General features: G+C 64.7%; 90 protein-coding genes and 1 tRNA gene. 49 read left to right on the top strand and 42 right to left on the bottom strand.

The genetic code is table 11. From position 1 onward, the window contains the following. Positions 1-91 precede the first annotated feature (91 nt). Both A5766_RS06135 and A5766_RS06130 read right to left on the bottom strand, forming a co-directional pair. Positions 92-2,446, bottom strand: coding sequence for a glycoside hydrolase family 65 protein (locus A5766_RS06135; protein WP_064903848.1), 2,355 nt, complete (start codon positions 2,444-2,446; stop codon positions 92-94). Continuing rightward, on the bottom strand, positions 2,443-3,153 hold the full coding sequence (locus A5766_RS06130; protein WP_064903861.1) for an HAD family hydrolase: 711 nt from the start codon (positions 3,151-3,153) through the stop codon (positions 2,443-2,445). Before A5766_RS06130 ends, A5766_RS06135 begins: the two co-directional genes overlap by 4 nt. Positions 3,154-3,315: 162 nt before the next feature. On the opposite strand from A5766_RS06130, the gene A5766_RS06125 reads away from it, so the two are divergent. From A5766_RS06125 to rsmA, 4 genes are all read left to right on the top strand, one after another. Next, on the top strand, positions 3,316-4,173 hold the full coding sequence (locus A5766_RS06125) for a PhzF family phenazine biosynthesis protein (protein ID WP_005207170.1): 858 nt from the start codon (positions 3,316-3,318) through the stop codon (positions 4,171-4,173). Positions 4,174-4,238: 65 nt separating this feature from the next. Beyond that, positions 4,239-5,153, top strand: a complete 915-nt coding sequence (locus A5766_RS06120; protein ID WP_005207171.1) for a TatD family hydrolase — start codon at positions 4,239-4,241, stop codon at positions 5,151-5,153. Between the two features lie 203 nt (positions 5,154-5,356). Next, a complete protein-coding gene (locus A5766_RS06115; protein WP_005207172.1) occupies positions 5,357-6,442 on the top strand; it encodes a resuscitation-promoting factor in 1,086 nt (361 codons plus the stop codon). Then, entirely contained in the window at positions 6,406-7,314 is a 909-nt protein-coding gene (gene rsmA, locus A5766_RS06110) for a 16S rRNA (adenine(1518)-N(6)/adenine(1519)-N(6))-dimethyltransferase RsmA (RefSeq protein WP_064903846.1), read from the top strand. The genes A5766_RS06115 and rsmA overlap by 37 nt, the downstream gene beginning before the upstream one ends. A 121-nt stretch (positions 7,315-7,435) precedes the next feature. Here rsmA and A5766_RS06105 read toward each other — a convergent pair whose 3' ends face one another. Genes A5766_RS06105 through A5766_RS06095 form a run of 3 tightly spaced genes read right to left on the bottom strand, consistent with a single transcriptional unit; the run spans position 7,436 to position 10,447 of the window. Then, positions 7,436-8,755 carry an amidohydrolase family protein gene (locus A5766_RS06105; RefSeq protein WP_005207174.1) on the bottom strand — a complete coding sequence of 440 codons (1,320 nt, stop codon included), beginning with the start codon at positions 8,753-8,755 and terminating at the stop codon, positions 7,436-7,438. Continuing rightward, a complete protein-coding gene (locus A5766_RS25505; protein WP_005207175.1) occupies positions 8,752-9,786 on the bottom strand; it encodes a PDR/VanB family oxidoreductase in 1,035 nt (344 codons plus the stop codon). Before A5766_RS25505 ends, A5766_RS06105 begins: the two co-directional genes overlap by 4 nt. Before the next feature lie 55 nt (positions 9,787-9,841). Next, positions 9,842-10,447 carry a helix-turn-helix domain-containing protein gene (locus tag A5766_RS06095; protein ID WP_005207177.1) on the bottom strand — a complete coding sequence of 202 codons (606 nt, stop codon included), beginning with the start codon at positions 10,445-10,447 and terminating at the stop codon, positions 9,842-9,844. A gap of 369 nt (positions 10,448-10,816) precedes the next feature. Here A5766_RS06095 and A5766_RS06090 point away from each other — a divergent pair, with 369 nt between their 5' ends. The 12 genes from A5766_RS06090 (at position 10,817) to A5766_RS06035 (ending at position 23,886) form a co-directional block, all read left to right on the top strand. Continuing rightward, positions 10,817-12,055, top strand: a complete 1,239-nt coding sequence (locus A5766_RS06090; RefSeq protein WP_005207179.1) for an amidohydrolase family protein — start codon at positions 10,817-10,819, stop codon at positions 12,053-12,055. A gap of 63 nt (positions 12,056-12,118) precedes the next feature. Continuing rightward, entirely contained in the window at positions 12,119-12,892 is a 774-nt protein-coding gene (locus A5766_RS06085; protein WP_051993929.1) for an ABC transporter ATP-binding protein, read from the top strand. Continuing rightward, positions 12,889-13,770, top strand: a complete 882-nt coding sequence (locus tag A5766_RS06080) for an ABC transporter permease (RefSeq protein WP_064861672.1) — start codon at positions 12,889-12,891, stop codon at positions 13,768-13,770. The genes A5766_RS06085 and A5766_RS06080 overlap by 4 nt, the downstream gene beginning before the upstream one ends. 73 nt (positions 13,771-13,843) lie before the next feature. After that, the gene (locus A5766_RS06075) at positions 13,844-15,019 is read left to right on the top strand and encodes an ABC transporter substrate-binding protein (RefSeq protein WP_005207184.1); all 1,176 of its coding nucleotides are present in this window, start codon (positions 13,844-13,846) and stop codon (positions 15,017-15,019) included. Next, entirely contained in the window at positions 15,019-16,350 is a 1,332-nt protein-coding gene (locus A5766_RS06070) for an FAD-binding oxidoreductase (RefSeq protein ID WP_005207187.1), read from the top strand. Before A5766_RS06075 ends, A5766_RS06070 begins: the two co-directional genes overlap by 1 nt. After that, positions 16,347-17,120: a creatininase family protein gene (locus A5766_RS06065; RefSeq protein ID WP_005207188.1), complete on the top strand. Its 774-nt coding sequence runs from the start codon at positions 16,347-16,349 to the stop codon at positions 17,118-17,120. Before A5766_RS06070 ends, A5766_RS06065 begins: the two co-directional genes overlap by 4 nt. A gap of 116 nt (positions 17,121-17,236) precedes the next feature. After that, a complete protein-coding gene (locus A5766_RS06060; RefSeq protein ID WP_231894565.1) occupies positions 17,237-17,734 on the top strand; it encodes a pyridoxamine 5'-phosphate oxidase family protein in 498 nt (165 codons plus the stop codon). Beyond that, positions 17,731-19,113 (top strand): amidohydrolase family protein, encoded by a 1,383-nt coding sequence (locus A5766_RS06055; protein WP_005207190.1) that lies wholly within the window; start codon positions 17,731-17,733, stop codon positions 19,111-19,113. Before A5766_RS06060 ends, A5766_RS06055 begins: the two co-directional genes overlap by 4 nt. Then, positions 19,110-19,616 carry a cupin domain-containing protein gene (locus tag A5766_RS06050; RefSeq protein WP_005207191.1) on the top strand — a complete coding sequence of 169 codons (507 nt, stop codon included), beginning with the start codon at positions 19,110-19,112 and terminating at the stop codon, positions 19,614-19,616. Before A5766_RS06055 ends, A5766_RS06050 begins: the two co-directional genes overlap by 4 nt. A gap of 96 nt (positions 19,617-19,712) precedes the next feature. Beyond that, a complete protein-coding gene (locus A5766_RS06045) occupies positions 19,713-20,690 on the top strand; it encodes a 4-(cytidine 5'-diphospho)-2-C-methyl-D-erythritol kinase (protein WP_064903844.1) in 978 nt (325 codons plus the stop codon). A 76-nt stretch (positions 20,691-20,766) separates the two neighbouring features. Next, complete coding sequence (locus A5766_RS06040; protein ID WP_005207193.1) at positions 20,767-21,924, top strand: lipase family protein; 1,158 nt, start codon at positions 20,767-20,769, stop codon at positions 21,922-21,924. A gap of 72 nt (positions 21,925-21,996) precedes the next feature. Further along, positions 21,997-23,886 (top strand): ABC-F family ATP-binding cassette domain-containing protein, encoded by a 1,890-nt coding sequence (locus tag A5766_RS06035; RefSeq protein WP_064903842.1) that lies wholly within the window; start codon positions 21,997-21,999, stop codon positions 23,884-23,886. A 30-nt stretch (positions 23,887-23,916) separates the two neighbouring features. On the opposite strand, the gene A5766_RS06030 is transcribed toward A5766_RS06035, so the two are convergent. Further along, positions 23,917-24,768 carry an SGNH/GDSL hydrolase family protein gene (locus A5766_RS06030; RefSeq protein ID WP_005207195.1) on the bottom strand — a complete coding sequence of 284 codons (852 nt, stop codon included), beginning with the start codon at positions 24,766-24,768 and terminating at the stop codon, positions 23,917-23,919. A gap of 175 nt (positions 24,769-24,943) precedes the next feature. Here A5766_RS06030 and A5766_RS06025 point away from each other — a divergent pair, with 175 nt between their 5' ends. Together A5766_RS06025 and A5766_RS06020 are read left to right on the top strand one after the other, a co-directional pair. Continuing rightward, the gene (locus A5766_RS06025; protein WP_064903840.1) at positions 24,944-27,232 is read left to right on the top strand and encodes a carbon starvation CstA family protein; all 2,289 of its coding nucleotides are present in this window, start codon (positions 24,944-24,946) and stop codon (positions 27,230-27,232) included. Positions 27,233-27,243: 11 nt separating this feature from the next. After that, positions 27,244-27,438, top strand: coding sequence for a YbdD/YjiX family protein (locus A5766_RS06020; RefSeq protein WP_005207197.1), 195 nt, complete (start codon positions 27,244-27,246; stop codon positions 27,436-27,438). 398 nt (positions 27,439-27,836) lie between these two features. Here A5766_RS06020 and A5766_RS06015 read toward each other — a convergent pair whose 3' ends face one another. Further along, the gene (locus A5766_RS06015) at positions 27,837-28,601 is read right to left on the bottom strand and encodes an alpha/beta fold hydrolase (protein WP_064903838.1); all 765 of its coding nucleotides are present in this window, start codon (positions 28,599-28,601) and stop codon (positions 27,837-27,839) included. A 74-nt stretch (positions 28,602-28,675) separates the two neighbouring features. Further along, complete coding sequence (locus A5766_RS06010) at positions 28,676-30,217, bottom strand: ABC-F family ATP-binding cassette domain-containing protein (protein ID WP_064903859.1); 1,542 nt, start codon at positions 30,215-30,217, stop codon at positions 28,676-28,678. A 248-nt stretch (positions 30,218-30,465) separates the two neighbouring features. Here A5766_RS06010 and A5766_RS06005 point away from each other — a divergent pair, with 248 nt between their 5' ends. Continuing rightward, the gene (locus A5766_RS06005; protein WP_064903835.1) at positions 30,466-31,467 is read left to right on the top strand and encodes an enoyl-CoA hydratase/isomerase family protein; all 1,002 of its coding nucleotides are present in this window, start codon (positions 30,466-30,468) and stop codon (positions 31,465-31,467) included. 5 nt (positions 31,468-31,472) lie between these two features. On the opposite strand, the gene A5766_RS06000 is transcribed toward A5766_RS06005, so the two are convergent. The 4 genes from A5766_RS06000 to A5766_RS05985 form a co-directional block, all read right to left on the bottom strand. Then, on the bottom strand, positions 31,473-32,330 hold the full coding sequence (locus tag A5766_RS06000) for a hypothetical protein (protein ID WP_231894563.1): 858 nt from the start codon (positions 32,328-32,330) through the stop codon (positions 31,473-31,475). A gap of 20 nt (positions 32,331-32,350) precedes the next feature. After that, the gene (locus A5766_RS05995) at positions 32,351-33,961 is read right to left on the bottom strand and encodes a peptide chain release factor 3 (protein ID WP_064903833.1); all 1,611 of its coding nucleotides are present in this window, start codon (positions 33,959-33,961) and stop codon (positions 32,351-32,353) included. A gap of 70 nt (positions 33,962-34,031) precedes the next feature. Then, positions 34,032-35,048, bottom strand: coding sequence for a beta-ketoacyl-ACP synthase III (locus A5766_RS05990; protein WP_005207203.1), 1,017 nt, complete (start codon positions 35,046-35,048; stop codon positions 34,032-34,034). 50 nt (positions 35,049-35,098) lie between these two features. Then, positions 35,099-35,800, bottom strand: a complete 702-nt coding sequence (locus A5766_RS05985; RefSeq protein WP_064862493.1) for a PadR family transcriptional regulator — start codon at positions 35,798-35,800, stop codon at positions 35,099-35,101. A gap of 272 nt (positions 35,801-36,072) precedes the next feature. Between A5766_RS05985 and A5766_RS05980 the strand changes: the two genes are divergently transcribed. Both A5766_RS05980 and A5766_RS05975 read left to right on the top strand, forming a co-directional pair. Further along, complete coding sequence (locus A5766_RS05980; protein ID WP_005207205.1) at positions 36,073-37,086, top strand: daunorubicin resistance protein DrrA family ABC transporter ATP-binding protein; 1,014 nt, start codon at positions 36,073-36,075, stop codon at positions 37,084-37,086. Next, positions 37,083-37,844: an ABC transporter permease gene (locus A5766_RS05975; RefSeq protein ID WP_064862492.1), complete on the top strand. Its 762-nt coding sequence runs from the start codon at positions 37,083-37,085 to the stop codon at positions 37,842-37,844. The genes A5766_RS05980 and A5766_RS05975 overlap by 4 nt, the downstream gene beginning before the upstream one ends. A 116-nt stretch (positions 37,845-37,960) precedes the next feature. Here A5766_RS05975 and A5766_RS05970 read toward each other — a convergent pair whose 3' ends face one another. The 4 genes from A5766_RS05970 to A5766_RS05955 form a co-directional block, all read right to left on the bottom strand. Continuing rightward, positions 37,961-39,031, bottom strand: coding sequence for a beta-ketoacyl-ACP synthase 3 (locus tag A5766_RS05970; RefSeq protein ID WP_156527382.1), 1,071 nt, complete (start codon positions 39,029-39,031; stop codon positions 37,961-37,963). Between the two features lie 151 nt (positions 39,032-39,182). Next, on the bottom strand, positions 39,183-41,018 hold the full coding sequence (locus A5766_RS05965) for an SLC13 family permease (protein WP_005207208.1): 1,836 nt from the start codon (positions 41,016-41,018) through the stop codon (positions 39,183-39,185). A 93-nt stretch (positions 41,019-41,111) separates the two neighbouring features. Beyond that, positions 41,112-41,678, bottom strand: a complete 567-nt coding sequence (pth, locus tag A5766_RS05960; RefSeq protein WP_005207209.1) for an aminoacyl-tRNA hydrolase — start codon at positions 41,676-41,678, stop codon at positions 41,112-41,114. A gap of 50 nt (positions 41,679-41,728) precedes the next feature. Next, positions 41,729-42,355, bottom strand: a complete 627-nt coding sequence (locus A5766_RS05955) for a 50S ribosomal protein L25/general stress protein Ctc (RefSeq protein WP_005207210.1) — start codon at positions 42,353-42,355, stop codon at positions 41,729-41,731. A 236-nt stretch (positions 42,356-42,591) separates the two neighbouring features. Here A5766_RS05955 and A5766_RS05950 point away from each other — a divergent pair, with 236 nt between their 5' ends. Next, the gene (locus A5766_RS05950; RefSeq protein WP_005207211.1) at positions 42,592-43,047 is read left to right on the top strand and encodes a limonene-1,2-epoxide hydrolase family protein; all 456 of its coding nucleotides are present in this window, start codon (positions 42,592-42,594) and stop codon (positions 43,045-43,047) included. Between the two features lie 11 nt (positions 43,048-43,058). Here the strand turns inward: A5766_RS05950 and eutC are convergent, their stop codons facing one another. The 3 genes from eutC to eat are packed head-to-tail and all read right to left on the bottom strand — an operon-like array spanning position 43,059 to position 46,686. Beyond that, entirely contained in the window at positions 43,059-43,847 is a 789-nt protein-coding gene (eutC, locus tag A5766_RS05945; RefSeq protein ID WP_005207212.1) for an ethanolamine ammonia-lyase subunit EutC, read from the bottom strand. Next, a complete protein-coding gene (locus A5766_RS05940; RefSeq protein WP_005207213.1) occupies positions 43,844-45,250 on the bottom strand; it encodes an ethanolamine ammonia-lyase subunit EutB in 1,407 nt (468 codons plus the stop codon). The genes eutC and A5766_RS05940 overlap by 4 nt, the downstream gene beginning before the upstream one ends. Next, positions 45,247-46,686: an ethanolamine permease gene (gene eat / locus A5766_RS05935; protein ID WP_005207214.1), complete on the bottom strand. Its 1,440-nt coding sequence runs from the start codon at positions 46,684-46,686 to the stop codon at positions 45,247-45,249. The genes A5766_RS05940 and eat overlap by 4 nt, the downstream gene beginning before the upstream one ends. A gap of 210 nt (positions 46,687-46,896) precedes the next feature. On the opposite strand from eat, the gene A5766_RS05930 reads away from it, so the two are divergent. After that, a complete protein-coding gene (locus tag A5766_RS05930) occupies positions 46,897-48,393 on the top strand; it encodes an APC family permease (protein WP_039856157.1) in 1,497 nt (498 codons plus the stop codon). 43 nt (positions 48,394-48,436) lie between these two features. After that, entirely contained in the window at positions 48,437-49,174 is a 738-nt protein-coding gene (locus tag A5766_RS05925) for an IclR family transcriptional regulator (protein WP_005207216.1), read from the top strand. Between the two features lie 4 nt (positions 49,175-49,178). Here the strand turns inward: A5766_RS05925 and arsC are convergent, their stop codons facing one another. Genes arsC through glmU form a run of 4 tightly spaced genes read right to left on the bottom strand, consistent with a single transcriptional unit; the run spans position 49,179 to position 53,299 of the window. Then, complete coding sequence (arsC, locus tag A5766_RS05920; protein WP_005207217.1) at positions 49,179-49,553, bottom strand: arsenate reductase (glutaredoxin); 375 nt, start codon at positions 49,551-49,553, stop codon at positions 49,179-49,181. Positions 49,554-49,563: 10 nt separating this feature from the next. Then, complete coding sequence (locus A5766_RS05915; protein WP_005207218.1) at positions 49,564-50,763, bottom strand: MFS transporter; 1,200 nt, start codon at positions 50,761-50,763, stop codon at positions 49,564-49,566. Between the two features lie 25 nt (positions 50,764-50,788). Next, positions 50,789-51,766: a ribose-phosphate diphosphokinase gene (locus A5766_RS05910; RefSeq protein ID WP_005207219.1), complete on the bottom strand. Its 978-nt coding sequence runs from the start codon at positions 51,764-51,766 to the stop codon at positions 50,789-50,791. Positions 51,767-51,823: 57 nt separating this feature from the next. After that, positions 51,824-53,299 (bottom strand): bifunctional UDP-N-acetylglucosamine diphosphorylase/glucosamine-1-phosphate N-acetyltransferase GlmU, encoded by a 1,476-nt coding sequence (gene glmU / locus A5766_RS05905; protein WP_064903831.1) that lies wholly within the window; start codon positions 53,297-53,299, stop codon positions 51,824-51,826. 212 nt (positions 53,300-53,511) lie between these two features. Here glmU and A5766_RS05900 point away from each other — a divergent pair, with 212 nt between their 5' ends. The 4 genes from A5766_RS05900 to A5766_RS05885 all read left to right on the top strand — a co-directional run bounded on the left by A5766_RS05900 (position 53,512) and on the right by A5766_RS05885 (position 58,735). Next, the gene (locus tag A5766_RS05900) at positions 53,512-54,267 is read left to right on the top strand and encodes an SDR family oxidoreductase (RefSeq protein WP_064903828.1); all 756 of its coding nucleotides are present in this window, start codon (positions 53,512-53,514) and stop codon (positions 54,265-54,267) included. Positions 54,268-54,626: 359 nt separating this feature from the next. Beyond that, positions 54,627-54,698, top strand: a tRNA-Gln gene (locus A5766_RS05895). Positions 54,699-55,641: 943 nt separating this feature from the next. Next, a complete protein-coding gene (locus A5766_RS05890) occupies positions 55,642-57,144 on the top strand; it encodes a hypothetical protein (RefSeq protein ID WP_156527381.1) in 1,503 nt (500 codons plus the stop codon). A gap of 805 nt (positions 57,145-57,949) precedes the next feature. Beyond that, positions 57,950-58,735, top strand: a complete 786-nt coding sequence (locus tag A5766_RS05885) for a hypothetical protein (RefSeq protein WP_005207223.1) — start codon at positions 57,950-57,952, stop codon at positions 58,733-58,735. Here the strand turns inward: A5766_RS05885 and A5766_RS05880 are convergent. The 6 genes from A5766_RS05880 to A5766_RS05855 form a co-directional block, all read right to left on the bottom strand. Next, entirely contained in the window at positions 58,678-60,204 is a 1,527-nt protein-coding gene (locus tag A5766_RS05880) for an amidase (RefSeq protein WP_005207224.1), read from the bottom strand. The two genes, A5766_RS05885 and A5766_RS05880, sit on opposite strands and share 58 nt — an antisense overlap. Continuing rightward, positions 60,201-61,484, bottom strand: coding sequence for a M20 family metallo-hydrolase (locus A5766_RS05875; protein WP_005207225.1), 1,284 nt, complete (start codon positions 61,482-61,484; stop codon positions 60,201-60,203). The genes A5766_RS05880 and A5766_RS05875 overlap by 4 nt, the downstream gene beginning before the upstream one ends. A 49-nt stretch (positions 61,485-61,533) precedes the next feature. Continuing rightward, positions 61,534-62,901 carry an MFS transporter gene (locus A5766_RS05870; protein ID WP_082965461.1) on the bottom strand — a complete coding sequence of 456 codons (1,368 nt, stop codon included), beginning with the start codon at positions 62,899-62,901 and terminating at the stop codon, positions 61,534-61,536. A gap of 243 nt (positions 62,902-63,144) precedes the next feature. Further along, positions 63,145-64,086, bottom strand: a complete 942-nt coding sequence (locus tag A5766_RS05865; protein WP_082965460.1) for a LysR family transcriptional regulator — start codon at positions 64,084-64,086, stop codon at positions 63,145-63,147. Between the two features lie 116 nt (positions 64,087-64,202). Continuing rightward, positions 64,203-65,582 (bottom strand): aspartate aminotransferase family protein, encoded by a 1,380-nt coding sequence (locus A5766_RS05860; protein WP_064903824.1) that lies wholly within the window; start codon positions 65,580-65,582, stop codon positions 64,203-64,205. Positions 65,583-65,614: 32 nt separating this feature from the next. Then, positions 65,615-67,108: a CoA-acylating methylmalonate-semialdehyde dehydrogenase gene (locus A5766_RS05855; protein ID WP_064903822.1), complete on the bottom strand. Its 1,494-nt coding sequence runs from the start codon at positions 67,106-67,108 to the stop codon at positions 65,615-65,617. A gap of 167 nt (positions 67,109-67,275) precedes the next feature. Between A5766_RS05855 and A5766_RS05850 the strand changes: the two genes are divergently transcribed. From A5766_RS05850 to A5766_RS05825, 5 genes are all read left to right on the top strand, one after another. Continuing rightward, positions 67,276-68,898, top strand: a complete 1,623-nt coding sequence (locus tag A5766_RS05850; protein ID WP_064903820.1) for a PucR family transcriptional regulator — start codon at positions 67,276-67,278, stop codon at positions 68,896-68,898. A 156-nt stretch (positions 68,899-69,054) separates the two neighbouring features. Beyond that, positions 69,055-69,753: a YceI family protein gene (locus A5766_RS05845; protein ID WP_064903818.1), complete on the top strand. Its 699-nt coding sequence runs from the start codon at positions 69,055-69,057 to the stop codon at positions 69,751-69,753. 605 nt (positions 69,754-70,358) lie between these two features. Next, positions 70,359-71,972: an ABC transporter substrate-binding protein gene (locus A5766_RS05835; protein WP_064903814.1), complete on the top strand. Its 1,614-nt coding sequence runs from the start codon at positions 70,359-70,361 to the stop codon at positions 71,970-71,972. Continuing rightward, positions 71,969-72,934, top strand: coding sequence for an ABC transporter permease (locus A5766_RS05830; protein WP_005207233.1), 966 nt, complete (start codon positions 71,969-71,971; stop codon positions 72,932-72,934). Before A5766_RS05835 ends, A5766_RS05830 begins: the two co-directional genes overlap by 4 nt. Continuing rightward, positions 72,931-75,609 (top strand): ABC transporter ATP-binding protein/permease, encoded by a 2,679-nt coding sequence (locus tag A5766_RS05825; RefSeq protein WP_064903812.1) that lies wholly within the window; start codon positions 72,931-72,933, stop codon positions 75,607-75,609. The genes A5766_RS05830 and A5766_RS05825 overlap by 4 nt, the downstream gene beginning before the upstream one ends. Before the next feature lie 21 nt (positions 75,610-75,630). Here A5766_RS05825 and A5766_RS05820 read toward each other — a convergent pair whose 3' ends face one another. Continuing rightward, positions 75,631-75,981, bottom strand: a complete 351-nt coding sequence (locus A5766_RS05820; protein ID WP_005207235.1) for a UBP-type zinc finger domain-containing protein — start codon at positions 75,979-75,981, stop codon at positions 75,631-75,633. A gap of 147 nt (positions 75,982-76,128) precedes the next feature. On the opposite strand from A5766_RS05820, the gene msrB reads away from it, so the two are divergent. Further along, positions 76,129-76,611 carry a peptide-methionine (R)-S-oxide reductase MsrB gene (gene msrB / locus A5766_RS05815; RefSeq protein WP_005207236.1) on the top strand — a complete coding sequence of 161 codons (483 nt, stop codon included), beginning with the start codon at positions 76,129-76,131 and terminating at the stop codon, positions 76,609-76,611. Further along, positions 76,608-77,162, top strand: coding sequence for a peptide-methionine (S)-S-oxide reductase MsrA (msrA, locus tag A5766_RS05810; RefSeq protein ID WP_005207237.1), 555 nt, complete (start codon positions 76,608-76,610; stop codon positions 77,160-77,162). The genes msrB and msrA overlap by 4 nt, the downstream gene beginning before the upstream one ends. 994 nt (positions 77,163-78,156) lie before the next feature. Here msrA and A5766_RS05805 read toward each other — a convergent pair. After that, positions 78,157-79,674, bottom strand: a complete 1,518-nt coding sequence (locus tag A5766_RS05805) for a DHA2 family efflux MFS transporter permease subunit (protein WP_005207238.1) — start codon at positions 79,672-79,674, stop codon at positions 78,157-78,159. A gap of 101 nt (positions 79,675-79,775) precedes the next feature. Between A5766_RS05805 and A5766_RS05800 the strand changes: the two genes are divergently transcribed. Further along, positions 79,776-80,471 carry a TetR/AcrR family transcriptional regulator gene (locus tag A5766_RS05800; protein ID WP_005207239.1) on the top strand — a complete coding sequence of 232 codons (696 nt, stop codon included), beginning with the start codon at positions 79,776-79,778 and terminating at the stop codon, positions 80,469-80,471. A gap of 6 nt (positions 80,472-80,477) precedes the next feature. On the opposite strand, the gene A5766_RS05795 is transcribed toward A5766_RS05800, so the two are convergent. From A5766_RS05795 to A5766_RS23775, 7 genes are all read right to left on the bottom strand, one after another. After that, positions 80,478-81,362, bottom strand: coding sequence for an AurF N-oxygenase family protein (locus A5766_RS05795; RefSeq protein ID WP_051993936.1), 885 nt, complete (start codon positions 81,360-81,362; stop codon positions 80,478-80,480). A gap of 134 nt (positions 81,363-81,496) precedes the next feature. After that, entirely contained in the window at positions 81,497-82,492 is a 996-nt protein-coding gene (locus A5766_RS05790) for a glycine betaine ABC transporter substrate-binding protein (protein ID WP_005207241.1), read from the bottom strand. Then, positions 82,489-83,229, bottom strand: a complete 741-nt coding sequence (locus A5766_RS05785) for an ABC transporter permease (RefSeq protein ID WP_005207242.1) — start codon at positions 83,227-83,229, stop codon at positions 82,489-82,491. Before A5766_RS05785 ends, A5766_RS05790 begins: the two co-directional genes overlap by 4 nt. Next, complete coding sequence (locus A5766_RS05780; RefSeq protein ID WP_049699760.1) at positions 83,226-84,512, bottom strand: ABC transporter ATP-binding protein; 1,287 nt, start codon at positions 84,510-84,512, stop codon at positions 83,226-83,228. The genes A5766_RS05785 and A5766_RS05780 overlap by 4 nt, the downstream gene beginning before the upstream one ends. Then, positions 84,509-85,156 (bottom strand): ABC transporter permease, encoded by a 648-nt coding sequence (locus tag A5766_RS05775; protein ID WP_049699759.1) that lies wholly within the window; start codon positions 85,154-85,156, stop codon positions 84,509-84,511. The genes A5766_RS05780 and A5766_RS05775 overlap by 4 nt, the downstream gene beginning before the upstream one ends. A 236-nt stretch (positions 85,157-85,392) precedes the next feature. Beyond that, positions 85,393-86,646 (bottom strand): acyl-CoA thioester hydrolase/BAAT C-terminal domain-containing protein, encoded by a 1,254-nt coding sequence (locus A5766_RS05770; RefSeq protein ID WP_064903810.1) that lies wholly within the window; start codon positions 86,644-86,646, stop codon positions 85,393-85,395. Positions 86,647-86,668: 22 nt separating this feature from the next. Continuing rightward, complete coding sequence (locus A5766_RS23775; RefSeq protein ID WP_156527380.1) at positions 86,669-87,154, bottom strand: hypothetical protein; 486 nt, start codon at positions 87,152-87,154, stop codon at positions 86,669-86,671. A gap of 352 nt (positions 87,155-87,506) precedes the next feature. Here A5766_RS23775 and A5766_RS05760 point away from each other — a divergent pair, with 352 nt between their 5' ends. Continuing rightward, complete coding sequence (locus A5766_RS05760) at positions 87,507-88,262, top strand: TetR/AcrR family transcriptional regulator (RefSeq protein WP_064861883.1); 756 nt, start codon at positions 87,507-87,509, stop codon at positions 88,260-88,262. Here A5766_RS05760 and A5766_RS05755 read toward each other — a convergent pair. Beyond that, positions 88,221-88,943 carry a sulfite exporter TauE/SafE family protein gene (locus A5766_RS05755; protein ID WP_156527379.1) on the bottom strand — a complete coding sequence of 241 codons (723 nt, stop codon included), beginning with the start codon at positions 88,941-88,943 and terminating at the stop codon, positions 88,221-88,223. The genes A5766_RS05760 and A5766_RS05755 overlap by 42 nt on opposite strands. 49 nt (positions 88,944-88,992) lie before the next feature. On the opposite strand from A5766_RS05755, the gene A5766_RS05750 reads away from it, so the two are divergent. Then, complete coding sequence (locus A5766_RS05750; RefSeq protein WP_064861885.1) at positions 88,993-90,501, top strand: aminotransferase-like domain-containing protein; 1,509 nt, start codon at positions 88,993-88,995, stop codon at positions 90,499-90,501. A 16-nt stretch (positions 90,502-90,517) separates the two neighbouring features. Here A5766_RS05750 and A5766_RS05745 read toward each other — a convergent pair whose 3' ends face one another. Then, complete coding sequence (locus tag A5766_RS05745; protein WP_064861886.1) at positions 90,518-91,846, bottom strand: aspartate aminotransferase family protein; 1,329 nt, start codon at positions 91,844-91,846, stop codon at positions 90,518-90,520. A gap of 419 nt (positions 91,847-92,265) precedes the next feature. Between A5766_RS05745 and A5766_RS05740 the strand changes: the two genes are divergently transcribed. The 4 genes from A5766_RS05740 (at position 92,266) to A5766_RS05725 (ending at position 95,859) form a co-directional block, all read left to right on the top strand. Then, positions 92,266-93,042, top strand: coding sequence for an SDR family NAD(P)-dependent oxidoreductase (locus tag A5766_RS05740; RefSeq protein ID WP_064903808.1), 777 nt, complete (start codon positions 92,266-92,268; stop codon positions 93,040-93,042). 239 nt (positions 93,043-93,281) lie between these two features. Further along, entirely contained in the window at positions 93,282-93,905 is a 624-nt protein-coding gene (locus A5766_RS05735; RefSeq protein ID WP_231894562.1) for an ABC transporter permease, read from the top strand. Continuing rightward, complete coding sequence (locus A5766_RS05730; protein WP_064861496.1) at positions 93,905-95,002, top strand: taurine ABC transporter substrate-binding protein; 1,098 nt, start codon at positions 93,905-93,907, stop codon at positions 95,000-95,002. The genes A5766_RS05735 and A5766_RS05730 overlap by 1 nt, the downstream gene beginning before the upstream one ends. Next, the gene (locus tag A5766_RS05725; RefSeq protein WP_082933513.1) at positions 94,999-95,859 is read left to right on the top strand and encodes an ABC transporter ATP-binding protein; all 861 of its coding nucleotides are present in this window, start codon (positions 94,999-95,001) and stop codon (positions 95,857-95,859) included. Before A5766_RS05730 ends, A5766_RS05725 begins: the two co-directional genes overlap by 4 nt. Positions 95,860-95,895: 36 nt before the next feature. Here A5766_RS05725 and A5766_RS05720 read toward each other — a convergent pair whose 3' ends face one another. Then, on the bottom strand, positions 95,896-96,687 hold the full coding sequence (locus A5766_RS05720) for a dioxygenase family protein (protein ID WP_064903806.1): 792 nt from the start codon (positions 96,685-96,687) through the stop codon (positions 95,896-95,898). Positions 96,688-96,719: 32 nt separating this feature from the next. Then, on the bottom strand, positions 96,720-97,805 hold the full coding sequence (locus A5766_RS05715) for an EamA family transporter (RefSeq protein ID WP_231894561.1): 1,086 nt from the start codon (positions 97,803-97,805) through the stop codon (positions 96,720-96,722). 39 nt (positions 97,806-97,844) lie between these two features. Here A5766_RS05715 and A5766_RS05710 point away from each other — a divergent pair, with 39 nt between their 5' ends. The 7 genes from A5766_RS05710 to A5766_RS05680 all read left to right on the top strand — a co-directional run. Next, positions 97,845-98,387: a CGNR zinc finger domain-containing protein gene (locus A5766_RS05710; RefSeq protein ID WP_064861498.1), complete on the top strand. Its 543-nt coding sequence runs from the start codon at positions 97,845-97,847 to the stop codon at positions 98,385-98,387. A 43-nt stretch (positions 98,388-98,430) separates the two neighbouring features. Then, the gene (gene mfd, locus A5766_RS05705) at positions 98,431-102,021 is read left to right on the top strand and encodes a transcription-repair coupling factor (RefSeq protein ID WP_064903805.1); all 3,591 of its coding nucleotides are present in this window, start codon (positions 98,431-98,433) and stop codon (positions 102,019-102,021) included. Continuing rightward, positions 102,018-102,782: an amidohydrolase family protein gene (locus tag A5766_RS05700; RefSeq protein ID WP_064903803.1), complete on the top strand. Its 765-nt coding sequence runs from the start codon at positions 102,018-102,020 to the stop codon at positions 102,780-102,782. The genes mfd and A5766_RS05700 overlap by 4 nt, the downstream gene beginning before the upstream one ends. Next, on the top strand, positions 102,779-103,672 hold the full coding sequence (locus A5766_RS05695) for a MazG family protein (RefSeq protein ID WP_064903801.1): 894 nt from the start codon (positions 102,779-102,781) through the stop codon (positions 103,670-103,672). The genes A5766_RS05700 and A5766_RS05695 overlap by 4 nt, the downstream gene beginning before the upstream one ends. 343 nt (positions 103,673-104,015) lie before the next feature. Next, a complete protein-coding gene (locus A5766_RS05690; RefSeq protein ID WP_064903799.1) occupies positions 104,016-105,506 on the top strand; it encodes a sulfatase family protein in 1,491 nt (496 codons plus the stop codon). 91 nt (positions 105,507-105,597) lie between these two features. Next, positions 105,598-106,383 carry a trehalose 2-sulfotransferase gene (gene stf0, locus A5766_RS05685; protein WP_005204018.1) on the top strand — a complete coding sequence of 262 codons (786 nt, stop codon included), beginning with the start codon at positions 105,598-105,600 and terminating at the stop codon, positions 106,381-106,383. Then, the coding region (locus tag A5766_RS05680) for a phosphoadenosine phosphosulfate reductase domain-containing protein (RefSeq protein WP_156527378.1) at positions 106,380-106,812 on the top strand (433 nt) is incomplete at its 3' end. The genes stf0 and A5766_RS05680, both read left to right, overlap by 4 nt.

The following is a 106,812-nucleotide window of genomic DNA, read 5'->3' as shown; positions in this document are numbered from 1 at the left end:
TCTCCGTACGCGCATCGCGCGCAACAACAAGCCCGACCCGCAGGCCAAGCCGACGCACTGAGGCCTCGGCCGCCTTCGCGGCCGAGGCGCGTCAGTCGCGGTGATACGGCTCGCAGCCCACCGGTGCCTTCGGTGGTTCGCGGTGCTCGATCTCCGAGATGTCTCGTGTCACCGGGTGTTCCTCGGTCAACGTGAACTTCTCGCCGTGGTGCGCGAGGTCGATCTTCGGCCCCGAGATCAGACGGTACGTGGCCGTCTTCTTGTCGACGGCGACGACGATCTTCGAATCCCGCACCGTCATACGGAAAGACATGTACGTCAGCCGCGGTGGGAGCCTCGGCGCAAACGTGATGTGGCCGCCGAAGTCACGCATACCGCCGAACCCGGCCACGCAGTCCATCCACGCGCCCGCTAGCGCGGCGATGTGCAGACCACTGCTGACGTTGCTGTGCAGGTCGTGCAGGTCGGTGAACACGGATTCGGCGAGCAGGTCGTAGCTGAGATCCAGGTAGCCCACCTCGGCCGCCGTGACGGCCTCGCAGCACGCCGACAACGACGAGTCGCGAACGGTGAGCGGATAGTAGTAGTCGAAGTTGCGAAGCTTCTGTTCCTCGGTGAATGCGCGACCGAACATGTACATCGCGAACACGAGGTCGGCCTGCTTGACCACCTGTTTGCGGTACAGGTCGTAGTACGGGTAGTTCAGCAGCAGTGGGTACTTGCCGACCGACGCCGCGAAGTCCCATGCTCCGAGCAAGGTGAACGCCTCGCACTGCTGGTGCACGCCCAGTGCGTCGTCGAACGGGATGGTCATGTCATCGGCACACGATTCCCAGTGTGCCGCTTCGGCATTCGTCACACCGTACTTCTGTGCGAGGTCGGGTCGGCGATGCACCCAGGCGACGCCGTCGCGGAGTGCGAGTTGCGCAGCGAGGTTGGTGAACACGTTGTTGTTGACGACCGCGGTGTACTCGTCCGGGCCGGTGACGCCGTCGAGCCGGAATCGCCCGTTGACGTCGTGGTGTCCTAGCCCGGCGAACAGACGCGCGATCTCGACGAGAAGTTCGACGCCGCACTCGGTTTCGAACTGTTCGTCCTCGGTGGCGCGCATGTAGCGCGCGGTCGCGTTCGCGATGTCGGCGTTGACGTGCACGCCCGCGGTTCCCGCCGGCCAGTAGCCCGAACACTCTTCGCCGTTGATGGAGCGCCACGGGAACATGGCGCCGCGCTGGCCGAGCTCGGCGGCACGCGCCTTTGCCTTGTCCATCGTCGAATGGCGCCACCGCAACTCCTCACCGGCAGCAGCGGGGACGGTGTAGGTGAGCATGGGCAGGATGAAACTCTCGGTGTCCCAGAAGGTGTGACCGTCGTAACCGGGCCCGGTGAGTCCCTTGGCGGGGATGGCTCGGGACTGCCCGCGCGCACCCGCCTGAAGCACGTGGAAGAGCGCAAAGCGCACCGCCTGCTGCACCTCGGGATCGCCATCGAGCTCGATGTCGGCGTCGCGCCAGAAATCGTCCATGTAGGCGATCTGCATGGCTTTCAGCGATTCCCAGCCCGTTTCCATCGCCATGGCGAGCGCCGCGTCGACCTGCGCGCGTAGTGCGGGCACCGATCGTCGCGCCGACCAGCCGTATCCGATGTACTTGGTCATCTTCAGCGACGTGCCCTGCGGGACGTTCGCTGCGATGGTCAGTCGTGCGAGGTCTTCGTCGGCACGGATGAAACTGTCAGCGGCGCCGGGGAAGTCGATCTGGTGGTCCATACCGGCTGCCATGTGCAGCCCGGACTGTTTGGTGTGGTGCACCAGGATGCCCCAGTAATTGCGGCAGGTTGCGAGGTCGGAGACCAATGGTGACTCCAGCGCCGCCGCGAGTCGGGGATCGTTGCCGGGTACGGGGACGGGCTCGTTGGCGAGCAGGTCGGACTGCAGGACGATCTTCATGTCCTCGCCGACGGGCTCCACCTCGTAGTGGATCGCCGCGATGGTGCGTGTGGTGAACGAGACCAGTCGCTCGGACTTGATGCGTACGGTGCGGCCGGTGGGAGAGGTCCAGAGTGTGTTGCGGCGCAACGTGCCCGTGCGGAAGTCGAGTGTCTGCGAATGCTCTTCGGTGCGGCCGTATCGAAGGTCCATCGGCTCGTCCTCGACGAGGAGCCGGATGATCTTGCCGTCGGTCACATTCACCACGGTCTGGCCCGACTCCGGATAGCCGTAACCACTTTCGGCGTACGGCAGATCACGCAGCTCGTAGAAGCCGTTGAGGTAGGTGCCGGGATGATCGACCGGCTCGCCCTCCTCGAAGCTTCCGCGGAGGCCGATGTGACCATTCGAGAGTGCGAACAACGTTTCCTTTCGGCCCAGCATGTCGAGATCGACTCCGCGCCAGTGCAACTGCCACGGATCGATGTCGAAACCGGTGCTCTGCTCTACGGTGCGGCTCATGCGGGGATCAACTCGTCGAGATCGTTGACGACAACGTCGGCGCCCGCGGTACGCATGGCCTCCGCCTGACTACCGCCCACCCGATCGATGCCGACGACGTAGCCGAAATGGCCGGCCACACCTGCCTGCACACCGGAGATCGCGTCCTCGAAGACGGCTGCCGCCGTCGGTTCGACGCCCATCAATTCTGCCCCCAAGAGAAACGAGTCGGGCGCGGGTTTCCCGCGCAGTCCACGTGCGGCCGTTTCTTGTCCGTCCACCCGCACTTCCACGTACTTCGACAGCCCGGCAGCGTCGAGGACGGCTTCTCCGTTCTTCGACGATGTCACCACTGCTACGCGTAGTCCGGCATCCTGGGCAGCCTGCAGGTAACGCACCGACCCGGGATACGGATTCACGCCGTCGCTGGCGAGCTTGGCCAGGAACATCTCGTTCTTCTCCGACCCGATGCGCTCGGTCGTCGCGTCGTCGACATCGTCGATGCCACGCGACGACAAGAACGCGCGCACACCGTCTTCGCGTGGACGACCGTCGACGTAGTCGAGGTAGTCCTGTTCGGTGAACGGCACGAAGTCGTCGCCGTCGCGGTCACGCAGGAAGTCGTCGAAGGCGGCTTTCCACGCAACGCGATGTAGGACGGCGGTACTCGTGAGAACACCGTCGAGGTCGAATAGGGCGACCGAGATCTGTTCTGGCAAACCCAACACGTCCGACACGCTACCCGCCTGGGCAGTCCACGGCGCGGTATGCGAGCAGACCACACGTCGCGTCCAGGCGCTCGGCGGCGCGTCGGACCTGCGCTCGAAGGTCAGACGTCCGTCGTCGCAAATCGCTGGACAACCCTCGGTCGCGGCGGCAAGCATGGGGACATGTCATCAGCGCAGCAGTCCCGACGTTTTGCCCAGGTCGACGTATTCAGTTCAAAACCATTGCGCGGCAACCCCGTTGCTGTCGTGATCGACGGCGACGGGATCTCCGACGACGAGATGGCGGCGTTCGCTCGCTGGACTAACCTTTCCGAGACGACGTTCATCCAGTCCGCGACCGACCCCGGCGCCGACTACCGACTGCGCATCTTCACTCCCGGCGGCGAACTCCCCTTCGCGGGGCACCCGACGCTGGGTTCGGCGCACGCGTGGCTCGCCGCGGGCGGATCGCCGCGCGGGGCGAACGTCGTCCAGGAGTGCGGCGTCGGACTGGTGACGATCCGTCGTGACGGCGATCGACTCGCCTTCGCGGCGCCCCCGCTGCGCCGATCGGGTCCGGTCGACGACGCCCTCGTCGACGAGGTGCTGCCCGCGCTCGGGCTCTCACGTCAGCACGTCCGCGCCGCAGAATGGATCGACAACGGCCCGCCGTGGTTCGTGCTGGAACTCGACTCCGCGCAGCGGGTGCTCTCGGCGCGACCCGACCTCGCGGCGCTGGGCGCGTACGACGTCGGCCTCCTCGGCCGCTACGAGTCCGGACACCCCGACGACCCCGACGTCGAATTCGAGGTTCGCGGACTCGCGGGCGGCGAGGCCGTCGGAGAAGATCCCGTCACCGGCAGCCTCAATGCAGGCATCGCGGTGTGGCTTCGGTCGAACGGCCGCGTCGGAGCGAGCTACGTGGCCTCGCAGGGCACCGCCGTGCAGCGATCAGGACGAGTCCACATCGACGACGACGGCGAGCACATCTGGGTCGGCGGGCAGTCGACCACGGTCATCAGCGGGACCGTCGATCTCTGATCGCCTGATCTCCGATCTCTGATCTCTGATGGGGGGCGCCTGCGTCACCTTCTAGAGTCGAGTCCATGACGGAGGGTGCACAGAGCTCGGCCGGTTCGCAGTCGGCGGAACCATCGGCGACAGAGAGCGCCAAGGCCGCGAAGAAGCGTCGACGCCGCGAGCCGCCGCCGGACCCGACGCCGCTCTACGGGCTCATCGACGCGCACACGCATCTCGCCGCGTGCGGTGGTCGTTCGCCCGAGACCGTTCGGGCGATCGTCGACCATGCCGAGAGTGTCGGCGTTGAGATGGTTGTCACAGTTGCCGACGACATGGTCGACGCGCGGTGGGCGGTTTCGGCGGCGGACTGGGACGACCGGGTCTACGCGGCGGTCGCGCTGCACCCGATGAACGCGGGCGACCTCGACGACGCCACCTCGCGCGAGCTGGAGCAGATGGCGCAGCATCCGAGGGTGGTGGCCGTCGGCGAGACCGGTCTCGATTACTATTGGCCCGCCCGGTCCGACGACTGCGCGACGCCCGAGATTCAGCACGAAGCCTTCCGCTGGCACATCAGGCTCGCGAAGAGCATCGGCAAGCCGTTGATGATCCACAACCGCGAAGCCGACCGCGATGTGCTGGACATTCTGGCTGATGAGGGCGCTCCCGACACCGTGATCATGCATTGCTTCTCCGGTGACCAAAACGTTGCACGCGAATGCGTCGAACGCGGTTACTACCTCAGTTTCGCGGGCACAGTGAGCTTCGCCAACGCCGCGTCGCTGCGAGATGCCGCACGCGTCGTGCCGGATGAGTTGCTGCTCGTCGAAACCGACGCTCCGTTCCTGACGCCGGATCCCTATCGGGGACAACCTAATCAACCATACTGTCTGCCGTACACGGCCAGGTCGTTGGCATCGACGCGTGGAGTCGATGCCGAATCCTTGGCCAGGACGCTCGGCGACAACGCGCGACGCGCCTACCAGCTACCTTTGCGGTAATCGCCCCGTCTCGTTATCGTATTGTGATCCCGCGTGATGGTGGGCGTCGATTGAACGGATGATTCGGTCTCTGTTTGATAGTGACCTCGGGGCCGTAGGGCCTCGGTGACTTACTCCTGAGACGCCTGACGTGGGTTGACTCTGTCGCCGATCAGGATGCTTGGACCTTGTCTGTACTTGCGAGAATTCACAACTCAGAATCGATGCGCGCTCGCGTGGCCGTTGGTGCCGTGCTCGCCACCCTCGCCGCCGGTGGCGTCGCGGGTGTCGCGATGCACAAGAACGTCACGCTCGACGTCGACGGTCACACCATGAAGGTCTCGACCATGGCGATGTCAGTCGATTCGGTGCTGCGCTCGCAGGGGTACACCCCGGCCGACGGCGACCAGGTCAGCCCGGGACCCGACGCAGGCTTCGGCGACGGCTCGACCATCACCATGAAGCGCCTCAAGACCGTCGTCATCGACGTCGAGGGTCGCAAGGAGCAGGTCAAGACCACTGCGGTCAAGGTCGACGAACTTCTCGCAGAGAAGGGACTCGCGCACGGCGACGACGAGACCAACTTCTCGGCAGGCGGAGCGATCCCGGTCAGCGGTGCCGTCGTCGACGTCACCCTGCCCAAGCAGATCACGGTTGTCGACGGCGGTGTGCGGTTCAACACCACCGTGCCCGCGGCAACTGTCGCCGACGCGCTCACCGCGACCGGCAAGCCCCTGTCCGACGAGGACAAGGTCACGCCTGCCGCAGACACCAAGGTCACGCCGAACATGGTCATCGACGTCACCCGCATCCGGACCGAGCAGGACACCGTGCTCGAAGACGTCGCACCACCGGAGAACAAGCAGGACGATCCGACCCTCATCCGTAACAAGAAGGTCGTCGTGAACGCGGGTAAGCCGGGACGCGCAAACGTCACCTACAACGTCACGATCGTCAACGGCAAGGTCGTCAAGCGCGACAAGCTCTCCGCCAACCAGATCGCCGCCCCGGTTGCCGCCACCGTCAAGATCGGGACCAAGGAGGGCGCGCCCGACGTGCCGTCGGGTTCGGTCTGGGACCGCCTCGCGCAGTGCGAGTCCACCGGAAACTGGGCCATCAACAACGGCAACGGCTTCTACGGCGGCATCCAGTTCGACCAGAACACCTGGGACCGCTGGGGTGGCCAGGAGTATGCCGCGCGTCCCGACCTCGCCTCGCGCGAGGAGCAGATCGCGGTCGCGCAGAAGACCCTCGCAGCTCAGGGCTGGGGCGCGTGGCCTGCCTGCTCGTCGAGTCTGGGTCTGCGCTGACAGACGACGCGGATTCGACCGCTCCGCGGCTGCTGGGCCCGGCACAGATCCGACGCCTCGCCGCCGAGCTCGACGTTCGTCCGACCAAGACGCTCGGACAGAACTTCGTCCACGACGCCAACACCGTTCGACGCATCGTCGCGGCGTCCGGAGTCGGCCCTGACGACACCGTCCTCGAGGTCGGCCCCGGACTGGGTTCGCTGACGCTGGCACTGTTGGGCACGGCGGGCCGGGTCGTCGCGGTCGAGATCGACCCGAAGCTCGCTGCGCGGCTGCCGCACACCGTCGACGAGTTCGCGCCGCAACGGGCCGACGCACTCGATGTCGTCACCGCCGACGCACTGGCCGTGACCGCCGACGATCTGCCGGTGACCCCGACCGCGCTCGTCGCGAACCTGCCCTACAACGTGGCGGTGCCCGTCCTGCTGCACCTGATGACCCAATTCCCCACGATCGCAACGGCTCTCGTCATGGTGCAGGCCGAGGTGGCTGATCGACTCGCGGCAGGCCCCGGCTCCCGCGTCTACGGTGTGCCGAGCGTCAAAGCGCGGTACTTCGGCGACGTTGCCCGCGCAGGTGCCGTGGGGCGCAACGTCTTCTGGCCGGAACCCAAGGTCGAGTCGGGTCTCGTCCGCATCACCCGCACCGACCCATTCGTCGACGAATCAGTCACCCGCGCACAGGTTTTCGCTGTCATCGACGCCGCCTTCGCGCAGCGCCGCAAGACGATGCGCTCGGCGCTGACCACCTGGGCGGGCTCGCCCGTCGAGGCCGAACGCCGACTTCGGGCAGCGGGCATCGACCCCCAGATCCGCGGCGAGAGGCTCGACGTCGGCGACTTCGTGCGCCTCGCGGCCGTCGAACCCGCCTGAGCTACCGGCCGGGCGCTACACGCCGCCGACTGGGCGCTCGAGACTGCCGACTGGGCGCTCGAGACCGTCGACTGTACGCTCCACGCCGCCGATTGGGCGTCTCGTGCCGCGAACGGCGCGTCTATCCGGACGCCGCCGCGCGCTGCTCCACGAGTGTCCGTAGCCGCCAGGCGATTGCGCGCGAGTCCTGGGACACCAAGTGATAGTCGCGCACCACCCAGCGTCCCGCGATCATCACGTCCCGCGGCTTTCTGCCCGGCGACGCCCACAGCAGACCATCTATGGGGTCGCCGACACCGGCATCGGAAACGTCTCCGCAATCCCATACGCAGAGGTCGGCTGCCGCACCTACCTCCAATCGGCCGAGCTCGCTGCGACCCAGTCCCGCAGCGGATCCGCGCGTTGCCGCCTCGACGAGGGTGCGCGCGGAGAGAGGCCGACCCGTCAGTCCCGAAGCCTGCATCGCGAGCCGCGCGTCGGCCAGCAGATGTCCACCGTCGTTGCTGCCGCCTCCGCTTGTCCCGAGGCCGACGACGATCCCGGCCTCGAGTAGGTCCGCGACGGGCGCGATGCCCCAGCCCATGGGAATGTCGCACCCCGGTGCATGAGTCGCGTGTACTCCGGCCTCCGCGAGTCGAAGCACTTCGTCGTCAGTGACATCACAGAGGTGAGCGACCGTGACATCGGTATCGAGCCAGCCCCAATCCTCGAGAAGCCTCAGAGGGCGAGCGCCGTAGCGCTCGCACGCAATGGCGACGTCGATCTGCTCATTTGCCTGAGTGCGTCTCCGTAGCCCCAATTCCGTTGCCGCGCGGCCCAGTTCGTGAAAAGTCTCCTTCGAGTCGGCATGCACGCCCGACGGGCCGGTGGCCAGTTGAAGCATTCCGTCGTCGCTGATGCCACCCGACGTCGAACCCAGGTAAGCGGCGTGAATCGCTCGCACGGAATCGGCTGCGGCCCAGGGATCGTCGCGCGCGGTACCGCGGACAAAGACGAGTCGTGCACCGAGATCGTGGGCCGCCGCGATCGTCGCGCCTGCCAACTCGACCGAATCAATGTCCGCAGGCCAGGTCAGGTGATGGTCGGCGATGGTTGTGACGCCCGCCAACACCGACTCCGCGAGCCCGACCGCTGCTGCTGCACCGGCCAGGTCTGGATCGACTCGAAGCCCGCGGTACGCGGCGCCCATGATCCGCAACCATTCGTGCATCGGCTGGAATCTGCTGCCGGGCAATGTTCGAAAGGCACTTTGCAGTAGGTGATGGTGTGCATTGACCAGACCTGGAGTGACGACGCAGTCGGTGCAGTCGACGACTTCGGGCTCACCGGCGAGTGCCGTGTGGTTCTCGACGATGAGTCCATCGTCGACCACTACGGCATCGGCCGTTTCGGCGCACGCGCCGACGACAGCCAGGGCGTTCTGCAGTCGCGTGCTGCTCATAGATCAAGAACCAAACGTCCGCTGGTGCAACGGGATACACAAAGCATCATTGTTTCGTTCTCGGCGCGTTCCTCAGATGTCAGCACCGAATCGCGATGCTCGACCTCACCGCTGACGACCTCAGCCTCACAGGTTCCGCACACACCTTCGCGACACGACGACACCGTCACGATCCCCTCGTCGTCGAACACATCCAAAATGGACCGGCCAATCGGTACCTCGACCGTCCTGCCAGACAATGCCAGGGAGACCTCGAAGGGTGAGTCCTGTGCTGCCGCATTGTCGGTTGCGGCGAAACGCTCATAGAACACATCGACGGCGTGTTGGTCCGCGCAGGCAGCTGTGGCGTCGGCGATCAGCGACTCAGGTCCGCAGGTGTACACAGCGGTGCCGGGTGGGAGGCCCGCGAGCTGGTCGAACAGAGTCACACGTCCCTCGTTCGACGACGAGTGGATGACGACTCGGTCGCCGTATCGCTCGCAAAGCTCTGTTGCATATGCCATGTGAGCTTGGTCGGCACCTGTGTAAAGGAGACTCCATGGGCGACCTTTGCTTTCGGCTTCGGCCACCAGCGAGATCAGTGGAGTAATGCCTATTCCGCCGGCAACAAACACATACTTGAGCGCACGCGTAAGTGCAAAGTGGTTGCGTGGCGGACTGATTCGAAGTACAGAAGCTTCATGCGACCCGTGGTGGAGAGATAGCGAACCGCCGCGTCCGTCCTCGCACTTGGCGACCGCGATGCGATAGTGGCCGTGGTCATCGGGGTCAGAAGTGAGAGAGTACTGGCGGACTACGCCTGCGGGAGTGTGGACGTCGATGTGTGAACCGGGCGACCAGTGGGGGAGTGAATTCGACTGGATGGGGGCAAACGTGAACTCGTCGACGCGATCGGTCAGTTGACGACGTTCGATGATTCGCACATCGATGAGTCCGCCGGGGCCAGCGGACAAAACATCACTGCTCTCGCGGTGGTTGTCGTCGGAAGATGTTGCGCTACTGCCATTTTCAGGTTGTGAATCGGTTGACATGAGAACTCCTCAATGGAAGGTCTCCGTCGGGTTCCCAGCCAAGGAACCGCTATTCCTACCCCGAGGCCTGTACGACGATCAATCGAGCGATATGGCCGTGACTCAGTCGCCAGCGGTGAGGAATGTTGCCAGCATAGTAAAGGCTGTCACCCGCTCGCAATTCGATCGTTTCGCTCTCGCCGAGGTCGACCTCGATACTCCCTTCGATCACGTGCACCCACTCGTCCTGGTGATGTTGGTAGTACCGGTCGAACCCCGTGCTCCGGATGACGTTTTCCTGCGGATAGAAGGCGGCGTCCCCACGCACCAGCAGTCGGGTGTAACTCTCCTCGCCGTTCCCTCCGGTGCGTGGTAGCGCGGTGCCCTCCTCGTTGCGAACAAGTGCCGCGCCGGCAGGGAGTGTCACCTCCTGCGGTGCCGACGTTTGAGGGGGAGCGGCCGCGAGCATCAGGCTGACCTGGGTTGTTCCCAGCGCTGATGCGATGCGTTCGAGCGTGACCATCGATGGCCTGGCATAACCTCGCTCGAGCTGGGACAAGAATGGATGAGAGATGTCCGCCTCGGCGGCAAGCTGCGCGAGCGTGACACCCTTGTCCCTTCTCCTTCTACGGATCTCGGCACCCAGGGCCTCCTGTGCGGGATCGGGGTTGGCGAGAGCCACTGGACCACTCCTGTTGTCTCGGTCGTCTTGTCTCGGTCGTCACCGCCTGTCGCAATGGCACTGACCATGGTCAGTTGCGTACAACGCACGGAATTGACGTTGATGATCACGATAGCCGGGACACCAATTCCTCTGCGCCCCTTACGGAGAGGTGTGTCGACACCCTGGTCCTGCATTCGGTCGACCCGTAGCGTCTCACCTCCACACTTGTCACACATCCATCGCTTGGGCGTAACAAGTCGGCAATAGGACGACCGTAATTTGATCGATGTTGACCACATCAACAATCCCCGTCGCCCAGCCAGGCGGGACCGCTACAGCCTTGGTCTGCATTACTCGATATCGCAGCCGACACCTTCGGAGAACCACATGCCAGCTTCTGATTTGCCGACGCTTCGGCTGATCACCGCACGCTCGCGCACTGGCGAGATGATTGACGTGTTGTTGGATCGTGGCGTCGACGGCAGGGCGCGGGTCAAGAACATCGCGCCCGGAGGCTCGATCGGCGAAGTCGACGGTCACCTGGTTCTCGACGATCACGTGCTGCTGCCCCCGGCGGCCGACCCGCATGCTCACCTGGACAAGGCGTTGTCATGGAACGTACTGAATCCGCAGGTCGGAGACCTCGGCGCCGCCATCGACTGTTGGCGAGCGGGTGCCGAGAGGTTCGACGAGGAGTCGTTCTATCGGCGTGCCCATCGAGCCGCCACCACGATGCTGGAACGAGGAACCACAGCCGTCCGGACGCATGTCGACGTGCTTGCCGATGACGATCCCTATCGCGCCATCCGTGCGATAGATCGCGTTCGGCATGAACTCCGGCCCTTCATGACGATTCAGATCGCACTGCTTGCGCCGCCGGGAACGCCCGACGACGTGATCCACGGTGCACTTGACGTCGGCGCCGATCTAGTCGGAGGTGCGCCACACATCGCCGACGATCCAGTGGCAGAAGTCGCCCGCCTCATCCACATCGCCGAAACACGCTGTGTGGGCGTCGATCTGCACACCGACGAGTTTCTTGCGGGCGATCACACAACGATTGGCACGTATGCCGAACTCGTGGCGCACTGGCCGGCCGACGTTGTGCGTACCGCCGGACACTGTTGCCGACTCTCGACGATGGATCGGCAGGAGCTGTCGACATCGATTGACGCGCTGCGAAACTCCGGAATCTCGGTCGTCGCACTGCCGATCACCAACCTCTATCTTCAGGGCCGCGCAGACGACGGTCGCGGGGCGCCGCGTGGAATCGCGCCCCTCTCTGCGCTCGCGGATGGAGGTGTAAGGGTTGCCGCCGGCGCCGACAACATACGAGATCCGTTCAATCCGATGGGAAGTGGTGATGCGCTCGAGACAGCCTCACTGCTTGTCACTGCTGGCCATCAAATACCCGCAACAGCAATTGATCTCGTGACATCATCGGCGCGCTCGGTGTTGGGCTTGGCCGAGGCGGGCCCGGTCGTGGGAGCACTCGCAGACTTCATGGCGGTGCGGGGTGCCGACCAGATCGAGGCCATGGCCACAACACCCGATGCTCGTGTCGTCATTGTCGACGGCCGGATCATCTCCCGAACAAAGTCGAGCACCTGGTCGGTATTCGACTGACTACCAATCTATCTCGGCAGATCTGTTACAAGAATCGAACATCCGTTGATCGTGAAGGACACCATGACATCGACATCACCACCATCGGACTCAGTGACCACCGGGCATCCGGTGGTTGGCTTTGAGCACGTCGACCTCCGCTTCCCCGATGGGACCCACGCCCTCCACGATGTGAACCTCGAAGTGCGCGAGGGAGAGTTCGTCTCTGTCGTCGGACCCTCGGGTTGCGGGAAATCGACGCTTCTGCGGTTGTCCGCTGGACTGGAGACGATATCCGACGGTTACATGCAATGTGGTGCTGACCGCATCGGCTATGTCTTCCAGGACGCGACCCTGCTTCCGTGGCGTTCAGTCGCAGACAACGTTGCGCTCCTGGCGGAACTCGACGGTGTCGGAAAGCGGGAGCGACGTAGTCGCGCCTCGGCGGCTCTCGAACTAGTGGGGCTTGATGGATTCGGAGATCACCTGCCGCACATGCTCTCCGGAGGCATGCGGATGCGCGTCTCGCTTGCTCGGTCACTGACCGTCGATCCACAGCTGTTCCTTTTCGACGAGCCCTTCGCGGCGCTCGACGAGATCACCCGCCAGCGTCTTGGCCAGGAATTGACCGAGCTATTCGACCGCACGACATTCGCCGGTCTCTTCATCACGCACTCGGTGAGCGAGGCCGTCTATCTGTCCACGCGGGTGGTCGTGATGTCCGGACGGCCCGGGACCATTGTCGGAGAGTTCGACGTCCCGTTCGACTACCCGCGCTCGCCCGACCTCCGATTTGACCGCGAGTTCACTGACCTCACCGAACGAGTGTCGGTCGCACTACGAGAGGCGCACTCATGACCAACTCCACAGCCACCGGGCCCGGACCGGACGCAGCCGCCACCGCTGTCTCCGCCACCGCTGATCTAGCGCTGGCGACTCCGCCAATGCGCAATCGCGCTACGTGGGTACAAAAGGTGCGTCGCACGGTTGCGCCGCTGCTCGTGTTCGCGATCGTCATTGGGGCCTGGTATCTGGTCAGCTATGTGGTGCTCGACGCGTCCAGACGCTTCCTGATGCCACCGCCCCAGGAAGTGGTCCGCGACGGCCTGTTCGGTGACTCGGCCCCCGAGATGTGGCAAGCGCTCGGGCGCACTGCGGCGGTTGCTCTCACGGGACTGCTGATCGCGGCGGTCGTCGGCATCGCCTGGGCCATAGCGATGGCACATTCGAAGACGATGGAGAATGCGCTGTTCCCGTATGCTGTTGTATTGCAGTGCATTCCGATCCTTGCATTGGTTCCCCTCGTTGGATTCTGGTTCGGATTCGGTTTTGGTGCACGGGTATTCGTGTGCGTGTTGATCGCGTTGTTCCCCATCGTGTCGAACACGCTCTTCGGATTCCAGTCGGTTGACCCCAGGATGCGCGACCTGTTCGCGCTGCACCATCCGAGCCGGATGACGGTGCTCCGCAAACTCGAGTTCCCCGCGGCCATGCCGGCGATATTCGCGGGCCTTCGTATCTCGGCGGGTCTCGCAGTGGTCGGCGCCATCGTCGGTGATTTCTTCTTCAAGCAGGGCAACCCCGGTATCGGAATTCTGATCGACAATTATCGGTCCCGTCTTCAAGCCCCGGAACTTTTTGCGGCAATCCTGCTTGCATCGCTCCTTGGTGTCGCCGTGTTCTGGTTCTTCGGCTGGCTCGGAAACCGAATTGTCGGGCGCTGGTACCAGAAGTAGCTCACCCCCAACATATTTCGTCACTGAACACTCGATTCCATCGAGTGTCGCTCGTTCACACGATGAGGAAAACATGAAAATCAATTCTGCAGGCTTTCGTACCCTCTTCGCCGCCTCTGCGGCAGCGGCAGTCGTCGTGGCGGCTGCCGGATGTGGGGGATCGTCGAATACCGGAGGATCCGGTTACACCGGCTCGATCGGACCGGTCAATCTCAGTGTCGATTGTCCCAAGACCGTTGTGGTGCAGACCGATTGGTATCCGGAAGCCGAGCATGGCCACCTGTATCAATTGCTGGGGCCGAATCCGAAGATCGATGCATCGGCCAAGAAGGTCGTCGGTCCGCTGTTCGACCGCGGGCAGTACACCGGCGTCGACCTCGAGATCCGCGCGGGCGGACCTGCGATCGGCAATCAGTCGGTGACCGCACAGATGTACTCGGACGATTCGATCACGCTCGGGTACGTCGACACCGACCAGGCGGTTCAAATGTCCAAGAACAAGCCGATCACGGCCGTGATGGCACCGCTCGACGTCTCACCGCAGATGATCATGTGGGACCCGGCGACGTATCCACAGGTAAAAGGGATTGCTGACCTCAAGAATGTCGACGCGACCGTCTTGTACTTCGAGGGCACCACATGGATGAGCTATTTGACAGGCGCAGGCATCCTGAACACGCAGCAGGTTGACGCGAGTTACGACGGCACTCCTGCCAACTTCGTCGCAGCAGGCGGCAAGAAGGCGCAGCAGGGTTATGCGAGTGCCGAGCCCCAGATCTACGAGGAGGAAGTGGACGGCTGGAAGAAGCCGGTGAAGTACCAGCTGCTCAACGATGTCGGTTTCCCCACCTACAAGTCAGCTTTGTCGGTGCGTTCGGGTGACCTGGAGAAGCAGTCGGCGTGTCTCAAGAAGCTGGTGCCGGTGATGCAGCGTGGGGTCGCCGACTACGCGAAATCGCCCGAGACCGCGAACAAAGTCATCCTCGACGCGGTGAAGGAGTACAACACCGGCTGGACGTACTCAGAGCGCAACGCGGAGTACGCGGACCAGACGATGTCGCAACTCAAGCTGGTTGGGAACGGCACCAACAACGCGACCGTCGGTGACTTCGATGAAACCCGGGTCCAGCGCATCATCGACATCACCACGCCCATCTATGCCAAGCAGAAGACACCGGTAGCCGATGGTCTGACACCCGACAAGGTTGCGACCAACCAGTTCATCGATCCTTCGGTGGGGATGAACTGATGTCGGCACCGGTGTTCGGTTCCCATCGGCAGGACGGGAGGCCCGAATTCGGGCCGGATGACGTCGAAGCATTGGCCGACGACCTTCTCTCGATACTCGGCCCTCGCGGTGTCAGCTCGTTGCCGCGTGCAATCACACGCGCGTCCCGCGACGGATCCGGGATGAGTCCGATCCTGTCCGCGCAGGATCTCGGCCGGCCGGATCTCGTCTGCTTTCCACGAAATCCCGAGGTCGTCCCGCAGATCGTCAGTGCTGCTGTGCGTCGCGGTGTGCCGCTGACCACGAGGGGAAAGGGAACAGGTAATTACGGCCAGGTTGTCCCACGCTTCGGTGGGTTGGTCATGGACATGACATCGCTCACGGCCATCCACGACATCGACGAGCGGTGCATCACGGCCCAGGCTGGCTCACGCATGATTACCCTCGAGCAACACGCGTGGGACAACGGCTCACAGCTGTGGATGTACCCCTCGACGGTCCAGTCGACCCTCGGCGGGTTTCTTGCGGGCGGTTCGGCGGGTACCGGGACGATCGTGCACGGCCGTAATCACCAGGGATTCGTCGACGCCCTCGACGTCGTGTACGCCACCGAGGACGCAGAGTTGGTACACCTCGAAGGCGACGACGCGCAGCCATTGGTCCACACCTACGGTGTTGCCGGTGTGATCGTCGGGGCCCGAGTTCGCGTCGAGCCGCTCCAGCAGTGGCGCAGTGTGTACACGAGTTTCGCAGACCACCATGACGCGTTCGCAGTGGCGTTGGACGCCGCGTCGCTCGACCCCGCACCACGTCTACTCTCCGCCGATCGCGCTGAGGTTGTCGATTCGTTGCCGGCTGATCCTGCGCTCGTGCGAGGCCGCGCAAGCGTGAGGGGGATCGTCGATGTCGCGTGCGTAGACGATCTGTGTGACCGAGTCGTGTCCGCGGGAGGTCGCGTCGAGGCGGTGCGAGAGGGAATTGCGCAGACCGTGAAGCTCTCGACGCTCTCGTACAACCACCCGACCTGGTGGCTTCAGAAAGCGCAGCCGGACAAGTACTTTCACATGGAATGTCGCGGCGATGCACTGGTCGAGAGGCTCGACGAGGTAGAGGCCGTCTATGACGGCGGAATGGTCCACCTCGAAATGGGACACGAAATGATGTTCGGCATGCTCAACGGGATCTACCACAGCCCTGAACAGATCATGGAGGGTGTCGACAAATTGGAAGCACTGGGTGTCAACGTCCATTCGCCGCACCAATGGTACGTGGATCTCGATGCTGATCGGGTGAAAGCTGTTGCGGCGCGCACTGATCCGAAGGGGTTGCTGAATCCGGGGAGGTGGATGTGAGCACCGCAACGAGGCGATACGCGGACCTGACCACTGCGGAGGTAGCCGACGCACTCGGTCGTGACTCCGTCCTGGTGCTGCCGACAGGGGCTATCGAACCGCACGGCCCGCACCTGCCGTTGTCGACGGACCTGATCATGGCTGAGTCGATCGCCGCCGAGGTCGTCGACCGTGGCGCGGCCGCAGGGCATGACGTGTGGTTGCTGCCTGCGTTGGCGTACACAAAGTCCGATGAGCACGCGCGACTTCCCGGGACACTATGGCTGCGTGCGTCGACTCTTCTGGAAACTCTCATCGATCTGGGATCGGCCATGTCCTCGACACCGGCGAGACGTCTGCTGGTGATCAATGCCCACGGTGGTAACTCCGCACTGATCGAGGTGGCAGCACGCGAGTTACGTCGACGATTCGACTTGCAGACGTTCTTTTCATCTGGACCTGCGACGCCAGGCCCTACCGAACGCGGACTCGGTATTCACGCGGGATGGGCTGAGACCTCGATGATGCTGCATGTCCGACCTGATCTCGTACACATGGACCGTGCGGTGGCCGCAGTCGCGGACAAGGTTGCCGACTACGAGCACGTCGGTTTTACGAAGTCCATCAAATTCGGTTGGCTCTCAACCGATTTCGATGAGTCCGGAGTCGTCGGTGATCCCACCGGCGCTGACGCTCTGACGGGAGCCGACTTGTTCGAGCGACGCGTGAGTGACCTGGTGTCGGGGTTGGGTGACGTCGCGGTCTTCGATCCGGGACGGGTACGCGCATGATCACCAGCAGTGCGGATTTCGGCGTCGACTGTGAGCCCGATGAGGAACGCAGTGTCGACCCTCTCACTTTGCTCGGGAGATGGACGAGGTCAGGTGGAGAAGGCGCTCCGCCGCTGATGTCGCTGGCGACGAATGGTGTCGACGGTTATCCGCGTGTGCGTCACGTGTTGTTGTCCGAAAGTGACGACACCGCAGTGTATTTCCACACGGATTCTCGCTCAGACAAGGCCGAGCAGATCGCACGTTCGCCCCGAGCGGCGTGCGCGCTGGTGTGGCCGACCGAGGGGAAGCAGGTGGTGATGTATGGCGATGTGCGACCGGTCGATCCCACAGAGGCCGCCGACGCCTACGCCAGACGTACGCGCTACCTTCAAATCTTGGCATGGTGCAACGACGTCGAGATGGCGCATCGTCGGCAAGGAGATCGCCGCGATGCGTGGGCCCGTTTTGACACCCAACACGACCAGCTCGACCCTCCGCCGACGTGGGCCGGCTATATGTTGACGCCCTGCGAGATTACGTTCTGGCGTGGCGACCCTGTCGGCCCATCGCGACGAATTCGCTTCGTCCGCAAGACTGGCGATGAGTGGGAGACCGAGGTGTTACCGGGATGAGTTCGACTGTGTTCCACAATGCGACGGTTCTCCCCGTCGACGGCGAACGCGACTGGTTCCACGGTTGGATTTCGGTGTCCGATGGTCGAATCACGGCGCTCGGCGATGGGACGCCGCCAACCGGCGCTGACGCCTATCGCGACTTGCACAACTGTTTTCTCGCACCGGGTTTTGTCTCAGCGCACAGTCACATCTACACCGGAGCGATGCGCGGGGTCGCCGCGACAAGTCCGCTCTACGAGTGGGTCAGCACGAACAGTCTGATGCTTTCGCATGCGCAACCGGATGACATGTACTGGCTATCGCTCGCGGGTGCATCAGATCACCTGGCAGCGGGCATCACCTCGGTTTACAACTTCACGCAGTCGAGGGTCGTGTCGCTCTTCGACTACGGCTCTTCGACTCTGCGTGCAGAGCAGATCAACGAGCCGGAGTTCGTGACACGACAGGTCGACGGTGTGATGCACTCCGGAATCCGGTCGGTGACGAGCGTCCGTCTCGATGACGAACAATTGCCCCTCGGAGACGCGGTTGCCGGATTCGACGCAGTGATGGCCCACCTGTCGACGATCGACGCGTCGTCGAATCTCGGCGGCTCGGTCTATGGTTCCGTGCAGTGGTCGTCGTCGCCTGCCACAGCCGAACGCGAGCGCGAGTTGATGACACGGCACGAGATCACAAACCAGGCGCACTTCGTGGAAACCGCCGAGCAACTCGGGATTCAGCAGGCGAAGTTCGACTGGTACGACGCGGCGGGTTGTCTCGGTGAGGATTTCGCGTTCGGCCACTTTGTGCATCCGACGGAACAGATGGTGCAGCGGGTCTGTGAATCGGGGACAGCTGTTGTGTGGCAACCGATGTCGAACGGAAGACTGGGCTCGGGCATAGCCGACGTTCCGAGGCTGCTCGATCGTGGAGTGCGCGTGGGGATGGGTGTCGATGATCAGTCGTGCACCGACATCTCCGACCCCTTCGAGAACATGCGTACGGGACTCTACCTGCAGCGTGCCAAGCACTCCGATCCTCAGATCCTCTCGCCCGCAACCGTTCTGTGGGCGCACACACGAGGAGCTGCCGACGCTGTGGGCATTGCCGACAAGGTGGGTTCGCTCCAAGTGGGAAAGTATGCCGATTTCGTCGTCGTCGACCCGCTGACGCCTCACCTGGGCCCGATCTGGGACCCGATCGCGACGTATGTCTTGGCGTGCGGACAGAGAAACATTGCGTCAGTCCACGTCGGCGGCGACGCCGTCTGGGAGCGCGGCCGCCGGGATGCGCTGCGTGAGGAAGCCGACGCCGAAGCGACTCGACGCATGATCCGATGCGCCGCCGCGGTCGGCATACATCCCGCACTGGCATACCCGGAAGTCGTCCGATGACCAAGGACATACCGCCACCGGTGTCTGCGCACGTCGACGACGTAGTCGGGTACCGCATCAGTCCAGACGACACCGTGGTGCTCGTCGTATTGTCAGGTCCGCGGACGTCCGGCTCGCAGACAACGGTGTGTTTCGAGGTGTGGGAGCCCGGCGGCTCACAGCCGGACAACTCTCACCCGTCGTCAACAGAGACCTTCGTGGTGTTGCAGGGTGAAGGGCTGGCGCACAGCGATTCTCATGACGTTGCACTACGAGCCGGCTCGGTCATCGTGCTGCCGCCGGGTTCGGTGCATCGGATCGAGAACACGTCGGCGACCGAGCGTCTCTACACGCTGACAGTGATGGAGAACGACGACGGCTTCGAAAATCTGATTCTCTCGGGGACACCCACGGGGCTGAGCGCAGAAGATCGAGGCGTCCTCGCGAGACGCACCTCACCCGCTGCTGACTGCAGCTTTGCACGCAGTGGCTCGGCGGCCTCGTCGAGAGAATGCCTGCTGTGAGCCTGCTCCGATCTGGATGAGCGCGACGTTGGTGAAGCCAGCTCCCCACCTCACCCGGACCCTCACCCGGACCACAGTCCATTACGCTGGAACATTGTGTCTCCTACGTCGCTGTCGGTCGTGTCCGACGCCGTGCGTGTCCGGGTGCCTGCAAAGGTCAACCTGCACCTCGGCGTCGGTCCGTTGCGTGCCGACGACTACCACGATCTCGTGACAGTATTTCAGGCGCTCTCGATCTACGACGACGTCGCCGTCGCCCCCGCCACAACGCTGAGCGTGTCAGTGACCAGGGACAACGGCAGGGGGTCCGGCTCGCGCGACGTCTCCGACATCCCGGTCGACAACACCAACCTGGCTGCACGGGCGGCCATCGCTCTCGGTGAGTACGTCGGCAGGGAGCCTGCGGTCTCGATCGACATCGTCAAGCGCATTCCGGTCGCGGGCGGCATGGCGGGTGGCAGCGCCGACGCCGCGGCGACGCTCGTCGCATTGGCGGCTCTCTGGAAGCTCGACATCGACCGCTCCGAACTCGCCGAGATCGCCGCGGGCCTCGGCAGCGACGTCCCGTTCTCGTTGCGCGGCGGCACGGCACTCGGCACCGGTCGCGGCGAGCAACTCGTGCCCGTCCTCGCGCGCGGGGAACTGCACTGGGTGTTGGCCCTCGCACGCGACGGACTGTCTACGCCGGCGGTCTACCGCGAGCTGGACCGGTTGCGGGACAACGGTTCTCACGAGGTCCCAGAAGGCGACGTCGACCCGGAGACCGCGCACCCCGATGCTCTGATCTCTGCGCTGGCCTCCGGCGACGCCCACGCCGTCGCATCACACCTGCACAACGACCTACAGCGTGCCGCACTGAGCTTGCAGCCGACGCTGCGTCGAACTCTGCGTGCGGGTGTCGACGCCGGGGCGCTCGCCGGAATCGTCTCCGGTTCCGGACCCACGTGCGCGTTCCTGTGCGCCGACGAGGTGTCGGCGGTCAACGTCGCAGCAGAACTGTCGGGAGCGGGCGTCGCCCGCGCGGTTCGCACGGCGAGCGGCCCCGTCCCCGGCGCACGCGTGACCGATGAGTGACGGCGTGCCGATAAGCGATGGCGTGCCGATGAGTAACGCCCAACCAGCCGATCGTCGACGCCGCTACCCTGTGCGAATGCAACAGGGGAGACGTGGTCTGGCGCGGGGCGTCTGCGCTGCTCTCTCCGTGGTCGTTTCGGCTTCGCTGAGCGTCGCGCTGGCGCCGGCGGCCAGCGCCGACGACCGCGTGCCCGGTGGGACGATCATCAGCCGCGAGCGTGTGCCTGCAGCGCAACTCCCGCCTGGAGCCGCCGCGGCTGAACGCGTCGAATACGTCACCCGCGACCAGTCCGGACACAGTGCGCCATCGTCGGGGATCTACTGGATTCCGCAGGGCACACCGCCGCCCGGCGGGTGGAAGATCGTCTCCTGGGCTCACGGCACCACTGGAATCGGCGACGCCTGCGCGCCGTCGAAGACCAAGACGGGGTCGGGAGTCGACGCCGCTGTCATCGCCGCGCTGAAGGCGGGATATGCGGTCACGGCAACCGACTACGCGGGACTCGGCACGGCCGAGCAGACGGAGTACCTCGGTGGTCGGGCCGCCGCGCACTCCGTGCTCGACATGCTGCGTGCGGCACGTTGGGAAGAGTCTCGGCTGAGCAACGACTGGGTGTCGATGGGCCATTCTCAGGGCGGACACGCCGCGCTCTGGGCCGGGCACATGGCCGCCAGCTATGCCCCTGAGCTGCGGCTACACGAGGTTGTCGCAGCCGCGCCCGCGTCGGGTATCGAGTCGGTGTTCAGTGCGTTCACACCCAACGTGCCGAGTCTTGGCAAGGGAAACATCGTCGGCGGGCTGTTGCTCTTCATCCTCGCGGGCCTCGACCACGCGCGCCCCGAACTCAACGTGCGCGATCACCTGACCGTCACGGGTGAGAAGTATCTCGAACTCGCGCACGAGAAATGCTCCGGCGACTTCTCCGACGCGATGCGCACGGTGTCGCCGGGATCGCTCGTTGCGCGCGCCTTCACCGACAAGGCATTCACCGACGCCCTCGCGGACTACACGTCGGTGCCGTCGAACGACTGGCATGTGCCGATCCGGATCGATCACGGCCTGTTCGATCCTGTTGTGCCCTACGTACTCTCGGCCTCACTGGTGCGTCGGCTGCGCTCAGCGGGCGCCGACGTCTCGTTCGTCACCCACCCGCGCGCCGATCACACGAGCGTCGTCGACCAGTCCCTCGACGACGAAATGCGCACAATCGGGCAGGCGTTCAGCAACGATTAGCCCGCGTGGCCTGCCACGTGACCAGACACGGCCACGACCACCGCTCACCGGGCGCATTGGTAGCCTCGACCGGTGTCACCTGCCAACCCAACCGCGCTGATCAACGCCGACCGCATCAGTAAGAGCTATGGGATCAAACCGCTGCTCGACGAGGTGAGCCTCGGCGTGCACGAGGGTCAGCGCATCGGCGTCGTCGGGCTCAATGGCGGCGGCAAGACCACGCTCCTCGAGATCCTCGGCGGCGTCACCGAACCCGACGCCGGGCGCATCTCGCAGACCGGTGGCATCCACGTCGCAGTCGTCACGCAGCGAGGTGAACTACCCGTAGGTGCAACAGTTTCCGACGTCGTCGTCGGCGACGACACAGAAGTCCACGAGTGGGCAGGCGACGCACGAGTGCGCGGCATCCTCGCGGGCATCGGTATCGACGGTCTTCTCGATCGACGCGTCGATGAACTCTCCGGCGGGCAGCGACGTCGGGTCGCACTGGCGGCCGCGCTGGTCACAGACTCCGACGTCCTGATCCTCGACGAGCCGACCAACCACCTCGACGTCGAAGGCGTGCAGTGGCTTGCCGAGCATCTCGTTTCTCGACGCGGCGCGCTTGTCGTCGTCACCCACGACCGTTGGTTCCTCGACACCGTCGCCACCCGCACCTGGGAGGTGCACGACGGTCAGGTCGACGAGTACGAGGGCGGCTACAACGACTGGATTTTCGCGCGCGCCGAGCGGGCCCGACAGGCCGACGCCGCGGAGGAACGTCGACAGAATCTCGCGCGCAAAGAGCTGGCGTGGCTGCGGCGCGGACCGCAGGCCCGGACCTCCAAACCCCGCTATCGGGTCGAGGCTGCCGAAAAGCTGATCGCCGACGTACCGCCGCCGCGAGATTCGGTGGCGCTCTCGGCATTTGCGCGACGCAGACTGGGCCGCGTCGTGATCGAACTCGAAGACGCGCACATCAACACACCGCCGAGCGACGACGGCACTCCCGGGCGGGTCCTGCTCGACGATTTCACGTGGCGCCTCGCGCCGGGCGAACGCGTCGGTCTCGTCGGCGTCAACGGTTCGGGCAAGACCACGTTGCTTCGCGCGTTGGCCGGTGAGGTCGACGTCGAGCCCGGGCGTCGGGTCGAAGGCCTGACCGTCAGTATCGGTTGGCTCAAACAGGAACTCGACGACCTCGACCCCGACCAGCGGGTGCTCGACGCGGTGGAGTCGGTGGCAACGCGAATCACGCTGGGCGACAAAGAGATCTCGGCCAGCCAACTCGCCGAACGACTCGGCTTCTCGCCAGCACGCCAGCGCACGCCGGTCGGTGATCTCTCCGGCGGTGAGCGGCGTCGACTGCAGTTGACCCGCATCCTGATGGGCGAACCCAATGTGCTGCTGCTCGACGAGCCGACCAACGATCTCGACATCGACACCCTGCAGCAACTCGAGGACCTCCTCGACAACTGGGCCGGAACCATGGTCGTGATCAGTCACGACCGCTACCTCATCGAGCGTATCGCCGACACCACCTGGGCTCTGTTCGGCGACGGCAAGCTCACCAATCTTCCCGGCGGCATCGAACAATATCTCCAGCGGCGCAAGGAGATTGCGGCCAGCAGCACCGGCGACAATCGTTCTGCTGTGCTGTCCGGCGTGGCGGACAAGACGACAGGGGACAAGTCGGCAGGGGGCAAGTCAGAAGGGGAGACACCGGCAGGCGAGAAGTCGTCGGCGCCGGTTGCGCCCGCCCTGAGCGCGTCGCAGCACCGCGAGGCACGCAAGGCGATGAATCGACTCGAGCGTCGGATCGCGCAGTTGGACGAGCGAGAATCCAAGCTGCACGTCGAATTGGCCGATGCGGCAAGCGATCCCGAGCGTCTCGTGACGCTCGGCGCGGAGCTGCGCGGCGTCGTCGACGAGAAGGAGACAGCCGAGATGGAGTGGCTCGAAGTCGCCGAGCAGCTCGAATAGGGTTGTGAGAGTGGGTTTTTGCCGGAGTGATCAGCGTCGGATCGCGCCGTTGACAAGCGCCGCGACACCGATCGATCCCGACTTGTTCAGGTGATAGGGATACGCGATGCGATTACTCAGACTCGACTCGTACCACGACGTGAGGCCGCACGGATCATGGCCTGCCGACGCACGATTGACGTCGACGAACTGTCCGTCGACCTTTGCGGTGGCACGTGCGAGAGCACGGTTGGCCCGGTCGAAGACCCCATGAAGCCACCGCACGTCTGGGTCGCTGATCGGTACGAGCGGCCAGCATCCGTGGGAACCCATGAAACCGCCGATACCCACGACGATGATCTGCGCGTGCGGGGCCTTTCTGCGGATGGCTGCGAGCGCCGGAGTGACCGCGTTCTCCATGACAGCGATGCGGTTGACGGCGAGCTGCGCCAGGCCGCGGTTCGAGCGGCAGTGCCTGTCGCCGAACGGCGAAGTGCCGCAGGGTCCGACGATGCGTCCCCACGCCATGTCGTTTCCGCCGATGCTCACGGTGACGACCTGCGCGTCCGACGGAACCGACCACACCTGGGGCGGCTTGTACCCGCCGCTGGTTTGCTGGCCGACCCGATAGAGATGCTCGGCGAGTGCGCCCGAGCACGAAACGTCGATGAAGCGTCGCGGCAGAGTCAGCGCCGCAACGACTGTCGGATAGTTCAGCGCCGACCGTTTGCACCCCTCGAAGTAGCCGGGCGTCGGAGTGAAGAAGCTGCCCGAGGCGCGTGAATCGCCCAGCGCCACGTACGGCCCGCCCGAGTAGCGCACCGGTGTGCTGCCGGGATCCGCGCCGGCCCGCGAGGACGTGAATCCGCCGCTGGCCAGCAGGGTCGCAGTGCACAGCACCACGAGCGCGATCGTGACGATCGGTCGTCGTAGAAACCGCCTCAGATCAAGTTCACTCTGTTGCACAGAATGAACTTTAGGTTGTCTTGCGCACATTTTGCGTACGCGATGTGAATCACATAACCGTGAGTAGAGTGAGCCGCGGCATGTGCGAGCTTCCGAGGAAGGGCAGTGAGCGATGACAACCGTGTCAGAATCGTCGACGTCGACGCGTGACGAGTTTCCCGACGTCGAGTTTGTGACCACAGATCCCGACCGCCCGCCGGTGGCCGTGATCGACCGGAGTCCGATGACGCCGGGGAAGAAGGCGATTTTCGCAGTCATCGGCCTGCTCGGCGCCGTTGCCTGGGTGATCATTGCCTTCGTCCGAGGCGAATCGGTGAACGCGGTGTGGTTCGTCATCGCGGCGCTGTGCACCTACGTCGTCGCGTATCGCTTCTACGCTCGGCTCATCGAGATGAAGGTCGTGAAGCCACGCGACGACATCGCGACTCCTGCCGAGGAGTACGACAACGCTCGCGACTACATGCCGACCGACCGTCGGGTGTTGTTCGGTCACCACTTCGCGGCGATCGCCGGTGCGGGACCACTCGTCGGGCCGGTGTTGGCCGCGCAGATGGGCTACCTGCCGGGCACGATCTGGATCATCATCGGCGCGGTGGTCGCCGGATGTGTGCAGGACTACCTCGTCCTCGCGATCTCGACTCGACGTCGAGGACGCAGCCTCGGCCAGATGGCCCGCGACGAGCTCGGGTCCGTCGGCGGCACGGCCGCGATCGTGGCCGTGCTCGTCATCATGGTCATTCTGATCGCGGTGCTCGCGCTCGTGGTCGTCAACGCACTGGCCGAGAGTCCGTGGGGTGTCTTCTCGATCGCGATGACCATCCCGATCGCGCTCTTCATGGGTGTCTACCTGCGATATCTGCGGCCGGTCCGGATCAGCGAGGTGTCGGTGATCGGCGTCGTGCTGCTGCTGTTGGCCATCGTCGCCGGCGGGTACGTCGCCGAGACGTCGTGGGGGCAGGACTGGTTCAGCCTCTCGCCGGTGGTGCTCAGCTGGGCGATCATCATCTACGGCATCGCAGCGGCCGTCCTGCCGGTCTGGTTGTTGCTCGCTCCGCGCGACTACCTGTCGACGTTCATGAAGGTCGGCACCATCGCGCTGCTGGCCATCGGAATCCTGGTGGTACAGCCGGTTATGAAAGCCCCCGCGGTCAGTGAGTTCGCGTGGAACGGAAACGGCCCGGCATTCGCCGGTGCCCTGTTCCCGTTCCTGTTCATCACGATCGCCTGCGGCGCGCTGTCGGGCTTCCACTCGCTGATCGCGTCGGGCACCACTCCCAAGTTGCTGGCCAAGGAGGGACAGGCCCGGATCATCGGCTACGGCGGCATGCTCACCGAGTCCTTCGTCGCGATCATGGCGCTGATCACTGCATGCATCCTCGATCAGCACCTCTACTTCGGCATGAACGCACCGAAGGCGCTGACTCAGGGTACCAATCAGGGGGCCGCCGACTACGTCAACAGCCTCGGTCTCAGCGGAAAGCCGGTCGACGCACAGTATTTCGCCGACGCCGCGCAGAGTGTCGAGGAGAAGTCGATCGTCTCCAAGACAGGCGGTGCACCGACCCTCGCGATGGGAATGTCGGAGACGCTGCAGCGTGGGTTCGGCGGAGAATCATTGCGCGCCTTCTGGTATCACTTCGCGATCATGTTCGAGGCCCTGTTCATCCTCACCACGGTCGACGCCGGTACCCGCGTGGCGCGCTTCATGCTGTCCGACGGTATCGGCAACCTGCCGGGCGCTCGTCGTTTCAAAGATCCGTCGTGGCGCCCGGGAGCGTGGGCGTGCACCCTGATCGTCTGTGCCGCATGGGGTTCCATCCTGCTGATGGGTGTCACCGATCCACTCGGCGGTATCAACACGTTGTTCCCGCTGTTCGGCATCGCCAACCAGCTGCTCGCCGCGATCGCGCTGACTGTCGTCACGGTGGTCTTGATCAAGCGGCGGCAGTGGAAGTGGGCGTGGATACCCGGTGTGCCGTTGGCATGGGACCTCATCGTCACCATGTCGGCGTCGTGGCAGAAGATCTTCTCGTCGAATCCGGCCATCGGCTACTGGGCGCAGCACCGCGCATTCGTGAACGCCAAGGACGACGGTCTGACCACCTTCAAGACAGCCAAGAGCATCTCGGAGATCGATGCGGTCATCCGCAACACGTTCATCCAGGGAACCCTGTCGATCATCTTCGCCGTGCTCGTGTTGATCGTCGTCGCGGCGGGTCTCTGGGTCGCCATCAAGGCTGTGCGCGCGGGCGGACTGCCCACCACCGAGGAGAAACCCGTTCCGTCGAAGATCTTTGGACCGCGCGGACTGTTCCCAACACGCGCCGAGAAGGCGGTGCAGCGCGAATGGGATGAATACAATGCCGCGCACGGGATTTCAGCTCGGAGTAGCGGACACTAGAAGGCGATGACATGAAGACCGGCCTCACCCACGCCCTGACCTCGGTGCGCTGGTACGTGCAGAGCGTCATGGGTGATCGAGACTACGACCGCTACCTCGCACACCACGCATCGGAACACGGCGCGTCGGCCCCACTGTCCGAGCGCGAGTACTGGCGCCAACGCTTCGCCGACCAGGACCGCAACCCGCAGGGCCGCTGCTGCTAGGGCGGGTGGTGCGCCGATTGAGCCAACCTCCGCTGATCGAGCGCTCCTACCGCTGATCGAGCCAACCTCTGCTGATCGAGCCTGTCGAGATCACCCCGCCGCTGATCGAGCCGAGCCCGCCGCTGATCGAGCGCCCCCACCGCTGATCGAGCCTGTCGAGATCACCTCGATCAGCGACCGCGGCCGAGATGGGGAGCCGCGCCTCGCAAATGTGTGTCTAATCGAAGGATGTGGGTGCTGCAGCACCCACATCCTTCGATACGACACATATCTAGGCCCGGGCGACGTCGGTTGGTGGGTGATCTCGACAAGCTCGATCAGCGGCGGGGGCTCGATCAGCGGTGCGGGCTTGGTCGGTGGGTGATCTCGACAGGCTCGATCAGCGAGTGTGGGCTCGATCAGCGAGTCGACGCCCGATCCGCGGAGTCGACCGTGTCCGCGAAGTCGTCGATGAGAGCGGCGGTGTAGTCCGGCTGGATCAGCGGGAACAGGTGCATGGCCCGCGGGACGACGACGAGCCGTCCGTCGGCCGCGGTCTCGACGAACCTCTTCTCGTGCATCCGGAACTGGTCCCACGCGCCGTTCGCGAACAGCGTCGGTCCCGGGTAAGCGGCGACGGCGGCGAGCGCGTCGAAGTGGAGCACCGCGTCGACGACGTCGCGGATCGAATGGAGCGCGAGGCCGCCGGCCTCCATGTCGTCGGACACCTCGCGGCCGACGGCGATGCGCGTCAGAACCCTGCTGATCTGGGCAGCCTCGGACGGAAGGACGCTGGTCGCCGCGCCGAAGAGGCGAAACGGTGTGGCGAGCAGTCCACTTGGCTGCGCGGTCGCGCACAGCACGCCGAGTCCCGCGACGCGATCGGGGTGTGCCGCGGCCGTCGCCATCGCGACGTAGCCGCCCATCGACATACCGACGACCACCGCAGAGCCGCCGACCGAGTCGATCGCGTCGACCACCGCGGCGACGGCGCCGTCCAATGTGAACGTCTCGTCGGCGCGTGAGCCGTGGCCCGGCATATCGGGGCAGACCACGTCACGGTCGGCGAGCGAGCCGGCCACGCGTCGAAAGGTCTGTCCGCTCACGCGCAATCCGTGCACCAGGACTATCGGTGTGCGCGACGTGGTGTGGGGAGAATCGGTGGCAACGCTGTGGGTGCTCATCGAAAGTCAGTATCCACGGAGAGTTGCGTGGGATCCACAGGTACAAAAATGCCCCCGTGGATCCCACGCAACTTTCACCCGGGCGTGACCTCGCGGTCGATTCCCACCTCTTCGCGGAAACCCGCGTCGTGCGAGACGAGCAGCAGCGCGCCCGACCAGTCGCGCAGCGCCGTGGCCAACTCCTCGACGGTGTCGATGTCGAGGTTGTTGGTCGGCTCGTCCATGATGAGGAGCTTGGGCTCGGGGTCGACGAGTAGCGCATCCGCCAGTGCGACGCGAAGTCGTTCGCCGCCAGAAAGCTCGCCGAGACGTCGATCGGCTCGTGAGCCGCGGAACAGGAATCGTGCGAGATGCGCTCGCACATCCTGACCGTCGACCTCCGGGTGCCGCTTACCGACGAATTCGACGACGGTCTGCGACGGACCGTCGAACGTGATCTGTTGCGGCACATACGCATAAGGGACGACGATGCGACCATCGTCGATGAGGTCGGCGATCAGGCTGGTCTTGCCGGAACCGTTGCGTCCGGTGAGTGCCACGCGTTCGGGGCCGTCCATCCGTAGCCGTTCGTCGACGATCACCTGAGCCGAACTGCCCAGTGCCACATCCGGCATGGTGATCCGTGCGCCGCGGTCGGAGCGTACGTCGTCGCGGACCGACTCGAGCCGTCCGGCGGCGGCGGTCACGTCGTCGCGGTGCTCGTTGCGGAAGCGTCCGGCAGACTTCTCGGCGGCGTCACGCCGGAGATGCGCGATGATCTTGGGGACACGCTTCTCCCGTTCGGCCTTGGCCGCGGTCCGCGCACGTCGGTCGAGGGTGATCTGCGCGTTCACCATCTCCCGACGCTGCTTGCGAAGATCGTTGGCGGCGTTGGCAACTGCGGCCTGCGCTGTGGTCTGTTCCGCATCGACCACCTCGCGATGGAACGAGTACGGGCCACCGAACACCCGCACGTCGCCGTGATACAGCTCGAGCGTGGTATCGACGCGTTCGAGGAGCTCGAGATCGTGGGAAACGACGAGGACGGTGCCCGCGAATCTGTCGATCAGCTCGAAAACCCTGTCGCGAGAATCGGTGTCGAGATTGTTGGTGGGCTCGTCGAGCAGCAGTACCGCCGGTCGGTGCACGATCCGCGAGACGATCGCGAGCAGCGTCGCCTCGCCACCGGACAGTGTTCCGACCGATCTGTCGAGGTCGGTGGGCAGCCCCAGCGTCGCCAGCTCGGAGGCCGCACGCGCTTCGATATCCCAGTCGTCACCCACGACATCGAAGTGCGTTGCGTCGACCGAGCCGGCCTCGATGGCGCTGATCGCGGCCCTGATCGGCTCGATCCCCAACGCCGACGCGATGGTCAGCGACGTATCGGAGAAGGCGTGCTGGGGAACGAGCGCGACGTCGCCGATGGTGGTGATGCTTCCCGATGCCGGTACGAGATGGCCCGCGATCAGGCGTAGCAGCGTCGTCTTGCCTGCGCCGTTGGCGCCGATCAGCGAATACACGGCGCGGGGAACGGAGAACGAGAGTTCGTCGAATACCGATGTCCCGTCGGGCCACCTGTACGAAACGTCAGACAGTGTGATGGACGGTGCGAGATCGACGGACGACGGTGTGGACATGAACAACTCCGAGAGATTGGTGGGTGCGTACGGCGTCGGATCGACGCGGTCGCGCTGAATGCCAATCTCAGATGTTCATGTCTGTCAGATCACCCCTGTGCTCTTCGAAGAATGGTGCCGCACGTCGTGCGAACCCCATCCACCATAACTCTGCCGACGGACCTCGTGTCAACCGTGTTTGTGGAGTCGGCACAGGTGCGCTCGCCCGCCGATGAGTCCGTGTTCGACGACGCGCTACCGTGAAACCCATGTCCTTCATCCGAACTCAGGTCGCGGGCGGTGTCGGTGAGATCATTCTCGACCGCCCCAAGGCACTCAATGCGCTCGATCAGACGATGATCGACGACATGCACGACGTCCTCGGGCGTTGGGGCGACGACGATTCGATCGAGACGGTGCTGGTGACCTCCGCGAGCGATCGCGCCTTCTGCGCAGGCGGCGACATCCGGGCGATCCGCGAGCACGCCGTCGCGGGTGAGTACGACGAGATCCGAAACTACTTCGCCGCGGAGTATCGACTCGATCAGATGATCGCGCACTATCCCAAGGCGTATGTCGCGCTGATCGACGGAGTCGCGATGGGTGGCGGACTCGGAATCAGCGTGCACGGCGAGGTCCGTGTCGTCACCGAGAACTCGTTGATGGCCATGCCCGAGACCGCAATCGGATTCTTCCCCGACGTCGGCGCAACCTACTTTCTTCCGCGCCTGCAGCGTGGTGTGGGAATGTGGTTGGGGCTCACCGGTTCACGCGTGCGCGGTGCCGACGCCGTCCACCTCGGGCTCGCCACGCACTTCGTGCCCGCGGCCGAGCTGGACTCCGTCGCCGACGCGCTGCGCGCCGGGGAGTCGCTCGTCGACATCCTCGGTGGCAGAAGCGAATTGCCCGCCTCCGACATTCCGATCGCCACGATTGGCGAGTACTTCGGCGACGACAACGTCGCCGCGATCCTCGGTGGGTTACGCGGCGCAGCAGGCGATGACTGGGCCGCGGAGATGGTCGAACTCCTCGAAGGTGCGTCGCCGACGAGCCTGTGGGTGACCGCAGCGCTTCTCGACGTGGGCCGCGATTCGACGCTCGACGAGTGCTTCGACCGCGAATTGCACGCGGCGACAACGATCACGAAGACCAACGACTTCTCCGAGGGCGTGCGAGCAATGCTCGTCGACAAGGATCGCAGCCCGTCCTTCGAGCCGTCGACCGTCGACGCTGTCGATCATTCTGTGGTCGCCTCGATTGTCGAGGACTGAGCCGGTCACGGCTGCAGGTCGAACCATCCGGTGAGACTTGTCGGGCGCTCGGGCTGCGCACCTGGCGTCGGTGCACCCGGCGCCGGTGCGGCGGCGGGCGCCGCGCTGTCGTCGTCGACCGGCACGTCGTCATTCGGGTCGAGCGGATTCTGTTCGGCGACAATCGTTTCGGGGCAGTCGAACGACCCGGCTGCCCGCTTCGACGACATCGCGGTCAGCGTCAGTTTGCACGTCGTCGACGACCTGTACGTGCCCTTCTCCGACAGTCCGACGGTGGCGGTGATCGGCGTGTTCAGCGGGCCAACGGGCGGACGCGGACCATCGGTCGGCGGTAGGTGTTCGCCGGTCAGTGCGCCGACGGGGAATTCGATCTGCGCGCCGTCGGTGCCGTCGCCCTTGAACACGAACAGCAGGGAATCGGGTGGGACGTCGGGTGTCGGTTCGCCCCAACGGGCGAACTCGTAACATGCTGGGGCAGAGGACATCTGCTGCGCAGTCGGACTGGCCGGCGCAACCACCTGCCCGTCCGCCCCCACCTGTCCAGCCGCGCCTACCTGCCCGCCGACGCCGACCTGGGCTGGCGATGCCGTCAACGGTCGCGGCGAGATCAGAATGTGTCCGCGCGTGAATCTCAGGTCATAACCCTGTCGGTCGATCGATCCCGAGGGGGCCTTCTCCGCGCAGCGCGCCGGGTCCTGCTGAGCCGAGGTGGTCGGTGTTGCCGACGACGACTGCGCCGCGCGCGTCACCGACGTCGAGTCGGCGCATGCCGCCATGGTCGATGTGCCTGCCGCCGCAATCGCCAGCAGTGCCGTGAGGCGCACGGTTCGGCCGGACAGCCCAGTGGTCGTTCGTCCGATCACGTCTTGTCAGCCCGCCCTGGTCAATCAGCCGTTGCGACAAGCGGTTCGAGCGTCAGGTCGCCGTGTTCCTTCTCGATGTACTGCAGTCGCCACTTGTCGCTGAAGAGTGCGAGTATCGCGCCGTCGGTCCGTGTGAACACCTCGACGCCGCGCTGGCGGTTGAGCTCCGACGCGCTGTCGGCGTCGGTACGACGGGCGAGGCTGTACCCGAGCGGCTCGATCACGGTGTCGACGTTGAACTCCGTCTTCATCCGTGCGGTGACCACCTCGAACTGCATCGGTCCGACAGCGGCCAGTACGGGCGACGCGTCGCCGCGGGTCTCGTTGCGCAACACCTGCACGACGCCCTCGCTGTCGAGCTGATCCATGGCCTTGCGAAACTGCTTGTACTTGTCCGCGGTGGTGACACGCAGCGTCGAAAAGTGTTCTGGCGCAAAGGAAGGGATGGGCGGGTACTGGATGCGCGGGCCGTCGTAGAGTGTGTCGCCCGGCGCGAGCGCCGTCGCGTTGACGAGGCCGACGACGTCGCCGGGGTAGGCGGTGTCGACCGTCGAGCGGTCGCGGCCGACGACGGTGTGAGCGTACTTGGTGGCGAAGGGTTTTCCGGTCTGCGCGTGGGTCACGACCATGCCGCGTTCGAACTCGCCGCTCACGATGCGCATGAAGGCCAACCGGTCACGGTGGCTGGAGTCCATGCCTGCCTGGACCTTGAACACGACGGCGCTGAACGGATCGGTGACCTCGCGTTCGGTGCCGTCGATTCCGGTGCGACCCGACGGTGCCGGCGCGAGCTCGACGAGCGCGTCGAGCAGTTGGCGGACACCGAAGTTCAGCATCGCCGAGACGAAGATCATCGGCGACGTCTGGCCTGCGAGGAAGAGTTCCTCGTCGTGATCCTGGCCCATCTCGGAGAGGAGTTCACTCTCTTCGACGGCCGCGATCCAGGCGTCGCCCTCGCGCTCGAGAGCGGCGTCGGGGTCGAGCAGTTCCTCCGGTGCGATCTTGGCCCCACCGGCGGTGCGGGTGAAGTGGATGTACTCGCCGGTGCGGCGGTCGAGGAGTCCGCGGAAATCGCCTGCGATGCCGACGGGCAGGAACAGCGGGGTGGGGATCAAGCCGATGCGTTCGCTGATCTCGTCGATGAGCTCCAACGGGGTGCGACCGGGGCGGTCCCACTTGTTGATGACGGTGATGACCGGGATGCCGCGGTGGCGACACACCTGGAACAGTTTGAGCGTCTGCGGCTCGAGGCCCTTGGCGGCGTCGATGAGCATGACCGCGGCGTCGACCGCGGTGAGCACTCGGTAGGTGTCCTCGGAGAAGTCGGCGTGGCCGGGGGTGTCGACGAGGTTGATGACCGCGCCGGGGCCGTCGGTGCCTTCGAGGGCGTAATTGAACTGCAGGGCGGTCGAGCTGACGGAGATTCCGCGAGCCTTCTCCATCTCCATCCAGTCCGACACCGTCGACTTACGGCCGGCCTTGCCGTGGATGGCGCCCGCCTCGCTGATCACGTGCGCGTGCAACGCCAGGGCCTCGGTCATCGTCGACTTACCCGCGTCGGGATGGGAGATGATGGCGAAGGTACGTCGACGCTGGGCTTCGAGCCGCAGCTCACGCGCGTCAGAACTCACCAGACGAGGCTACTAGCCGGGCGAGCGTCGGAGCAAAACGCTCGACGCCGCCCGACGGTCGGGCCAGACGCTACTCGAACGGGACCGGCGGCATCTTGACCACCTGCGCCGCGTAGCTGAGTCCCGCGCCGTAGCCGAGCAGCAGTGCGGTGTCGCCCGGCTTGGCCTTGCCGGTTGAGAGCAGATCCTCCATGGCCAGCGGGATCGACGCCGCCGACGTGTTGCCGGTGTATTCGATGTCGTTGGCCACCGGGGTGCCCTCGGGCAGATGCAGCGTCTTCGCGAGCAGATCGTTGATGCGGGTGTTGGCCTGATGGGGGACGAAGACGTCGAGGTCTTCGGCGCCGATCTTGGCGGCGTCGAGCGCGCGCTGTGCCACCTTGCCCATTTCGAAAGCGGCCCAACGGAATACCGCGGTGCCCTGCAGTCGCACGTAGGGCCGCTGCACCCGGTCGCCGTCGAGGAAGGTCACCCAGTCGATGTCCTGGCGGATCGCGTCGTATTGACTGCCGTCGCTACCCCAGATGACTGGTCCGAGCTGCTGGTCCTCGGTGGGTCCGACGACGACGGCGCCGGCGCCGTCGCCGAAGATGAAGCAGTTGGTGCGGTCGGTCATGTCGAGGGTCACCGACAACTGCTCGGCGCCGATGACGAGGACATGCGTTGCGCTTCCGCCGCGCACCATGTCGGCGGCGAGCGCCATGCCGTAACCGAATCCGGCGCAGCCGACGGTGACGTCGAACGCGGGAACACCGTTCGCGCCGAGTTCGGTGGCGACCTTCGTCGCGCCCGCCGGGGTCATGAGCAGATGGGTGTTGGTCGCGAGGATGACGGCGTCGATGTCGGAGCCGGAGAGCAGGGCATTGGCGATCGCCGTGCGCCCGGCCTTCACGCCCATCTCCACGACGTCCTCGTCGCGACGCGCGAAGCGTCGGGTCTTGATGCCGGTCCGCGTGTAGATCCACTCGTCGGAGGAATCGATGTGCTCGCAGATCTCGTCGTTGGTGACGACGCGCTCGGGACGGTACGCACCGATGCCGAGCATGCCGATGTTGTTGACGCCCGCTGTATCCGCGATCTCTGCCATGAGGTTCCTTCCGTTATGCGACCCGACATAGACCGTCTCACATCGCGGCGCTACTCGGAAGTACTGATGCGCGGCGACGAGGCATCTTGGCCGGGCTCACCCTGCAGAATGCGCCTGTAATCGGTGCGGTCGACGGTCATCTGGTGGCCCGGGTCGTCGGGTGGTGGCGTCCAGTCGGCGTTCTCCAGAAACGACAGCGTCCCGTTCTGGACGTCGGCGATGACGTCGGTGAGCCAATCCGCCTCGGCCTGCGCGAGGCGCAACCACAGGCGAGCACCTTCCATGGCATGCGGTGGAGCGTAGGGGTTGGCATCGGGTTCGGTGGCTGCGGTGTATTCGCGCATCACCTCCTGCAGCGTCACCAAACGCTGTTTGAGCAGCGTCGTCGCGTGGTCGTCGCCCAGGAGTGGCAGGAGATTGAACGCCGCCTGGAACGCGCTGCGGTCGAAGACGTCGACGCCGATCATCGCGTGCTCGAGCATGCTGTGCAGCCTGACCCGACCCGACTCGGTGATCTCGTAGACGCTGACCTCGCGTGAGCCGTCGGAGACTTCGCGTCGCGTGAGATCGCCTGAGTCGCTGAGCTTTCCGAGGGCGTGGTAGATCGAGCCCGGATTGACGTTGGCCCATTTGTCGACCTGCCACGACAACAGTTCGCGTCGGATCTGATAGCCGTTGACCGGCCCGAAGATCCCGACGACGCCGAGCAGGAGTAGCGGCGTCGTCGGTGGGATCGGTGGCGTGGAAGCCATGACCTGACAGTAATGCGTCGACGCGGATTCCGAATCGAGGGCAGGGGTTGTCCGCATTTCGATGAATCATCGACGAGCAGGTGGTCAGTACAAGCAGAGAGAGCCACGAGGTGGGCGCCGTCGGGTTTCCGACGCCGCCGACGACTACCTCTGCGACGAAGCCGGCATCTAGTCAACTTTGACTAAATGGCCTATATTCAAGTTTGAACACTATGCGTGAGCGGCTCATTCGACGTTCACACGCAGAGAGGGGACGAGCTGTGACACCGACGATGATCCAAGCGCGAGGTCTGGTGCAGACATTCACGACGGGGCGAGGCAAGAACAAACGCGAGGTGCGAGCCGTCGACGGCGTCGACCTCGATATTCACGAGGGCGAGGTGGTCGGATTTCTCGGCCCCAACGGCGCGGGGAAGACGACCACGCTGCGCATGTTGACGACGTTGCTGCGGCCAACCGCCGGAACCGCGACCGTCAACGGATACGACGTCGTGCGCGAGTCGGTGATGGTCCGTCGCAGTATCGGATACGTGTCGCAGGCGGGTGGAACGTTCAGCCAGGCCAGGGCGGGCGACGAGGTGGTCGACCACGGGATGCTCTACGGACTCTCACACGCCGACGCCACTCGACGCGGGCACGAACTGTTCTCCCGACTCCAACTCGACGGACTGTGGGAACGGCAGCCCAAGAACATGTCGGGTGGTCAGAAGCGTCGCCTCGACATCGCAATGGGATTGATCCACGATCCCTCGCTGGTCTTCCTCGACGAACCGACCACCGGCCTCGACCCGCAGGCGAGAGCGAACCTCTGGGACCACATCAGCAGGCTGCGCACCGAGCGTGGCGCCACGGTCTTCCTCACCACGCACTACCTCGACGAGGCCGACGAACTGTCGGACCGCATCCTCATCATCGACAACGGCAAGATCGTCGCGGCCGACACCGCTCAGAACCTCAAAGACCAGGTGTCGGGCGACCTCGTCGACCTCGAGATCCAGCTGGCAGCCGAGGTCGACATAGCCGCGGATCGTCTACGACGCATCGCCAACTCCGTCGAGACCGACGGCCGCCACGTGCGCGGCCGTGTGCGGCACGCGGGACGCGAGATACCGGGACTGCTCCGCGAACTCGACGCCTCGGGCATCGCGCTCGACAGCATCGAGGTGCTGCGACCGACCCTCGACGACGTCTTCCTCACGATGACCGGGCGTTCACTGCGCGACGCTCAAGCCACGAGCGAAGACGCCGCACTCGAAGAACTCGACAACGAAGGAGCCATCCGATGAACTTCCTCCGCGATTCCACCATCGTGTTCCGTAGACAGATCCGGATGAATCTGCGTAACCCGGCATGGGTACTGATCGGGGTGCTGCAACCCGTGCTCTACCTGCTGCTGTTCGGCCCGCTGCTCAAACCCATCGTCGACCAGTTCCCCGGCGGCGCCGACAATGCCTACACGTTCCTGGTGCCAGGACTCCTCGTGCAGCTCGGATTCTTCGGCGCGATGTTTGCCGGGTTCAGTCTGATCGGGGAGTGGCGCGAAGGCGTCGTCGAAGCCGAACGCGTGACGCCCGCGAGCCGCACCGCACTGCTGGCCGGTCGGCTGATGCGCGACGTGCTGCAGTTGTTCGTCCAGGCGCTGATCCTGGTGTTCCTCGGCTACGCCATGGGTATGCGCGGATCCGTCAGCGGCGCGATCGTCGGCATCGCAATCACGCTGCTGATCGGCGCAGCGTGCGCCGCGGCGTCGAACGCGCTTGCCCTGACCGCCAAGAGCGAAGACGTCATGGCGCCGGTCATCAACATGGTGATGATGCCGGTGCTGTTGCTGTCGGGAATCCTGCTGCCGATGACGCTCGGACCGATGTGGCTGCAACGGGCCAGCGATTTCATGCCGTTCCGCTGGATCGTCGACGCCGTCCGCAGCAGCTTCGTCGGAGGCGTCGCGACGTCGACGGTCGCGTGGGGTCTGCTCACCGCCATCGCGCTGGCGATTCTCGGAACATGGTGGGGCACAGCGGTATTCCGCAAGGAGAACGCGTAGCGGGTGCTACCCCAGGTCGTCGAAGCTGCTCACCTTCGGCGCCGGGGGCAGAGTTACGGTGTCACCCGAGGTCGTCGAAGCTGCTCACCTTCGGCGCCGGGGGCAGAGTCACGGTGTCACCCGAGGTCGTCGAAGCTGCTTACCTTCGGCGCCGGGGGCAGAGTTACGACGGCCCCGGCGTAGGAGAGGCCCGCGCCGAACCCGAGCAGCAGCGCGGTCTGGCCGCCCTTGGCCTTGCCGGTGGCCAGCATCTCTTCCATCGCGAGCGGGATCGACGCCGCCGACGTGTTGCCGGTGTTCTCGATGTCGTTGGCCATCGGCAGGCCGTCGGGGAAGCCCAGGTTCTTCTTCATCAAGTCGTTGATCCGAGCGTTCGCCTGGTGGGGTACGAACACCTCGATGTCGTCGATACCGATGCCGGACTGCTCGATGACCGACGACAGCGCCTTGGGCAGTGTGATTGCCGCCCAGCGGAAGACGCGTGAACCCTCCATCGTGACCACCATGCGGCCGACGGGCTCGGTCTCCGGATCCTTGTGCTGGTACTCCTGAGCGCGATCCATGTACTCGGGAATGTCGTAGTTCTGGCCGATCGCCTCGGCGTTCTCGCCGTCGGAACCCCAGACGGTAGGGGAGATCCCGTTGTCGTCACTCGGTCCGACGACGACCGCGCCGGCGCCGTCGCCGAAGATGAATGCGGTGTTGCGGTCGGTGGGCTCCATGACGACCGACATCGTCTCGACGCCGACGACAAGCACGTACTCGGCTGAGCCCGCGCGCACGGTGTCGGCCGCGACGCCCAGGGCGTAGCCGAAGCCGCCGCATCCCGCGGCGATGTCGTAGGCGGGAATTCCGTTGAGGCCGATGTCGTAGGCCACGATCGGGCCGCCGTGCGGGATCTTGGTCTTCCAGCTGTTGGTGGCCAGAATCAGCGCACCGATCTTGTCCTTGTCGATCCCGGAGTTCTCGATGGCCCGCTCGGCTGCGGCTGCGGCCATCGACCGCGCGGTCTCGTCGCCGCTGATCCACCGGCGATTCCGGATGCCGCTGCGCTCGAAGATCCACTGATCCGAACTGTCGAGAACCTCGCACACCTCATCGTTGCTGACCAGGCGCTTCGGTCGGTACGCGCCGATGCCCAACATCGCTACGTTCTGATGGCCTGTGTTGGCGGCGATGACGGTCACGCGTACTTCCCTTCGACAAACGGATCACGCAGCGGATAGCCCTGCGTCCGAAAAGAGTGTAGGCCCCGCCACATCCGGTGACGAACAAGGCCGCTTCTCACGGCTCCTGCTCGCCCCGGCCGTCGAGTGCGTCTCAGCGGTTGAGGGGGTATCAGCCGTTGATCGGCCAGAACACCGGGACCAGGGTCACGGTGACGATCAGCCAGCAGATCATCAGCACGATCCCCAGTCGCCAATAGTCGCCGAAGCGGTATCCGCCCGGATTCATCACGATCATGTTGGCGGGAGTGGCGATCGGTGTCAGCAGGGAAGCGGCGGCTGCGACGCAGACCACCATGAGCACAGTTCGAGCGTCGACACCGACGTCGGCCGCGGCGACGAGCGCGATCGGAATGACGATCAGCGCGGTGGCGACGTTGGAGATGAACTGTCCGAGTGAGGCCGTCAGCACGAACAGCATCGCGAGCAGAAGATACGCACTGTGCCCGGACACGAGGTCGACGATGGGTCGTGCGATCAACTCGGCACCGCCACTGCTCGTGATCGCCGCCGACATCGGGATCAGCGCGGCGATCAGAACCAGCGTCGCCCAGGGAACGGCACGATATGCCTGCTCGCTCGACAGCACGCGGAACAGCACCATCGCACCCGCGCCGAGTAGGCCGGCGACCACCGGGGGCACGACCCCGCTCGCCAGCAGCGCGATCGTGGCCACCAGGATGACGGCCGCGCGCGGAGCACTCCGTCCGAGTGGAACCGTCTGCCGCCGAACGGTTTCCGACGACGCGACCACCAGAACGTCCTTGTCGTCGGCCAGTGCGTCGAGCGCGCCCCACGGTCCGTACACCAGTAGGGCGTCGCCTTCCTGCAGCGTCGACGCGCGGGACGAGACGTCGTCGTTCTGCCTGCGCACCGACAACACGAGCAGTCCGTCTTCTGCGCGCACCATCCCGCCGAACGCCGGTCGTCCGATCCACGACGAGCGCGGCGGGATCACCAACTCACAGACTCCGTTGTCGCGGTTGATGAGACTGTCGTGGCGACGACTCATGCGCCTGCCGATGGTGTCCTCGACGGTGAGGTCGGTGTCCCGCGCGAGCGTCTCGACGGCGGTGCCCACGCCGGAGACGACGAGTACGTCCGACGGTTCGAGCTTATGCGTCGAACTCAGTACGCGGCCACGTTCGGACTGTGCGGCGACCGTGTCGATCGCGTCGTCGGTGATGGCGGCGCGGACAGTCTTCCCGACAAGCGTCGACGCCGCTTCGACGTGCAGGCGAAAGGTACGCACGCCGGTCGTCGCCAATCCCGACAATTCATAATGCTCAACGACGTCGCGCTGGTATCTGCTGAAATCCTCTGGCAGTGACTGTGATTCGCGACGCGGGATCAGCCGGTCGCCGACAAGCGCGATGACAACCAGCGTCCCCACGACCAGGGGGACGCCGATGAGGGAGAAGCCGAAGTAGCCGATCGAGGAACCGGTTTGCTCGGTGGCGGCTTCATCGATGATGACGTTGACCGGGCTGCCGCTCAGCGTGAGCAGTGAACCGGCGCTCGCGGCGAACGCGAGAGGGAGCAGTACGCGCGACGGTGACAGATGCGCCCGCCGCGCGACGGCGACGCTGACCGGGACCAACGCTGCCGCTGCGCCGTTAATCGTGATGAGTGGACTCAATGCCGCGGCGAGAACCATGATGGCGGCAACCACCCTGGTGCGTGTGCGACCTGCGACGCGCGCCAGCACGCTGCCCAGCCATGCGGTGATTCCCGACGCCTCGAGTCCCTCGCTGATCACGAACAGGGCCGCGATGAAGGCGATGACGCTCTGACCGAGACCCGAGGTCAGTTCGTCGAACTGCACGAGTCCGAGGAAGTAGAGCGCCAGCGCCGACCCGATGGCGACGAGGCCGACCGGCAGCTTGTTGATGATGAACAACACGACCGTGACGCCGAGGACGATGAGGCTCAGGGTGGCGTCCGACATTGGACCATCGTTGCACCGAGAGTGCACTCATGCTGCGGTGTCGGGCAGTGCGTGCCGCTTTTCAGTCAGCGGCGGCGTCGCCGAATCGCGGTATCACCAGGTGTGGACGACGTTCTGCGCTGCCTCGAGACCCGAGGCGATCAGCGCCTCGGTGGCGTCGGCGCCGTGCTGGATGAGTAGTTCGACGTCGGCGCGTGCCGACGACGGAAAGGGTTTGAGCACGAAGTCGGCGGGATCCTGGCGGCCGGGCGGGCGACCAATGCCCAAGCGGACGCGGTAGTAGTCACGCGATCCGAGTGCCTGGCTGATCGAGCGCAGGCCGTTGTGGCCGCCTTCGCCGCCACCGAGTTTGAGGCGGACGGCACCGAAGTCGATGTCGAGTTCGTCGTGCAGCGCGATCAGATCCGACGGGTTGATCGAGTAGAACTTCGCGAGTGGGCCGATCTCGCGGCCGGTGGTGTTCATGTACGTGCGTGCACGTGCCACCAACACCGACTGGCCGGCGAGCGTGATGGGTGCCACCATCGCGCCGGAGCGCTTGTGCACCTTCCATCGCTCGCCGGCCGTCGTGACGAGATGGTCTGCGACCATCGCGCCGATGTTGTGACGCGTCCGCTCATACTTGGAACCGGGATTACCGAGTCCGACAACAAGTTTCATGATTCCTGTGTCATCAGTAGTGGCGGAGCGTCGGAAGAGGTGACGCCGAATTACTCGGCCTCGGCCTCAGCGGCGGCGGCGTCGGCGTCAGCCTGCTCCGCGTCGGTCTCTTCCTCGAGCTCTGCGGCGGTGGTCGCCTCGTTGACTGCGACGATGAGGGTCTCCGGGTCGGTGATGAGCTCGACGCCCTGGGGGAGGACCAGGTCCGACGCGTGGACCGACGTGCCGACTTCCTTGCCCTCGACGTCGACGACGATCTGCTCGGGAATCGACAGTGCGTCGGCCTCGATCTCGACGGTGTTGGCGTCCTGGGTGACCAGGGTGCCGGGAGCGGCGTCGCCCTCGACGACGATGGTGACCTCGACGGTGACCTTCTCGCCGCGCTTGATGACGAGCAGGTCGACGTGCTCGATGTAGTTGCGGATCGGGTGGATGTCGATCTGCTTGGTCAGCGCGAGCTGGCTGGTGCCCTCGATGTCGAGGTCGAGGACCGCGTTGGTGCCGTTGTTACGCAGGATGGCGGCGAAATCGCGAGCCGGGAGGTTGAGGTGCTGCGGGTCGGTGCCGTGGCCGTACAGCACGGCGGGCACGTTGCCTGCGCGACGAGCGCGTCGAGCGGCGCCCTTGCCCTTTTCGGTGCGGGTGGTGACTGCCAGTGCGTTTGCCTGGGTTGCCATGTGACTCTCCTTGGTGGTTCGGCCGCGTCTGTGCGTGCAGCCGGGTGGTCGGTGCTCGGCGCTCTGTGGCAGTTCCGCAGGCCGACAATCCACGACCACCTGCGGAAACTCGAGTCCGCAAGGAGATGTGCGATGGTCGCGCCGATTACGGTGACTGCTCACCCTCGCCGAGACAACCCGTCAAGAATAGACGACGACCTGCGGTGAAGTCACATCGCGCACCGTACGGTGACACCATGACCTCTCGTACCCCTGATCGCGTCGTCACCGACTTCCTCGACGCGCTCGCCCGCGACGACAGTTCCGCAGCCATGGCCGACCTCGACGACAACATCGTCTACACCAATGTCGGACTGCCGACGATCCGTGGCAAACGCAACGTCGCCAAGGTCTTCGGCGCCATGGACGCGTCGTCATTCGCCGGATTCGACTACGGGATCATCAACATCGCCACCGACGACACGGTGGTGCTCACCGAGCGGATCGACGAGATCCGGCTCGGTCCCGTGCGAATCCGGTTCTGGGTGTGCGGGCGCTTCGAGGTTCTTGACGGTGCGATCGCCGTGTGGCGCGACTACTTCGACTTCTGGGACATCACCAAGGGCTTCGTGCGTGGACTGGTGGGTGTCGTCGTTCCGTCGGCGGTGCAGTCGCTACCCGCGCGCACGGTCGACGCCCCCGGGATCATCTAAAGCCCCGCGACCTAGCCGAGTTCGCCCTGCGCAGCGGCAGCGGCGACGGCGGGGTCGGCAGACGAGGTGTCTTTGAGTGCGACGCCCGACGCGCCGAGTTGCCGTGCCCCGGACACCAGTGCTTCGACGATCCGGGCGGCGTCGCGGTATCCGAGCCCGTCCGGCGGATGGATGTTGGAGATGCAATTGCGTTCGGAGTCACGACGTCCCGGCTCCGGACGATAGGTCAGGTAGATGCCGAGGCTGTCGGCGACGGACAGTCCCGGGCGTTCCCCGATGATCACGAGAAGGATCTCGACGCCGAGCGCCTCCCCGATGTGATCGCCGAGCGCGACGCGTGCCTGGGTGGCAACGACCGGCGGAGCGATCGAGAATTGCGGCGAGAGTCCGGCAGCGATCGTATCGACGAGCGTGACCGCGTGCGTGTCCACCGCCGTCGCCGACAAGCCGTCGGCGATCACGAAACCGATTTCGGCACCTGAATGTTGCACTGCGGAAAGGTCATTCGGGATTCGGCCGAGGTCGGGTCGGCGCAGATACTCCGCCCGCGACGACGCCTGACTCGTGACGACCGCCGGCTCGCCCAACCCCAGCCCCTTCAGACCGTCGACGACGCCGTCGGAGTCCATCGGGGTGTGCACGGCGTCGCGTGCTGCCGCGTGATCGGCCTGGAACTGCAGCACATCAGCACTCGACAGCGCATTTCCGCTGCGCTGCAAGCCGATTCGGGCCTGGGTGAGTCCGCGCATCGATTTCCACGGATCGACCGACGGGATTGATTGCGTCTCGGGCGTGTTCACGACGCCGCCAGTCCGCGCAGCGCCGACGTCTGCGGGTCGAGTGGCACGACGTGGCCGCCGTCGTCGGCCATGCCGATCGTCTGCATCCACTCCTCGAATTCCGGTGCGGCGCGCAGGCCCAGGACGTCGCGCAGGTAGAGCACGTCGTGAAAAGACAGGCTCTGGTAGCCGAGCATGATGTCGTCGGCGCCCGGCACGGTGATGACGAATCCGACTCCGGCCATCCCGAGCAGGCTCAGCAGCGTGTCCATGTCGTTCTGGTCGGCCTCGGCGTGGTTGGTGTAGCAGACGTCGACGCCCATCGGCAGCCCGAGAAGCTTGCCGCAGAAGTGATCTTCGAGTCCCGCGCGGATGATCTGCTTGCCGTCGAAGAGATACTCGGGGCCGATGAATCCGACGACGGTGTTGACCAGCAGGGGTTCCAGCGACCGGGCGACCGCGTAGGCGCGCGCCTCGAGGGTTTGCTGGTCGACGGGCCGGCCACCGGTCCCGAGGTGAGCGCCTGCCGACAGTGCCGAGCCCTGCCCGGTTTCGAGATACATCACGTTGTCGCCGACGGTCCCGCGGTGCAACGACCGCCCGGCCTCATTGCCTTCGTTGAGAACTGCCAGGTCGACGCCGAATCCGCGGTTGGCGCCCTCGGTGCCCGCGATCGACTGGAAGACCAGGTCGACCGGCGCGCCCGCCTCGACCAAGCCGATCGTCGTGGTGACGTGCGAGAGCACGCACGACTGCATCGGAATGTCGAAACGCTGCCGCACGTCGTCGAGGAGTTCGAGCAGCGTCGACGTCGCCTGTGGTGAGTCGGTTGCCGGGTTGATTCCGACGACGGCGTCGCCGCAACCGAGTAGTAGCCCATCGAGCAGACCGGCGGCGATACCCCTCGGATCGTCGGTCGGGTGGTTGGGCTGCAGTCGGGTGGCCAGTCGTCCCGGCAGCCCGATGGTGGTGCGGAATCCGGCGGTGACCTCCATCCGCCGCGCGACCGCGATCAGATCCTGATTGCGCATCAGCTTGCTGACAGCGGCAACCATCTCCGGGGTCAACCCGGGCGACACCGCCTGCAGCCGCTGCGTCCCCCCGGGCGCAACGACCTGTTCGAGCAGCCAGTCACGCAGGCCGCCGACCGTCAGGTGCGAGATGGGTGCGAATGCCTCGCGGTCGTGGGTGTCGATGATCAGGCGCGTCACCTCGTCGGACTCGTACGGGACGAGCATTTCCTCGAGGAACACGGTGAGTGGGAGGTCGGCGAGCACCCATGCCGCCGCCGCGCGCTCGGCGTCGGATTGTGCTGCGCACCCGGCCAATTCGTCGCCAGAACGTGCCGGCGTGGCTTTGGCCATCACGTCGATGAGATCGGCGAACTGATAGGTGTGTCCGCGAAGTGAATGGCTGTAGGTCACGAGAGTCCCTCTTCGGCGTCGGCAATGGCCTCGAACTCTTCGTCGGCACTGGCGAAGACCAGCCGCTTGCGGCTGTAGAGGCCAAAATACGCCATGAAGAGGGCGAACACGATGAGACAGCCGGTTGCCGCCTTGATGTCGACGAGGAAGGTGGCCACGAGCGCGAGCACTGCGATGACGAGCGCGAACGCCGTCGTCACGATGCCGCCCGGCGTCCGGTACGGGCGTGCCAGTTCTGGCTCCCGGATGCGCAGCACGATGTGGCTGATCATCATCAGCACATAGCTCAGCGCCGCACCGAAGACGGCCATGTTGAGCAGCATGGCGCCCTGCCCGGTCAGCGACAGGATGAAGCCGACGATGCCGGGCACGATGAGGGCCAACGTCGGGGACTTGCGGGAGTTGGTCACCGACAACGACTTCGGCAGGTAGCCCGCGCGCGAGAGTGCAAAGAGCTGTCGCGAGTAGGCGTAGATGATCGAGAAGAAGCTCGCCACCAGGCCTGCGAGACCGATGTAGTTGACGACGGTGTGCGCGGTACCGCTGCCCAACGCCTCGACCAACGGGTTGCCCGAAGTCTGCATGGCCGACGCCCCGCCCGCGCCGGGCACCATAAACAGCACCAGCGCGCACGTGCAGATCAGCGCACACATGGCAGCGATGATCCCGCGCGGCACATTGCGAGCGGGGTTCTTGGCCTCCTCTGCGGCGAGGGGCACACCTTCGACGGCGAGGAAGAACCAGATCGCGAACGGGATGGCTGCCCAGATGCCGAGGTATCCGTGGGGGAGGAAGGAGTTCGCGCCCGCCGCGTCCGTCGGAGCGATATCGGTGAGGTTCGACCACGAGAAGTCGCCGATCGCCGCAATAGCGAACACGATCAGCCCGGCGAGTGCGATGGCGGTGATCACGAACATCACCTTCAATGCTTCGCCGACACCTGCGAGGTGCACGCCGATGAAGATGGCGTAGACCACGAGGTACACCCACCAGCCGTCGGTGATCCCGAACAGGTGCAGTGATTCGACGTATGCGCCGATGAAGGTGGCGATCGCCGCGGGCGCGATTGCGTACTCGATCAGGACCGCGGTGCCGGTCGCCATTCCGCCCCACGTGCCGAGAGCCCGGCGGGCGAAGGTGTATCCGCCTCCTGCCGCGGGTAGGGCCGAGCTCATCTCGGCCATGCCGAGCACCATCGCGAAATACATCGCGGCGATGATGACGGCCGCGATCGCCAGGCCGCCGAAGCCGCCCTGCTCGAGCCCGAAGTTCCACCCGGAGTAGTCGCCGCTGATGACGTAGCTGACTCCGAGGCCCGCGAGCAGCACCCACCCGGCCGTGCCGGTCTTGAGTCGACGTTTGTCGAGGTAGTCGGTCGAACTCGCGGTCGACGACGTGGCAGCCGTGGTGCCGCCTCCGGACTCGATTGTGCTCATGAACGCGCCTTTCGTGCGGAGGCGAGATCACCGTCGGTCTCGCTGCTTAATCGATTCCGGCAGAACGGTACGGGGTGTGTGTCACGTCACAATGGCACCAAGGTAAGGGCGGCTGAGAAATGGGAGAGCTGGATTTCTCACGCGGGTTAACACGCTGGAAACACGAAAACGATGCGTCGCAACGAGCGCTCCGTCACGGTAGAGGGCGCTATGCCGACATCCTCCACTGCTGAATCAACGGGCGAATCGCTGACGTCGACGTACCCGCTGGTCGCCGACGAGTCGCCGGTGCGCGGCCTGACTCGTCGTCAGCTTCCCTTCATACCCGTTTTCGCTCAGTCGGTCGCGGCCATCGCGCCCGCCGGGACATCGGCGGTGACGCCGTTGTTCGTGATCGCCGCGATGAGCGGTGCAGGCGGTGTCATCTCGTTCGCCGTCGCGATGGTCGTCGTCATGATGATCTCGGCGTGCGTGCGGCCGATGGCGCAACGACTCGCCGTCGTCGGCGGCCTCTACTCCTACGTGGCGCAGGGATTCGGTCCGCGTGTGGCGCTGCCAACGGCGTGGTCGGCGGTCGTCGGTTACGGCTCGGTGAGCATGGCGGGACTCCTCGCAGTTGGCTTGTACCTCAACCACATTGCCGTCAGCATCGGGGTGTCGACGTCGGTGTGGCTGCCGATTGTCTGTGTGATCATCGTCGTGGCCGCCCTCGTCATGACCGTGCTGATGGTTCGCGGGATCAAGGTCTCTGCGACCGCCACACTCGCGATCGAGGTCGTCGCCGTTGTCATCCTGGTCGGCCTCATGGTGTGGCTCGGGATCACGCATCATTCGGCGGACTGGTCGAAGGTGTTCGCACCGCAGGTCGACGTCGGGTCGATGGGTCTGATGATCGTGGTCGCGGTCAGCGCGTTCGTCGGATTCGAGAGTGCGACGACGCTGTCGGCCGAGGCGCGTCGACCCTTCCGCAGCGTTCCGCGCACCCTGCGCTGGACACCGATCGCCGCGGGTGTCATCTATCTGCTCGCGGTGACCACGCAGTCGCTCGCGATGTTCGACGCCCCGGCGGGTGTACGGGAGAGTTCCACACCCCTGGCCGCCCTGTTCCTCTCCGACGGCACCCGCGTTACAGCGGTCATCCTCGACATCGGGATCGCGACGTCGTTCTTCGCATGCGCTCTGGCCTCGGTCAACGCCCTCGTGCGCGTGCTGTTCACGCTGGGGCGCGAGCGTGTGGTTCCCGAGGCGTTCGGCCGCACTCATCGTCGCTTTCACACGCCTGCCCTCGCGACGGTCTGGGCGATGGCGATCGTGACGCTCGGACCGCTCGTGTTCCTCTGGTGCGGCGGCAATCCGCAGGACGGCATCCGCGACTTTTTGACGCTCAGCGCGCTGGGCTACATGGGCAGTTACCTGACCGCGTGTCTCGCCTCTCCTGTGCTGCTCGGCCGAATCGGGGAACCCAGCAGGCGCATCATGATGCTCGGTGTGATCACGGCGGTCATCCTCGGCGTGTTGTTGGTGACTGCCTTCGGCACCGGCATCGGACACGGTCGGGTTCTCGGCGTCGTCTACGTCGCGTCGATGGTCGTGGTGACGGCGCTCGTGCTGTTCGTCGCACGGCGCAGTCCTCGACTGCTCGCCGGTGTCGGTGTCTTCGATGCGACCACGAGCGCCGACATTCTCACCACGGCGACGCTGCGGTGAGCAGGGGAGGGAGTCGGTCGTCGAACCGGGGTGAGGGGGCGAGATGGCGATAGGTCGTGCGCCGAAATCGGATTCGGTGGTGCGCGCGCTGCAGATCATCGAGACTGTCGCAGACCTCGGCATAGGTACAACGGCCCGCGACATCGCAGAGCGCCTCGACCTCCCGTCCGCGAGCACCTACCGCCTGCTCAACAGTCTCGTCGCCGACGAGTTCCTGGTGCGGACAGCCGATTTGCGTGGTTTCGCGATCGGCACCCGTCTCGCCTCCTTCGTCGACGGGGTCGCCACGCCTCCGGTCCCGGCGCGCGCGGCCGAGCGCCTCGACGACTTCCGGGGCTCGGTACGCTTCGCCGTCCATCTGCTCTACTTCAGGCCCGCCTCGGTGCGCGTCCTCGACGCCGACCCCGACCATCCGCTCGACGGCGTCGGCGAGCTCATGCGGTATCTCCACGCGTCGGCCGCGGGCAAGCTCCTGCTGGCCTCGCTGTCGCAGTGGCGTGACGTGCTGGAGCTGCCGCTCGTCCCCGTCACACCTGCAACGATCATCGATCCTGCCCGACTCGAAGAGCAGATCGTCGAGATACGACGCACCGACGTCGCGGTCGACGACGGTGAACTGGTGGTGCACCACGCCCATCTCGCCGTGCCGATCTACGACGTCGACGGTGCGGTCCGCGGTGCGGTGATGATCGGCGGGGTGTCGAGCAGACTCGAGGCGATCTGCTCACTCACCGACGCCGCGCGCGGGCTGGCGAACGCAGTTGGGCCGCTGCTGTTCTGAGCGGTCAGAGGATCTCGTCGAGCTTGTCGAGTGGGCGAGCGAGGCGAGTTCCCTTGTCGGTCACCACAAACGGACGTTCGACGAGTATCGGATGCGCCACCATCTCGTCGAGCAGTTTCTCGTCCGACGCGGCGTCGAGGTCGAGTTCCTTGTAGAGCGCCTCGCGCTTACGTGCGGCCTGGCGAACCGTGACGCCGGCATCGGCGAAGAGCTTCTCGAGTTGCTCGCGGGTGTACGGCTCGTCGACGTACTTCACGATCGTCGGCTCGACACCCTCGTCGCGGAGGCGCTGTAGGGCTTTGCGGGAGGTCGAGCACTTCGGGTTGTGGTAGATCGTCGCGGTCTCGGTGTTGCCAGTCGCCTCGCGCCCAGTGTTCATGGCGGCAACCTTACCCAGGCACTGCGGCCGGATCGTCGGGGCTCACGCGCGTGGGGAGGGTGAGTGCGACGGCAAGCGCGACCGTCGCGCACACGGCTCCCACGATGACGGGTGCGAGCGCGCCGCCGCGCTCGATCGCGAGGGCACCGAGCAGAGCTCCGACACCGATCGAGAAATTGAACGTCGTGGAGTACAGCGTCGTCGCCGATTCCCGGTAGGCGGGCGCGACGCGGAACACCGTCGTCTGCAGGCCGATCGGGGCGGCGGCGTATCCGGCGGCCCAGACGAGGAGTCCGACGAGAGCCGCGGGAAGCCACAGACTCGCGACGGGCGTGAGTATCAGTGCACCCGCGAGGACTGCGATGATCGCCGCCAGCGACCACCGCACCGACTGCGTCCGGGTCAGGAACGCCCCGGCCGTGAAGTTGCCCGCGACCCCTGCCACGCCCATCACCAGCAGGACGACGCCGACCAGGTCGGCGTCGATTCCAATGATCTCCACGATGAACGGTGTGACGTAGGTGTAGGCGGCGTAGGCGCCGGTGATCAGCAGCGCGGTCACGATGAGGGTCGTTCGGAGATTGCGCATCCGCAGCAAGCGGGGGAGTCCGCGAAGCCCGATCGTCTCGCTGTCGCCGGGCACCGATCTCAGCAGTACGGCCAGGGCGGTCAGGGTCACCGCGCTCAATCCGGCGAGTGTCCAGTACGCGGCCCGCCAGCCGAACGCCTGCCCGATCACAGTGCCGACGGGCATGCCGAGCACCGACGCCAGCGACACCCCTGAGAACGCGATCGTGGTTGCGCGGACGGCAGCGTTCGGCGGCACCAGACGCACCGCGGTTGCGGCGACGATCGCCCACATCAACCCGAGGGCGACGCCGATCGCCATGCGGACCGCCACCAGCATCGTGTAATTCACGGCGAGTGCGGTGAGCGTGTTCCCGACGACGAAGGCGGCCATCACCGCGAGCAGGATCGGGCGACGGTCGAGGCGTCGTGTCGCCGTGGAGAGGGTGGGTGCACTGATCGCGGCCACGAACGCGAAGAACGTGACCGTGAGGCCGATGGTGCCCTCGGAGACGTCGAGGTCGGTGGCCATCGGACGGAGTAATCCAATGGGCATGATCTCGGTGGTGGTGATGGTGAACACACCGAGCCCAAGCGACACCACCGCCGCCCAATCGCGTCGGGCGGCGGTGGTCGTCAACATGGTTCGTTGATCGAGCTGGTCGAGATCAGGCGTTGCCGTCGAAAAGGCTTGTCACCGAACCGTGTTCGAACACCTCGCGGATGGTCTGTGCCAGCAGCGGGGCGATCGAGATCACGGTCAGCTTGTCGAAGCGCTTCTCCTGCGGGATCGGGAGCGTGTCGGTCACGATGACCTCGTCGGCCTCGGAGTTGGCGAGGCGCTCGGCGGCCGGATCGGAGAAGACCGCGTGCGTCGTGGCGATGATGACGTCGCCCGCGCCCGCTTCCTTCAGCTTCGAGACCGCGCCGACGATGGTGCCGCCGGTGTCGATCATGTCGTCGATGACCACGCAGGTGCGGCCTTCGACCTCACCGACGACGCGGTGCGCGACGATCTGGTTGGCGACCATCGGGTCACGGGTCTTGTGGATGAACGCGACCGGCGCGCCGCCGAGTGCGTCCGACCACTTCTCGGCCACGCGCACACGACCCGAATCCGGCGAGACGACGACGAGGTTCTCGATGCCGTACTTGCCGCGGACGTAGTCGGAAAGCTGTCCCTGAGCGTGCATGTGGTCGACGGGGCCGTCGAAGAAGCCCTGGATCTGATCGGTGTGCAGGTCGACCGAGATGATGCGGTCGGCGCCTGCGGTCTTCATCAGGTCGGCGATGAGGCGGGCCGAGATCGGTTCACGGCCGCGGGCCTTCTTGTCCTGACGTGCGTACGGGTAGAAAGGCAGGATCACGCTGATGCGCTTGGCCGAGCCACGCTTGAGCGCGTCGATCATGATCAGCGCCTCCATCACCCACTCGTTGAGCGGGGCGGGGCAGCTCTGGATCACGAACGCATCCGAACCGCGCACCGACTCCTCGTAGCGAACGAAGATCTCGCCGTTGGCGAAGTTCCGCGCGGTCTGCGGTGTCAGCTTGATGCCGAGTTCGTCGGCGACAGCCTGCGCGAGGTCGGGGTGTGCACGCCCCGAGAACAGCATCAGGTTCTTCTGGTTGTCGGTGGTCCAGGTCATGGAAACTCTTCTACTCGATCGTCGGCCGGTGGGTGGCTCTGCCAGCGGGTCACGTGGCTAGGAGCCGGGCTGTTCGGGCTGAGTATCGGCCGCGCCTGCCTCGATCGCTGCGCGTGCGGCAGCCGTATCGGGGCGTTTGCGGGGTACCCAACCGTCGATGTTGCGTTGTGGACCCGACGAGACCGCGAGGGCGCCGGGCGGGACATCGTCCCGAATGACCGTACCTGCCCCGGTATACGCGCCGTCACCGACCTGCACCGGAGCGACGAACATGTTGTCCGATCCGGTCCGGCAATGCGACCCGATCACCGTTTGATGCTTGTTCACCCCGTCGTAGTTGACAAAGACGCTCGACGCCCCGATGTTCGACTCCTCGCCGATCGTCGCGTCGCCGACGTAGGTGAGGTGCGGAACCTTGCTACCTGCGCCGATGGTGGCTTTCTTGGTCTCGACGAAGGTGCCGATCTTGCCGCGCTCACCCAACTCGGTACCCGGCCGCAGGAAGGCGAACGGGCCGACGGATGCGTCGTCGGAGATCACCGAGTCGGAGCCGTGCGTGCGGATCACCGACGCCCCCCGGCCGATCGTCACGTCGGTGAGCGTGGTGTCGGGGCCGACGACGGCATCTTCGGCGATACGGGTGGCACCGTGCAGTTGGGTGCCCGGCTCGATGCGTACGTCGCGCTCGATGTGTACGTCGACGTCGATCCACGTCGAGCCCGGATCGACGACGGTGACGCCCGCGAGCTGGTGGCGACGGATGGTCGAGGCATTGAGCGCGGCGCCGAGCGCGGACAGTTGCGCGCGGTCGTTGCAGCCCGCGACCACCAGCGGATCGTCGACGACATGCGCCCGGACGGTCTTGCCCGCGGACCGTGCGATCTCGATGACGTCCGTCAGATAGAACTCGCCCTGCGCGTTGTCGGTGGAGAGTTGTTGCAGCGCTGAGCGCAGTGCCTGCGCGTCGAAGGCGTAGATGCCCGCGTTGACCTCGGTGATCGCGCGCTGAGCGTCGCTTGCGTCCTTTTCTTCGACAATGGCCTGCACCGAGCCGTCGTTGGTCCGGATGATCCGGCCGTATCCGGTCGGCTCGTCGGCGATGAAGCCGGTGAGCGTGACGGCGGCGCCGTCTCCCGCGGTATGTGTGGCGACGAGGGCCTCGATCGTCTGGCCGTCGAGGAGTGGGATGTCGGCGGCGGTGACGATCACCGTTCCGGTGAAGTCGTCGGGGAGTGCGGTGAGACCGGCGCGCGCGGCGTCGCCGGTGCCGGCGGGCGAATCCTGAACGGCCACAACAATGTTGGTGCCCAGCTCAGCTGCGATCTCGTTGACGGCCGCCGTGACGCGTTCGCGTTCGTGGCCCACGACGGCCACGAGTTGATCTGGGGTTGCCGCTGCTGCGCCATGCAGCACATGGCCGACGAGCGAACGTCCACCGATGGTGTGCAAGATCTTGGGAGTCTTGGATTTCATCCGAGTGCCCGCGCCCGCGGCGAGGACGATCACGGCTGTCGCGGCTGACTTCTCTGTCATGTCCACCTCCGGGATTCGACGACTGCGCGCCGCGCGCACCGACTGACCGCGTCCGGCGTGGCGACGGACCGATACTACTGACTCGTTGACGACGCAGAAGCGTCAGTGCAGGTAGTGGCCGGGGTGCAGGTGGTGACGGCCACCCGAACGGCGACTGATAGAACCGAGGGGACGCACGTCACAGGAGACGTACACGCAATGGAGGAGTTCGCATGAGCACTCAGAAGACAGCAATCGTGACCGGATCGGGTCGGGGCATCGGCGCGGCGGTGGCCAAGCGCCTCGCCGACGACGGTCTGGCCGTCGCCGTTCTCGACATCACCGAGGAGGCCGCAGCCGACACCGCGAAGGCCATCAACGACGCGGGCGGCAAGGCGATCGCCGTCGGCGCAGACGTCTCCGACGAGGCGTCGGTCAACGCGGCCGTCGAGAAGGTCGCCGCCGAGCTCGGCGCACCGACGGTGCTGGTGAACAACGCGGGCATCCTGCGCGACAACCTGCTGTTCAAGATGAGCGTCGACGACTGGGACGCCATCATGGGCGTGCACCTGCGCGGCGCCTTCCTGATGAGCCGCGCATGCCAGAAGTACATGGTCGACGCCGGTTGGGGCCGCATCGTGAACCTGTCGTCGACCTCCGCTCTGGGCAACCGCGGCCAGGCCAACTACTCCGCAGCCAAGGCGGGTATGCAGGGCTTCACCAAGACGCTGGCGATCGAGCTGGGCAAGTTCGGCGTGACCGCCAACGCGATCGCCCCCGGCTTCATCGAGACCGACATGACAGCGGCGACCGCTGCCCGCGTCGGCATGGACTTCGAGGAGTTCAAGAAGCTGAACGCCTCCGCCATCCCCGTCGCCCGCACCGGCAAGCCCGAGGACATCGCCCACACCGCCTCGTTCTTCGCCTCCGAGGGCGCAGGCTTCGTCTCCGGCCAGGTCATCTACGTCGCCGGCGGCCCGAAGGACTGATCCCCGCCGCCCGCCGCCGCTCGAGCTGACCACCGCTGGTCGAGCTTGTCGAGACCACCCCGCCGGTCGAGCGCACGTTCCGCTGGTCGAGCTGACCGCTGCTGGTCGAGCTGATCACCGCTGGTCGAGCTTGTCGAGACCACCCCGCTCGGCAGATGTGTGTCGTTTGTGAGGATGTGGGTGCTGCAGCACCCACATCTTTACGTTCGACACACATTTAGGCCGGCCGGCTCCGCTGGCCGAGAGCCCCGCGGTCGCGTGCACTCCGCTGGTCGAGCTTGTCGAGACCACCCCGCCCAGCTCGACGCCCCTGTGGCACAATCGTCTGCCGTGCCTGTGGCACACTTCTAGGCGAGTAATCCCCCATGGTGTAATCGGCAACACTTCTGATTTTGGTTCAGGCATTCCAGGTTCGAGTCCTGGTGGGGGAGCAATGAGAAGACGAGCTCAGGGCTGGTTTCGCTACATCTCCGTGAGCCACGTGTCGACACCATGTCGACACGGCACGCGAGGAACCTCGAAATGAACGACCCCGCGACTAGGTTTTCGAGCACCTGAGAGCGGCGGCTTCCAGGTGTTGACCGTTCGCGCCTGACAGCGGTCGCCGATCCCCTATCGCGACACTGCACCAGACATCCCGACGGAACCAACATGCTAGGTGCCGCTTGCGCAGAGGCGCATCTTCCACGCCTAAAGTGCGAGCAACGGCCACGACTGTCGGAACTCGAAACTCGGCTTGAAGAACGTAATCTGGCGGCAAAGCAGGGCGGGCGCGATTCGCGCATGCGACAACCGTGGGTGCCGCGGAAGCAGGCCGTGCGAGCACGATCCCGATGTCGACGCGCGGCACCCACGAGAGATAGCTCAGGTTGTGGCCGTTCTCACGAGGGGGAGTGCAGTCTGGTGAATTCCTCAGCGGCGTTGAAGATACAAATCCGCTTCTGCGCCCTGTGTGGTTCGCGCGGACCTGTCAACTATCGCGCGGGCGCTGATGGACAGCATCTGTTTGTCCGGTACCTGCCGGGTACTTGGGTGCTCGGTCGTTCTGAATGGTTCCGTGCGCGGTGCCTTCTCAAACCTACTTTGTTAGTAAAATAACGCGAACTGCAAAGTATTTGGTTCTCCCGATGTATTCTCTATTTATCTGTGCACTCCGTGACAGGCCAGATTGTACGTCTAAGCCAAGGAGGAAACTTGCATCCGATCGCGTACTTTTTGCCACAGCCCCTTGAAGAAGTGTTCTTATCCGAGATTCGCGAAGTCTCGAAGACGATCAATACGCCGCGGCCAAGGCCGCCGCGGCGTCGGCCCGACATAGATCCCTTTGTTCGGTGCGCAGACAGTGCCGAGAAAGGCTGTATAAGGATTCTAAGGATGCTGGACCCTGCAAATGCAGTCGCACTCTGGTTTGAGATTAGAGAAAGCGTTCCAGAGATCGATACTCTATCAAATGTCGGAATACTTGAGAGCGCGTTGTGGGCGCTGGGTGCGGCTGGCGGTGGGGCCAGTACTGATACGCTGGTGATGCAGAGATACTTTCGACTATTTGGCCGATGGTGGGCAGCCAAAAGCGCCATAGTGATGTTTGAAGCGATGTCTTTGGAAGATTTTGACGAAGCTTTGCCGGCCACGACCGCAATGGCGTTTGCCTCCGCTGATGGTCGGGAGTTCCAGTCACGGATTGCGTCTGGGTTTATTCGATTCCGATGGATCGCGCGCGAAGTTTCGGCAGCGCTGGTAAAAGAAATAGAGGAGGCCCCGGAGTTTGCAGCACTACTTCCGGACTTCACCGATCGCAACCTCAAGCAACTCGAATTAGGTATTGATATGTACGGGTCGCGCTTGCTTCCCTTAAGTATCGATGATGGCGGGGCTCGTATCGCACAGCACCTTTCAGTTGCCGCGGGAAGCTTGGCCGGCACGGAGCTAATCGACCTCGCTACGTCGAACATCCGTTCCGAGCGTCCTTGGATCAGATTCCAAGACGCTCTTGTGCCAGTCGCACTCCGGACTGCCAACCTGGAGATCGAATCGGGGCTACTTGCGGCCGTGGACCGCATTTTGCTGAGCAGTAAACTGCCAGCCGCCACTAAGGGTGAACTCTTCGAAAGAACTGCACAACAGCTCATACTCGAAGCCCTGGGCCATGGATATCGCGGACCTCAGCGTCCAGCCACGCTTGCTTGCGGTGTTGCATACGAGAGGGCGGATGACCGAGATGTCGACTTTGCTGCAATCGCCCCCAATTCGGGCAGTGTTATAGCGATAGGAGAGGTTAAGGCGAAGTCGCGCAGCAAAAAGACAAGAAGTGCTCTCGAAGCGTTCATGGCGCAGATTGATGAAGTGTCAGAGCAGATTTCTTTAAGGCTCGATGCGCTTGAGAAAGGTTCGTCCTTGAAGGATGGCCATGGTAGAGAGTATACTTCCATGAATCCGGTTCTTGGCCTTGGGATTTTGCTCCATGGCTATGGTGGAAACTTGACCGATTCCAGAACAATGTCGGCGTTGCCGAACGCTGCGACTAGAGAATTGGTCGCGATCCTTGACATCCACTCCTGGATAATTGTTCTGAATATGTTCGACTCCCCGATGGAACTCCAAGAATACCTGCGGTTCCGTTTCCAGCTGCGCGAGCTTTCGGTGATAGCCATGGACGAAGCAGACTTGGCCATCGCATACCTCAGCGGTCCGGAGCGGACCTTGAGCTTCTTTCGATCGACCTTGCCTAAAAGTAAAGGGCAGGAGTCGGTACGCACGTTGAACGGGTGCTTCGTGTCGGCGAAGGATTCGATCGAAACTTTGAAACCGTCATCGAGTGAAGGATGGCGAGCAACGCTTTATAGTGTCGCTGAGAACAATACGATCTTCGAAAACTAAGTAAGATCGCCCGGTTCGGCTCCGAAGCAATGACGGTCGCGGCCGATGCTTCCAACGCTGGAGAGACATCGCGAGGATTGCTGCGAATCGTGTCTACGCTATGCGCTGATCTTTCCGGCCACCTCGAGGGGGAGGACACAGCGCGCCGCGTATGATGCCGCGAACCCGGACGTCGCACGGCGAGAGGGACGAGTCCGACTGCTCGCCAGCAAGGGGGGCGACGAACCATGTGTTAGTGAGTATCCGGCGTAGGACTGCTGCCCGATCGTCTGGCCATCTCGGAAAGTGTCTCGTCCATCCGACTGAAGGCTGACGCGAACTTCCATGAAACCAGTGACCGGCGTCGTTGCCATCACTCGCAGCAACATCCCAGGGCATACACGCTCGCAAATCCTTCGTCGTAGCCGAACTTGCGGCGGGTCATCTTGTCGGACGCGTCGTCCGACAGTCACAGCGCATCGGCTAATTCTTCTAGCTGAGAAACGTGACGGTTCGCCAACGCCAGCGTTTGGGCAAATGCTTCGCTGATGTCGCTCCCCGCGCGCTCTATGAGGCCAGGTATGTTTGACGCGAAACGCATGCCAGAAGGACGGCGGGAACCATGACGTCGTCCGGGCAGAAAATCGAGTTCGCTCGACTGATGTCAGCGCCGCGTGAACAAGTTGTTGCCGACCAGTCGTGCGACACCGTCGCGGTGAGATCGCCCACGGAGTTCTGATGGAATCCCTCGAGCGGCTCAGAACGCGCCAAGACAGCCTCGATCGGCGGCGCCGTCGCGCGCCATCTTGTCCGTAGAGTCGGACATATGCCCCGCAAAGACGCTTCGTCCCAGTTGACCGCGCCGCTGGCGTGGACCGTGCTCATTCTGTCGGTCGCGCAGGCCGTGGCCGTGATCATCCCGCTCGCGCTGTTCGGTGGAGAACCCAACGACGACGGCGTCGACCTGCTGATCAGTCCCGCCGGGTATGCCTTTGCGATCTGGGCCGTCATCTACGTGTTGTCGGCTGTGACCGGCTACATGTTCGTCCGAGGGCTCGACTCGGGCACGCAATTCGGCAAACGCCTCGCCGTCGATCTCGCCGTCGCCTGTGGTGCGGCGGCGCTGTGGCTGATCGTGTCGGCAGCCTCGATCGACTGGCTGCCCTCGATCCTGCTCACCGTCATGGCGCTTGCATTGCTCGACGCCGCGCGCATCGCGGCCCATCCAGTCGAAAATCCTTCGTCGACAACCACTCTCGTCCGCATCACGATCGGCATCTACGCGGGGTGGGCAACCGCCGCGGTGTTCGTCAACTGGGCATCAGACATCGCACGTAGCGGTGCGGCCGACGAGTCGTCGGTCGGTTGGCAACTCGTCGTCCTGATCATCGCTGCACTCGTCGGGGTCACCGTCACCTACCTTTACGGCAGCGCGCTCCCAGCGCTGCCCATCACCCTCGCGTGGGCGTTGCTGGCGATCGCTGTGAACGCGTGGTCGGATTCGACGCCGATCGCGGTTACCGCCGTCGTGGGCATTATCGCTGTGGCACTGGCCTATTGGGCGTCGACGCGGCGGGGTGCAGTCTCAGAGGGCGCGCTGTCGCGGGCGTGAGCCTCCCGCCACGACGGAACTCCCAGGGCATCTTCGACGGCTCTGCCCAACCGAAACGGCGTGACCTCGTCGAGTGGCTTGCCTACCAACTGAACCCCGATCGGCACGCCGTCGCGTGCGATACCTGCGGGGACGGCAAGCACCGGGCAGCGGTTCGCGACGTTGAACGGACTTGTCAGATGTGCCTGCCAATAGTGTTGCAGGTGAACGGGAGCCGCGTCCGGTCCGACGACGTCGATGCCGTCGAGATAGTTGCCATCCGCGGCAAGGGACGTCACCGCAGAGACCGGGCACAACAGCGCGTCGACATCGGCCATCGCTGAGGCGAGTTGCGCCTGCAGCCGTGCGTCGGCGGCTACCGAGTCGAGGTGTGAGAGTCGTTGCGCAGCAGCCTCGGCGTCGCGCATGAACTGCTCGGTGTAGGCGGCGACGGTCGGTCCGCCCGCCGTTTCGGCGCGCATCGCGGGAGCGAGTAGGTGGCCGAAGTGGGCGAAGATGGTCTCCCGAATCTCGTCGCTACGCCACGGGAGCGTCACGTCAACGACCTCTGCGCCTCGTTGCCGCAGCGCTTCTGCCGCGCGGAGGGTCGCGGAAGCGACGTCGGGGTGAACATCGAAGTCGCCCAACGTGATGCTGATGCCGACACGTACCCCATCAAGAGAGGTATGCCCATCCAGTGTGTCGGCAAGCTGCCCGCTGCTGCCCCAACTGAAGTGATCGCTGTGATGGTGGCCGGACATGACATCGGCCAGCAGGGCGGTGTCGTCGACGGTGCGCGCCATCGGCCCGTCGCCACGATAGGTGTCGGCGCTCAGGGGCGGTGCCCCAGGGATGCGCCCGTACGGCGCCTTGTAGCCGACGGTTCCGGTGAAACCTGCTGGGATGCGGGTTGATCCGGCGATATCGCTTGCTGTCGCAAGAGTTGCCATGCCTGCCGCAAGTGCTGCGCCTGCGCCACCCGACGAACCGCCCGGTGAAGCCGCTAGGTTGTAGGGGTTACGAGTGATGCCCCACATCGGAGAATGTGTGACGGTCGCGCAACTGAACTCGGGAGATGTGGTGCGCGCGTGAATGATTCCACCCGCTGCACGAATACGCTCAACGATCGGGTGATCGGCGTCGGCGATACGACCGCGGTGAGCCGCAAGACCTTGCTCTAGAGTGCGACCGGCCAGCGCGTGCTTCTCCTTGGTGGCGACAGGAATCCCGAACAGCGGTGGCAGCCGATCGCCACGACGACGCGCTGTATTGAGCCGCTCGGTCGCAGACGCCGCTTGACTGGTTGCCTCGTCGTCGAGAACCTCGGTGAAGGCGTTGATACCAGTTGCGCGGCCCCCGTTGACTTCACGAATGCGCGCCAGCATCGACCCCATCACCTCGCTCGGTGTGAAGTCGCCGCTGAGATAGCCGGCCCGGATCTGTGCTGCCGAGAGATCGCAGAGACTCGTCGTCGACACCGCTGTGCTCATGCGTGCGCTCCAGGCATTCCTGCTGCAACGCCGTCGAGTGCGCCTTCGGCGAGCTGGCGGACGACGCCCGTAAGTGCCTCGACACCCGCCAACATGTCTGCGTCAGTGGTGAATTCGCGCTCGCAGTGGGAGACGCCGTCGACCGACGGGACAAACATCATGACCGTGGGAACGATGCGGTTAATGGCCACCGAATCATGTCCCGCCATGGTCCGGAGGCGTCGAATGCTCAGTCCGGCGTCGGCAGCGACCTTTTCGGCGAGTTCGAGGCCAGCCTCGGGGTAGTACTGGATCTCGCGGATATCGACGTCGTTGACCTCGATGCGAACGTCGTATCGCTCTGCCACCGTGGCGATGTCACGAAGCAGACTGTCGCGCGCTGCGAGTACGTCGGCTTTGCGTTCCGCACGGAGATCGGCGACCAACGTCACGAGTCGTGGCACGACGATAGGCGAGTTGGGCTCAAGGGTGAGTTGACCGACGGACGAGACGAGCGACTCAGGCTCGGCCACACTCGTCACCTTGTGGACGAGCAGAACCACCTCACTTGCGGCAACCAGTGCATCCCTGCGATCAGCCATCGCGGTGGCGCCGGTATGCGACTGTTCTCCGACGACACGAATGTCGAGTTTCTGCGTGTGCCAACTGAAGTCGACGGCGCCGAGGCTGATCTGCTCACGTTCGAGAATGCGGCCCTGCTCGATGTGGATCTCGGCATAGGCGACGACCTCCGGACGGGGATCGTCGCCTAGCGCCCCGATACTTCCCATCGCCTCGCGGACAGTGGTTCCGGCGAGGTCGGTGACCGCCAGCATCTCCTCCTGGTCCATCAGTCCGGCGAAGACCGAACTACCCATGATCGATGGGGCAAACCGGCCGCCCTCCTCGTTGAACCAGTCGACCACGGCGACGTTGTATCGGGGCTGTGCGCCGCCCGCCGTCACCTCCCGCTGGAAACGCTCGGCGGCATGCAGCGCAGCGATGACACCGTAGGCACCGTCGAAGCGCCCACCGAGTGGTTGAGAATCGAGGTGCGATCCGACGAGCACATACGGAGCACCGGGCACAAACTCGATGAGAGCGAAGAGATTTCCGATACCGTCGCGACGCACGTCCCAGCCGCGCTGCTCGGCGAAGTCGGTGAACCAAGCGCGAACGTGCTTGTCCTCCAGAGTTCCGGCTTGCCGTTCGACGCCGCCGCCGTCAGTGGCCCCGATGGTCGCGACGTGATGAAAGTCGACGAGGAAGGACTCGTTGGTACTCGAATCAGTGGTACTCATCCGTGAAAACTCCTGTAACTGCGTGGAAAGTGTTGCTGGCGCGGCGGTTCTACAGTGCCGCGTGCCGGGTCTCCGGGACGCGCGTTGCGATGATCACTGTCAGGACGACGACGGCCGCGATGGCCATGTACACGCCTGGCGCGGCGTCGAATCCGGTCGACCCCACGAGCCATGTACCGACGAACGGCGCGGTCCCACCGAAGAGGGCATAGCCGGTGTTGTAACTGATTGCGGCGCTGGTGAACCGGGTCCGGGTGGTGAATGCCTCGACGAAGAAGGTGTAGCAGCCTCCGCCGTAGATCGTGAGCGGGATGACGAACAGCATCTGTCCAGCGATCGCCATCGCCAGGGAGCCGCTGGTGACCATGGCGAAACATGGCACCGCCAGGATGGCGATCGAGATGGTGCCCGCGATGAGCATTGGCCGACGACCGAACCTATCGCCGAGCATGCCGGTGAGCGGGAGCATAAGCGTGTAGAGCGACATCGCGGCGGCGTTGGCGATCAACGATTGCTGCTGGGAGAGTCCTCCGGTCGTCTTCACGTAGGTGACGAAGTAGCCGGACAGGAAGTAGAAGCCCATCGCCGTCAGACCCATGACGAACACAACCTGAACCATCCGAAGTCCGTTCTCGCGGAATGCTTCACGGATCGGCGACGACTCGCGGTGCTCGACGTTCGACAGTGTCTCCTTGAACGCATCGGACTCTTCGGTGCGAAGACGAATCCACAACCCGAAGACTGCCAGCGGCGCGGCCAGCAGGAACGGGATACGCCATCCCCAGGATTCGAATGCGCCCGAACCCATGGCTGCGGTGAGTCCGAGGATCAACGCACCACCGAAGACGGACGGCAGTGCTGTCGCAGCGATCGTCGTATTCAGCCACTTTCCGCGATGCGCAGTCGGGGCGTGCTCGTAGGTGAACGTCGGTGCGCCGACCGACTCACCACCTGCCGAGAAGCCCTGGAGCAGTCGACACAGCACGAGCAGAATCGGCGCGGCGACACCGATCTGTTGGTAGGTGGGCAGCAACCCGATGAGCGCCGTCGCGCCGCCGATGGTGAGCAACGTGACGAACAGGACGTTCTTGCGCCCCACGCGATCGCCGAGCGCGCCGAAGAAGAGGCCGCCGAGCGGCCGGATCACAAACGCCGCCGCGAACGTGGCAAACGTCGCCAGTAGCCCGGTGAGATCGTTCGACGACGGGAAGAAGTGGTGGGCGAGAACAACTGCCGACAATCCGTACAGGGTGAAGTCGTAGAATTCGATGAACTGACCGATCGCACCACCCGCAAGAACGCGTCGCTGCAGTGGGGTTGCGGGTCGAGACTTGCCGTTGATGTCCATCTCCGCTGTCGCGGCTGATGACTGTGCCGGAGCCTCGGTGTTCGTCGAGGGCGTCTGGGTGGAATTCATATCGGTCACGCTAGGGACGCACCATTGCCGAACGTTGGCACTCGTGTTGCAAGACGAGCACGTGATGTGTTTCTGATGTGCGACGGACCTCGCGCACAGGTCCGAGCAGGTAACACGGTGGTCATCGGTATTGCCTTCCTCTGCGCCTCGATCGGCGATCTGCCAAGCGAATCGGGTTCGCTCGAGGGTGCTGCACGCATAGACTGCGTGACCCGGATCACGTAACTCAAGCGAATCTTTTCGCTAGCTGTCATCGACAGAATCGATGTCAACGGCGGTCGACGCCATAGAGCTGCCGGCATACAGCGGCGAACGCCTGAGCACGCCGTGTCGGAGTGCCGAGAGATGGGAACAGCAGAACGACCTTGATCGGCGGCAGGTCTTCAACGATCCGCAGCGGAACCACCGAACCACCGGAGATGTGAGGTCGTGGTGCAGGCGCTGGTTCAGAATCGAATAGCCGTGTCCCCGTGACACAAACGACCGCACGGTCTCGTAACCGCTGGCCCGGTGCCGCACACGCGGGGTGAGCCCGAGCTGACGGAAGAGCGCGAGGAAGTAGTCGCGCGAATGGGGAACGTCGTAGAGCACAAACGGATCGGCTTCGAGGTCACGCAGTGACACCTCGCCGAACGGGTTGGCTGCTGCTGGATGGTCGGCAGCGACAATGACATGCGGGGCAACGGTTTCCACCACCTGCGACTCGGCATCGACTGCCACACCCAGGTCGTACATGAGTGCCACCTCGCAGCGTCCCTGCGCCAGTGCGAGCCTCAGGCCCTCCTGGTCGGCCTCGAAGAACCGCACGTGGACTTTGGGGTAGGCGCGCTCGAACGCTTGCAGAATGACCGGTGCCCGAAAGGGTGCAAGGGGTGCGAATATCCCGACCGTCATCTCACCCTCGAGTTCGGCGTCTTCATCCCGAACGGCAGCGAGGAGCGTGCCTGCGTCTTCGAGGAATCCGAGCGCACGAGACCTGAGCCGACGCCCCGCAGGTGTCAACTCCAAGCCGCGACGAGCGAGCCGGAGGAAAAGGGGTTGCCCCACTTCGTGTTCGAGTTGTGCGATCGCCGCGGACACCGTCGATTGCGTGACGGACAGCAACTGCGCGGCCGCCGTCATGCTGCCGGCCTCGGCGACAGCCATGAAGTACCGCAATTGCGTCAGGGTGAAGTCATTCGACACCGCTGGCTCCTAATGTTGTGGCCCGCACCGGCTCGATAACGCGACACAACCCGGTGCCGACGCGGGGGCGCCGGAACCGGGTGGTGTCACGCTCGTGCGAGCGCAGGGGGAGCCTGTTACAACGCAGCGTCGGCGACCTCCAGCGCGGCGTCGAGGATGGCAAGTCCTTCGCGGGCCTCGTCGTCGGAGATGGTGCACGGAGGGCAGACGTGGATGCGGTTGAAGTTCGCGAACGGCAGCATTCCGCGCGATTTACATTCCGCGATCACCTTGTTCATCGCATCGCTGCTCGCGCCGTAGGGGGCGAGTGGCTCGCGAGTTTCTGAGTCCTTGACCAATTCGACGGCCCAGAAGACACCCGCGCCACGTACCTCGCCGACGCTGGGATGCCGCTGTGCGATCCGCTCGAGTTCGGGACCGATCACCTCGGCGCCTATTCGTGCGGCATTCTCGACCATTCCCTCGTCGGCCATCGCGTTGATCGTCGCGACGGCAGCCGCGGTGGCGAGCGGGTGACCCGAGTAGGTCAGGCCGCCGGGGTACGGAGTCTCGGCGAAAGTTGCTGCGATGTGCGGACTTATCGCGACGCCACCGAGCGGGACGTAGCCCGAGTTGACGCCCTTGGCGAAGGTCAGCAGGTCGGGGACGATGGGACCCTGCTCGTCGTCGCCGTGCTCGATCGAGAACCACTTGCCGGAGCGTCCGAAACCGGCCATCACCTCGTCGGCGATGAAGACGATGCCGTACCGGTCGCAGATCTCCCGCACCCCGCGCAGGTAGCCGGGCGGCGGAATCATGATGCCTGCGGTGCCGGGAATGGTCTCCAGGATGATCGCCGCGATCTGCGATGGACCTTCCATGCGGATGGTCTCTTCCAGGTGGTCGAGAGCGCGTTCACACTCCTGCTCCTGCGTGGTCGCATGAAACCGCGACCGGTAGAGGAACGGCCCGAAGAAGTGCACGACGCCAGCGTCGCCGTAGTCGTTCGGCCAGCGTCGAGGATCGCCCGTCAGATTCACCGCGGTGTCGGTGCCTCCGTGATAAGAGCGGTAGCGCGACAACACTTTTCGACGACCCGTGTGCAAGCGGGCCATGCGAACCGCGTGCTCGTTGGCGTCGGCGCCGCCGTTGGTGAAGAAGACCTGATTCAACTCACCGGGAGTGCGTTCGGCGATGAGTCGTGCGGCCTCCGAGCGCGCATCGTTGACATGTGCCGGCGCGACGGTACACAACTTGGCGGCCTGCTCCGCGATTGCGGCGACGACCTTGGGGTGCTGATGGCCGATGTTGGTGTTGACCATCTGCGACGAGAAGTCGAGAAGGCGATTGCCCTCGCCGTCCCACACGTAGCACCCGTCGGTGGCGGTGATCGTCATCGGCTTGAGCTTCGCCTGCGCCGACCACGAGTGGAAGACGTGCTTGCGATCGAGCTCATAGGCACGCTTCGCTGCGTCGAGATCGATGGCGGGCGTCGTGCGTTCAGATTGAATGGTCATATGCGGCAATCCGTTTCGGTACTCGGTGAAGCTCAGGCGTTCTGGGGGAATCCGAGGTTGATTCCGCCGTGGCTGGGGTCGAGCCAGCGGGTGGTGATGGCTTTGGTGCGTGTGAAGAAGTGTATTCCCTCGGTGCCGTGGGCGTGGCTGTCGCCGAAGAGGGAGGCCTTCCAGCCGCCGAAGCTGTAGTAGGCCATGGGCACGGGGATGGGGACGTTGATGCCGACCATGCCGACCTCGACTTCGTTGCCGAAGCGTCGGGCTGCGCCGCCGTCGTTGGTGAAGATGGCGGTGCCGTTGCCGTATGGGTTGTTGTTGATCAGGTCGAGCGCTTCGTCGTAGGTGTCGACGCGGACGACAGACAGGACGGGTCCGAAGATTTCGTCGGTGTAGATGCTCATGTCGGGGGTGACGTTGTCGAAAAGCGTTGGGCCGAGCCAGAAGCCGTCCGCTCCGCCGTCGGCCTCGACCGTGCGGCCGTCGAGAACGACGGTGGCTCCGGCCTTTTCGCCTGCGTCGACGTAGCCGGCGACCTTGTCGCGGTGGGCTTTGGTGACCAGGGGGCCCATATCGGCGTTGGTGGTGCCGTCGCCGGTGACGATGCTGGTGGCGCGTTCGGTGATCTTGGCGACGAGGTCGTCGGCGATGTCGCCGACGGCGACGGCGACGCTGATGGCCATGCAGCGTTCGCCTGCGGAACCGAAGCCTGCGTTGACCATGGCGTCTGCGGCGAGGTCGAGATCGGCGTCGGGCAGGATGATGGCGTGGTTCTTCGCGCCGCCGAGAGCCTGGACGCGCTTACCGTTGGCGGTTCCGGTGGCGTACACGTACTGGGCGATGGGGGTGGAGCCGACGAAGCTGACTGCCTTGATGCTCTTGTTGGTCAGCAGTTCGTCGACGGCGGTCTTGTCGCCCTGCAGGACGTTGAATACGCCGTCGGGCAGGCCTGCTTCTTTCCAGAGTTCGGCCAGCCAGATCGATGCGCTTGGGTCTTTTTCCGACGGCTTGACGACGACGGTGTTGCCTGCGGCGATGGCGATGGGAAAGAACCACATGGGGACCATGGCGGGGAAGTTGAACGGGCTGATGATGGCGACGGGTCCGAGTGGCTGGTGTACGGAGTGGATGTCGACGTTGGTCGAGGCGTTCTCGGTGTAGCCGCCCTTGAGGAGATGCGGGATGCCGCAGGCGAATTCGACGACCTCCTGGCCGCGGCTGATTTCGCCGAGTGCGTCGGAGAGCACCTTGCCGTGTTCGGCGGTGATGATCGCTGCCAGCTCTTCTTTGCGGTCGTTGAGTAGTTCGCGGAAGCGGAACAGGACCGCGGTGCGCTTGGCCAGCGACGTGTCGCGCCATTCGGGGAACGCGTCGGCCGCGGCGGCGATGACCGTGCGCGCATCCTCGACCGACGCCAGGGCGACATTCGCGGTCACGACGCCGGTTGCCGGGTTGGTCACGGGCGCCGTCGCCGACGAATCCCCGGCGAACGCCTTGCCGTCACACCAGTGCTGCACGATCGCTGTCATCAGAACTCCTCCACAAGAACGGAATTTGGCACGCGACCCACGGTGGGCAGAGTCGTCGTACGAGTACATTCCATTCTGGGTCAGAACAGGCGGTTTGGCGCGCTACACTCTGTCAGTGAAATTCGAAGACCTCTTACACCTCGTAAAGTCCCCTTCGTGAGATTCCGATGACTCTCACTGTCGGCGACGTCATCGATCTGCCGGTGATCCGTGCCGGGCTCCCCGACGTGTTGAGCACAGCCGGCGCGGAGCGCACGGTGAGATGGGTGCACGTCAGCGACCTCGGCGATCTCGGGCACCTGCTCGAGGGCGGAGAACTCGTCCTGACCACGGGCGAAGCCCTACGGCGTGATCCGCGACGGTACCTCGAGAACCTTGCTCGTGCGGGCGCGCTCGGGGTGATCGCCGAGTTCGACGATTCGTTTGCGATACCGCCGGAGATCGGGCCGGTGGCCGTCGAGTTGGGCTTGACCGCCGTAGTGTTGCGCCGGGAGATCAAGTTCGTGGAGGTGACCGAACAGGTCCACCGCAGCCTGGTTGCCGAACAGTACGCCGCCGTCGAGTTCGCGCACCGCACTCACGAGACGTTCACGCAACTCACCATGCGTCGTGCGTCGCCGGCGGAGATCACGAACAGTGTTGCAGCGCTGCTTGATTCACCCGTCGTGTTGGAGAACCTGCAACATCACGCGGTGGCGTCGGCCGGAGCATCGGCGGCATCGCTACTTCATGACTGGGAACGCCGTTCGCGGCTGCATGCATCTGACACAGCGTCGAATGATGTTCCGGGGCAGGCGCTGTGGACGATCGTCGACGTCGGTCGCGGCGACGACCACTGGGCCAGGCTGATCGTTCCCGAATCGCACGCCGACCAGCAGCGAACGGCGATGGTGCTCGAGCGCGCCGCGCAGGCGCTCGTGATGCATCGGATGGCCGAGCGTGGCCGCCTCGACATCGAGCGGCAGGCACAGGCAGGACTCGTCGACGACGTTCTGCAAGAACGCATTCGAGACGAGGGTGAGGTTGCGGCACGGGCATTCGCCCTCGGCCTGCGCGAAGCCAACGAGTACGTGCCGATCTCGGTGCGAGTGCCCGGCTGGCCGGCCAGTGACGATCCGATCGCCACACGACGTCGCACCGCGCAGTTGCTCGACGTCGTGGTGCGGGTTGTCGGGGCTCAGGGACACAGTGCACTCTTCTCCGCGCGCGACGCCGGAGAGGTCCTGGTGGTGCTCGCGTTGACGACGCCACGTGGCAGGTCGCGCCAACACTCACTCGACGCTCTCGCGGCTGCCACTCGTCGCGACGTCGAGCGAACGGTTGGCCACGCAGGTGCGGTTTATGGCCTGGGCGCGCCCGGACGGCAGGTGATGTCGACGATCCACACGCTGCTTCAGGCGTCCCAGGTGGCCGAGGTCGCGGCCGGGATGCCGACGTCGGAACGTGTCGTCTTCGGTGTGCAGGACATCGGAATTCGCGGATTGATCTCGCTCCTGCGCGACGATCCTCGGTTGCAGCGGTTCGCCGAATCGGAACTGCGCGACCTGGTGCTCGACGACATCAACACCGGGGGAGATCTGCTCGACGTGCTGCGCGGCTACGTGCAGCATGTCGGCAACAAGTCGGCGCTCGCGTCTCATCTACACATGAGCCGGCCGTCGTTGTACGCCAAGCTCTCTCGCATCGAACAGATACTCGGCGTAGACCTTGCTGACGGTGAGTCGGTCACCTCGCTGCACGTCGCTCTGCTCATTCTCGACGGGCGATCACAGGGTGCGGCAACTATTTAGCCGCAAGAAACGTTCCGGACTGCGGTCCGTTTTGCAATGCAACTATGTCCGAATTTTCAGGTGATCGTAAGAAAACGGTGGTGAGGTAAGCCTTATGACACCTCCAGAGACAATCACCGCCCCGGACTACGCCTCCACGATCGAGGAGGTTGCGCGATGAAGCGACGCTACCTGTGGTGGGGACTCGGAACGCTGGTCGCGCTCATAATCGTCGTCGTCGCGGCAGGTCCGTGGGCGTACTCCAAGTGGATTGCGGGCGACGCGGACGAGGAACTCAAGCTCCCGACGTCGACGCAGGCGGCGTCGGAGAGCGTCGACGGCGCATGGACGATCGTGCCGGGACCCTCCGCCGACGCGACCCGAACGCAGGCCGGATATCGAGTCGACGAGACGCTACGTGGGCAACCCGTCACGGTGAACGGCCGCACGACATCTGTGACCGGCACGGCGACGGTGGCGTCGTCGAAGTTGGAGAACGCCGACATCACGGTCGACGTCGCGTCCATCACCAGTCCGGAATCGATGCGCGACAACCGGTTCCGCGGTGAGTCGATCATGGACACCGAGAAGTATCCGACCGCGACGTGGAAATTGACTCAGCCGGTGGATATTTCGTCTGTCCCCGAATCTGGCCAGCCGCAGGCCGTCCAGGCAACCGGCGATATCACCATCAAGGGTGTGACCAAGTCAGTAACCACGACCCTGAATATCCAGCGATCCGGGGCATCTGTGATCGTGCAGGGATCGATACCCGTCACGTGGACCGACTTCGGCGTCACCCCACCGTCACTGGGCTTCGTCGAGGTGGAGAAGACCGGCAGCATCGAGTTCCTGGTGAACCTCGAGAAGAAGTGAGCGGTGGTCTCGACAGGCTCGACCAGCGGGAAGCCATATTCCGCTGGTTGAGCTGGCCGCGAGCGTAGCGAGCTGCCCCATTTCGCTGGTTGAGCTGGCCGCGAGCGCAGCGAGCTGCCGAGTCGAAACCACACGCCCGCGCGGGGGTGGTCTCGACAGGCTCGGCCAGCGTGGGGGCGCTCGACCTTTCCGCGGGTTGAGCTGGCCGCGAGCGTAGCGAGCTGCCGAGTCGAAACCACTTGTCGGCGGGGAGTGGTCTCGACAAGCTCGACCAGCGTTGGGGGCGGCTCGGCTAGCGGTGGTCTCGACAAGCTCGACCAGCGGTGTGGCTCGACGAACGTGGGGACGGCTCGACCTTTCCGCTGGTTGAGCTGGCCGCGAGCGTAGCGAGCTGCCGAGTCGAAACCACTTGTCGGCGGGGAGTGGTCTCGACAAGCTCGACCAGCGTTGTGGCGCTCGACCAGCGTATGGGGACGCTCGACCAGCGGCGGCGGCGGGGCGTCGGACACGCGGGGGCGCCCCTTACGCTTGCGAACATTCGGTAAGCGCGGCAGACTCCAACACGGACCACAGCGTCGCCGCGGCGCGGGAGGGATCGCGATCGGATGACCGACGAGCGCCAGCAGTGCAGGTCATCTCCGTCGGTCTCATCTACCCCGCTGAACCGTCGTCGATTCTTCACTCTGAGCGCCGCAGCGGGCGTGGGTGTGTTCGGAGCGTCTGCGCTGAGCGCGTGCTCGCCCGGCTCTGGTTCGGGATTGGCTGGTTCTGCCAACACGATTCGGGCCGCGATCGCAGGTGAACCAGATCAACTCGATCCACACAAAACCTCCGCGTACTTCTCCTTCGAGGTACTCGAGAACGTCTTCGACACTCTCGTCGAACCCAACGAAAAGCTCGAGATGGTCCCTGCGCTCGCGCAGAGCTGGCAGGTCAATCCCGAAGAGACGCAATACACTTTCACGCTGCGCCCGAACGTTCGGTGGCACAACGGTGAGCCGCTGACCGCATCCGACGTCGTCTACTCCTATCGGCGGATCATCGACGGTGAGCTCTCGGCGTCGTGGCGATTCGACAACGTTGCCACCATCACGGCACCCGACGATTCGCACGTCGTGATCACCACGCGCACGCCGAGTCCTAACCTGCTCAGCAGTATCGGTGGTTTCAAGGGTCTCGCGATCGTCAACAAGCGCAACGTCGAGTCGGGGCAGATCCTCACCCGTCCCATCGGCACCGGGCCGTTCTCGTTCGAATCACGTTCGCCGGCAACATCGATCGTGCTCAAGGCCAACCCGGGCCACTGGTCGGGGGGACCGCATGTCGACGGCGTGGCCTTCAGTTTCATCTCCCAGGGGACAACGGCCGTCTCGTCGCTGCGTTCTGGCGAGGTCGACTGGACCGACGCCATCCCCGCGCAGCAACTGCGCATCCTCAACAGTGACGACGAGATCAACGTCGGAACCGTGACCGCCAACGACTACTGGTACGTCGCAATGAACTTCGCGCGTAAGCCGTTCGACGACCGACGCGTCCGGCAGGCGGTGGCCTACGCGATCGACCGCAAATCCATCGCGCAGGTGGTCGGCTACGGGACGGCGACACCGAATCAACTGGCGATTCCCAAGACCAGCCCGTGGTTCACACCCTACGACCGATTCACCCCCGGTCTGGATAGGGCAGCCGCGGTGGACAAGTCGCGGTCGCTGCTCCGTGACGCCGGGCATTCGTCGTTGTCGATGGGTCTGATGGTCTCCACTGAGTACCCCGAAACCGTCACGGCCGCACAGGTCATCGCGTCGAATCTCGCCGACGCCGGGATCAAGGTCACCATCGAGCAACTCGACTTCGGTGTCTGGCTCGACCGCCAATCCGCCGGGCAATTCGACTCGTTGCTGATGGGCTGGCTCGGCAACATCGACCCCGACGACTTCTACTACGCGCAGCATCATTCGGGCGGGACGTCGAACTCGCAGAAGTACTCCAATCCGGAGGTCGATCGGCTCCTCGACGCCGGACGTACCGAAGTCGACGTGGGCCGTCGTAAACAGATCTACGCCGACGTCTCGTCGCGGATCGCCGACGACGTCAGCTACCTCTATCTCTACAATCCGTCTGCCACGCAAGCGTTCTCGAAGTCGGTGCGCGACTACACCGTACGAGCCGACAAAGCCGTCCGATTCCGCGACGCCCGACTCGAGAGGGGAGGTGCGTCATGAGCGACTTCGGTTGGCCGCTCATCAGGTTCATTCTGATCCGACTGCTCTATACCGTCCTCGTGCTGATCGGCGTGACGATCGCGGTGTTCTTCCTGATGCAGATCGTGCCCGGTGATCCGGTCAAGATCGCGTTGGGCACCCGCTACACGCCCGAATCCTATGCGGCATTGCGCAGTGCCTCGGGGCTCGATCAGCCGTTGTTCACCCAACTCATCCACTACATCGGCAATGCCGCGACCGGCGACCTCGGGGTCAGCTTTCGCAACAACGAACCGGTCACGCACATGCTGATGGACCGGTTACCCGCGACGATCGCCCTCGCAGTGGCGGCCATCCTCGTCGCGCTGGTGATCGCGATCCCGTTCGGTACGTGGGCGGCGCTGCGGGAGGGACGCGCTGCGGACAACACGATTCGGGTCGTGTCGCAGTTCGGTATCTCGGTGCCCGACTTCTGGATGGGCATTCTGCTCATCGCACTGTTCTCGACGTACCTCGGCTGGCTGCCGTCATCGGGATATCGTTCGCTCGCAGACGGATTCGTGCCGTGGATATCTCACCTGGTGTTGCCCGCGATCACCGTCGGCGTCGTCACCGGCGCCATCATGACCCGATACGTACGTGCGGCCGTACTCGAGGTGGCCAACGCTCCGTACGTCACCACCGCCGAGTCCAAGGGGCTCAGCCGCAGACGAATCATGGTGTCGCACATCGGCCGCAACGCGTTGGTCCCGGTGCTCACCATCTCGGGTATCCAGCTCGCGGGCCTGCTCGGCGGTGTGATCGTCGTCGAAGTGGTCTTCGCCTGGCCTGGATTGGGCCGGCTCGTCTACGACTCGGTTGCCGCACGCGACTATCCGATGCTGCAGGGAGCGATTCTGCTCATCGCAGCGATCTTCCTCATCATCAATCTGATCGTGGACATCCTTTACGCCGTCATCGATCCGAGGATTCGGTTGTCATGAGCGAGCTACCCGAGCCAGAACGCACCGCACAGACCGCGCTCGACGACGCAGGCGAACCCACCTCCGCAGGTTCCGGCAGCACGGACTCGGCGTGGCGACTGCTGCTGCGCAACAAGGCGTCGGTGATCGGCATCGTCGTCATCCTGGTGATGGTCATCCTGGCGATCTTCGGTTCGTTCATCGCCCCCTACGGCGCCAACGACATCGACGTGCCGAATGCGCTGCAGGCACCAGACTTCTCGCATCTGTTCGGCACCGACGACCTCGGCCGTGACGTGTTCTCACGGGTGGTCCTCGCGGCGGCGGTGAGTATGCGTGTCGCCGTGATCGCCGTGGCGATCTCGTTGGTCGCGGGCGTGATCATCGGCATGGTGTCGGGTTTCGCGGGCGGAATCACCGACACCGTGCTGATGCGGGTGATCGACGTCGTCTTCTCGTTCCCGGTGATGTTGCTGGCCTTGGCGATCGTCGCGATCCTCGGCCCGGGCGTCACGTCGGCGACCATCGCCATCGGCATCGTCTACATCCCGATCTTCGCCCGCGTCGCGCGAGCCGACACCCTGCGCGTCCGCGAAACACAGTTCGTGCAGGCCGCCCGCACGATGGGGGTGTCGACGCCCCGCATCCTGTTCGGCCATGTGCTGCCGAACATCTCGGGTCCCGTCGTGGTGCAGACATCGATTTCGCTGGCCTTCGCGATCCTGTCGGAGGCGGCCCTGTCGTTCCTCGGGCTCGGAGTTCAACCACCCGAACCGTCCTGGGGTCGCATGCTTTACGACGCCCAGGGCTTCCTCACCACCGCATGGTGGATGGGCGTGTTCCCGGGCCTGGCGATCCTCGTGACCGTCTTCGCCTTCAACTTGCTCGGCGACGGCGTGCGCGACGTCCTCGACCCCCGGCAACGAACGCTGTTGCGAAACCGAGGGAAAGCGGGTCGACGCCCCACCTCCCGCACTCCGAAGACAGCGACTCCCGAAGCGGCACAGACAACGTCGGACACCGCCGCACACGATGACGACCAGGGGCGAACCGACCCGGTGTTCTCCGTCTCGCAGCTCGTCGTCGGAGTCGGTCCACGGGAGATCGTGCACGGCATCGACTTTGCCGTGGCCAAGGGCGAAACGCTCGGTATCGTCGGCGAGAGCGGTTCGGGTAAATCGCTGTCGGTGCTGTCGGCGACGGGGTTGTTCCACGCGCCGAGCTCGTACGTCGACGGATCGTCGACTCTCGCCGGCACGCAGGTCATCGGCGCCTCCCGTGCGGTTCTGCAGTCCCTGCACGGAGCGCGCGTGGGATTCGTGTTCCAGGACCCGTCGTCGAGCCTGAATCCGTTGCTCACCATCGAACAACAACTCACCGAGGGTACGCGTCGGCATCTCGGATTGAGCCACGCACAAGCGCGCGAGCGCGCGGTGCAGTTGCTGACCGACGTCAACCTCCCCGACCCCGAGAGTCGTCTGCGTGCCTACCTGCACCAACTGTCCGGCGGTCAACGACAACGCGTGATGATCGCGATCGCGCTCTCCTGTGATCCCGACGTCCTCGTCGCCGACGAGGCGACCACCGCGCTCGACGTCACGACGCAGGCCCAGATCATCGACCTCGTCGCGCGGCTCCAACGCGAGCGTGGCATGGCGGTGGTGTGGATCAGCCACGATCTCGGAGTGATCGGACGGATCGCCGACCGCGTCGTCGTCCTTCGACAGGGTGAGGTCGTCGAAACCGGCGACGTCGCAGAGATATTCGCCCATCCGCAGCACGAATACACGCGCGAGCTGTTGGCGTCGCGTCCGCTGTTGTCGAAGGTCGACGATCGTGGCGACACCGACCTCGAGTCTGAAAAAGCTTCCACCACAACACCGCTCGTCAGCATCTCCGACCTGGACGTGCGGTTCGCGGTACGCACCTCGAGCGGTCGCGATGTGGTGCACGCGGTCAGCGACGTCACCCTCGACGTCGCGCGCGGAACGACACTCGGCATCGTCGGCGAATCGGGATCGGGCAAATCGACGATCGCAGGCGTCCTCACCGGGTTGACCACGACCGGCCACGGCACGGTGGTTCGTGGCAGCGCACGAATCACTGTGGAGGACAAGGAGATCGACGCCATCGGCGTCCACGGGGCCGAGCAGAAGGCGCTGCGTCGACGGGTTGCCATGGTGTTCCAGGACCCAGGCGCGTCGCTCGACCCACGGATGACTGTCGTCTCGTCGATCGGTGAGGCGCTACGCGCGCACAATCTGGTGTCAGGGAAGGACGCATTGCGGAGTCGCGCAACGCAATTGCTCGACGACGTCAGTCTGGACAATTCGTTCCTCGACCGCTACCCGCACGAACTCTCCGGCGGTCAGCGGCAACGTGTCTGCCTCGCCCGCGCACTCGCGTCCGACCCCGAGCTACTGATCCTCGACGAGTCGACGGCCTCGCTCGACGTGACGGTCCAGGCGTCGGTTCTCGATCTGCTCGCCGAACTTCAGCGCGAGCGCGGGCTGACGTACCTGTTCATCGCACACGACCTCGCCGTCGTCGAACAGATCAGCGATACGGTGGCCGTGATGGAGAAGGGCCGGGTCGTCGAGACGGGCCCGGCGTCGAAGATCCTGCATCACCCCGAGAGTGACTACACCCGGAAGCTGCTGGCCGCCATCCCGCCGGAGACGCCTGCCCGGGCCTGAACGCCGGGAGACGAGCGGCCGTCAACCGTGCAGCAGTTGCTGCCAATTCGACGGCACGCGGTCGGCCGGACCGGGTGCGGTCTGGTCGTCGGGATGGCTCGTCGGCGGAGCCAGCTCCGGGCCGCTGGCCATGGCCGAGTCCGGGAAGCTCCAGAACCAGTCCTCGCCGGGTTCGAAGCTCTGGATGTACGGGTGCCCCGTGTCGTCGGCGTGATGCGAGGCGTGTTGGCCGGGGGAGGAGTCGCAACATCCGACGTGGCCGCAGGCGGCGCAGCGTCGAAGATGAAACCACCAGCCGTCGGCGGCGTTGAGGCATTCAACGCAGCCGGTGCCCGACGGCGGGACTGTGGGATCGATCAGGTTCTCAGCCATAATCCGACGCTACGCTCGGGTGGAGACGAGTTCGACCCTCACGCGACTCGACTCTCACATGACTCTCAGAACCGTCGGGACCAAATCCGACGCGGCTGCTGTTGGAGTAGATGACATCGCAGCCAGCGGTGATCAGAAGGAGGATCAATGTCCCACGACTACCGCAAGAACCCACAGGCACTGGCGGCCCTCACCGCGGACCAGTACCGAGTGACCCAGGAGGACGGCACCGAGCCAGCGTTCCACAATGCCTACTGGGACAACCACGAGCCAGGCATCTATGTCGACGTGGTCTCCGGAGCGCCCCTGTTCAGCTCGCTCGACAAGTACGACAGCGGCACCGGATGGCCGAGTTTCACTCGCCCGATCAGCGACGACGCGGTCTCGACGCGCACCGACCGATCGCTGTGGATGAAGCGAACCGAGGTCCGCTCGGCGTACGCCGACAGCCATCTCGGCCATCTCTTCGACGACGGACCGCGATCAGAAGGCGGCAAGAGGTACTGCATGAACTCGGCGTCGCTGCGGTTCATCCCCGTGGCCGAGCTCGACGAGCAGGGTTACGGCGAGTACCGCCGCCTGTTCGAGACCACCGATAGTTCCGACACCACGCAGGAGAACGCATCATGACCAGTGGAAGCAACGACGACGGCCGCATCACCGAGCAGCCCGGCACCGAGACCGCGGTGCTCGCGGGAGGCTGCTTCTGGGGCGTCGAGGATCTGATTCGACGCCAGCCCGGCGTGCTCTCGACGCGCGTCGGCTACACCGGCGGCAGCAACGACCACCCGACCTACCGAAATCATCCCGGGCACGCCGAGGCCGTGGAGATCGTCTTCGATCCGACGCAGACGACCTACCGCGACATCCTCGCGTTCTTCTTCCAGATCCACGATCCGACGACGAAGAACCGGCAGGGCAACGACGTTGGCAGCAGCTACCGGTCGGCGATCTTCCCCGTGACGCCCGAGCAGGAGCGCGTCGCGCGGGACACCATCGCCGACGTCGACGCCTCGGGCCTCTGGCCGGGGCGGGCGGTCACCACGATCGAGCCGGCTGGCCCGTTCTGGGAGGCCGAGCCCGAGCACCAGGACTACCTGGTGCGCTACCCCAACGGGTACACCTGCCACTGGCCCCGGCCGGACTGGGTGCTCCCGCACCGCGACGAGGCGCACGCCTGATTTGATCTGCCCCGACGGGGAACGGCCCGGTCACCGAATGCTCGGTGGCCGGGCCGTTTGCGGTCTGCGGGGCCGCAGAATGTCGCGGAAGGGGGTCCGGCCGCGCAGGAAGTAGGGGAATGGTGGTCCGGGGCTGCAGAATCTCGCGGAAGGATCGTCGAGCGGTGCTGGAACTCGCGGAAGGGCCGTCGGGCGGCGCAGAAAGTAGGGGAAGGATTCTTTCCGTGGGTTGTGTACGTTTCCCCGTGTTGTGTCTGGGGAAAAGGTAAAAACCCGAGGAAAGAACTCTTCCCCGAGTTTCCGCGAGCGGGGTGTGGTGGACCGGGCGCGCCTCGGCGTCGAGAGTCGTGCGGCGTCGACCGATGTTCTGATTCGACGGCGATGCCGACGTCCGGGTCAGCAGAGTCCTGCGGAAGGAACGTCGGGCGCCGCGGAAAGCCGGGGAAGAGTGGGCCTCTGCTGCAGAAAGTCGGGGAAATGTGGACCGGCCCTGCAGAATCTCGCGGAAGGGCCGTCGGGCGCTGCAGAATCTCGCGGAAGGACCGTCGGACGCTGTAGGAAGCGGGGGAAGGGCCGTCAGGCGGCGCAGAAAGTGGGGGAAGGATTCTTTCCGTGGGTTGTGTACGTTTCCCCGTGTTGTGTCTGGGGGAAAGGTAAAAACCCCGAGGAAAGAACTCTTCCCCTAGTTTCTGCCGGCGGGGTGGGGCGGTGGGTCTGGACCGGGCGCGGCGAGGACCGCGGCGTCGACCGATGACCTGATTCGACAGCGAACTCGACGGCCAGCCCGCAGAATCCCGCGGAAGGTCCGCCCGGCGGCGCAAAATTCCGCGGAACCTTCGCCCCGGCGGCGCAGAGAGTAGGGAATCGAACTCTTCCCCGACTTTCTGCCGACGGGGGTGGGGTGGACCGGGCGCGGCAACGGGCACGGCCCGGCCGCCGAGAAACTCGGTGGCCGGGCCGCGTTCGTTCACAGCCGCAGCGGCGCTACGACGACTCAGTGCGCCATCGCGGGCGCTTCGTCGCCCTCGGTGACGGGGAGTTTGCCGTTCGGGACGAGCAGCGCGGAGATCACCGCGCCCGCGGCGAACACTGCGGCCGCGACCCAGAAGGCGGTCGTGTACGAGTGCACCGCTGCAAGCTGTTGCAGCGCAGCGGGATTCGCAACCTGGCCTGCGTGCGACATCGCATACGACGCCGCGGCGCTCGCCGCGATCGTGCTGAGCAGCGCGGTGCCCACCGAGCCACCCACCTGCTGCATGGTGTTGACGGTTGCCGACGCCACGCCCGCGTCTTCGGGCAGCACGCCCGACACCGCGCCCTGCATGGCCGGGGCCATCGACGCGCCGAGCCCGACGCCCATGATCAACAGTGCGGGCAGGACGTGAGCCGCGTACGTGCTGGTGTCGGTCAGTTGCGTCAGCAGCACCATTCCCACTGCGGCGATCAGCATGCCGCCCGCCATCAGCCAGCGCGGTCCGAAGCGGGGCAGTAGAACACCCGTCGACGTCGTTGCGGTGACGATCAGCATGCCGATCATCGGCAGGAATGCCAAGCCGGTCTGGATCGGGCTGAAGTGCAGATTCACCTGCAGGTAGTAGGTGAGGAACAGGAAGATGCCGAACATTCCGATGCCGACGATGAACACCGCGAGGTATGAGCCGCCACGAGTGCGATCAAGAATCACGCGCAGGGGCAGCAGGGCATGCGGGGTGCGCGACTGCCACCACACGAATGCGGCGAGCAACACGGCTCCGACGACCAGCCAGGTGATGGTGGCCCAGTCGGCCCACCCGTTGGTCTCGGCGTTGGAGAAGCCGTAGACGATCGAGAACAGCGCGATCGACACCGTGATCACACCGGGAAGGTCGAGCTTGGGACGGTGTTCGGTCTTGTGCGCGCCGATGAACAGCACCGCGCCGATGAGCGCGATCGCGGCGATCACGAGGTTCACGTAGAGGCACCAGCGCCAGTCGGCCCACTCGGTGAGCATGCCGCCGAGGAGGAGTCCGAGCGCACCGCCACCGCCTGCGATGGCACCGAAGATGCCGAAGGCCTTACCGCGCTCGGCGGGGTCGGTGAATGTGGTGGTGAGCAGCGACAGTGCTGCGGGCGCGAGCAGTGCGCCGAAGACACCCTGGCCTGCGCGGGCGACGACGAGCATGTCGAAATTGACCGCGGCGCCACCGATCGCGGACATCACGGCGAATCCGACGAGGCCGACGATGAAGGTGGTCTTACGGCCGAGCAGATCCGACAGTCGGCCACCGAGGAGCAGCAGGCTGCCGAACGCCAGCGAGTATGCGGTGACGATCCATTGCCGATCGGCGTCGCCGAATCCGAGTGACTCCTGCGCGTGCGGGAGTGCGATGTTCACGATGGTCGCGTCGAGCACCACCATCAACTGTGCGAGGCCGAGTACGCCGAGCACGACCCACCGAAGGCGATGGTGTCGTTCCTCCCGAGACTCCCCGTTCGCCGACAATCCGTCGGCAGTGTCGTAGGTTGTGGTCATCAGTCCTCCAAGTGGCGGAATAGTGGAGAAGACTCCTCCGTTTACGAGGGTGGCAACGAAGCGAATCCGGAGATGATTCCTCCGGTTGAGAGAATGTGACGATGACCACACAACAGAGTTCGGCCGCACCGACCGGACGACCCCTGCGCGCCGACGCCGAGCGCAATCGACGTCGGATCATCGCCGCTGCTCACAAGCTGTTTGCCGAGCGTGGCCTCGACGTCTCACTCGACGACGTCGCCGCAGCGGCCGGTGTGGGTGTGGGTACTGTTTATCGACGATTCGCCAACCGCGACGAGCTGATCGTCGGCGTATTCGCGGCGCATCTGGAGGAAGTGGCAGAGCAGACCGAGGGGGTCCTCGCGGCGGACAGCGACCCGTGGGCGTCGGTGGTGACGATGGTCTCGACGGTCTGCACGGCAATGGCCGAGGATCGTGGGCTGGCCGCGATCATCATGCAGATCGACCACACCGATCCCGCGATCGCGACGGTGAAGGCGCGCATGACGAAGCGGATGGGCGAGGTCTTCGATCGGGCACACGCCGCCGGTGTGCTGCGCGAGGACGTCGTCGAGACGGACATCTTCTCCATCTTCTCGATGGTGTCGTCGTACGCGGATATCACCGAGGCGACGGTCCCCGGAGCGTGGAAGCGCTACCTCCAGCTACTGCTCGACGCCATCCACGCCGCCCCTCCGTCGGAGCCGCTGCGGACCCCGGCACTGACCGAGGAGCAGATCCACGAGGTGCAGGCCTGCCGCATCGCGTTCCGACGCGGTGGCGGTGCGTCGACCTGACGTCGGTCAGAGCATGTGCACCTTGCGGTAGACCGATGCTGCCGCGGGTGTCAGCAGCCCGACCTCGTCGAGGAAACCCATCAGGTGCGAGCAACTGGTACGAACCATCGCCTGGAAGTGGTGATTGCGTCGCATCTCCGAGACCGCGCGGTACTTGTCGAGTCCCGCGTCGGCGTAGGCCTGCGGTCGCACGAGGCTGGTGAAGATGAACGACGCCGCCACGGCCGTGTAGTACGCGCTGGCTTGGCGACGCACCCGGCCGACATGGGCCATCGACTCCCGGATCTGCTCGCGTGCGAAGCGCATATGGCGTGATTCCTCGAGCACGTGGATCTCGTTCACGGTGCGGACAAACGGCAGTACGCGTTCGTCGCTGGTGCAGCCGCGCTGGAACACGTCGAGGATCTCCTCGGCGGCGAGGATGCCCCCGTACGCGATCTCGCCCCCGGTGGTGGCCGCAAAGAACTTGGCTCCCTTGCCGATTCGAGGGTGCGGCACGTACGACGTCCCGGCGAGTTTCTGCGACGCCTTCGCGAACATCAGCGAGTGCCTGCATTCGTCGGCGATCTCGGTCATGGCGAACCAGTACTCGGGACGATGCCGGTCGGCGAGGTACTGATCGCGGAGTACCAACTGCTGCAACAGCATCTCGAACCAGATCCCGATCGACATCACCGACGCCGTCTCGTGTCTGGTGAGCCGCACGCGCTGCTCCTCGGTCATCTCCACCCAGTAGGAGGTGCCGTAGAGCGTCGACCACTCGGGGCTGCAGCCGTAGAGCGTCGGGTCCATCGGAGCGTCCCAGTCGATCTCGACCAGAGCGTTGCGCGACGAGCGTGCCGACGAATCGACGAGCCGCGCCGACACCTCATCGGTTCCGCGATCGAGCATGCTGACTTGCGGTGCTGACCCGTCGACGACCTCAACCGACACGTGCGCCTCCTGGTGTCAATGCCATTGGATAATGTAACCGTAACATCCATGAATGGCAAAGAGGAGAGGCGACGCTGAACGCGCAGTGGCAACTAGTCCTTGGGGACGATCAATTTCTCGCTGAGCAGCCAGTCGTATGCGACGTCGGCAGGGTCTTCGCCGTCGATGTCGACGCGGCCGTTGAGTTCCTGCATGACGTTGTCGGTGAGACGCTCGGAGATGGTTCCGAGTAGCTCGTTGAGTTGCGGGTAGCGCTTCATGACGTCCTCGCGAACGACGGCGGTTCCGCTGTAGGGCAGGAAGAACTTCTTGTCGTCCTCGAGGACGGCGAGGTCGAGGTTCTTGATCCGGCCGTCGGTGGTGTAGACCATGCCGAAGTTGCACGGCGAGCTCTTGGCCGTCGACGTGTAGACGACGCCGGCGTCCATGCGCGTCACGTTGCCGAGTGGAACCCCGTTCGGGCCGTCGAGCGGCATGCCGTACTTCTCCAGCATCGGCTTGAAGCCATCTGGGCGGGAGAAGAATTCGTCGTCGACGCAGAAGGTGCGATCAGCGACGGGAAGCTTGGCGACGTCCGAAAGAGACTTCACGCCAAGGCGTTTCGCCGTGGGCGTCGATGCCGCGAACGCGTAGGTGTCGTTGAAGTTGGCGGGAGGGAGCCAGACGAGCTGGTTCTCCTTGAGTTCGATGTCGTGGACCTTCTGCCAGAGTTCCTTCGGATCGGAGATGGTCTCGGTCTCGTTGTGGTAGTTCACCCATCCGGTTCCGGTGTACTCCCAGAGGATGTCGGCGTCGCCGTTGAGTTGCGCCTGTCGAGACGACGCCGAACCGGGGGCGCCGGTGAGGTCGGTGACGTCGGCACCTGCCGCCGCGAGGTACGTGGCGGTGATCTTGCCGAGGATGACGCCCTCGGTGAAGCTCTTCGACGTGACGGTGAGCTTGGCTCCGTCGAGCGGTCGGGAACCGTCGGGAAGCGACGCCTGCTTGAAGGTGCCCGACGAACTGACCAGACCACATCCCGCAAGGCCGATGACGGCGACGACGAGAAGTGTTGCGACGGTGGCGAGTCGTGCTCGCGTGGCGCTCATGCGACGCCCTTCGGTGTAGCGACCAGTTCGAAGACCCGGCCGAGCCAGTCGATGATCATGGCGAGCAGAGCGACGAGTATCGCGCCCGAGATCAACAGCTTGGGCAAGAAGAGCGTGACGCCGGTGGTGATCAGCGTGCCGAGGCTCGTCGCGCCGATGAAGGTACTCAGGGTGGCCGTGCCGACCAGGATCACCAGGGCGGTGCGGACACCGTTGAGGATGACGGGCACGGCCAGCGGGAGTTCGACCTGCACGAGCGTGCGCGCCGCCGAGTATCCGATACCGCGCGACGCCTCGATGGTGCGTTGGTCGACCTGGCGCAACCCGACGATCGTGTTCTGCAGGATAGGCAGGACCGCGTACACGACCAAACCGATGACGGCAGTACGGAATCCGGTGCCGAGCCAGAATGTGAACAACACCAGCAGTCCGACGGCGGGCGCAGCTTGACCGATGTTCGCGATGTTCACCGCGATCGGCGAGAGCCATCGCATCGACGGCCGGGTCAACAGGATTCCCAAGGGAATTGCGATGACGATGACGACGATGGCCGCGACGAGAGTGAGCTCGATGTGGTCGATGATGGTGGACTGCAGAGTCGACCAGCCCAGCGACGCCTGCTCGGTCTCGGTGAATGTCGTCGTCGCATACCAACTGAAATATCCGACGGCCAGCACGATGAAGACGAGTGGCTCGAACCACACGTCGATCGGGAGGTTGCGGAATCGTTGTTTCATGCGCCCGCGTTCTGCTCGGGGTCGTCGGCAGCGATCACCGGCGTCTCGGTGGGGGCGGTTCCCTCGGTGTGACTTTCGTACGAGCCGTCGTCCTCGTCGGGGCGGGCTTCGGAAAGTTGCGTACGGATGATGTCCATGACCGAGGCGATGGTGAGCATGCCGACGACGGCGCCGTGACGATCTGTCACCAGCGTGCCGCCCTGGCTGGCCGCGAGCATGGTGTCGAGGGCGTCGTTGAGCGTCGACGATTCGGCTACGACGGGCAGCCGCGGATCGAGGTAGTCGGAGACCTCCGGCTTGGAGGCAACCTCATCCAGCGACGGCCATGCACGCGGGCGGTCGTGCTTGTCGACGACGACCACCCAACTCTGCCCCGCGGCCCGTGCGCGCGTGATCACCTCTCCGGAACCCTCGCCGACGCGCGCGGTGATCACCGAGTCTTGTTCGACGTCGCGCACGCGCGACAGCGTTAGCTGCGCAAGCGTCGCCCCCGACCCGATGAACTCTTCGACGAAGGGTGAGGCGGGGTTGGCCAGAATCTCCTCGGGCGCCGCGTACTGCTCGACGTGAGCCCCCTGCGACAGGATCAGCACCTTGTCGCCGAGCTTGGTGGCCTCCTCGAAGTCGTGCGTCACGATCACGATGGTCTTGCCGAGCTCGTGTTGGATGGCGATCAGGCTGTCCTGCAACCGGACTCGCGTGATCGGGTCGACCGCGCCGAACGGCTCATCCATGAGGAGGACCGGCGGATCGGCGGCGAGGGCACGTGCGACGCCGACACGCTGCTGCTGACCGCCCGACATGTCCTTGGGGAGTCGAGTGGCGAACTGCGCGGGATCGAGGCCGACGAGATCGAGTAGGTACTCGGTGCGCTCGGCGATCCGCTTCTTGTCCCAGCCGAGTACCCGGGGGATGGCTCCGATGTTCTTCTCGACGGTCCAGTGCGGGAAGAGGCCGCCCGATTGGATCACGTAGCCGATGGACTGTCGGAGTTTGTCGGGATTCTCCTTGGTGACGTCGCGCTCGTCGATGAAGATCCTGCCGTCGGACGGTTCGATCAGCCGGTTGATCATCTTGAGGGTCGTCGTCTTACCGCAACCCGATGGGCCGACGAAGGCGACGATATGGCCCGCCTCGATGTCGAGGTCGAGGTGTCCCACGGCGGGCTGGTCTTGCCCCCGGAATCGTTTCTCGACGCCGTCGAGTCGGATGGGGGCACCGGTCACCGTTGCCCCGGATGCGCTACCGGCCCCGGGGGCCGGCGTGTTGGCTACGTCGGTCATGACAGTCCTTTGGAGATGGTGAAGCGGCCGAGGAGAACGAGCAGGGCGTCGAAGACCAGAGCGATCAAGACGATGAGAATGGTTCCGGTGAGCGCCATTTGGAGTGCATTAGCGCCACCGAGGCGAGACAACCCGTTGAAGATCAACGATCCGAGGCCGGGTCCGAGGACGTAGGCGACGATCGCGGCGACTCCGACGATCATCTGGGTCGAGACGCGAATCCCGGTCAGGATCACCGGCCACGCGATCGGCAACTCGACGCTCAGCAGAATTCGCCAGCGGGACAATCCGATTCCCTGAGCTGACTCGATCACGCTTGCCGGCACCGAACGCAGCCCGACGATCGCATTGCCGATCACGGGGAGCGCGGCGAAGAACGCCAGCATGATGAACGACGGCACGACGCCGAGACCGAACGGGACGATCAGCAGGGCGAGAAGCGCGAGCGAGGGGATCGTCAGCGCCACGCGACTCGACGTCAGCGTGAGCGCCGACCCCAACGGGCGTCGGTACACGAGCACCGCGACGATGATCGCGACCACGGTGCCGACGAGAACCGTCTGAAATGCCAGAGATGCGTGCTGATAGGTGAGGAACGTCAGGTTCGCGGCGTGTGCGTGGATATAGTTCCACAAACTGCCCACAGCTATCCCCTCGTCGTGGTGAGCGTTCAGAGAGAATTCAGCCTACAAAGCAACCGCGACTCTTGGGTGATTCCCGCAATTCCGTGTCGGCGTGTACACCTGACAAGCGAGCATGCTGGCCCGCTGACCGGCGCCGACGTCCCTGAGGGCAATCGCCGGACCTCAGTGTCACGTTTTGATCACGGTGAGTAAAAGGGTCGAAATGTGTCGCACCATCCGAATGCGGCGCGAGGTGATCAGGTCAGGTGTTGGTGCAGGAAAGCGAGTGTCCGGGTCCAGCAGTCCCGCTGTGCCGCTGCGATATGGCGCGGCTCGCCGCCCGAGATCAGCGAGGCCGACCGGGTGACCGTCGTGGGAATCGCGGGCGGACGGATGAAGTGGCCCACCTGGGGATAGATCAGCAGTTCGTCGTCGACTGCGTGGGTGGCGTGCTCGTCGCTGCGGCGTCGAATCATCTCGTCTGCCATGTCCGCAGCCGGATAGCACTGGTCGTCGGTGCCCGCGGCGACCAACATCGGGCACTCGATCTTCTCCACGGCTATGGTCGCGGCCTCTACAGCCGAATGATCCCGCAGGCCTGCGGCGTATGCGGCGTGGGTCGACAGCGCCATCGACGAGCGCCCGTGAGAGATTTTGCGGCGCAGGAGATTCACGGCGAGTTGTCCGAGTAGTCGCTCGCTACGCACGGGGACATACGGCAGATCGACGCCGCCGTGGGTGAGGGCGGAGATCTTCTCGGGAGGGCCGTCGCGGCGGAGTGCCTGGAACACGACGTGGCTGGGGGCCACCGCGACGACTGCGCGAGCGGAGGTCCCCATTGTCACCATCGTCGTCAGTGCTGTCTGCACACCTACCGACGACGCGTGGAGCGCGATCATGTCCTCGTCGACGTAGGGCAGAGCGGCGAAGCATTCGATGCCCGCGGCGATGTTCTCCGTGGCAATTCTGCTGAACGAATCGGGCAACCCCGGGCGCTGAGTGTAGAAGAGGACCGCCGCGACATAGCCGTGAGCGGCGAGCAGCGCGGCCATCGCTGTCACCGACCTGGTGACCATCGTCCCGGGGAACACCACGATTCCCGGCAGACGGTAGTCAGCTGACTCCGGACGGTAGATCTGTAGCTGCCATCCGTCGCCTCGTCGCTGTTCCACCGTGTGCTCGCGTCCCCACGTACGAGGGACCGTGACCTTGTCGCTGGACGTACCGTCGGATACCGAGACAGTGAAATCCAATGTGCCGTCGCAGGATTCGAAAATTTCCGGGGAGCTCGGGTTGTCGACGAGCCGCATGTCCCACCACGGTAGGTCTGGATCGGTGAGGTCTATCCGTCCGTCTTTGCCGAGCCGATGGGTGCCGCGGGACCGCCAGTGCGATCCCGCGGCGTCTACACCATCGACAACGAGTTCGACCTTCTCCGCTGGTGTGTCGAACACGTTGAACTCGATGAGCGAGTCGACGAGTCCGTCCGCCGTGTCAACACTGATTCGCATGAGGATCAGACTCGGGTGCGATTCACGACAACACGTAGGTGGCGAGCATTTTCGGAGCGGGACGGATCAGGGTGGCCCTCACGGATTCACCGGGGGAGGCTTTACTGCCGGAGATATCGGTGAATCCGAGAGTGTGGCGCAGGGAGGCTGTGTAATTCACCACGGCGGAGCGGTAGGTGTAGGTATAGGTGACAGTGACGCCCATGGCCAGAGGGTTCGACGTCCAGGCGCGTACGACGGCCGTTCTGCCCATGCCGAGCGAGGCGGGTGGCGCATCGATCCATCGGAAGTCCATCGAACTACCCGCACCGACGCTGGTATCGGGGAATTGCTTCAGGGTCAACGGCATACCGGTGTTGTTGGTGATCACCAGGACGGCACTTGAACCGCCCTGCGGGAGAGGCGTGGCCTCGCTCTTCGCGGCGGTGGCCGTTGTCAGGCCGAGGATCATCGCGGTCACGGCGATCGACATGCCGAGTACCTGGAGCAAGCTTCTGTGAGGTCTCATGGTCCATCCTTCGTCTCTCGTCGTCCGTTGCCACGCGCTGGATACGTGACTCTCTACGGGCGATGTATCTGACCGTAGGAAATCCGCACTCTCGGCATAAGTCCGAAATATGGGGGGTTTACAACCGCGGAAGAGGTGAGTACGTCTAAACCGACGAGAATAGGTGGATTGCGCATCTTTATAAGGTGAATGTGCGTCGTATCGAAGGATGTGTGTGCTGCAGCGCCCACTTCCTTCGATACGACACATCCTCCGGTGAGCTGGGTGCGTCTTCTCGGGTCCTGCCGCGTGGGACGGGGGGCAGCCGGAGCGTCAGGTCGATTGGGCGTGGGAGATCTCGTAGGGTGGCCTCATGGCTGTCAGCCGTCCGGCGAACTCGAGCACAGGTGAGGTCAAACGCGCGCCACGGGCCCGCATGACCGGCGCCCAACGACGCCTGCAACTGATCGAGGTCGCGCGCGGTCTGTTCGCCGAGCGGGGCTTCGAGGGCACATCCATCGAAGAGATCGCCCAGCGCGCCGGGGTGTCGAAACCGATTGTGTACGAGCACTTCGGAGGTAAGGAAGGTCTCTACGCGGTCGTCGTCGACCGTGAGATGGAGACCCTGCTCGAGATGATCACGTCGTCGCTCTCCAAGAACCGCTCGTTGTATCGCATTCAGCAGGTGGCCTTGGCGCTGTTGACCTACATGGAGGAGCGCACCGACGGATTCCGCATCCTCGTGCGCGGCGACAGTGCGTCGTCGAGGGACAACGCGACGTACGGAAGTCTTCTGAATGACGCCATCAGCCAGGTCGAGCACATCCTTGCCGGCGACTTCGAACGACGGGGATTCGACCCGAAGCTGGCCCCGATGTACGCACAGGCGCTCGTCGGGATGGTGTCGGTGACGGCGCAGTGGTGGCTCGACGTCCGCGAACCGTCGAAAGAGGTTGTCGCGGCGCACCTGGTCAATCTCTGCTGGAACGGACTCACCCGCCTCGACCCGGACCCCGAACTCGTCGGGCCGGATTACGTCGAACACAAAGCGCGAACGGTTGGCGACGCGACATCTACCGACCGCGCGTCAGACGTTGTTGAGCAGGAGTCCCAATCCGGCGAGGACTGACAACGACATCCCCGCTCGCGCTGTCCAGGTTGCGCTCACCCAGGGCGCGATTCGACGTCCGAATGCGATGCCGACAGCGAGCGGAGCAGCGAGAAGTGCTGCGGCTTTTAGGTTCTCGATTCCGCCTCGCCCGATCGTCGTCACCACGATTGACGTGGCGAGCGACATCATCGTGAACACAGCCGAAAGGGTCGCACGGATTTGCGCGGCGTCGGGAGTCCGGTAGGTGAGGGCCAGCGGCGGCCCGGGGAGTGCCGCAGCATAATTGAGTGCGCCGGAGAGAAATCCGGCTGCGACGGTGCCACGGTGGGAAAGTGGGACCCGAGCTCCACACAGGCCTGCGACACCACCGAGGATTACCGCAGTTGCAATACCCACTTCCAACGTTGGAGCGGCTACGAGGTGGACTGCGACGAGGCCAGTCGCGGTGCCCGGCACTGCGGCGATGAGGCATCTGGACACGAATGCCCAGTCGATGTGCGTGCGCTCGCGCCATGCCCCGAAGCCACAAGCCACGGTTGCCAGGCACAGCAGTGTCGTCGGAACGAGTTGCGGTGCGACCATCAGTAGCGCGGGAGCGGTGACGACTCCGAAGCCCGAACCGGAAACTCCCTGGACCAACGAGCCCGCGAGGACGATCCCGACGACGGCAGCCATTGCCCACGGCGTCAAAACACTCACCGCTCTAGACTGGTCTCTACGCTGTCACACTAAAAGTGCCAGATTGGGCATGAACAAGGAGGCCAGATTGGGCGGGCGTGAGTTCAGCGAGGAACTGACGCCGTTGTCAGTCAACCAGTCGTCGTCTACACCGCTCTACCGTCAGGTACGCGCACTTCTCGAGGACCAACTCGCCCGAGGCGTCTACGGCCAGACGCGGCCGATGCCGTCGACGCGCTACCTTGCTTCTTCCCTCGGCGTCTCGCGCAACACCGTAGCCCTGGCGTATCAGGAACTGACCGGGGCTGGACTCGTGGAAAGCAGACCTCGTTCTGGCCTCTATCCCGTAGATCTCGCTACGCGAGCGGTCGCATCTCGTGCCACCTTGCCAGCGCGGGCGCGGGCAATGGACTGGCAGCCACGTCTCGAACGTAGGCAGTCGGGTGTGAGGCAGTTGCCGGTCACGCGTGCGCCCGCGTTCACCAACTGGCAGGACTATCCTTACCCGTTCATCTCGGCGCAGCCGGAGGTGAGATCTTTTCCGGCGCGCGCCTGGCAGCGTGCGATGGTTGCGGCGCTTCATCACCCACATCTGGCTTACAGTATCCGCGACGCGGGCGACTCAGATGACCCGCTGCTCCTCGACGCGTTGTGCAACGAGATCCTGCCATCCCGCGGTGTGGCGGCGACGCCCGACGAAGTACTGATCACTTCTGGTGCGCAGCAGGGTCTTTCGCTGATCGCAGACGTGTTGTTGGGTCCGTCGTCGACGGTCGCTGTGGAGAACCCCGGCTATGTGGACGCGTGGCATATCTGCACCCGCATCGGGGCGTCGGTGGTTCCGCTTGCGACCGATCAGTGGGGCGCAGTCATCGAGGATGCGGCCCGGTTCGATGCCATCTACCTCACACCGAGTCATCATCATCCGACCAACGTGACGCTCAGCATGCCGCGTCGGCGCTTGCTCATGGACTCGCTCTCAGATCGCGATGCATTCGTCATTGAGGATGATTACGACAGCGAGTTCCGATTCCGCGGTCAACCTTCACCGTCACTCAAGGCAATGGACACCAGTGGGAGGGTGCTCTACATCGGCTCGTTCTCGAAATTCCTCGCGGCGGGTCTGCGGCTCGGTTTCGTAGTGGCCCATCCCGACGTGATTGCAGCGCTGCGCGTCGAACGTCACCACCGTTCAAAGCATCTCGCGGGTCATTTGCAGCGGGCGCTGGGAATCTTCATTTCGTCTGGTGACTATCACAAGGTGTTGCGTGGCCAACGCAGACGTCTCCGCGGCAACTGGGAAGCGTTGACCTCGGCAGTGGCGCAACATCTTCCGATGCCTGAGGGTGCAAGCGCATACCCGCCAGGTGGAGTCAGCCTGTGGTACACGGCTCCGCCCGAGATCGATTGCAAGCGTTGGGCGTTGCGTGCCCGCGGCCACGGCGTGCTCGTCGCCGATGGATCGCGATACTACTTTCCCGGGACGTGGCGCAATACGAACCTACGGTTGGGCTACAGCGCAATGCGTACCGAGCAGATCGAACCGGGCATCCGCGCTCTCGCGGCAGCGTTGCCGTGAGAACCCGGCGTCGAGCTCAGACCGCGCAGAGCGCGTCGTCGAGAATCGCCAAGGCTTGCTTGGTTTCCTCTGCCGAGACGATGCAGGGTGGCGTGAGATGAAAGCGGTTCATGTTCTGGAACATCAATAGACCGTTGCGCTGAGCGCGATCGGCGATGGCCTTCATCTCGGGCGAACTGCCCCCGTACGGCGCCAGCGGTTGCTTGGTTTGGCGATCGGAGACGAGCTCGATGGCCCAGAAGACGCCGAGTCCGCGTACATCGCCGATGATCGAATGACGTTCTGCGAGTTCGCGCAGACCGGGTCCGAGTACCTCGGTTCCGACTGTCGCAGCGTTGTCAACGAGCTTCTCCTCGTGCATGGTTTCGATGGTCGCCACCGCCGCGGCGGCGGCTAACGGGTGGCCTGAGTAGGTGAGGCCGCCCGGGTATGCGCGCGTGGCGAACTCGTCGGCGATTCGATCGGACAGGATCACGCCGCCCATGGGAACGTAGCCCGAGTTCACGCCCTTCGCGAAGGTGATGAGATCGGGTACGGCGTCGAAGTGCTCGAGTGCCAACCACTTGCCGGTTCGGCCGAACCCTGCCATCACCTCGTCGAGGATCATGACGATGCCGAACTGATCGCACAGCTCGCGCACGCCTGCGAGGTAGCCCGGCGGCGGCGGCATGATTCCCGCTGTGCCGGGTACGGATTCAAGGATGATCGCGGCGAAGTCGTCAGGGCCTTCGAATTCGATAAGGGTGCGGAGATGTGCGAGTGCCCGGGCGCATTCCTCCTCCTGCGTGGTGGCGTGGAATTGGCTGCGGTAAAGAAACGGGGCGAAAAAATGCACGGCGCCCGACGAGCCGTAGTCATTCGGCCAACGACGTGGATCTCCGGTGAGATTAATTGCCTGCTGCGTGCCGCCGTGATAACCGCGGAAGGCAGAGAGTGTCTTGTATCGGCCCGTGGTTAGTCGTGCCATTCGGACGGCGTGCTCGACGGCGTCGGCACCGCCGTTGGTGAAGAAGACCTTGTTGAATCCCGCCGGTGCGATGTCAGCGATGAGTTCGGCAGCGCGAGCCCGAGCAGAGTTTGCATGTGCGGGTGCGATGGTGCACAGCGTCGACGCCTGGTCTGCGATCGCGCGCACCACTCTCGGATGTTGGTGGCCGATATTGGTGAACACCAGCTGAGAGGAGAAATCGAGCAACCGGTTGCCGTCTCCGTCGAACACGTACATGCCTTCGGCGCCTGTGATGACGAGCGGGTCGAGCGTTGCTTGCGCCGACCATGAGTGAAAGACGTGTGCGCGGTCGAGTGCGTATGTCTGTGCGGCCTGCGCGTTCTCGGGTGCGGGCATCCGGATCTCCTTCTCGACGTGGGGGTCGCTACAACAGTGCAGCGTCTGTATTTCGTCGGCGACCGATGATGGCGTCGTTGACGTTGTGTCCACTGTCTCAGCCGGTTGGCACCACTGAAAGGGCCAGAACTCTCTCAATTGACAGAGCCAGATGCGGTGTGAAATTCGCGGCCGTGGATCGTATCTGCACTGTCGCTCGCCGAGATGCAGCGAAGCGCCAGGTTGTGGCCTCAACCGTCTACGAGCGGGTGGGCAGAGTTCGTTGCGAATGACACAGGGATGGCCTATTCGTTACATCTGGCCCTGCAGTATTGGGCGGTTGTGGCCCTTCTCGTAGCACCAGTTCTGCCCGACGCTGTATCAAACGTGCTGTCCCACTGTGTTCAGCAGCCGCTACCCCTTTGAGGAGGACCTTCACCATGGCCGACGCTCCCGACCCCTTCCGCCCACTTGCTGTGATCACGGGCGCCAGTAGTGGCATCGGCGCGGCGAGCGCTCGGGCCCTCGTGGCGGCCGGTCACGACCTGCACATTGGTGCGCGTCGTATCGAACGGCTCGACGACCTCGCGGCAAAGATTCGCGCTGATCACCCGGAGGCGAGAGTGACGGTCGCGCACCTCGATGTGACCGATCCCAACTCGGTCACAGCCTTCTGTGGACTCCTTGAGCGAGCTGATGTGCTGGTCAACAACGCCGGCGGCGCGATCGGAGCCGATTCGATCGCCGAGTCCTCGGATGCGGACTGGCAGGCCATGTTCGACATGAACGTGCTCGGCGTCCTCCGGGTGACCCGGCAGCTGTTGCCGCTGTTGCGCGCGTCGAGATGTGCCACGGTTGTCACGGTTGGTTCGGTCGCCGCCATCGAGCCGTACCTCGGCGGCGGCGGATACAACGCGGCAAAGCATGCCGTGCGCGCACTCACGCGGGTGCTTCGGCTGGAACTGCTCGGCGAGCCGGTGCGTGTCTGTGAAATCGACCCGGGGATGGTCGAAACGGAGTTCTCCATCAACCGCTTCGACGGTGACGTTGACCGTGCCGCGGCGGTCTATGCGGGGTTGGCGCCCCTGAGTGCGGCTGACGTCGCTGATGCGGTGAGTTGGGTGGTAACTCGACCGCCGCATGTGAACGTCGACAGCATGCTGTTGCTCGCCCGCGATCAGACCAGTGCACAGCGCGTACACCGGAGGACAGCATGAACGCGCTAGCGACCTCGATCCCCAAGCCGTCGATCCACGCACGGCTCTCCATATCGTCGAAGCTCTTGCGGTCCTGGGCGATTCGACTGGGTGCGCTCATCGCCTTCTTAGTTGTGTGGTGGACGATCACTGCTGTCGGAATCGTCAGTCCGTTGTATCTGCCGAGTCCCGGTGCAGTGTGGGACGCGTTTATCCGTGCGAACACGTGGCACCAGGTGGCCCCAGGTGTTCCGCGAGAAGTGTTGGGCGAACAGAACTATTTCCTTTGGGAGCACTTGATAGCGAGTCTGCAACGCATCTTTGTTGGTGTGGGTGCAGCGATTATCGTCGGCGTGCTCCTAGGGGTGCTGATGGGAACGTCGAAGGTCATTGCGACCGTCATCGAGCCCTATCTCAACTTTCTGCGCGCGCTGCCGCCGCTTGGCTACTTCAGCCTCTTAATCGTCTGGTTTGGAATCGGTGACACGTCGAAAATCTGGCTGCTGTTTCTCGCGGCCTTCCCGGCGATAACAGTTGCGACGGTCACCGGAATTCTCGGCGTCAAGGCTGACTACATCAACGCGGCACGGAGTCTTGGTGCTTCCCGGATGCAGGTCATCACCCGGGTGATCTTGCCGGCGACGGCGCCGGAGATCGTCAGCGGTATCCGCTTGGCGGTCGGGTTCGCCTGGACCACAGTGGTCGCGGCCGAACTCAACAACGGTATCCCAGGCGTTGGCGGACTCGCCTACATAGCGGGCACCCAGCTACGCACCCCTTTGGTCATCGCCTGCATCATCGTCATCGGCATCACCGCACTCGTGCTTGACTCGATTCTCAAGTGGATCGGCCTCGCAGTTGCGCCTTGGAAGGGAAAAGTATGATGCGCAACGTTTCTCGGCTCTTCACGACACGCACGGTGGTCCGAACCGCCGTCGCCGCCGCTCTGTGTGTCGGCGTCAGCGTCTCGGCAACGGGCTGCATCGTCAAGTCAGGTCGGGGCGAGCAAAGCCGCTCTCTGATCACCGAGGTCTCCTGCCCGGTGAAGCCCGACGAGTCGATCACCGGCGATATCCGCATCGGCTATCAGCAAATCCCGAACGGTGATCTCGTCGTCAAGGATGCCGACATACTCACCAAGTGCATGCCCAAGGCCAAGATCGTGTGGACGCAGTTCTCATCGGGAGGCGATGTGGTACGTGCCTTCGGGTCCAACTCGCTTGACCTCGGGCTGTTCGGGTCAGCGCCTGCAGCCAAGGCATTGTCGGCGCCGCTGGACCTTGACGTGTCGGTTGTGTGGATTCAAGACGTGATTGGCGGTGCGGAGTCGCTTGTGGTTCGCGATCCGGAGATCAAATCCATCAGTCAGTTGCGCGGCAAGAAGATTGGTGTGCCGTTTGGCTCGACATCACACCTGAGTCTCATGTCCGCACTGACAAAAGCGGGTATCACCGGCGACGTCACCGTGATCAACCTGGAGCCGAGCGCCATCCTTGGCGCGTGGCAGGGAGGACAGATCGACGCCGCATGGATTTGGGAGCCGACGCTGTCACAACTCACACGGTCCGGTCACATCATCATGACCGCAGAGGACACCGCCGACGCCGGAAGTCCCACATTCGATCTCGAGGGCGCACGCGGCGCGTTTGTCAGGGAGAATCCCAAGGCCATGCGGATGTGGACGGTCGCTCAGAACTGGGCGGTCGAGCAGATCAAGAACAAGCCTGACGATGCCGTCGAACGGATCTCCGGGCAACTCGGTGTGCCTCCCGAGCAGGTGCGCACACAGCTGAAGGGATATGTCTATCTGAACGCGAAGGAACAATCGCAGCCACGGTGGTTTGGTGGCGGACTCGCGCGTTCACTGTTCGACACCGCGTCCTTTCTCAAGGATCAGGGTGAAGTCGATGCGGTCAGCGACCAGCAGGTATACAACAACGCGGTCTACAGCACCGCAATCAATGAGGTGGCGGGACAATGAACACGAGCAGTGCTACCGAAGCCAATGACAGTGGGCCACAAGGTCTTGGGACGAGCGGTTCCGCCGCGCAAGAGAGTCTGGCAGATCGCCTGACTCTCACCGGCGTCGGCCAGACGTACTCATCGGGATCGTCGGAGGTGGTCGCACTTGCGCGCACTGACCTCACCATCGACCCCGGCGAGTTCGTCTGTCTCGTAGGGCCGTCCGGATGTGGCAAGACCACGCTGCTCCAGATCATTGCTGGATTTCTCGAACCTACCGAGGGAACGGTGATGATCGGTAGCGCGCATATCGACGGACCGTCACCGGAACGGGGGGTCGTCTTTCAGGCGGCGACTCTGTACCCGTGGTTGTCGGTGCGGCGCAACGTCGAGTTCGGGCCCAAGATGCGCGGTGTGCCGAAACAAGAGCGTGAGAACAAGGCTTCGGCGATGCTCGAGTTGGTTGGTCTGACGGGATTTGGCGAGAGACGACCGTATGAACTGTCCGGTGGTATGCAGCAGCGTGCACAGATCGCGCGGGTGTTGGTGAACGATCCGCGGCTGATTCTCATGGACGAGCCGTATGGGGCGCTCGATCCATTGACGCGTGAGCGTCTTCAGGTCGAGCTGCTCGGAATCTGGCGACGTGAACGTAAGACGATCATTTTCGTGACCCACTCGGTCGAGGAGGCAGTGTTTTTATCGACGCGAGTGCTCGTGATGAGCGCGCGGCCCGGGCGAATCTCGATCGATCGACGAATCGAACTACCCGGCGATACGCCGGACGGCGTCCGATCGCCTGCGGTGATTGCAACGCCAGAGTTCCAGCAGCTCAAACTTGAACTTGCCGAGGCGATCTACGCCGCTCACGACTGAGTGAGCAGGCGCAGGCGGATCCGGTGAGAGGTCCCCTCAGGCAAGCACCAGCGACCGCTTGGCAAGGCCCATCCAGAACCCGTCGATGACCTGGTCGGCCTGTTGCTCGGGATCGTCGCTGGCGCCCAGCGCGACGAAGAGCGGCGCGAAATGCTCAATAGTGGGGTGGGCGTAGGGCATTCCCGGGGCGGTGCGTCGAAAATCGATCAGGGACTCGACGTCGCCGTCGGCGAAACGCTCGTGCGCCCAGGCGTCGAACTCCGATGACCAGCTCGGCGGCGCGGCGTCGGGGGACGGGTCGGTCAGATACGGCAGCCCGTGCGTGGTGAAACCCGATCCGATGATGAGCACTCCCTCGTCGCGCAGCGGTGCGAGTCGACGGCCGAGGTTCAGCAATTGTGCGGGGTCGAGTGTGGGAAGCGAGATCTGGAGCACGGGAATATCGGCGTCGGGGTACATGACCGTCAACGGCACGTATGCGCCGTGGTCGAGGCGACGGTGCTGGTCACGGGCGATTGCGGTGCCGTCGGGCATCATCGCCGCGACTCTCGCCGCGAGATCGGGAGCACCGGGCGACCAGTAGGTGGTGCGATAGAAGCGCTCGGGAAATCCCCAGAAGTCGTAGGTCAGGGGCGTGGTCGGGTCGGTCGAACCGATCGTCAGCGGCGCGGCCTCCCAGTGCGCCGACACCACCAGGATCGCCGATGGACGGTCGAGTGTGGTGGACAGCTCGGTGAGCTGGGAGACCCATCGTTCGCTGTCGACGAGTGGTGGGGCGCCGTGACTCAGGAACAGCGTCGGCTGGCGGGTGGGTTCGGGGGCTGACATGCGAACATCGTATCAACCGGACCGCAGTCCGGTTAAGTCTCGGGTGCAGACGTTGCGGCATCGTTGTCGGGAGCATGGCTGTCGGCAGCATCGTTCTCGGGGCCTTCTGGCACGTGGCCAAGCGGCAACGGCTCGCCGACGGGCGACGTCGACGTGCCCGGTTCGCCGATCTTGGCCGCGATGACCCCGACGACAATCAAGACGCCGCCGACGATCTGGAGCGCCGCCGGGACCTGATCGAGCAGGATCGCGGCCCATACGACCGCGGCCAAGACCTCGACAAGCGCGAACATCGAGGCGAGCCGCGCTCCGAGTCTGCGCGCGGCACCGATTCCGGTGAGATATGCGGTCGCCGCGGTGACGAGCGCGAGAGCAGCCAGCACCGTCCATGCCGGTGCGTCGAATCCGGCGAAGTGGACCGTCGGGTCGCCGATCGTCATCGGCAGTGCATGCACGAGGCCGAGTACTCCGAGAAGTGTTGCCGCAAAGACCATTCCGCTCGCCGCGAGCACAGACGGCGGCAGTGAATCGTTCTCCTTGGCCGAAATGATGAAGTAGCCGGCGGCGCCGAGCATTGCGCCCGACGCCCACAGCGCACCGACGGGGCTCACCGAGGTGCCGCCGACGAGGTCGAGGACTCCGACCAATCCGACGCCGCTCACCGCAATACCAGCCAGCGCCCACCGCGACGGCCGCTGGCGGTGGATCGCCCACATCCACGCGACCACGACAACGGGTGCGGTGTACTCGATGAGTAGGGCCGGTCCGACGTCCATGTGCTCGATGGCGGAGAAGTAGCAGAACTGTGCGACGGCCATGCCGAGGAATCCGTAGAGCGCGATCGTCCTGCCGTGGTCGCGGACCAGCGTCGACGGCGTCGACCATCGCAGCGCCGAGACACCGCCGAGGTCGCGAATGGCGAACGGCAGCAACGCGAGACCGCCGATGCCGATGCGGATCGCGACGACAGCGCCCGCGCTCCACCCCGCGGCCATCAGCGGCGTGCCGAGCGCGCCCGACAGCCCGAAGCTCGTTGCCGACACCAGGGCCAGGATCAGGCCCGCGCGTCTGCGAGCGGCCACCTCTGCCGGCGTGCGGTCATGGGTCACCGACGTCATGGGTAATGACGCTAGCGGCGGCCTTGGTAAGGTGTCAACATGGTTTTCGGTGATGACGTCGATCTGGCGCTGCAGGCAGCGGTTGCGCTCGCCAACTCGGCAGAGTCGCCAGAGACCCTGCGTTCCATCGACGACCTCGACGCCTTCTGGGACCACTACGGCTATACCGGCCGCCATGACGGTGACCAGCAAGAACTCGACGCCGTGTCGGCGATCCGGCCGGCGCTGCGAGCGCTGCTCATCGCCGACCGCGACCGTGCCGTCGATCAAGTCAACGAGATCCTGAGTCGGCACCTGGCCGTGCCGCGGCTGGTGCGACACGGCGACACGGACTGGCATCTGCACGCCATCGACGACGACGCCCCCCTCGCCGACCGGATCATGGTCGAGACCGCGATGGCCATGATCGACGTGATCAGGGCCGACGACATGTCGAGGTTGTCCGTCTGCGCCGACGCGGGCTGCGAGGGCGTCGTCGTCGACCTTTCTCGCAACCGGTCTCGGCGGTATTGCTCGACGGCCTGCGGTAATCGCAACGCCGTCGCGGCGTATCGGGCGCGGCAGGCAGCGACAGCCGACTAGCGGCATCTGCCTGGCAGAATTGCCGTGCCCTAGAATTGCCGAAGTGTCGTCTACTCCCGCCCTTCACGGACTCGCATCCCTCGCCTGCGCGGACACGAGCATCGCGGCACTGCGTGACCATCGCGACGATCCGCAACTCGCGATCACTGCCCCCGACGCCGCCCGGCCGTTCGTGGTCAGTTGTCTCTCCGAGGTTGCTGACGCGCCGATCCTCGTCGTCTCGGCGAATGGACGCGAAGCCGACGACCTGACGGCCGAACTACGCGAGCTTCTCGACGACGAGTCTGCGGTGGCGCAGTTCCCGTCGTGGGAGACGCTTCCGCACGAACGGCTCTCGCCGAGCGCCGAGGTCGTCGGGCAGCGTCTCGAGGTGCTGCATCGGCTGGCGCACCCGGGCGACGCTCCGCTGCGCGTGGTGGTTACCACCGTCCGATCACTGGTGCAGCCGATGGCGCCCGGGCTCGGGGAGATACGCACCATGACGTTGCGTGAGGGCATCGAACTCGACTTCGACGGCTTGCTCACCGATCTCGTCGAGATGGCGTACGAGCGCGTCGACATGGTCGGTCGGCGTGGCGAATTCGCCGTACGCGGCGGCATTCTCGACGTCTTCCCGACCACCGCCGATTTCCCTGTGCGGGTCGAGTTCTGGGGCGATGAGATCTCCGAGATGCGGGCGTTCTCGGTGGCGGATCAGCGTAGCCAACCCGAGGTCGACGCGTCGGTAGTCCTCATCCATCCCTGTCGCGAGCTGCTGCTCACCCCGCCCGTGCGCGAACGCGCGGCAGAACTCGCCGTCGAGAACGCCGACGATCCCTCGCTCGTCGAGATGCTCACCTCGCTCGCCGAGGGTATTCCGGTCGCGGGAATGGAAGCGCTGACACCGGCGCTTGTCGACGGCGAGATGCAGTTGCTGACCGAGGTGCTGCCCGCCGGCACCCGCGTGCTCGTGCTCGATCCCGAGAAGGTCCGCACGCGCGCAGCCGATCTCGCACAAACCGGAGCCGAGTTCCTCGAGGCGTCGTGGAACGCCGCCGCGATGGGAGCCACGGCGCCCGTCGACACCCGCGATATGTCCGGTCCGACCGGAATTGATTTGCAGGCCAGTGCTTATCGGCCACTCGATGACGTCGAGAAGGCCACGCTCGCGGCGGGTCGGTCGTGGTGGACGATGAGTCCGCTGTCTGCGGGCTTCGGCGAAGAATACGAACTCGACATCACCCCGGGGCCGACGCCGCATGGTGACGACGAGGAGATCCGGATCGTGTTCGCCGGACTGCGCGCTCACGTCAGCGCGGGCAACACCGCTGCGATCGTGGTCGCGGGCAAGGGCACCGCACAGCGTGTCTGCGAGCGACTTGCCGACGCAGAGGTTCCGCACGCACTCGTCGACGGGGGCGCGCGACCCGAACCGGGAACCGTGTCGGTGTTCAACGGCGCGCTGCGTCACGGAATCGTCAGTCCAAGTGCGGGATTGGTGATCGTGACGGAGACGGACCTCACCGGCAACCGCGTCGCCAGTGTGCGCGACGGAAAGCGATTGCCCGCCAAGCGTCGCAATCAAGTCGACCCGCTTGCGCTCACCGCGGGCGATCTCGTCGTGCACGATCAGCACGGCATCGGCAAGTTCGTCGAGATGATCGAACGCACTGTGTCGGGCGCGCGACGGGAGTACCTCGTGCTGGAGTATGCGGCCTCCAAGCGTGGGCAACCCGGCGACCGGCTTTATGTGCCGATGGATTCGCTCGATCAGTTGTCGCGTTATGTCGGAGGCGAGCAGCCGTCGTTGTCGAAGCTCGGCGGCTCCGACTGGCAGAACACGAAACGCAAGGCGCGCAAGGCTGTTCGTGAGATCGCCGGCGAGCTGGTCCAGCTCTACGCGGCCAGGCACGCCGCGCCGGGCTACGCCTTCAGTCCGGACACGCCCTGGCAACGTGAGATGGAGGACGCGTTTGACTTCACCGAGACCGTCGATCAGATGACGGTGATCGGCGAGGTCAAGGACGACATGGAGAAGTCGGCTCCGATGGACCGCGTGATCGTCGGCGATGTCGGTTACGGCAAGACCGAGATCGCAGTTCGCGCGGCCTTCAAGGCCGTGCAGGACGGTAAGCAGGTCGCGGTCCTGGTCCCGACGACCATTCTCGCGCAACAACATCTGCAGACATTCACCGAGCGTATGTCGGGGTTCCCGGTGCGCATCAGAGGACTCTCGCGGTTCACCGATGCCAAGGAGTCACGCGAGATCATCAAGGAGATGGCGAAGGGCGAGGTCGACATCGTGATCGGTACGCACCGATTGCTGCAGACCGGTGTCACGTGGAAAGACCTCGGGCTGGTGATCGTCGACGAGGAGCAGCGTTTCGGCGTCGAACACAAGGAACACATCAAGTCGTTGCGCACGCACGTCGACGTGCTGACGATGTCGGCGACGCCGATTCCGCGAACGCTGGAGATGTCGATGGCGGGCATTCGCGAGATGTCGACCATCCTCACCCCGCCGGAAGAACGGCATCCGGTGCTCACCTACGTCGGGGCGTATTCGCCCAAGCAGGTGGCGGCAGCGATTCGCCGAGAACTGTTGCGCGACGGCCAGGTTTTCTACGTTCACAATCGGGTGTCGACCATCGATAAGACGGCCCGCGATATCGCCGCGATGGTCCCCGAGGCGAGAGTTGCTGTGGCGCATGGTCAGATGAATGAGGATCAACTCGAACGCACCGTCGCCGGTTTCTGGAATCGCGAGTTCGACGTGCTGGTGTGTACCACCATCATCGAGACCGGTCTCGACATCTCGAACGCGAACACACTCATCGTCGATCGTGCCGAGAATCTCGGCCTGTCGCAGTTGCATCAGTTGCGTGGTCGTGTCGGTCGAAGTCGTGAGCGCGGTTACGCCTACCTGCTTTACAGTCCTGAAAAGCCGCTCACCGAAACGGCTTACGACAGGTTGGCGACGATCGCGCAGAACAACGAACTCGGCGCGGGCATGGCCGTCGCGCTCAAGGACCTCGAATTGCGTGGTGCCGGAAACGTTCTCGGTGCCGAGCAGTCAGGGCACGTCGCCGGTGTCGGATTCGATCTGTACGTCCGCCTCGTCGGCGAGGCCGTCGAGGCATACCGCGCCGCGGCAGACGGCCTGCCCGTCACGTCGTCGGAACCCAGCGAGGTCCGCATCGACCTGCCCGTCGACGCACACATTCCGGTCGAGTACGTCGATTCCGATCGGTTGCGCCTCGAGGCGTACCGCAAGCTCGCGTCGGCGACGTCGGACGACGAGGTCGACGGCGTGATGTCGGAACTCACCGACCGCTACGGCGAACCGCCCGAGGAAACACAACGCCTGGCGTCGATCGCGAAACTCCGTCTGCGCGCACGTGAACGGGGTGTCACCGAGATCGGCACCACCGGTACGAGTGTGAAGGTCGCGCCGCTCCCGCTGGCCGACAGCGAGCAGGTGCGCCTCAAACGGTTGTACCCCGCGGCGTCGTATCGGGCGACCACATCGGTTGTCACGCTACCGATTCCGCGCACCGGAGGCGTCGGATCGGCGCGCCTGCGCGACGACGAGGTCATCGAGTACCTCGCGACGTTCCTGCGCAACCTCAAGCCGCTCGAGCAGGCTGACCGATGAGCGCGCGGGGGATCTTCGATGCGCATTTCCACATCATCGATCACGCCTACCCCGTCGTCGAGAACAACGGATTTCTTCCGGAGCAGTTCGGAGTGCCGGAGTACCGCGCACGCACCGAATCGCTCGGGATCGTCGGCGGCGCAGTGGTTTCCGGATCGTTCCAGAAGTTCGACCAGACGTATCTGGTCGCGGCGTTGGAGCAACTCGGTCAGGGATTCGTCGGGGTCACGCAGCTACCGACCACTGTCACCGATGAGGATGTCGTCGCCTTGTCTGAGCGTGGCGTCCGTGGCATTCGGTTCAATGTTGCGCGAGGAGGGTCGGCATCACTCGATGAACTCGACGCGTTCGCCAGACGTGTGCACGATGTCGCGGGCTGGCATACCGAGTTATACGTCGACGCAGCACATCTCGACGACCTGACCGACGTCATTGCTGGGTTGCCCGCGGTCAGTATCGATCATCTCGGATTGTCGACGGCCGGGCTCCCGGTGCTCCTGTCGCTCGTCGAACGCGGAGTACGGGTCAAGGCAACAGGTTTCGGTCGGGTGGAACTCGACGTTCCGTCTGCGATTCGACAGATCATGGCGGTCGATCCGACGGCCCTGATGTTCGGTACCGATCTGCCGTCGACCAGGGCCCGTCGACCGTTCAGTGATGACGACATCGACCTGCTCGTCGCCGAGGTCGGAGAGCACGACGCCGAGGCGGTGCTGCGCACCAACGCCGAACGGTTCTATCGCGTGGGGGAGTTGCGTTGACGGTCGTGGTGCTCGATCCGCAGCAACCAGGTGTTGTCCCAATCGCGGCGCGGGCAGTGCTGGTCGGAACCGTGCTGGTGACCGAAGACGTACCCGCGTCGGTGCTGTGGGAACTCGACCACATCGTCACTGCGGCAGCCGACTCCGACCCGTCGCTCACCCTGGTCACGACGGACGCGCAGCATCCGCTGGTACGTCGGCGGATCGCAGACGGCGACGACGTCGTCGAAGTGGAACGTCGGTCGGGGGCGAGCCTGCTCGACGCCGTCGCGCTGATGGACACGCTGCGCAGAAACGGACCCTGGGAGTCGACGCAGACGCACCCGTCGCTGCGGCGGTACCTGCTCGAAGAGGTCTACGAGTTGCTCGATGCCCTCGACGGTGACGACCAGGAGAACCTCCGGGAGGAGCTCGGCGACCTGCTGCTGCAGGTGCTGTTCCACGCGAGGATCGCGGCCGACGACCCGGTCGCGCCCTTCGACATCGACGACGTCGCGCGGAGCTTCGTCGACAAGGTTCGCGGCCGGACGCCGGGCGTTCTGTCCGGCGAACACAGCGACCTCGAGACGCAGATCCGCGAGTGGGAGGAGCGCAAGGCCGCCGAGAAGCAGCGCGGCTCGGTCCTCGACGGCATCGCGACAACGGCACCGGCGCTCGCGCTGACGCAGAAGGTGCTCGAACGTCTCACCGCCGCGAACTACCCCGTCGACACCATCGACCCCGCGGTGCTCACCGTGACGATCAGCGCAGGTGACGACAGCGTCGAAGCCGCCGCGCGGGCCAGGACGCTTGCGCTGATGGAACGGGTGCGTGACGCCGAGGCCGGGGCGGCAGCAGCAGGCGTGACACTCGGCTCGCGCGAGGCGTGGGAGTCGTTCCTCGCGCGGTGAGGTCGACGCTGCGGGGGTTCCGGGCCGCGTGGCCCCGCGGGACGTGCGGCCTAGATGTGTGTCGAACGTGAGGATGTGTGTGCTGCAGCAGCCACATCCTTCGATACGACACACATTCACGCGCGACGACGCCCCCCGCGACGGCCGCTGACCAGCCCGGCAGCCCAGCGACCTCGCCCGAACCGCCCCGCGACGGCCCCTCGCCCCGACCAGCCTCGCGGCCGGCGCAGAGATTGAACTCACGCTGATTTCATCCCGTCGTGCTGGCGCGGCGAGCCCAGGTAGACGGCTTCGGTGTGTAACCCGCCACCACGTGCGGAAACGGCGGGTGCATCATGGGTGAATGCCTTTCGACAACGCTGGTGGCCTCGACGGCGCCCCAAGCCCCACGCGGGAGAACGTCATCTTCGTGCACTGGCACGATCTCGGGCGTCATCTCGCCTGCTATGGGGCCGACGGTGTCGAGAGTCCGAATATGGATGCTCTGGCGTCGGAGGGCATCCTGTTTACCGACGCCCACGCCACCGCGCCGCTGTGCTCACCGGCCCGTGGGTCGCTCTTCACCGGGCAGTACCCGCATCACAACGGACTCGTCGGCCTTGCGCATCACGGCTTCGAGTACCGCGACGGCGTGCGGACGCTGCCCTCCCTGCTCGGCGATGCCGGGTATCGGACCGTGCTGTTCGGCATGCAGCACGAGAGCTCCGATCCGCAACGACTCGGCTTCGACACCGTCGACGTCTCCGACTCCCGATGTGACCACGTGGTCGCCGAGTCGCAGCGCTGGCTGCGCAGGTACGTCGAGCGAACCGCGAATGAGCAGACGGCCCAACCGTTTCTGCTCACCGCAGGCTTCTTCGAGACCCATCGCCCCTATCCCGTCGATGAGTACAAGCATCCCGACACCTCGGGCATCGAGGTACCCGGCTTCCTTCCCGACACCGACGACGTGCGCGAAGATCTCGCGGGCCTGCACGGAAGCATCTCGAAGGCCGACGACGCGGTGGGGCGCCTCCTCGACACCGTCGCCGACCTCGGGCTCGACCACAACACCTGGATCGTCTTCATCACCGACCACGGTCTGGCGTTCCCGCGAGCAAAATCGACGCTCTACGCGGAGGGGACAGGCGTCGCGCTGATCGTGCGGCCACCGACGGGGCGCGCGATCGAACCGCGCGTGTACGACGACCTGTTCTCGGGTGTCGACCTCACTCCGACGATTCTCGATCTCCTCGGCCTTGAGGCCCCTGCCGACGTCGACGGTGTCTCGCATGCCCCCGAGATCGTGCGCAACGCGCAGGAGCCGATACGCGGGGCGGTCTTCACGGAGAAGACCTATCACGACGCCTACGACCCGATCCGGGCGATTCGGACAAAGAAGTACAGCTATATCGAGAACTACGCGCATCGCCCGGCGTTGCTGCTCCCGCTCGACATCGCCGACAGTCCGTCCGCGCGGTCGATCGACGCGTCGGTCATCACAGCGGAGCGGCCGGCCGTCGAACTCTACGATCTCGACCACGATCCGTGGGAGCGCACGAATCTCGCCGACGATCCGGATTTCGCGCACGTCCGCGCAGAACTCGCGGCACGGTTGGCCCAGTGGCGTGCCGACACTCACGACGCGCTTCCGGACGAGAGCGCGGGGACTGCCATCGCGGATGAGTTCATGACGCGCTACTTCGAACAAGCCGTCGAGACCCCACCCGACGAGCAGGCACTTCCGTCGCGGCGCCCGCTCGGACGTGAGCGCGATCTCACCGGCGAGATCCAGCAGGGCGAGGTCGACGACGAGGCTCGCCGATCTGCTGATGCACCCAGCGCGCAGGGCTGACACACAGACGTCGAGTTTTGTAAATAGTTTGGACCGTCGAGCGCCTAATTGCCCAGGTTGCGGGCGGTTTCGGGCTGGTTAAACTGAGCGGGTGCCGCCAGTCGACAACTACCTCGTGTGCGCCAGTCAGCGCAGCGGGAGCACCCTCCTCGTCGAGTCTCTCGCCGAGACGGGGGTCGCCGGGACTCCCGAGGAGTTCTTCCAATACTTCCCCGCGACATCACAAGCGCCGCAACCACGTGAATGGTTCGCGGACGTCGACGACCCTGCGATCATCGAGGCTCTCGACGAACTCGACGACGGCGTCGTCGACACCAGAACCTCCGCACAGTGGCGCGACGACGTCTTTGCCGCTGGCCGTTCGTCGAACGGCGTGTGGGGCGGCAAACTGATGTGGAATCAGACGCCCCTGCTGATCTCGCGAACGCGGACCGGGTCGGGTTCGCTGCGAACCGCGATCCGCACACTGTTCGGCGACGATCCGCTGTACGTGCATGTCTACCGGGAAGACGTTGTGCCACAGGCGGTATCGATGTGGCGCGCGGTGCAGACACGAGTATGGCGACACGACGGCGATGCCGCCGAAGACTCGGCGGTCTACAACGCCGAGGGCATTGCCCACCTTGCCGAAATACTTCTGGCGCAGGAGAAGTCGTGGCGCGAATGGTTCGCTGAGGAGGGCATCGAGCCCCTCGACATCGAGTTCGGCGAACTCACCAAGGACCCGTCGGGCACCACCGCGCGTGTTCTCTCCGCGCTGGGTCAAGACCCTGCGCTGGCGCCGCCACCGCCGTTGAAGCCACAGTCCAATGCCCGCTCCAAGGAGTGGGTCGAGCGGTACCGCGACGACGCGGTGCGGAACGGATACCCGCAATGACCACGCAGATCGACGCCGCAGCCGACCTCGACCACGTATCCGCGTTGCGGGTACTCGAGTCCGAGGCTGTGCACATCATTCGCGAAGTGGCGGCAGAACTCGAACGTCCAGTGCTGCTGTTCTCCGGTGGCAAGGACTCCATCGTGCTACTTCGTTTGGCGGAGAAGGCATTTCGCCCACACCCGCTGCCGTTTCCGGTCCTGCACGTCGACACCGGACACAACTTCGACGAGGTGATCGAGTTCCGCGACCGTCGGGTCGCGCCGACCGCCGACAACCCCGACGGAATCAAACTCATCGTCGCATCGGTTCCCGACGCCATCGCCGCGGGACGCGTGGCGGAGTCGACCGATCCGTCGGGTTCGCGTAACCGGCTCCAGACTCGCGTGCTCCTCGACGCGTTGGAGGAGGGCCGGTTCGACGCCGCGT

Source organism: Gordonia sp. 852002-51296_SCH5728562-b (assembly GCF_001665475.1).
Taxonomy (GTDB): Bacteria; Actinomycetota; Actinomycetes; order Mycobacteriales; family Mycobacteriaceae; genus Gordonia; species Gordonia sputi.
Note: the sequence above shows the minus strand (reverse complement) of the source record. Positions and strands in the feature narration are given on the sequence as shown.

What these genes read in the sequence shown, in the direction of transcription:
- A5766_RS06135 (WP_064903848.1), bottom strand. Translation starts at nt 2,446, where the DNA reads ATGAGCCGCACCGTAGAGCAGAGCACCGGTTTCGACATCGATCCGTGG.
- A5766_RS06125 (WP_005207170.1), top strand. Translation starts at nt 3,316, where the DNA reads ATGTCATCAGCGCAGCAGTCCCGACGTTTTGCCCAGGTCGACGTATTC.
- A5766_RS06120 (WP_005207171.1), top strand. Translation starts at nt 4,239, where the DNA reads ATGACGGAGGGTGCACAGAGCTCGGCCGGTTCGCAGTCGGCGGAACCA.
- A5766_RS06115 (WP_005207172.1), top strand. Translation starts at nt 5,357, where the DNA reads ATGCGCGCTCGCGTGGCCGTTGGTGCCGTGCTCGCCACCCTCGCCGCC.
- A5766_RS06105 (WP_005207174.1), bottom strand. Translation starts at nt 8,755, where the DNA reads ATGAGCAGCACGCGACTGCAGAACGCCCTGGCTGTCGTCGGCGCGTGC.
- A5766_RS25505 (WP_005207175.1), bottom strand. Translation starts at nt 9,786, where the DNA reads ATGTCAACCGATTCACAACCTGAAAATGGCAGTAGCGCAACATCTTCC.
- A5766_RS06090 (WP_005207179.1), top strand. Translation starts at nt 10,817, where the DNA reads ATGCCAGCTTCTGATTTGCCGACGCTTCGGCTGATCACCGCACGCTCG.
- A5766_RS06085 (WP_051993929.1), top strand. Translation starts at nt 12,119, where the DNA reads ATGACATCGACATCACCACCATCGGACTCAGTGACCACCGGGCATCCG.
- A5766_RS06080 (WP_064861672.1), top strand. Translation starts at nt 12,889, where the DNA reads ATGACCAACTCCACAGCCACCGGGCCCGGACCGGACGCAGCCGCCACC.
- A5766_RS06075 (WP_005207184.1), top strand. Translation starts at nt 13,844, where the DNA reads ATGAAAATCAATTCTGCAGGCTTTCGTACCCTCTTCGCCGCCTCTGCG.
- A5766_RS06070 (WP_005207187.1), top strand. Translation starts at nt 15,019, where the DNA reads ATGTCGGCACCGGTGTTCGGTTCCCATCGGCAGGACGGGAGGCCCGAA.
- A5766_RS06060 (WP_231894565.1), top strand. Translation starts at nt 17,237, where the DNA reads ATGTCGCTGGCGACGAATGGTGTCGACGGTTATCCGCGTGTGCGTCAC.
- A5766_RS06055 (WP_005207190.1), top strand. Translation starts at nt 17,731, where the DNA reads ATGAGTTCGACTGTGTTCCACAATGCGACGGTTCTCCCCGTCGACGGC.
- A5766_RS06050 (WP_005207191.1), top strand. Translation starts at nt 19,110, where the DNA reads ATGACCAAGGACATACCGCCACCGGTGTCTGCGCACGTCGACGACGTA.
- A5766_RS06040 (WP_005207193.1), top strand. Translation starts at nt 20,767, where the DNA reads ATGCAACAGGGGAGACGTGGTCTGGCGCGGGGCGTCTGCGCTGCTCTC.
- A5766_RS06025 (WP_064903840.1), top strand. Translation starts at nt 24,944, where the DNA reads ATGACAACCGTGTCAGAATCGTCGACGTCGACGCGTGACGAGTTTCCC.
- A5766_RS06020 (WP_005207197.1), top strand. Translation starts at nt 27,244, where the DNA reads ATGAAGACCGGCCTCACCCACGCCCTGACCTCGGTGCGCTGGTACGTG.
- A5766_RS06015 (WP_064903838.1), bottom strand. Translation starts at nt 28,601, where the DNA reads ATGAGCACCCACAGCGTTGCCACCGATTCTCCCCACACCACGTCGCGC.
- A5766_RS06010 (WP_064903859.1), bottom strand. Translation starts at nt 30,217, where the DNA reads ATGTCCACACCGTCGTCCGTCGATCTCGCACCGTCCATCACACTGTCT.
- A5766_RS06005 (WP_064903835.1), top strand. Translation starts at nt 30,466, where the DNA reads ATGTCCTTCATCCGAACTCAGGTCGCGGGCGGTGTCGGTGAGATCATT.
- A5766_RS05990 (WP_005207203.1), bottom strand. Translation starts at nt 35,048, where the DNA reads ATGGCAGAGATCGCGGATACAGCGGGCGTCAACAACATCGGCATGCTC.
- A5766_RS05985 (WP_064862493.1), bottom strand. Translation starts at nt 35,800, where the DNA reads ATGGCTTCCACGCCACCGATCCCACCGACGACGCCGCTACTCCTGCTC.
- A5766_RS05980 (WP_005207205.1), top strand. Translation starts at nt 36,073, where the DNA reads ATGATCCAAGCGCGAGGTCTGGTGCAGACATTCACGACGGGGCGAGGC.
- A5766_RS05975 (WP_064862492.1), top strand. Translation starts at nt 37,083, where the DNA reads ATGAACTTCCTCCGCGATTCCACCATCGTGTTCCGTAGACAGATCCGG.
- A5766_RS05965 (WP_005207208.1), bottom strand. Translation starts at nt 41,018, where the DNA reads ATGTCGGACGCCACCCTGAGCCTCATCGTCCTCGGCGTCACGGTCGTG.
- pth (WP_005207209.1), bottom strand. Translation starts at nt 41,678, where the DNA reads ATGAAACTTGTTGTCGGACTCGGTAATCCCGGTTCCAAGTATGAGCGG.
- A5766_RS05955 (WP_005207210.1), bottom strand. Translation starts at nt 42,355, where the DNA reads ATGGCAACCCAGGCAAACGCACTGGCAGTCACCACCCGCACCGAAAAG.
- A5766_RS05950 (WP_005207211.1), top strand. Translation starts at nt 42,592, where the DNA reads ATGACCTCTCGTACCCCTGATCGCGTCGTCACCGACTTCCTCGACGCG.
- eat (WP_005207214.1), bottom strand. Translation starts at nt 46,686, where the DNA reads ATGAGCACAATCGAGTCCGGAGGCGGCACCACGGCTGCCACGTCGTCG.
- A5766_RS05930 (WP_039856157.1), top strand. Translation starts at nt 46,897, where the DNA reads ATGCCGACATCCTCCACTGCTGAATCAACGGGCGAATCGCTGACGTCG.
- A5766_RS05925 (WP_005207216.1), top strand. Translation starts at nt 48,437, where the DNA reads ATGGCGATAGGTCGTGCGCCGAAATCGGATTCGGTGGTGCGCGCGCTG.
- arsC (WP_005207217.1), bottom strand. Translation starts at nt 49,553, where the DNA reads ATGAACACTGGGCGCGAGGCGACTGGCAACACCGAGACCGCGACGATC.
- A5766_RS05915 (WP_005207218.1), bottom strand. Translation starts at nt 50,763, where the DNA reads ATGTTGACGACCACCGCCGCCCGACGCGATTGGGCGGCGGTGGTGTCG.
- A5766_RS05910 (WP_005207219.1), bottom strand. Translation starts at nt 51,766, where the DNA reads ATGACCTGGACCACCGACAACCAGAAGAACCTGATGCTGTTCTCGGGG.
- glmU (WP_064903831.1), bottom strand. Translation starts at nt 53,299, where the DNA reads ATGACAGAGAAGTCAGCCGCGACAGCCGTGATCGTCCTCGCCGCGGGC.
- A5766_RS05900 (WP_064903828.1), top strand. Translation starts at nt 53,512, where the DNA reads ATGAGCACTCAGAAGACAGCAATCGTGACCGGATCGGGTCGGGGCATC.
- A5766_RS05890 (WP_156527381.1), top strand. Translation starts at nt 55,642, where the DNA reads ATGCTGGACCCTGCAAATGCAGTCGCACTCTGGTTTGAGATTAGAGAA.
- A5766_RS05885 (WP_005207223.1), top strand. Translation starts at nt 57,950, where the DNA reads ATGCCCCGCAAAGACGCTTCGTCCCAGTTGACCGCGCCGCTGGCGTGG.
- A5766_RS05880 (WP_005207224.1), bottom strand. Translation starts at nt 60,204, where the DNA reads ATGAGCACAGCGGTGTCGACGACGAGTCTCTGCGATCTCTCGGCAGCA.
- A5766_RS05875 (WP_005207225.1), bottom strand. Translation starts at nt 61,484, where the DNA reads ATGAGTACCACTGATTCGAGTACCAACGAGTCCTTCCTCGTCGACTTT.
- A5766_RS05870 (WP_082965461.1), bottom strand. Translation starts at nt 62,901, where the DNA reads ATGAATTCCACCCAGACGCCCTCGACGAACACCGAGGCTCCGGCACAG.
- A5766_RS05860 (WP_064903824.1), bottom strand. Translation starts at nt 65,582, where the DNA reads ATGACCATTCAATCTGAACGCACGACGCCCGCCATCGATCTCGACGCA.
- A5766_RS05855 (WP_064903822.1), bottom strand. Translation starts at nt 67,108, where the DNA reads ATGACAGCGATCGTGCAGCACTGGTGTGACGGCAAGGCGTTCGCCGGG.
- A5766_RS05850 (WP_064903820.1), top strand. Translation starts at nt 67,276, where the DNA reads ATGACTCTCACTGTCGGCGACGTCATCGATCTGCCGGTGATCCGTGCC.
- A5766_RS05845 (WP_064903818.1), top strand. Translation starts at nt 69,055, where the DNA reads ATGAAGCGACGCTACCTGTGGTGGGGACTCGGAACGCTGGTCGCGCTC.
- A5766_RS05835 (WP_064903814.1), top strand. Translation starts at nt 70,359, where the DNA reads ATGACCGACGAGCGCCAGCAGTGCAGGTCATCTCCGTCGGTCTCATCT.
- A5766_RS05830 (WP_005207233.1), top strand. Translation starts at nt 71,969, where the DNA reads ATGAGCGACTTCGGTTGGCCGCTCATCAGGTTCATTCTGATCCGACTG.
- A5766_RS05825 (WP_064903812.1), top strand. Translation starts at nt 72,931, where the DNA reads ATGAGCGAGCTACCCGAGCCAGAACGCACCGCACAGACCGCGCTCGAC.
- A5766_RS05820 (WP_005207235.1), bottom strand. Translation starts at nt 75,981, where the DNA reads ATGGCTGAGAACCTGATCGATCCCACAGTCCCGCCGTCGGGCACCGGC.
- msrB (WP_005207236.1), top strand. Translation starts at nt 76,129, where the DNA reads ATGTCCCACGACTACCGCAAGAACCCACAGGCACTGGCGGCCCTCACC.
- msrA (WP_005207237.1), top strand. Translation starts at nt 76,608, where the DNA reads ATGACCAGTGGAAGCAACGACGACGGCCGCATCACCGAGCAGCCCGGC.
- A5766_RS05805 (WP_005207238.1), bottom strand. Translation starts at nt 79,674, where the DNA reads ATGACCACAACCTACGACACTGCCGACGGATTGTCGGCGAACGGGGAG.
- A5766_RS05800 (WP_005207239.1), top strand. Translation starts at nt 79,776, where the DNA reads ATGACCACACAACAGAGTTCGGCCGCACCGACCGGACGACCCCTGCGC.
- A5766_RS05795 (WP_051993936.1), bottom strand. Translation starts at nt 81,362, where the DNA reads ATGCTCGATCGCGGAACCGATGAGGTGTCGGCGCGGCTCGTCGATTCG.
- A5766_RS05790 (WP_005207241.1), bottom strand. Translation starts at nt 82,492, where the DNA reads ATGAGCGCCACGCGAGCACGACTCGCCACCGTCGCAACACTTCTCGTC.
- A5766_RS05785 (WP_005207242.1), bottom strand. Translation starts at nt 83,229, where the DNA reads ATGAAACAACGATTCCGCAACCTCCCGATCGACGTGTGGTTCGAGCCA.
- A5766_RS05780 (WP_049699760.1), bottom strand. Translation starts at nt 84,512, where the DNA reads ATGACCGACGTAGCCAACACGCCGGCCCCCGGGGCCGGTAGCGCATCC.
- A5766_RS05770 (WP_064903810.1), bottom strand. Translation starts at nt 86,646, where the DNA reads ATGCGAATCAGTGTTGACACGGCGGACGGACTCGTCGACTCGCTCATC.
- A5766_RS23775 (WP_156527380.1), bottom strand. Translation starts at nt 87,154, where the DNA reads ATGAGACCTCACAGAAGCTTGCTCCAGGTACTCGGCATGTCGATCGCC.
- A5766_RS05760 (WP_064861883.1), top strand. Translation starts at nt 87,507, where the DNA reads ATGGCTGTCAGCCGTCCGGCGAACTCGAGCACAGGTGAGGTCAAACGC.
- A5766_RS05750 (WP_064861885.1), top strand. Translation starts at nt 88,993, where the DNA reads ATGAACAAGGAGGCCAGATTGGGCGGGCGTGAGTTCAGCGAGGAACTG.
- A5766_RS05745 (WP_064861886.1), bottom strand. Translation starts at nt 91,846, where the DNA reads ATGCCCGCACCCGAGAACGCGCAGGCCGCACAGACATACGCACTCGAC.
- A5766_RS05740 (WP_064903808.1), top strand. Translation starts at nt 92,266, where the DNA reads ATGGCCGACGCTCCCGACCCCTTCCGCCCACTTGCTGTGATCACGGGC.
- A5766_RS05730 (WP_064861496.1), top strand. Translation starts at nt 93,905, where the DNA reads ATGCGCAACGTTTCTCGGCTCTTCACGACACGCACGGTGGTCCGAACC.
- A5766_RS05725 (WP_082933513.1), top strand. Translation starts at nt 94,999, where the DNA reads ATGAACACGAGCAGTGCTACCGAAGCCAATGACAGTGGGCCACAAGGT.
- A5766_RS05720 (WP_064903806.1), bottom strand. Translation starts at nt 96,687, where the DNA reads ATGTCAGCCCCCGAACCCACCCGCCAGCCGACGCTGTTCCTGAGTCAC.
- A5766_RS05715 (WP_231894561.1), bottom strand. Translation starts at nt 97,805, where the DNA reads ATGACGTCGGTGACCCATGACCGCACGCCGGCAGAGGTGGCCGCTCGC.
- A5766_RS05710 (WP_064861498.1), top strand. Translation starts at nt 97,845, where the DNA reads ATGGTTTTCGGTGATGACGTCGATCTGGCGCTGCAGGCAGCGGTTGCG.
- A5766_RS05700 (WP_064903803.1), top strand. Translation starts at nt 102,018, where the DNA reads ATGAGCGCGCGGGGGATCTTCGATGCGCATTTCCACATCATCGATCAC.
- A5766_RS05690 (WP_064903799.1), top strand. Translation starts at nt 104,016, where the DNA reads ATGCCTTTCGACAACGCTGGTGGCCTCGACGGCGCCCCAAGCCCCACG.